The sequence below is a fragment of the Pseudomonas sp. yb_5 genome, assembly GCF_043103865.1.
In the GTDB taxonomy this organism is placed as follows: Bacteria; Pseudomonadota; Gammaproteobacteria; order Pseudomonadales; family Pseudomonadaceae; genus Aquipseudomonas; species Aquipseudomonas putida_Y.
In genome coordinates, this window is record NZ_JBICKE010000102.1 from 1 (window position 1) to 95,876 (window position 95,876).

Below are 95,876 nucleotides of genomic sequence, written 5' to 3' on the forward strand. Positions count from 1 at the left end.
GGCCCGTACAGGCTGAAGCAATCTTGGGGAAACTGAACAATGTCCACAGAAGAAACCAAATTCACCGTCGGCAAAACCACCTTCTACCAAGGTGAAAACCAGACCCATCCCCTCTTCCGCATCGAAGCCGGCATACCTTGCCAGAGTGCCCGTGAACAGGCGTCCGAGCTGATGGGCTATGCACGGGACATGACTCTGGATGGATTGATGGAAGATAAACCTCAGTTGATCTGGGCTTCGCACTACCTGTGCGCGTTGGCCAAGGCGCTGATGGATGATGCTGAACTGGGCATGATGCGCTGAATGACTCATCATTGACTGGGTGCCTTCAAGACCTATGCGACTCCCGATTTTGAAGGCGACCCAACGACCTAGCTCCTTGCCTCTTTTCTCGCTGGACGCGGTCCAAGATTCAGTTCCATCGACTGAGACATCAAAGCCGAACCCTCACGCAAAGGCTCCGGTGCTTTGGCCTCAGAAGCGCTCATCACCGATAGCCGGCAAGATCAGCTCCCGTACGAACGATGCCCCGGACAAGCGCAACAGCGCGTCGACCATGGTGACCACATCATGCACCGGTACCTGGCGCCGCTCGCCACGTGCTGCGGCTTGCGCCAATGGCGTGTTCAGGGAGTCGTCGGTATTGAGATAACCCAGTTGGAGCACGGTCACCGCCAGGTTGTCATCCCTAAAACCTTCGCGCAGCGCATCAGCCATGCCGTTGAGAGCGAACTTTGAGGCGCCGAACGCTACCTCCGGGCGCCCACTCTGGCGAAGAGCTGAGGTCGAACCGGTGAGGATCAACTGCGGCCGGGGCGCACCAAGCAACTTGGGCACCAGGCGCTTGAGCAGAAGCAGCGTGGCTGTGATATTCACCTCGACCAGCCTGGTGATCGATTCGTCGCTGTCGTCAAGGAATGCATAGTGCTCGCTGAAGGCGTGTGCTTCCCAGATGCCAACGTTGTAGATCAGAACATCCAGATCGGCAGGTGCCCGATCCGCGATCTGTGCCACAGCCGCCGTTGGCTTGGCAAGGTCGGCATCGACCCACTGCAGGTCGATGCCCGGGGCAAGGGCCAGGTCTGACGGCTGTTTGCGTGATACGCCGATCAGCGTGTCCCCTGGCTTGCCGAGCCCTTCGAGCAAAGCCCGGCCCAACCCTCTGCCAGCGCCTACGATCATCATCTTCATCTGTTGCTCCTTTTAACTGAAATGCTCCAAGCTTTCCTGGGCCGTTCAACTCCACCGGGCATTCAGTACGACGAAGTGCAGCAGGATCCAGACCATCAACAGCAGATGGGTCAGTTGCAACCCTTCCTGGCGGATCCAGTAGCCGAACCATATCCCGCCCAGCAGCATCGCGAGCAGGAACCCGAGCGCTGCGCTCAAGGCCAGGTTCAACCAGGGCCGCGCTACCTCCAGGCCGGCGCCAAGCAGCAGTTCATAGCAGCCAACCCAAGCCGCGAGAACGGCGGCTGCCTGTGTCAGCACTATGATCGACAAGGCCAAGCGATGGATGGCGTGAGAGGTCATCGCTCGCACCAGCAGAGGGAGGCTGATTGCGGGAGGTTGGGCCAGCGGCGCCATCGACATGGTCTCCCCGATCGCCCCGGCTGAGCTGGCAAAGGCCTGCAGGTTGTTGATCAGGCTGATACTCAGCCACAGGCTCAAGCCAATGCAGCAGGTGATCTGGAAAATCAGCAGTGAAGTCGGAGTGTCCATTCCTGGTCCTTTGTGAGTTCGTTTCCGAAAGCAGCGAAAGCGTCCGGACGCCACTCTAAAACCTTGACTTAACTCGAGGTCAATACCGGTTTTCCAATAAGGCTGCCTGGGGCGACAACCTCAACCGTTCGTTCAAGCCATCTGTAGGTCTGAGAAGTTTGTCGAGGTCTTGGGCGACCGACCGAGCCGCGTCGATCAACGCCACAGGTATTACCCACTGGAGGATCCGGGATAGAGCCAACCGGTTTGCTATGCTCTCTATTCCGGCTGGCTTGGCCTGAAGGCGCCGAGCGTGTGCGGCATTGGTCAAGATGCTTGAGAGTTTTCTATCCGCGTTTGTGGAAAAAATCGAACCAAGGAGTGGAGTAACAGACATGCCAGCTTGTCCCCTACCCTCTGATGAAGCACTTCGTCAGCGCACACTTGATGATATGGACTTGGTCGATACGCCGGCCGAGCATTATCTTGATACCTTGGTACGACTCACCCAAGAACTAGCCCAGGTGGAGACCGTTCTGATCAGCCTAATCGATCAGGATCGGCAGTGGTTCAAGGCTCGGATCGGCATCGAGGTAAGCGAGACAAAGCGCAATGTGTCCTTTTGCGGCTACGCGATTCTCGGCGAAGATACCTTGATGGTTTCCGACGCCAGGTACGATTCACGCTTCGAGGACAATCCCCTCGTGCTGAACCCACCCTATATCCGGTTCTATGCGGGCCACCCGTTACGTGCCTCAAATGGCAAAGCCATCGGCACCCTGTGCATGTTCGATCCTCGGCCGCGGAAGCTCAGCGAGGCGCAACAGGCTAATTTTCGGGACTTAGCCACGCTCACCGAGGGTTATTTGCAACTGCGGAGCCTAGCTCAGGTCAATCGCGCTCTGCGTGTTGAAATGGATCGCGGGCAGCGCAGGGCTTTGCTTGATCCTTTGACACAACTATGGAACCGCGGGGCGTTGGCAGCATTTCAGAACCGAGAACTTCGTTTGGCTGAGGAGCGAGGTTTACAGCTAGGTGCCGTATACGCAGACCTCGACCGTTTCAAATCCGTCAATGACGAGCATGGCCACGATGCCGGCGATAAAGTGCTCTGCGAGTGCGCCCGCCGACTGCGGGCTACGCTTCGGCCAGATGACCTGCTGGTACGCCAGGGCGGAGAGGAATTCGTGGCCCTGCTACGGGTTAAAGACAGCCAAGAATTAACGCAGATTGCGGAGCGCTTGCGTCAGTCAATCGGCAGCGCGCCATTTTTGTTGCCCGGCGGCCCTCGGAAGATGACCATTAGCATCGGATGCGCCCTGCTCACTAATGGTGAGCAGGTTGATGATGCAATAAAACGCGCTGACGGCGGTCTCTATGCGGCCAAACACGGGGGACGTGACCAGGTTGTCTATGTGCCAGCGTTATCCTGAGGACTTTAAGACTCGGTAACATGGAGCGAGATTCCCCTATACGAGAGCGTCTCATCTGAACCGGCGTTCGCTAAGGGAACTCCGAACAAGTTGCCTTGAACGCGTAATGAGCGGCGTTTTGACGCCGCCCGACCATTTTCAGCCCTCAATCAGCTCAAAGCCAGGGCTTTGCCCTGGCTCTTGCGCGCTACAGGCGTACCTCTCCTGCAGTGGTCAATAATTGCCTGCTGCGGGAGAGGTGGGCCCGTGAGGGCAGAAAACCAAGACCGTGCCTTGGTTATCCAGTAATCAGCGGCTGAAAATCAGGCTTTTCGGCATCCACAATCCGTCCATTTCCGGCTGATGGACAACTTGTTCGGAGTTTCCCTAAATGGGTGTCCGGTTTTATTAGACCACTACATAGCGATAGATTTGTACGCTGCAACCAATGCTCCCTCTATCACTTTCTCCCCGCCTCTCGAACTATATGTTTCAGATAGTTCAAGGCGCCTGAGTTGGCATCAATATCATGTAGACTAACCATCAGCAGTTCACTCGTTGGCGCATCGCTTGGCAATGAGCGAGAAACAACATCCTTGGGCATGAAGTTTTCGGCATAGGCCGGCAGCAACGTATAGCCCAGCCCGGCAGCCACCAGGTTAATGCTCATCAGTGGATTGGACGACGGGTAGACATGCCCCGATGTGACGTCATGGCGAGCTAGGTACTGCGCCAGCGCATCGTGGATCGAACGCCCGTAGCCCGGATCGATGTTGATCGCCGGCAAGTTGTCCAACTGACTGGGCGTGATGCTGGGAGCCGCCACCAGCGGGTGATCGTGTGGCAGGTAGACGCGAAACTGCTCCACCAATACCACTTCGCTGTGCAGGTTGGCGGCGCGTACCGGGCCGCGCATGAAGCCCAGCTCGATTTCACCACGCGCCAGCGCCACCTCCTGCTCTTCGGAAGTCAGGCTGCGCAGGACGATATCCACCTCGGGAAACGACACCCGGAATATCGGCAAAACGCTGGGGAAAATGCGCACTTCGGCGGCCGGCACGAAGCCGATGGTGATGCGCTCGCGCTGGGAAGCGGCCTTGGCGGCACGCGCCACGGCCATCTCGACGTGCCCGAGGATCTGCCGGGCCTCATCCAAGAATACTACCCCGGCCGGCGTCAGCTCGACCTTGCGCCGGGTACGGGTGAGCAAGGCAAAGCCGATCTCCAGCTCCAGGTTGCGAATCTGCTCGCTCAACGACGGCTGCGAGGTAAACAGGCGAGTAGCGGCGCGAGTGAAGCTGAGTTCTTCGGCGACGGCGACGAAGAAGCGCAAGTGGCGCAGTTCCATTTGGTTTTCCTTGGAATCGTTCAGACAGGGCGCAGGGCCGGTCAACCAGTTATAGGTCTAACCGATAAATAGATCCAAAGAAAGTATTTCTTCATTCGCCCTCACTCTCCTAGATTTACCGAATCTGTTGGCGCCAACAGCTCATTCGACAATAAAAACACACCCTTCTTGTAAGCGGTGAGGAGAATAAGAGTGGCTATCACCCCAGAACAATTCGAGGCTTTGGTCGACGCCCGTAACGGACGTATCACCCCTGCTATCTATACCGACCCGCAGATCTATGAGCTCGAGCTCGAACGCATCTTTGGTCGCACCTGGCTGTTCCTCTGCCATGTCAGTCAGATCCCCAAGCCCGGTGACTTTTTCAATACCTACATGGGCGAAGACCCGATCGTGGTCGTGCGTCAGAAAGACCGCTCGATCAATGCCTTCCTCAACCAGTGTCGGCATCGTTCGATGCGCGTGTCCTACGCCGACTCGGGTAACACCAAGGCGTTCACCTGCCCCTACCACGGCTGGAGCTACGGCACCGACGGCGAACTGATCGACGTGCCGCAGGAGCCGCGTGCCTACCCGCAGGGGCTGTGCAAGAAGCAATGGGGCCTGCAGGCGGTGACCCGCGTGCGCGAATACAAGGGCCTGGTATTCGGCAACTGGGACGCCGAGGCACCTGAACTCGAAGACTACATGGGCGACATCGCCTGGTACCTGGACGGCGTGCTCGACCGCCGCGAAGGCGGTACCGAAATCATCGGCGGCGTGCAGAAGTGGACCATCGACTGCAATTGGAAACTGCCCGCCGAACAGTTCGCCTCCGACCAGTACCACGCCCTCTACTCACACGCCTCGGCGGTGCAGGTGCTGGGGCAGGCGCCCGGCAACTCGGAAAAGGCCCTGGGCTCTGACCAGACGGCGCGCCCGGTCTGGGAAACCGCCAAGGACGCCGTCCAGTACGGCCAACGCGGCCATGGCAGCGGGTTCTTCTTCACCGAAAAGCCCGACGCCAACGTGTGGGTAGACGGCGAGGTATCGCGCTATTTCCGTGACACCTTCGACGAGGCCAAGGCGCGCCTGGGCGAAATCCGCGCACTGCGCCTGGCCGGCCACAACAACATGTTCCCGACCCTGAGCTGGCTCAACGGCACCGCGACGATCCGCGTGTGGCACCCGCGTGGGCCGAACCAGGTGGAGGTGTGGAACTTCTGCATCGCCGACGCTGCGGCACCGGACGACGTCAAGGCTGCCTTCGAACGCAGCGAAACCCGCGCCTTCGGGCCGGCCGGGTTCCTCGAGCAGGACGATTCGGAGAACTGGACCGAAATCCAGAAGGTCTTGCGTGGTAAACGTGCCCGCAACGCCACCCTGTGCATGGAAATGGGCCTGGGCAACGAGAAGCTGCGCGAAGACATGCCTGGCATCACCAACTACATCTTCAGCGAAACCGCGGCACGCGGCCTCTACCAGTATTGGGTGGACCTGCTGTTGTCGCCGTCCTGGGACGAAGTGAAGCGTCGCACCGAAGCCTATGAACAGGAGCTGGTGAAATGAACGACGCCGCGATCCGCGACCCGCTCGCGCCCAACACGCAACCGATCGTCGATGCCCAGACCCACCATGAAATCGCCGACTTCATCTTCCAGGAGGCCGAGTTGCTGGATGACTGGCGCTTTCGCGACTGGCTGATCGTCATTGCCCAGGACATCAGCTACACCATGCGCACCGGTGCCAACGCACAAACCCGCGACCGCCGGCGCAAGGTCGGTCCGCCCACCACATGGATCTTCAACGACAACTGGCACCAGCTCGAGCGCCGTGTCGCACGCCTGGAAACCGGCATGGCCTGGGCCGAAGAGCCCCCTAGCCGCACCCGCCACTTCGTCAGCAACCTGCGCATCCGCGCAACCGAAGACGGCAAGGGTTTCGAGGTGCGCAGCAACTACCTCCTGCACCGTTCGCAGAAGGAAAAGGACAATGTCAGCTACCACGGCATGCGCATCGACCGCCTGCGCCGCGCCGACAACAGCTTCGGCTTCGAGATCTACCACCGCGACATCGCCCTCGACCAGGTGGTGATCACCTCGCACAACCTCAGCGTGCTGTTCTGAAACGCGGGGCTCCTGCCCCGCATCCAGACTCTCCCGAATACCGGTACCCCTACCATGACCACTTTCAGCGTCTGTGAAACCCACGCGCTCGCCGATGGCGAAGCCGTGACCGTGCAAGCTGCCGACCGGCTGATCGCCGTGTTCAACATCGGCGGCGAATTCTATGCCCTGGACGATCGTTGCAGCCACGGCAACGCCTCCATGTCCGAGGGCTACATCGAAGACGATGCTACCGTCGAATGCCCGCTGCATGCTGCGCGGTTCTGCCTCAAGAGCGGTGCGGCCCTGTGCCAGCCCGCCACCGACCCACTGCGCACCTACCCGGTCAGCATCGTCGACGACATCATCCACGTGGTGCTGGAGGACGCGGCATGAGCGGCTGGTTGCAGGATGAAGTGGTGCTGATCACCGGTGGCGGCTCGGGCCTGGGCCTGGCGCTGGTGGAACGCTTCCTGGCCGAAGGGGCGAAACTCGCGGTGCTGGAGCGCTCCCCAGAAAAATGCGCGATTTTGCAGGCACACTTCGCCGGTGATGTGGTCGTCACCCAGGGCGACGTGTGCAGTAGCGCCGACAACCAGCGTGCGGTGGATGCCGCCGTGGCGCGCTTCGGCAAACTCGATTGCTTCATCGGCAACGCCGGCGTGTGGGATCACGGCGTGCGCCTGCTCGACACCAATGCGGAGAAACTCGCCCAGGGCTTCGACGAGCTGTTCGCAATCAACGTCAAGGGCTACCTGCTGGGCGCCAAGGCCGCTGCCGCCGAACTGGTCAAGTCGTGCGGCAGCATGATCTTCACCCTCAGCAACTCGGCGTTCTACCCCGAAGGCGGCGGGCCGCTGTACACCGCCAGCAAGCACGCGGCGGTCGGCCTGATCCGCGAGCTGGCCTTCGAGCTGGCGCCCAAGGTACGGGTCAACGGCGTAGGGCCGTGCGGCATGAACACCGACCTGCGTGGCCCCACCGCGCTGGGCCAGCAGGACACCCGCATCATGGATTCGCGCTCGCCGGATACGATCAAAGCGATCCTGCCGCTGCAGTTCTTCCCCGATGCCAGCGAATTCACCGGGCCGTTCGTACTACTGGCCTCGCGGCAGAACAACCAGACCTTGAGCGGCGTGATGATCAACGCCGACGCAGGCCTGGGCATTCGCGGCATCCGTAATGTCGCCGGAGGGCTGGCACTATGAACACGCGCATCGTGATCATCGGTGCCGGCCAGGCCGGCGCCAACGCAGCCATGGCCTTGCGGCGCCAGGGCCATGCCGGGCCCGTGGTGCTGGTCGGCGAGGAAGTGCACCTGCCCTACGAGCGCCCGCCGCTGTCCAAGGACGCCTTGCTGCAGCCGCAGCAAGGCAAACTGGCCCTGTACACGCACGAGCAATTCGCCGAGCAGGACATCACCTTGAAACTCGGCCTGCGCGCCACCGCCATCGACAGCCAGACCGGCACCGTCAGCCTGGCCAACGGCGAGACGCTGGCCTACGACAAGCTGCTGCTGACCATCGGCGCTCAACCCCGGCGTCTGCCGGCACTGGACGCCCTGGGCGAGTGCACCCATGTGCTGCGTACCTTGGAGGATGCCCAGCAGATACGGGCCCAGGCACAGGCCGGCAAGCGAGCCCTGCTGGTCGGCGCTGGGGTGATCGGGCTGGAGCTTGCCTCCAGCCTGAGCGAACTTGGGCTGCAGGTAGCCGTGGTCGACCCGGCGCGGCGTGCCATGCTGCGCAATTCGCCGGAACCGATAGGGGCTTTCCTGCAAGCGACCCATGAGGCTCGCGGCGTGCGCTTTCACTTCGCAACCGGTGTCCGGGCTGCCGAGCGACGCGGCGATGCCATCCATCTCATCCTGGACAATGGCACGCAACTGCAAGGCGACCTATTGGTCTACGGCATCGGCGTGAGCGTGGACACCACCCTGGCCGACAGCGCCGGCCTGCGCTGCGAACAAGGGGCAATCGTGGTCGACGAGCGCTGCCGTACCTCGCAAACCGGTATCTACGCCGCCGGCGATGCCGTGATGCAGATTGACGCCGACGGCCAGCGCTCTCGCATCGAAAGCTGGGAGAATGCCAACCTGCAAGCCGCCGCCGCAGTGTCCGACATGCTCGACCAGGACCTTGCCCCACCCACGGTGCCGTGGTTCTGGACCGACCAGTGCGGCTACAACGTGCAGTTCGCCGGCGATATGGCGGCGCCGCACTGGTTGCTGCGCGGTACCCCGGGCCAGGGGCCCTTCGTGGCGCTCGGCCTGGCCGATGGCGCCATCGTCGGCGCGGTCACGGTCAACGCCGGCAAGGACATGCGCCCGGCGAAGGAACTGATCGCCAGGCGCGCGCAGGTGGATGAGGCGCTGTTGCGCGACCCAACCGTCGCCCTTCGCCAGCTGGCAAAGGCGTCCTGACCCCGGACGTCCGACCGGCACCTACCAGAGCTTGACCGTGTAATCCACATTGACCCGCAACTCGTTGTCGTCCCGGTGCGTGGCGCCGGGCAGGAAGTCGTTGCGGTACCAGGCGTGGCGCAAACGCAGCGCCACGCCCTTGAACGTGCCCTGCTGCACGACATACGACAGCTCGACGTCTTTCTCGCTCTCGCTCAGGCCGCCGCCACCGAAGCGCGCCAGCTCAATGTTGTCGCCACGCACATAGCGCAGCATGCCCTTGAGCCCAGGCACGCCAAATGGGGCGAAGTCCTGGTCGAATTTGACCTGCCAGCTGCGCTCCTTGGGGTTGATGAACTCGGAGCTGAGCGTACCTTCGGTGATCACCAGCGGCTCGGTACCGTACAGGTAGGGCATCGCAGTGTCGCCCTCGAGCTGCATGTAGCCAACGCCCAGGCTGTGGCTGGCCCAGGCGTAGGTGAGCATCAGCGCGGTGTTGCGGTTGTCGACCGGGCCGGCCTTGGCGGTGCCGTCCTCGCCGGTGACGAACAGGCGCAAATCACTCTTCAGGCGGCCCGCGCCGAGCGGGCGATCGTCGACGAACCCGAAGTAGTCCTTGCGGTACAGCTGGTCGAGCTCGGCGTGGTAGTAGCGCAGGGTCAAGGTGTCGGACCAGGCGTAGTCGCCGCCGAGGAAGGTGAAGCGATCGGAGGTGGCTGCGCCGTTGAAACGGCCGTTGGGCGCGGCGACGCTCATCTTCTGGTAGTCGGTGGAGTCGCGCAGATTGATGCGGTCGAGCCAACCGGCATGCAGGCTCAGGCGGTCGAAGTCGCTGGAGCGCAGGTAGGCGCCGCGGAAGGTCTGCGGCAGCAGCCGGGTCGGGCTGGCGAAGGCGATCGGCAGGAAGGTGCTGATGGTGCCGCCTTGCAGCTCGGTACGCGAGATGCGCATCTTGCCAGTCAGGCCGAGTTCGGAATAGTCGTCGGCAGGCTCTCGGGTGACCGGGTCGTAGGGCAGCAGGCCGGTACCGACGCGATCGGGCGAGGAGTCGAGCTTGACCCCGAGCATGCCCTTGGCGTCCAGGCCGAAGCCCACCGGGCCCTCGGTGAAACCGGAGCTCGCGTTGAGGATCAAGCCCTGGGCCCATTCGCGAGCAGCCGCTTGCGGGGTCTGGCCCACGTAGTTGCGATCGAAGTAGTAGTTACGCAGCACCAGCTCGGCATGGCTGTCATCGACGAAGCCAGCGGCGTGGGAGGGGTTGGCGCAGAGCAGGCCGATGGCCAGGGCCAGGCAGGTTTTTGGGGCCTTGTACATGGTCACTTCACTTTCTTGTAGTTGTAGGGTGCCCTGCCGCGTGAGCAGCAGGGGAACAAGCAAGGTTGGACGGCGGGCGGGGTCAGGCCGGGCGACGGCCGATCAGGCGGAACAGCGCCAGGCCGGCGATCACCACCCCCGGTGCCGAAGCCATCAGCACCCCGGCCGAACCGGCGCCGAGGGCGAGCATCTGCCCGGCTACCAGCGGGCCGCTCATGGCCCCCAGACGCCCGACCGCCACCGCTGCACCAACGCCGGTGGCGCGCACGCGGACCGGGTAGAAGTGCGGCGCCAGGGCATACAGCACGCCCTGCCCGCCAGTGGCGAAGAAGCCGGCGAAGAAACCGGCGACCAGCATAGTCGCCAGCACGCTGGCCAACCCCAGGCCCGCCAGGGCGGCGAGCAGGCCGACGTATACCAGGGCGGCGGTTACCCCGGCCGACAGGCGCTCGAGTACCTGGCCGAGGATCAACGTGCCGATGGCCGCGCCGATCTGCAGGGCGAACATCACCCAGCTGGCGTCATGGCTGCTGAAGCCCTGCCCGACCAGCAGGCTCGGCAGCCAGTTGATCAGGATATACACCACCATCAGGGTGAAGAAGTAGCTCAGCCACAGCAGCCAGGTGGCGCGTTGACCGAACAGCTCGCGACGCAGGCTCGGCGTATCCTCGGCCTGGCCGGTGGCGCGGAACTGGCCCGATTCGGGCAGGTAGGCCACCAGCAGCGGCAGGATCAGCAGCGGCCCAGCGCCACCGACATGGAACACCGTTTGCCACTCGCCGCTGTAGCCGGCGATGCCGATGCCGGCAGCCATCGCCGCGCCCAATGGCACGCCGCAGTACATCAGGCTGACCGCGCTGCCACGCAGGCGCTGGCCGGCGGTTTCGCTGCACAGGGCGATCAGGTTGGGCAATGCGGCGCCCAGCCCGACACCGGTGAACAGCCGCGCCAGCAACAGGCTGGGCAGGCTCCAGGCATGGGCCGTGGCCAGCGAGAACAGGCCAAACAGCGCCACCGAGCCGATCAGGATGCGTTTGCGCCCGAAACGGTCGGCCAGCCAGCCGCCGACCAGGGCGCCAGGCAGCAGGCCGAGGATGCCGGCACTGAAAACCCAGCCCATTTTCAGCTTGTCCAAGCCGAAGGCACTGGCCATGCCTGGGGCGGCGATGCCGGCAGCTTGCAGGTCGAGACCTTCGAGCAGGGCGACGAGGAAACACAGGCCGATGGTAAAGGCCACGCGAGGCGGGTTATTGGCAGATGTCATGAATCACCCATGTTGTTTTTGTGTTGGGTTGAGTTGGCAACGGAGCGCTGTGCCCCCATTCGCGGGACAAGCCCGCTCCCACAGGCGCTGCATCCTCCTTGTGGAGCGGGCTTGCCTCGCGATGGGCCGTGCAGCAGCCCTGTTTCTCGGGTCAGCGCTTGAGCAAATCCAGCGCCACGTCCACGATCATGTCTTCCTGACCCCCTACCATCCTGCGCTTGCCCAGCTCGACGAGGATGTCCACCGCCTTGATGCCGTAGCGGACAGCGGCCACCTCGGCATGGCGCAGGAAGCTCGAGTAGACCCCGGCATAACCCAACGCCAGGGTTTCGCGGTCGACACGCACCGGGCGGTCCTGCAGCGGGCGCACCAGGTCGTCGGCAGCATCCATCAGCGCATACAGGTCGGTGCCGTGGTTCCAGCCCAGCTTGTCGGCGGCCGCGATGAACACCTCCAGCGGCGCGTTGCCGGCGCCGGCGCCCATGCCGGCAAGGCTGGCGTCGATGCGATCGCAGCCCTCCTCCACCGCGGCTATGGAGTTGGCAACGCCCAGGCTGAGGTTATGGTGGGCATGAATGCCGGTGTGGGTGGCCGGGTCGAGCACGGCCTTCACCGCACGGAAACGCGCACGGATGTCGTCCATGTTCATCGCCCCGCCGGAATCCACCACGTAGATGCAGGTGGCGCCGTAGCCCTCCATCAGCTTGGCCTGTTGCGCCAGCCCTTCAGGCGTTTGCATGTGGCTCATCATCAGGAAGCCGACGGTGTCCATGCCCAGCTCACGGGCATGCTCGATATGCTGGCGCGAGACGTCCGCCTCGGTGCAGTGGGTGGCCACGCGCACGATGCGGGCGCCGGCATCGTAGGCGTTCTTCAGGTCGTGGATAGTGCCGATCCCTGGCAGCAGCAGCGTGGCGATCTTGGCGTGGCTGACCGCGTCGGCGGCTGCTTCGATCCATTCGAGGTCGGTGTGGGCACCGAAGCCGTAGTTGAAACTGGAGCCCTGCAAACCATCGCCATGGGCGACCTCGATGGAGTCCACCTTGGCCCGGTCGAGTGCCGTGGCGATGGCGCGCACGTCATCCAGCGAATACTGGTGGCGGATGGCGTGCATGCCATCGCGCAGGGTCACGTCGGAGATGTAGAGTTTCTTGCCGTTCATGCCGAGGCCTCCATTGCTTGCGCCATACGCTCGGCGGTAGCCAGCGCGGCAGAGGTCATGATGTCGAGATTGCCGGCGTAGGCCGGCAGGTAATGGGCGGCGCCTTCGACTTCGAGGAACACCGAGGTTTTCAACCCGGTGAAGGTCCCCTGCCCCGGCAGCTTGAGGTCGCGCACTTCTTCGAACTGCACCTGCTGCTTGAGGCGGTAGCCCGGTACGTAGGCCTGTACCGCAGCGGCCATTTCCTCGATGCTCGCCGCCACCTGCTGCTGGTCGGCGACCTCGCTCAGTACGTACACCGTGTCGCGCATCATCAACGGCGGCTCGGCGGGGTTCATGATGATGATCGCCTTGCCCTTGGTCGCACCGCCGATCACTTCGATGGCCTTGCTGGTGGTTTCGGTGAATTCGTCGATGTTGGCACGGGTACCGGGGCCTGCAGACTTCGAAGCGATCGAGGCAACGATCTCGGCATAGTGCACCTTGGCCACGCGCGATACCGCCGCGACCATGGGGATGGTGGCCTGGCCGCCGCAGGTGACCATGTTGACGTTGGTCGCCTGCAGATGCTGCTCCAGGTTGACCACGGGCACGCAGTACGGGCCAATGGCCGCCGGAGTCAGGTCGATCATGCGCAGGTCGGCCTTGTGCTGGCGCAGCAAGGCGTCGTTCTTCACGTGGGCACCGGCGCTGGTGGCGTCGAAGACGAAATCGATGTCGTTGAACACCGGCAGGCGAGTCAAGCCTTGCACGCCTTCATGGGTGGTGGCCACGCCCATGCGGGCAGCGCGGGCAAGGCCGTCGGAGGCCGGGTCGATGCCGACCATCGCCGCCATTTCCAGGTGCTTGGCATTGCGCAGGATCTTGATCATGAGGTCGGTGCCGATGTTGCCGGAACCGATGATGGCGACTTTGCGTTTGTGGCTCATGTTGTTCTCCGTCACTCGCCGCTGAAGGTCACGCCGACACGGCCCAGGCCGTCGATTTCGGCTTCGAAGTGGTCGCCCGGCGCCACCGCCACCATCGGCCCTAGGGCGCCGGTGAGGATGATGTCGCCGGCCCGCAGTGGCTCGCCCAGGCGCGCCATGGTACGGGCGAGCCACACAGCGGCGTTGAGCGGGTGGCCCAGGCACTCGGCGCCAGTGCCACTGGACACCAGCTCACCGTTGCGGGTCATGCGCATGGCCGCGCCACGCAGGTCGAGGTCATGCAGTTGGCGCGCCGGGCCACCAAGCACGAAACAGCCACTGGAAGCGTTGTCGGCCACGGTATCGGCGAAGCGGATGTTCCAGCCCTGCACGCGGCTACCGACGATCTCCAACGCAGGCAACACATGGCCGGTTGCCGCGATCACGTCGGCGAAGGTGGTCTGGGCACTGGGCAGGTCGTGGGCGAGCACCAGGGCGATCTCGGCCTCGATCTTCGGCTGCATGACGCTGGCATACGGCACGCTTTCGTTGTCGCCGTAGCACATATCGGCGAACAGGCTGCCGAAGTCCGGCTGGTCGACACCCAGTTGCGCCTGCACCTTGGGGTTGGTCAGGCCGATCTTGCGCCCCACCAGACGGCGGCCTTCGGCCAGGGCGTGGGCAACGTTCAGGCGCTGGATGGCGTAGGCCGCCTCGGCGTTTTCCGCGCCGATGGCATCACGCAACGGGGCGATGGCCTCACCCTGCTGTTGGGCGCGGCGCAGGTCGGCGGCCAGGCGCTCAAGGGTTTGCGAATCGATGGTCATGGGATGTACCTCAAATCAGTGCTGTAGGAAGTCCAGCACCAGGCGGTTGAACGTGTCGGCGTGCTCCCACTGCGCCCAATGGCCGCAGTTGTTGAACACGTGCAGTTCGGAATTGGCAATACCGGCGATCAGGCGCAGGCCTACATCCATCGGCACGAAGCGGTCGTTGCGGCCCCAGACCACTAGGGTCTTGGCCTTGATTTCGCCCAGGCGCGCACTGAAGTCGGGGAACTGCTTGGGGTTGGCGGCCAGGCTGGCGACGAAGTTCTCCAGGTGGTCGCGGCGGCTGAGCATGTTGTCCAGCCGGGTCTGGAACAGTTCCTCGGTGAGGTCGCTTGGGTCGTAGACGAAGACGTTCATCATCTTCTTCAGGTTGTCGATGGTCGGCTCGCGGTACAGGCCGTTGATTAACTTGATGCCTTCGGTGGGCATCGGCACGAACGGGCTGGCGCCACCGGTGCCTCCGCCCATCAGCACCAGTTTGCCGACGCGCTCGGGGTAGCTCAGGGTGAAGGCCACGGCGCTGTGGCCGCCCATGGAGTTGCCGAGGATGTGCACGCGCTCCAGGCCCAGTACGTCGAGCAGGCCCTTGAGTGCGGTGGCGTTGAGGTCCGAGCGCGAGCCACTGTTGACGATCGGGTCGCTCTTGCTCCAGCCCGGGCAGTCCATCAGCACCACGCGGTAACCGGCAGCCAGCAGCGGCTGGATGTTACGGTTGAAGTTGGCCCAGCCACTGGCACCCGGACCGGAACCGTGCAGCATGACCACGGTCTCGGCGCCTTCGCCGAGGTCGTTGTAGTGCAGTTGCAGGTCGAGATCGCCTTCACGGATGCGGGCGAAACGGCTGCTGGCGTTTTCACTGAGAGAGATGTTGGTCATGATGGATCCTCCGTTCATCAGGTAAGGGAATGGGCGCTGAGCGAGCCGAAGCCGGCGATCCACTCCGGGATCGGCCGGTAGTAGCGCTCGCTGGCCTGGTAGTCGCCGAACGCAGAGAGCGCAGCGAAGGCCGCTACCCAGGTCTTGACCTCGTGGGTGGACTTGCCGGCCAGCGCCGACAGCTCGACATTGGCCATGGCGTCGAGCTCGCCGAAACGGCGTTGCTCCAGCAGGTCGAGGAAGTGGTTGTCCCAAGTCGGGTTGAGCGGATGCAACGTGTGCTGATCGCGCACGAAACCTTCGGCGGCGCTGATCACACGCTCCTGCCGGGCCTGGCGTTCGTTGGCCGGCAGGTCGCGGCCGCTGCCCATCAGGCGATCGGCCATGCGCGCATCGACATGGGCCAGCTCCGGCACCGGCGGCTGGTGCGACAGGCCACCGGAGCCGAGGAACAGCACACGTTTGCCGGTGCCCCGGGCGAAGCGGCCGATGGCCTCGCCGAGCAGACGGGCGCGAGCGAAGCCTGGCAGTGGCACTGCGACACTGTTGATGAATACCGGGATCACCGGTTTTTCAGCCAGGCCACCGAGCAGAAACTCCAACGGCTGGGCAAACCCATGGTCGACCTGCATGCAGTAGGACACGGCGGCGTCCACCCCGGCTGCCAACACCGCGTCGGCACAGGCATCGGCGAGGTCGCGCGGTACGTCGAGCGGGCCGGCGGCGCTCTGGAAGTCGCCGATGGCGGTGGCGCCTATGCCGATGCAGAAGGCCGGCATGACGTCATAGAAGAAGCCGTTGAAGTGATCCGGGGCGAACAGGAACACCAGTTCCGGGTCGAACGCGGCGATGCGCGCACGGGCGGCGCCGATCACCTCATCCACTTCGGCCAGCACGGCTTGCTCCGGATCGACGTAACCCACCAACGGGGTATGCGACAGGCAATGCAGATAAGCGCTCATCTCAAGCCACCTTGGACGCCAGTGGCGCCTGTTGGCCAGCCTGGGGCTGGGCAGCCAATGCGCGCAGCAACGTGTCGCTGGCCTGGCCGATGGTCTGTGGAATGGCCACCGCACCGACGAAACGGTCCGGGCGCAACAGCGCAATCGATAGCGGGTAGCGGCCGAACCAATCCTTGAGGCGGCCGGTGCAATCACCCACGCGAACGACCCCGTCCGGCACTTCAAGCCCTGCCTTGAGCTGGACTTCCGGTAGCACCTGGATGAAGCAGGCACCCAGTGCACGCCAGGCCTGCACCTGGGCGCTGCTCAAGCCCCATAGCGGATCGTTGCCCCAGGCGATGAAGGCGAAGTTGCTACCGATCACGTCATCCAACAGGCGGATGTCACCCGACTCGGTGAGCACCTTGGGCTGGATGAACATACGCCCCACCGGCGAGGCCTTGCTCTTGTTGTCCGGCTCGGTCACCAGTGCGCCTTTGGTGTACTGCGGCATGGGCTTGAAGCGCATTTCCAGGAAGTACCGCTTGACCGCCGGCAGGTAGTTCAGCATCCAGGAAATACCGTCGCGCAAAGCACCTTGCCAGCGCTTGGGCGGCGCCAGCACGTGGCCAGCCAGCACCGACAAATCGATCATCGCCTTGGCGTGGTCACGGCGTTCCTGCTCGTAGGTGTCAAGCAGCGCTTCGCCAGCCAGGCCCTTGACCACCAGGGCCAGCTTCCAGCCCAGGTTGCTGGCGTCACGCATGCCACTGTTGTAGCCCTGACCCTGCCACACCGGCATGATGTGCGCAGCGTCGCCGGCCAGCAGCACCCGCTTGACTCGGAACTGGCTCGCCAGGCGGGCGTTGTGGGTGTACACGCGCTTGCGGATCAGCTCGACGCGGTCCGGGTCCGGCAGCACCTTGGCCAACAGCTTGCGCATGTTCTCGGGCTTGCCCAGCTGTTCTTCGGTCTCACCCGGCATCACCATGAACTCGAAGCGGCGCACGCCGTGCGGCAGCGCCGCCGACACATACGGCCGCACCGGGTCGCAGCACAGGTAGACGTTGGGGGTGCCCAGCGGATCGTTGGCAATGTCGATGACGATCCACTGATTGGGGGCGGTCTTGCCTTCAAAGGCAATGTCCAGGGTGCGGCGGATCAGGCTGTTGCCACCGTCGCATGCCACCAGGTAGCGGGCACGCACGCTTTCCTGGCAGCCTTCCGGGCCATTCATGCGCAGGCTCACTCCCTGCTCGTCCTGCTGGAACTCCACCACATCGCGTGAAAACAGCGTGCGCACATTGGCAAAACGCGCCAGCCCCCTATGTAGCACAGCATCGACCTGTGGCTGGATGAAGGCATTGCGTCGCGACCAGCCAAATTCGTCGGTGGTTGGCTGGATATCGGCGAAGCAGCGCCCCTTCGGCGTCAGGAAGCGCATCGCGTGCCAAGGTGTGGTGTGCGGCAGTACCTGCTCGACCAGGCCAATGGCCTGCACGGTCCGCAGCGACTCGTCGTCGATGCCGATGGCGCGAGGGTAGTCGATCAGCTGGTCGAGCTTCTCGATCTGCAGCACCTGCACCCCAGCCTGGCCGAGATAGTTGGCGATGGCCAGCCCTACCGGGCCGGCACCGATGATCACTACGTCTGCGGTGTAGTCGGTCTGAAAATGATCTGGATGCGGCTTGTTCATTGGTGTAATCCTCGACACTGCCCCACGGCGTCCCCGGCATATTCCAGGCAAGCCGCGACCGTCCTCGCGCAGGCAGGCGCAAGAGGGATGAAGGGGCGTTTTGACTGGTACGGGGTCTAGCGGAATGTCACCACGCTTCGAAGGAGGAAGGCGCAGGCAATGGATAGGGACGGCAGGCAGGCATGGCGCATGTTGTATTCCCCTGTCAGGGCATTTGTAGTTGTTGCGGCGAGTATAGAAATGATGCCGATTGCCCTACAATGAAAAATCGCCTTGTTGTGCACTAAGTGCACATCATTGTTTTATAAGGATTTTTCTTGAATATTGATCGAGACTCCGAATACAAGACCGTACGTGGGCTGAGCCGTGGCCTGGCCCTGCTCAACGCCCTCAACCGTCTGGACGGAGGTGCCAGCCCAACGCGCCTGGCCGAAATCACCGGCCTGCATCGCACGACCGTTCGGCGCCTGCTCGAGACCTTGCAGGACGAAGGCTACGTGCGCCGCAGCGAATCCGACGACAGCTTCCGTCTGGCCCTCAAGGTGCGTGAGTTGAGCGAAGGGTTTCGCGACGAACAGTGGATCTCCGCCATCGCCGCACCGTTGCTCGGCGACCTGTTGCAACGTGTGGTGTGGCCGACCGATATCTGCACACTGGACGTGGACGAGATGGTGGTGCGCGAGACGACGCACCGCTTCAGCCGCCTGTCGTTCCACCGTTCGATGGTCGGACGTCGCCTACCGGTGTTGCAAACGGCAACCGGCCTGGCCTACCTGGCATTCTGCGGCGAGGCGGAACGTGAGCAGATCCTGGCGCTGCTGGCCACCCGCGACGAGCCCGAATGTCAGCTGGCCCGCGACCGTCTGGCGCTGGACAATATCCTGCGCAAGGCACGCCATCGTGGTTACGGCGAGAACTACATGGGTTGGAACCAGGAAGCCAACATAGCCTCCATTGCGGTGCCCCTGTACGACCATGACAGCCAACGACTACTGGGCTGTGTCAGCCTGATCTACATCGCCAAGGCCATGAGCATCGAACAAGCTGCGCAGCGTTATTTGCCAGCCCTACAATCTTTTTCTGAGCAAATCCGGGAGGGCCTCAATGTTGATCCGAAAGTGAACTAAGAATGTCAAAAAGGAACCAGTATGCTGCTTCAGATATCGGCAAGATTTCCGTCGATCTACAGGGAAAATACCAGAATGGCGAGCGGTTACAGTCTTTACACGCTCACCTAAACATCCTTACCGTTTCCGTTACAATCCAGAGCGCTATCACAAGCTGCACGCCATGGCTGTAGACCTCCGGGGTCGCTCTACAAATGCATCGAGATCACATTTGGCAGTACTTCTCAACAACGATATAGTGCCACGCTTCCTGCCCCTTTTATCGTGGTCGCGAGCGTGATTGTCGTGCCGACACGCAGTCAGAAGCTGAAACTCTACCTCGCCGAGGATATGGTCCAGGAGGCCTGGTTGCGCGCTTCAACGATGCCAACGTAGGCCGCGTCGCGCTGCCACAGCCAGTGGGCTACCTGTATTCGCCAGGCAGTCTGTACCATTACCGACATGAATACACAGATCGCCTGCGCCGCTGAGCAACAGAGCAGCGTTGCTGAGGAAATCAGCCGAAATGTCGAAGCAGTCAACCAGGTGGTAAGCGCATTGTCAGACCAAGCCGAGCAATCATCTGCCGTCAGCCAGCAATTAAATCATCTTGCCGTTGGTCAGCAGACACTACTCGGCCGGTTTAAGGTTTGAGCCTGGTAATTATGCCGTTCGGCTTTGCTCACCTGTCATTGAGCGCGCTCTGAGCCACAGATAGCAGAAAACCGAACCCGCCCCTGCCGCTGCAATTACCAAGCACATGGGGCGGGGCGAGCCGTCGGCCAAACTCCCTACCAATGCGCTAAATGCCGCACCGAGTGCAAATTGGCTAGCTACCGCAAGCCCAGCTGCGGCACCAGCGTTGGCTGGGAATAGCTTCAGCAAACTTGCCACACAGTTGGCGCCCATCAAGCCAGTGACACTGACAAACAGCACGACCAGCAGCACGATTCCGGCCAAACCAGGCGCCTCGGTACTTGACATCACCCCCAGCCCGATAGAAGCGACGCTGACGATCGTTGCACCAACGCCAAGCATTGCCTGCGGGCCGAAACGAGTCACCAGACGCGCGTTAATGAGCGTCACTATGATCACTCCGAAAATGTTAAGCCCGAAGAGCCAGCCGTAATCTTGAGGGGAGACTTCAAAGTACTCAATATAAACATACGGCGACGCAGTGATGAAGGCGAACATACCGCCAAACGACAAGCCCATGCACAGGATGTATGCGAGCGCCTGGGAACTCCGCGCGATCTGCCAATAACCTGCCAGGGCGATACCGAGCGTTCCAGCTCGTCGCTCGGCAGGATGAGTCTCGGTTATATAGCGAAAGCTGGCAAGCAGGCATACGGCGGCAAAAGCGAATAACGCGGCAAAGATGCTTCGCCAGCTGTGCAACTGCATCAATACCCCACCTACCAAGGGTGCGACGAGTGTCGCTAACATTGTTACTAGGTGCATGAGCGATAACGTACGTGCTGCCTGACCGATCGAAAAAACATCACGCACTATCGTTCGGGCCAGCACCGACGCAGCAGCTCCACCCAGTGCCTGCAAAAAGCGCCATCCGACCAGTGCTTCGATATTTTCGGCGAACATACAACCAACTGTTGCCCCCAGATACAGTGCCATCCCCCAAATTAGGACCGGCCGCCGTCCGAAGCGATCCGAACAGGGTCCATGAAACAGCATTCCGATGCACAAGCCGGCGAGAAACGCGCCAATGGTGAGCTGGACGCTACTGGCGCTTGCTCCCAGATCAGCCGCAATGGTCGGCAGACTCGGCAGGTACGTGTCGATTGATAGGGGGGCGAACGCCACAAGGGCTGCGAGCAGGACGATCAGGCGACCAGGGTTACTCAACATCTGTGCTCCGTCAGGTGAGATGAATTCGATAACTTCTTAACATTCTGCCTTCAAAACTGCAGAATAGTTAACAATTTAATGACCTCATGATGAGCAATGCCCGTGACCCTGCTCCTGACTGTAATAGACCAATCACCGGTTCATCAGCACCAGACCCTTGTCACTGCACCTGGGCTGTCGCTGGAACTGGCCATCGAATGCGAGCAGCTCGGGTACCACCGCTACTGGCTGGCAGAGCACCACAACAGTATCCAGTTCAGTGGCACGGCGCCGGAGATCCTCCTCACCCGTATCGCCAGCGCTACTCGCAGCATGCGCGTTGGGAGCGGCGGTGTAATGCTGAGCCATTACAGCCCCTATAAAGTGGCGGAGACCTTTGCATTGCTTGGCGGACTTTTTCCTGGTCGGGTGGATCTTGGCATCGGACGCGCACCTGGCGGCGGCACCATGAGCAGCCACGCGCTGGCCATGCCAGGGCGCGTGCCGGATGTCGATCAGTTTCCTGCTCAGGCTGCCATGCTGTGTGCATTTCTGCGAGGCGGCTTCCCCATTGGGCACGGCTATGACGTCCTCACCTTCGATTTGCCGGTCAAGTCGATGCCTTCACTTTGGATGCTGGGCTCTGGCGGGGGAAGTTCCCAACTGGCCGGTCAACTGGGGATGGGCTTGGCGTTGGCGCAGTTCATCACCCCAAATGCCTGCACTCCGCGAATTTTTGACGATCACAGACGGGCATGGCAACGTGCTGGACTTGCCAGCCCTCCTCCCCGTCTTCTAGCAGTCGCGGCTATCTGCGCGAATACGGATGAAGAAGCGCGCTACATCGCCGGCACTGCGGTGTACCGAAAGCTTAGCGCTGGCAAGGCTCCACGCGAGGTTCTCCTCAGCCCAGCCGAGGTGCAGCAACGCTACAGGCAGATGAGCCCAGTTGAACGTGCCAAGTACGATGAAACCTTGGCTGGTATGGTAGTGGGGTCAGCGCAGACCTGCCGGCGCAGGATTAGCGAATTCGCGCGAGATTTCCAATGCGATGAAATTGGCATCGTCACCGTTACCCACCGCTTCGAAGACCGACTACGCAGTTATCAATTGCTGGCGGGAGACCAGCCCTGAGCTTTTGACTGATGAGCCCAGAGCGTGAGCTCAAGGCTCAATGCGTTTTAGCTCGTTAAGCAGTTGCAGTAGTTGTTTGAGCTTATCTTCACCGAATTGCGCCTGAATTCTGCGGTAGTTGGCTTCCATTCCTTCACGCATGGCTTCGAAACTCGCGCGGCCCGAGTGAGTCAGCGTCACGAATACTCGACGTAGATCCTCGGTGCCCTTACGTCTGCACACCAGTCCGTCCCGCTCCAGGCGGCTGAGAACCCCGGTCATACTCGGCTTTAGGATACAGGCCAAGTGTGCTAGCTGGTGACTTTCCAGCTCACCCTGTTGGTGCAAGATGCGAATAACCCGCCATTGCTGTTCTGTCAGATCGTGCTCATTGAGCAACGGCCGGAAAAATGCCATTGCGGCTTCACGGGCCTGCAGCAAGCTCAGCGTTAGTGAAGGGCGAATCTCGGTCATGAGTAAAGCCTGTGCCTTTTGATTCAATCGATAAGATTAGGAGAATCTGACGAATGCGACAACTGCTGCACTCTATGAAAAGTGCAATCTGTTCCACGGAAAACCCATTTAAGGCCGCCCTGCAAGCTGCGAGCATCGCTATCAAACAACGACAATTCTTGCAGGTATCGTCACGTGGCTACCTCACTGCAACTCCGCCTGCCGCTGCCGATACTCGCCTGGTGTAAGGCCCGCATACCGATTGAAGAAACGGCTGAAATAGGCCGGGTCCTTGAAGCCGAGCTGGTAGCAAATTTCATTCACCGAACTGCCGGAGAAAAGCAGCAAGCGCCTGGCCTCCTGCATCAGCCGCTCCAGCACCAGGCGTTTGGATGGCAGATCGGCGACTCGCCTGCAAATGTCGTTGAGCCGCGCTTCAGTGACCCCGATCTGTGCTGCATAGCTCGCCAGTGGCCAGTGCTCAAGGTAGTGCGCCTCGATCAAAGCGTTGAAGCGGTGAAATATCTTCAAGTCTTCATGACGGGCCGGAGTTGCCTCGCGCGAGTTGGGACAAAGCCGCAACAAGCTGATCATGATCAGCCGCGTGAGCGATTGCAACGCCGCATCGCGTCCCGGACTAGAGCCGGCGAACTCATCGCTGAGCGCCTCCAGCCATATTTCCAGGCGCCGCGCCTCGGCATGATCCGCCGCCGGCACCTTGGTCAGCGCCACGCAAGCAGGCCGCACCTGCATTCCCGCCGGCAACAGGCTGGCATCTGCCTCGATCAATTGCCAAACCAACTGCTGGCGTACCGTGAGTACATGCCCGTCGCTGTCCGGATCGGTGACGAAAGAGTGAGTCACGGTCGGAGGCGTAAGGAAGAACATCGGCCCCGATTCGATGAACTGCTGGTCGTCCAGATACACCCGCACAGTGCCAGACTTTACGTAGTGCACTTGAAAGAAGCGATCGTGGCGGTGCACCGGCATGTTGCGCCCAAAAAATCCGGCGAGGTTACCAAGCCGGTCGTGATGCACCTCGCTCTCGCTGTAGCGCTGGTCGTAAACCTGACCGATGTTGATGTTCGGAATGGGATGCCGATTGCTCATTGCTGGTTGTCCGCCAATGACTTGACCCGAGTTGCCAAGGCTCATGGTGCACCCGCCAAGCGGGAGCTACAAGGGAAGCCTTGACCATTGTTAACATATTAACTATAACATTAACACATTAACGATATTCGGAGCAGCAGCCTGCTCCACCACTGCCAGGAGAAAAGCATGAGCCATGCGTTGCATGACGTTGCGAACGGCACCGTGTTCGGCGTTGCGCTGAACTACAACGGTCTGCTAGAGCAGCGTCTGGCCGAGTTCGAAAAGCCGCCGTACAAGCAGGCGCCAGTCAAGCCGGTGCTCTTCATCAAGACGCCGAACACCCGCAATGCCCACGGTCGCAATGTGATCCACCCAGCCGGTGAACGCTTGCAACCAGGTCCAGCCCTGGGCGTGGTGATCGGCAAAGACGCCACCCGGGTGAGTGCCGCCGATGCGATGACCCATGTGGCCGGCTTCACCATCGTCAACGAGTACAGCCTGCCGGAAGACAGCTACTACCGTCCGGCGGTCAAGGCCAAGTGCCGCGATGGCTTCTGCGCCATTGGTCCCGACCTGATCCCGGTTTCCGCAGTCACCGACCCGCACCAGCTGACCCTCAAGCTCTATGTGAACGGCGTCGTGATGCAGGAAAACACTACCGCCAACCTGGTGCGCAGCATTCCGCAGTTGATTGCAGAATTGAGCGAGTTCATGACCCTGCACGCTGGGGATGTACTGATTACCGGCACCCCGGAGGGCCGTGTCGACGTCCATCCCGGTGACCTCGTCGAAGTCGAGATCACCGGCCTTGGCCGTCTGGCCAACACCATCGTTGCAGAGCCGGGGGAGCCAGCATGAAACACGCGCGTATCCGTTATGAAGGCAGCGTCCATGCTGTTACCGTCGAAGCCGACACCACCGTTCGCCTGGCCGACGGTCGAATGCTCGATGAAAGCCAGTTCGAGTGGCTGCCACCGGCAAACGGAAGCATGTTCGCCCTCGGCTTGAACTATGCCGACCACGCCAAGGAGCTCGCCTTCGCTCCGCCCACCGAGCCGCTGGCGTTTATCAAGTCCCCCGGCACCTACACCGGACACAACCAGGTCACCTGGCGCCCGGACAACGTCGAGTACATGCACTACGAGTGTGAGCTGGTTGCTGTCATAGGCAAGCCGGCGAAGAACGTCAAGCGCGAGAACGCCTTGGAGTACGTGGCCGGGTACACCGTGTGCAACGACTACGCCATCCGCGACTACCTGGAAAATTACTATCGCCCCAACCTGCGGGTGAAGAACCGCGACGCCACCACGCCCGTTGGCCCGTGGGTCGTCGACGCAGCCGAAGTGCCAGATGTGAGCAACCTGAAACTACGCACCTGGATCAACGGTGAGCTGAAGCAGGAAGGCACCACGGCGGACATGATCTTCGACATTCCATACCTGATCGAATACTTCTCCAGCTTCATGACCCTGCAACCAGGCGACATGATCGCCACTGGCACGCCAGAGGGCTTGGCCGACGTGGTACCGGGCGACGAAGTGGTGGTGGAAGTGGAAGGCGTCGGACGCCTGGTCAACCGCATCGTCAGCGAAGCTGACTTCTTCAAGAACAACAGGGCATGAGCAGCATGATCAAACATTGGATCAACGGCCGTGAGGTCGAGAGCAAAGACACCTTCGTCAACTACAACCCTGCCACGGGCGAAGCCATCTGCGAAGTCGCCAGCGGCGGCGCCGAGGAAGTGGCTCAAGCTGTGGCCGCGGCAAAGGAAGCGTTCCCCAAGTGGGCCAACACCCCCGCCAAGGAACGTGCCCGCCTGATGCGCAAGCTCGGTGAGTTGATCGACCAGAACGTTCCGAAGCTGGCGGAATTGGAGACCCTCGACACCGGCCTGCCGATCCACCAGACCAAGAACGTACTGATCCCGCGTGCCTCGCATAACTTCGACTTCTTCGCCGAAGTCTGCACTCGCATGGACGGCCACACCTACCCGGTGGACGACCAGATGCTCAACTACACCCTGTACCAGCCGGTCGGCGTGTGCGGTCTGGTGTCGCCGTGGAACGTGCCGTTCATGACCGCCACCTGGAAGACCGCGCCGTGCCTGGCTCTGGGCAACACTGCGGTACTGAAGATGAGCGAACTGTCGCCGCTGACTGCCAACGAACTGGGCCGCCTCGCGGTCGAGGCCGGCATCCCGAATGGCGTGCTCAACGTGATCCAGGGCTACGGCGCCACGGCTGGCGACGCCCTGGTGCGTCACCCGGACGTTCGCGCGATCTCCTTCACCGGTGGCACCGCTACCGGGCGCAAGATCATGCAGACCGCGGGCCTGAAAAAATACTCGATGGAACTGGGCGGCAAGTCGCCAGTGGTGATCTTCGAAGACGCCGATCTGGACCGCGCCCTGGACGCCGCTCTGTTCACCATTTTCTCGCTCAATGGTGAGCGCTGCACTGCCGGCAGCCGCATCTTTATCCAGGAAAGCGTGTACCCGCAGTTCGTCGCTGAGTTCGCAGCCCGCGCCAAGCGCCTGATTGTTGGTGACCCAACCGATCCGAAGACCCAAGTCGGCTCGATGATCACTCAGGCGCACTACGACAAGGTGACTGGCTACATCAAGATCGGCATGGAGGAAGGCGCGCGCCTGGTCGCGGGCGGCCTAGAGCGCCCGGCAAACCTGCCGGCACACCTTTCCAAGGGGCAGTTCATTCAGCCTACTGTGTTCGCTGACGTGAACAACAAAATGCGCATTGCCCAAGAAGAAATCTTTGGCCCAGTAGTCTGCCTTATCCCATTTAAAGACGAAGCCGAAGCGTTGCAACTGGCCAACGACACCGAGTACGGCCTGGCCTCCTACATCTGGACCCAGGACATTGGCAAGGCTCATCGCCTGGCCCGCAGCATTGAAGCCGGCATGGTGTTCATCAACAGCCAGAACGTGCGCGATCTCCGTCAGCCGTTCGGTGGTGTGAAGGGCTCGGGCACCGGCCGCGAAGGTGGACAGTACAGCTTCGAAGTGTTCGCCGAAATCAAAAACGTCTGCATTTCCATGGGTAGCCACCACATCCCGCGCTGGGGCGTGTGACTTTTAACCCAACGCGCCGGGCGGGCCAATGTTCTGACGACAACCTGATCCGCTCAGCGCCGCGGGATCTCCAACAATAAGGAGTCTGATCATGGGTAAAGTGGCCCTAGCGGCAAAGATCACTCACGTGCCCAGCATGTACCTGTCGGAAATCCCTGGCCCTCGCCAGGGATTTCGCCAGGCCGCGATCGACGGGCATTACGAGATCAGCCGCCGCTGCCGTGAGCTGGGTGTGGACACCATCGTCGTGTTCGACACCCACTGGCTAGTCAATGCCAACTACCACATTCTGTGTGGCGAGCACTTCCAGGGGGTATACACCTCCAACGAACTGCCTCACTTCATCAGCAACATGGCCTATGAGTTCCCTGGCAACAAGGACCTGGGCCTGATCTTGAGCGAAGCCTGCAATCGCTTCGGCATCGAGACCATGGCCCACCACGCCACTACTTTGGGGCCTGAATATGGCACCCTTGTCCCGATGCGCTACATGAACCAGGACCAGCACTTCAAAGTGATTTCGGTCTCGGCGCTGTGCACATCGCACTACCTGGCCGACAGCGCCCGTCTCGGCTGGGCCATGCGCAAGGCAGTGGAAGACCACTACGACGGCACCGTGGCGTTCTTTGCCAGTGGCTCGCTTTCCCACCGCTTCGCCCAGAACGGCCAGGCGCCAGACTTTGCCACCAAAGTCTGGAGCCCGTTCCTCGAAACTCTGGATCACCGTGTGGTGAAAATGTGGGAGAACGCAGAATGGGAAGCGTTCTGCGGGATGCTTCCTGAGTACGCGGCCAAAGGCCACGGTGAAGGGTTCATGCACGATACGGCGATGCTGCTGGGTGTACTCGGCTGGTCGAAGTACGACGGTAGGGCTGAGGTGGTGACCCCGTACTTCGGTTCATCGGGTACCGGGCAGATCAACGCTATCTTCCCGATCACGCCTCAGGACGGCTCGGCGATACCGCCTGCGCAAGCAGCAAATCCGGCGGGTGTGGTTTCCACCAGCCGACTCTGACCCATTTGCCAGGCCACCGCTTGGCGGCCTGGTGCCCTCGCCACAAGGAAGCACCTCATGCCACACCTGGTTCTGCTCTACACCCCCGACCTGGAAGCCGATGCCGATATCCCCGGCCTGTGCCGCGCACTCGCCGACTGCATGCTCGAACAGCACGACGAAACCGGCAAGTCGGTCTTCCCAACCGGTGGAACCCGCGTACTTGCCTACCCTGCCGCCCATTGCGCAGTGGCAGACGGTAACGGCGACTACGGGTTCATGTACGCCAACCTGCGCATGGGCAGTGGCCGAAGCCCCGCCGTACATAAAACGGTCGGCGATAGCCTGCTGCAGGTTTTAAAGCAGCGTCTGGATGCACTGCTGCTGCAGCGGCCGATTGGCATCACCCTGCAGATCGACGAAAGCGCTCAGCAAGTCTATGACGCCAAACACAGCACCTTGCACCCGCTGTTCAATCGCCCGGCCTGATTTCAGGCCGCCCGTTGCTTCATCACACAACAAGTACAAAAAAATGAGCACACTCGAACATGCCTCTCCGGCCCACACTCAGGCCGAACTGGCCGACGCGACCCACCGCGCGGTCACCTGGCGGCTGATGCCGTTGCTGCTGATCTGCTACCTGTTCGCCCACCTCGACCGCATCAACATCGGCTTTGCCAAGATGCAGATGAGCCAAGACCTGCAGCTGTCCGACACGGTCTACGGGCTGGGCGCCGGACTGTTTTTCATTGCCTATGCATTATTCGGCGTGCCTAGCAATCTGATGCTCGAGCGCATCGGCCCACGCCGCTGGATCGCCACGCTGATGGTGGTATGGGGGGCGCTGTCGGCCAGTATGCTGCTGATCGAGAGCAGCAGCGCTTTCTACCTGCTGCGCTTTGCTCTGGGTGCCGCAGAGGCTGGTTTCTTTCCGGGCATCCTGGTCTACCTCAATCGTTGGTACCCCGCCGGACGCCGAGCCCAGGTCACCGCATTGTTCGCCATCGCCGTGCCGCTTGCCGGGGTGGTTGGCGGGCCGTTGTCAGGGGCGATCCTGTCATTCATGCACGACGCAGCTGGTCTGCGTGGCTGGCAGTGGATGTTCCTACTCGAAGGCGCGCCAGTGATCCTACTGGGCTTGTTGGTGCTGGCTGCACTGCCTGAACGCTTCGAGCTGGTGCACTGGCTCGACGACCGGCAGAAGGCTGCATTGCGCGCCCAGTTCGGCAGCGAAGAGCAGCGCAAAACCGTGACATCCTTGGGCGGCGTCTTTTCCAGCCCGGCGATCTGGCTGCTGGTGGCTGTGTACTGCGCTGTGATGCTGGCAGTCAACACGTTGGCCTTCTGGATGCCCAGCCTTATTCATGGTGCTGGCATCGGCAGCGACGCGAGCGTCGGTATGCTCAGCGCCCTACCTTACCTGGCTGGCTGCGTGTTCATGCTCGCGTGCGGCCGCTCCAGCGACCGCCAGCGCGAGCGCCGCTGGCATCTGTGCGTGCCGCTTCTGATGGCCGCAGCCGGTATCGGCATCACCGGCCTGGCCCCGCAGCAACCTTGGCCAGTATTGGGCGGGTTGGTGTTGGCGGGCATGGGAGCCAGCGCGGCCTTGCCGATGTTCTGGCAGTTACCACCAGCGTTCCTCAATGCTCGCACCCAGGCTGCTGGTATTGCCCTGATCAGTTCACTGGGCAGCATCGCCTCGTTCGCGGCGCCCTATTTCATCGGATGGGTGCGCGACACCACGCAAAGTGCAAGTCTCGCGCTCTACGCGCTCGCCTGCTTCATCACCCTAGGTGGCCTGCTGGTGCTGCGCACCCGGGCCGCCATCGTCAACCCTTGAACACAGAGATTGTCACCATGCTTGATAACGCTTTCATCCAGCAGGCCGCCGAACGCCTCGACCAAGCAGAGCGCTCGCGCGAGCAGATCCGCCAGTTCTCCATTGAGCAGCCAGCGATTACCATCGAAGACGCTTACGCCATCCAACGCGCCTGGGTAGCCAAGAAGATCGCCGCTGGCCGCAAGCTGGTAGGACACAAGATCGGCCTGACCTCACGCGCCATGCAGGTATCTTCGAACATCACCGAACCCGACTATGGCGCCCTGCTCGACGACATGTTGTTCGACGAAGGAAGCGACATCCCCTTTGATCGTTTCATCGTGCCACGGGTAGAGGTAGAGCTGGCGTTCATCTTGGGCAAACCACTCAAGGGCCCCAAAGTCACCGTTTTCGATGTAATGGAGGCCACTGAGTGGGTGATCCCGGCACTGGAGATCATCGACGCCCGTATCCAACAAGTCGACCCGCAGACCCAAGTCACCCGCAAGGTGTTCGACACCATCTCCGACAACGCCGCCAATGCTGGTGTGGTCATGGGGGGGCGGGCAGTGCGCCCCACAGACATAGACCTGCGCAAGGTGCCGGCAGTGCTGTACCGCAATGGCGTGATCGAGGAGTCCGGTGTGAGTGCCGCGGTGCTCAACCACCCAGCCAAAGGTGTCGCCTGGCTGGCCAACAAACTGGCGCCGTACGACGTCACCCTGCAGCCTGGCCAGATCATTCTCGGTGGTTCGTTCACTCGCCCTGTAGCCGCTCGTCCTGGAGACACCTTCCACGTCGACTACGACATGCTTGGCTCAATCGCCTGCCGCTTCATCTGAGGACTGACCATGGACATGCCTATCAACCATTTCAAAAAACGCCTGCGCAGCGGCCAGGTTCAGATCGGCCTATGGCTCGGCCTGGCCGATGCCTATTGCGCCGAACTGGCCGCCAATGCCGGCTTCGACTGGCTGCTCATCGATGGTGAACATGCACCCAACGACCTGCGCGGCATGCTCGCGCAGTTACAGGCAGTGGCGCCCTACCCTAGCCAGGCCGTGATACGTCCAGTGGTCGGCGATACCGCATTGATCAAGCAAGTGCTGGATATAGGTGCTCAAACCCTTCTGGTACCGATGGTCGAAAGCGCCGAGCAGGCGCGGCAACTGGTCAAAGCCGTGCACTACCCGCCGACCGGCGTACGTGGCGTGGGCAGTGCATTGGCGCGGGCGTCGCGCTGGAACAGCATCGCCGGCTACTTGGACCACGCGGACGCGCAGATGTGTCTGCTGGTGCAAATAGAGAACAAGGAAGGCCTAGCCAACTTGGACGAAATCGTCGCAGTGGACGGGGTCGATGGCGTGTTCATCGGCCCTGCTGACCTCAGTGCTGCCCTGGGCCACCGTGGTAATCCAGGGCACCCTGAAGTGCAGGCAGCGATCGAAGATGCCATTGTGCGCATCGGTAAGGCCGGCAAAGCGGCAGGCATTCTCAGCGCCGACGAGAAGTTGGCTCGTCGTTATATCGAACTGGGTGCAGCCTTTGTCGCAGTCGGCGTCGATACCACCGTGCTCATGCGCGGACTGCGGGACTTGGCGGGCAAGTTCAAGGATATACCTGCGGTGAACAGTACCGGCGACGGTGTCTACTAAGTCTTCGCTACCACTGAAAACGACAACGGCGCCCGATAGGCGCCGTTGTCGTTCAAGGCCATTCTCACATCTGGATTATGGCTTTGAGGACGGTCTTGAAGGTATCCAACTGCTCTGCACTGAATTGCCCGAACACCTTATCCTGCTGCTCCTGGGCAATGCCCCACAACGCTTCGGTTTCATCCACCCCTTTTTCAGACAGCCGCACACGGCCGTCGTCGTCAGCGATCAACCCCTTGCGCTTGAGGTTGGCTACGGCCTCTTCGATCTCACGCACGGGCATCGCCACTTCGCGCTGCAGGTCGCTCACGCTGAGTCCAGCATCGTTCTCCAGCACCATCAACATGCGCGCTTCGCTAGTGCGCAGGCCGGTGCACAATTGGCGTGGCTGATAGTCGGCTTGGTAGGCACGCAAGGCCTGAGTCATCAGGTAGTACAGGTTGTGCTGCAGACGACCCTGGAAGTGACTGCTCGGCGCCTGCCCTTCGGCCCGTTGGGTCATGCGGGTGTGCGGAAGCACCATCGAGTAAGCACCTTGGTGATACAACAGCGGCGAGCGACCGAAGTCATCGAAGGCCACAACCTTACCGACCAGAATCCAGTGATCGCCGCCGTCCAGTTGCTGAAACTTTTCACACTGGAAGCGCGCCGAACAGTCGGCGAACAGCGGCGCACCACCGGCCCCCTCCTCGTAGTCAATGCCGGCGAAACGATCTTCCTTGGGACGCGCGAAATTGTTGGACAGGTCGATCTGATCAGCCGCGAGGATGTTCACAGCAAAATGTGAAGCTTCCTCGAAAACCTCGTGGCTGGTGGAACGTTTGTCGATGCTCCAGAGAATTAGTGCAGGGTCCAGTGACACCGAGTTAAAGCTGTTAGCTGTGACGCCAACTTTGCGGCCACTCGGCCCGGCTGCGGTGACCACGGTCACGCCAGTAGCAAAATTACCCAAGGCACGGCGGAAGGCACGGGTATCGAAATCGGTCACAGAGGTTGAATTGGACATGCAAGACTCCCGGGCAAGCCGAACGGGCCTGCCACTGTTTGTTGTTGTGGTTGTTGTGGGGGATCAGCCGCTTGGCGATCAAACCATCGCCGGGTCAGGCTCTAGCCCCATCAGTTCGCGGCCAAGGATCTGCGCACAGACGTCATAGTCGGTGTAGGCATGTGCACCGGTCATGTGCGAATCACGGAACAGTCGCTGCAGTTCGTTGGTCTCGAACCAAGCGCCGCCACCGGCTGCTTCCATCAGGCGATCGACCGCCTGGATGCACATTTTCACCGCGTAGCCTTGGTTGGTGCGCCAAAACGCCAAGGTGGCGCGCGATGGGTATTCATGACGTTCGCTGTACTCCGCGATCTCGTCCCAGCTCTTTTCCAGCAACGCCCGTGCGGCAGCAACTTGGTGGGTGGACTCAGCCAGGCGCATCAGGGCTGGCGTGGCTGCACCGACCGCCGCACCGGTGTAGGCACGCACGCGGTTGCGCGTTTTTTCGCGGAACACTTCCAGCATGCGCTCAGCAATGCCCAGGCTGACGGTAGAGAAACCGCTTGCGAAGTAAGGGCGATATGGAGCGAAGAAAATCTTGCTGTCTGGGTACATACCGAAGCCGGCGGACTTGCCTTCCATCATGTCCTTGGCCTTCTGGATGCGGTGCTCGGGCACGAAAGCGTCGCGTACGATAAGCGTCTTGCTACCACTGCCACGCATGCCCACCGCATACCAGTCATCACGGATTTCATAATCGCTGCGAGGCAATACAGCGAAGCAGTAATCCTGAGAACCTTCGGCGTTAGGGCGACGGAAGCCCAATATCGCCCACTCGGCGTGATCGCAGCCGGAGCTCCAGCCCATTTCGCCACTGAAAGTCACACCACCTTCCACCTCTTCGGTGCGGCCGAAAGGCGCGATGCTGCTGCTGGCCGTGGCGTCCGGGTTGCTGCCCCATACATCCTGCTGCAACTTTGCCGGGAACATCGCCATCTGGTGGCTATGGGTGCACAGCAGGCTCATAGCCCAAGCGGTGCTGGCGCACGCGCCGGCCAGCAAAGCGATGCACTGGGCGAACTGCGGCAAGGAAATTTCCAAGCCACCGTACTGCTTAGGCAGAAAAGCGCGATGCATGCCGATACTCTTCAGCAAGGCGATGTTCTCTGCTGGAACACTGCGGTCATGCTCAGCCTTAAAGGCATTGGCAGCAATGGCCGGCAGGATGGCTTTGAGGTCTTCCAGCAAAGGATTTGGCTTTTTCATGAACGGTCTCTTTATTATTGGATAACCAGCGTGCAACCCTCTGTGCGGCAGCGGGCAGCCGAATAGTCTCAATGACGCGTTCAGTATGTGGCGGTGGCAGTTGTCGAGAAATGCACGTTACGAGGGGAAAATTGCACTTTCCATGGTATCGCCCCCTGCTTCGCTTCGAAGCGATTGACCCCTGCTCCAGTCGCCACCACAATCCCCTCGAAGCGCGCGTGGCCTACCCGCGCCATTGATGGAGTGACCTCGTTGAAAGCGCTTTCCCCCTCTGCGGCACGTATTTGCGACGCCGCTGTCGGCCACTTCGCGGCATTCGGTTACGACGCCTCCTCGTTGAATGAGATCGCTCAACTGGCAGGCATGCGTAAAGCCTCGCTCTACGCGCACTTCGCTAACAAGGATGCCTTGTTCCTAGAAGCATTTCAGCGGGCACTGGAAGTTGAAACCCGTTTCGTCGAGAGCGCTTTTCGAGAGGAGGCGGCGGGCGCTGTGGCGCCTGGGCACTGGCTTGTGCTTCACCTCGCCGAGCGCTACCGAGAGTCGCAGAACCTGCGTTTCATCCTGCGCACAGCGTTTCTGCCTCCGGTCGATATCAAGGTGGCTGTCACCTCAGGGTTCGAGCGATATCTGGACGGCGTACGCGAAGGTTTTTGCCAAGCGCTCCATGCGCGCTACAGCTGGGCTGACTTGGCAAGCACTCGCCTGGAGGTCTATGCCGATGCCTATCTGGGCATCATCGACAGCCTGCATGTGGAACTGATGTACGCCGACCCCGCCGTCTATGCACGACGTGCGGCATCGCTATTGAAAATCCTTGACGACTCATTGTCGCTGAACCACTGAGGCGAGGGCCAGTCACGCGGCTTAAGGCTTGATCCTCTTCATCTCTTCGAGCAGTCGGGTCAGTTGCTGAAGCTTTTCCTCGCCGAACTGACTCAGGATCTTGTCATAGTTGCGGCCCATTTCCTCGCTCATGGCCAAAAACACCTGTTGTCCCTTGACCGTGAGGTTGATGAACACCCTCCGCTGGTCTTCAGAAGACTTGCGCCGTGCGACAATACCGTCGCGCTCAAGGCGCTTGAGCACGCCGCTCATGCTCGGTTTGAGAATACAGGCAAGCTCTGCCAACTGATGGCTTTCCAACTCACCCTGCTGACGCAGGATACGAATGACTCGCCATTGTTGTTCGGTTAGCTCGTGGGCGTTCAGCGCAGGGCGGAAGAACGCCATGGTGGCTTCGCGAGCCTGCAGTAGCGTCAGCGTAAGTGAGGGTCGTGGCGTGGTCATGCGTGCTTCGAGCTCGTCGATAAAAAGCGTGCCGGCGAGTATGCCAGCACGCGCTCATTAATACATTAATCAATTACTCGATAAGCAGGTGGTAATGGCGCTTCTTACCCAAGCTGACACGCCATTGTTGCTGGCCAGGTGGTAGATCGGCGTCCACTGATTGCACCACCTCACCATCCAGGCGCAAGCCACCGCCCTGCGCCAGACGCCTTGCCGCACCACGCGACGGTTGCAGGCCGGCCTGCACAAGTACCTCAGCCAGGCTCGGGATTTGCAGCGCGCTGCGAGCCACGGTAATGGTGGTCAATCCATTGCCAATACCCTCCCCGTACACGCCGCTGGCAGCCTCTCGCGCAGCATTCGCTGCCTCAGCGCCGTGCGCCAATGCAGTCACCTCATCGGCCAGCAGGGCCTTGGCTTGGTTCAAGGCCGCACCACCCTCGCGCGTGAGTTCGGCGATCCGCTCCAGCGAAAGTTCAGTAAACAGGGCCAGAAAGCGCGGTACGTCCCGATCGTCGCAATTACGCCAGAACTGCCAGAAGTCGAAACTCGGCAAGCGACGCTCGTCAAGCCATATTGCGCCGTTGAGCGACTTGCCCATCTTTTTGCCATCGCTATTGGTCAACAATGGCATGGTCAGACCGAACAACTGACGTTGATCACGGCGCCGGGCCAGCTCGACGCCGTTGATGATGTTGGCCCACTGGTCGGCACCGCCCAGTTGCAGGGTGCAGTCGTGCAGGCGAGCCAGCTCGGTAAAGTCATGGGCCTGCAGCAGGGTATAACCGAACTCTAGAAATGACAGCGAGTGTTCCCGATCCAAGCGTTGCCGCACCGAGTCAAACGTCAACAGACGATTAATCGAGAAGTACCGCCCGACCTGGTCGAGGAATTGCAGATAGCCGATACCATCGAGCCACTGCGCGTTGTCGACCACGAAGCCCGCGCCCTCACCCAAATGCAGGTAGCGCCCGAAAGTCCGCGTGATGCCGGCGATATTGGCCTGAATCTGCGCCTCATCGAGTATCGGTCGGCTCTCGTCCCGGAAGCTTGGGTCACCGATACGCGTTGTCGCGCCACCGATCAGCAGGATCGGACGGTGCCCGGCCTTCTGCAGCCAGCGCATTAGCATCAAACCCTGCAGGTGGCCGACATGCAGGCTGTCGGCTGTGGCATCAAAGCCCAAGTAGAACGTGCGCGGTCCTTCCTGCAAATGTGTGCGCAATCCTTCGAGGTCCGTGCTTTGGTGAATGAAGCCCCTGGCTTGCAGGTGGCCTATCAGATCGTAATGTTGGTCGCTCATGACAACTCCTGGGTGAAGCCCGAGGAGCGAGACACACGTCCAGCCGCCTCGGGCGGATGACGTGCACGCAGCCACGACCGCCTCAGGTTGAGGTGGCGTAACGACGGTAACGTGGTAGATTTATTAACATGTTCATGACATCCATGATCAAGGAGTCTGCGGCAGACGTCAAGCCTCCCCTTACACTGCCAGGTGGCAGGCAGATAAAACTCCATGGCAGGCTAAGGCAAGACGCCTACCTATCGTTAGGTGCTCAATGGCACCACGTGCACCGCCTCGGCAAAGGCCCTATCACAATTCCAATTCAGCAGGCTGCGTCATGATCAACATCGAGACCCCGACCTACTACACCGCGACCAAAAAATACAACCTTAGCTTCCCCACCCTAGAAAGCGACATCGACGCCGATGTCGTGGTCATCGGTGGCGGCTTCTCGGGTATCAACACAGCACTGGAACTGGCGGAAAAAGGTGTCACCAATGTTGTGGTGCTCGAAGCCCGCTACCTGGGTTTTGGCGGTACCGGGCGCAACGGGGGGCAGATCATGGCCGGCATTGGCCATGACCTGGAAAAGATCAGAAGCAGCGTCGGTGACCAAGGGCTGAAGCAGATTTTCGAGATCAGCGAACTGGGCGCCGGCATCATCAAGGAGCGCATAGCGCGCTACAACATTGATGCCGACTTCTGCCATGGCTATGGCTACATGGGCTTCAACAAACGCCAGGAAAAAACCTTGCGAGCATGGGAGAAAGACTTCAAGTCGATCAACACCCATGACGAGATCCGCTTTTTGGGTGGCGCTGAGGTCAAGCAGATCATCGGCAGCGACGCCTACACTAGCGCCCTGCTGCACATGGGCGGCGGCCATGTTCATTCGCTCAATCTGCTGTTGGGCGAAGCCCAAGCTTTGATAGGCCATGGTGCGCGAATCTTTGAGCATAGCCCGGCGCTGGAAGTGACCTATGGCGAGCGCATCAAGGTGCGCACCGGCCGCGGCTCGGTGCGAGCCAGCAAGCTGCTGTGGGCCTGCGATAGCTTCCTCAACAAAATGGAACCGGAGCTGCACGCGCGCACCATCAACACCTACGCCTTCCAGATGATGACTGAGCCACTGTCGGAAGAACTGATACAGCGTATCAGCCCGATCCGCGGCGCCTACAGCGATATCCGCCCGGTGATCGATTACTACCGCGTCACCCGCGAAAACCGCCTGCTGTTCGGTGCCGCCACGCCGTTCATCGAGCACATCCCGCTGGATCTCAAGGCCTGGAACCGCGCTTTGATGCTGAAGATCTTCCCCTACCTCAAGGATGTGCGGATCGACCTCGCCTGGGGTGGTCCAATGGCCACAAGCGCCAACCTGTTCCCGCAGATCGGCACCCTCAGCAATCGCCCCAACGCATTTTACGTGCAGGGTTATTCCGGCTTCGGGGTCACCCCCAGCCACATCATTTGCAAGATTCTCGCCGAGGGCATGCACGAAGGCTCATCGCGCTACGACCTGATCAGTTCGGTCAAGCATGCACGGATCCTCGGCAAGGACCACTTTCGCCCACTGCTGCTAACCGCCGGCAAGACCGTGCACCAGCTTTCGGGCTATTTCAACGGCCGCCGCTGACCGTATCTTTCACCCACTGGAGAACTGCCATGACCCTCACTGCTGCCAAGCAAGGCATACAACTGTCCGAACTCGATGCCTGGGGCACCGTTGCCGATCTGGGCTCGGAAATCCTGGAAGGCGAAGTCAAAGCCTTTGGCAAAATGACCCACGGAGCGCCCACCGACCCCGTCAGCAGCGCTTACTTTGGCACCACGCGCGGCAAATTCCGCATGGTCTACCCGTTTAACGAGCAGGCGGTAATCGTCACAGGCGAAATCCAACTGACTGACGAGTCCACAGGTAAGGTCACTCGCTACAAAGCCGGTGATGCCTGGTTCGTGACCAAGGGCACGCCAGTGCTGTGGGAGATTTTGAGCGAGTCGTTCGTCAAGCACTACTTTGCCGTGGCGTAACGGAAGCAGGTAATAAAAACGGCACCAGCGCTACAAGCGCTGGCGCCGTTTAGTTTTTGCGGTGAGTTAGCGCAAGGAGGTCCCCATAGCTGTGGCACGGTAGTCCTTTGGTGATTGGTCATACTGCTTTTTGAACGAACGGCTGAAATGAGCAGAGTCAGTGAAGCCCCACTTGTAGGCGATTGACGTAATCGACTCACTCATGAAGAACGGATTGGCGAGATCTTCGGCACTGCGCTTGAGCCGGGCACGTTGAATGTACCGGCACACGCTGTCACCTTCCTCTTCGAACAAACGATAGAGGTGACGCACTGAAATGTTAAGCCCGCTAGCCAAAGCAGCAGGCGTCAATCCGGGCTGTGACAACGATTTATCAATCACCTTCTGCACATAACTACGCATATTGCCGCCGTTAAGCGCGTCTACGCTGCAAAGGTTTCCTTCTCCAAACTCAAGGCCCGGCTCTAAAAGAGCGGTGAATGCTGCTTCTAACGCAGCGCCCTGGGTACAGTCTTCGCCGGTATTCTCATCCTTGCACATCTGATCCATCAACACATGAAGCATGCGCCCACACGCGTTGCTGGATGAGATCTTTCCTACCAGATTCCCTCTGCCGAGAACCTGTTTACGCACCTGCTCGCGTGACAGCGCCAACGAAACATGCTCAATCAGGCCAACTGGTTTGATTTCGCAGCGCCCCACCGAATCCATGAGCATGAGATCACCGGGCGACAGGTGAATGGTCAAACCGCCCTGCTCGACCGTAGAGCGACCCGACCGCTGCAGGACAAGAAAACAGTGCTGATCATCATCCAGGGCCGCATTATCACCCAGCCTCCGAATGACGCCGGCATTCGTGCGCAAAGATGCGACTGGCAAGCCAGCACGCGTATGAGCTGAGACATCTCCAATGAAGAGTGAATGATTACCAGCCAATTCCGTTTCAAAACGGCCGCAAATGCCCTGCATGGCAGCGGTCCAGCGATCAAGTCCCTGATGGTCGGGTTGTTGAGTCTGCATAGTGGCCTCGACGCGAATTGTTGTTATGCGGCCATTGATAACATGTTAACAATGGCCGCACAACTGTCACAGTTAGTCGAGTACACTTCAGCAAAGGATATGCCAGTTCGCTTCAGATGCGTTGCAGAATCTCAGTGAAGCTAGACAGGCTGGCGAGCAAATGAGAACGCTGCTGCGGACTTACTTGAATGTAGCGACGAAACGCCGGCATCCGGTTGACCACCTCGCTTCCGCCCATATGCTCCAGGGCAAGTTGCCATTGGCCCTTGCTGCACTCCAGAGTCAGCCGCTTGAAGTCCAGCGGCATCAGCGCCGCCAACAAGGCCGCATCTCTGTCAAAATGATCGCGTATTCGGGCAAAGAAAGCCTGCTCGCCGCCCCGGAACACGCAAGCTATGCCGGTGCGCCGAAATGCCCCGGTATGGCGCAGCTCCAACCGTACTTCGCCCTGTTGCAGGGCAGGCACGCTCAAGCGAAACTCGCAGGTCACCACATGCATTAGCAGGTGCGCCTCTACGTTCTCACGTACCTCGACCTGCCCCTCCCCAGGGCGCAGACGCACCTGCGCGACACCCGCTTCCGTCCGCTGTATTTCCAGCGGCCCAAGATTACGCAGCAAATGCCCCAAGGTGACACCGGGCCTATAACCTGAAGGCGCCTGAGGCACCAGCAGCCTTTCACGCAAATGTCTGATCATGTTGCGGACGCTCCGGAGCGTGGCCTGGTTCGGCGGCGAATTCTTTTTCCAGTACATCCTCAACCCGGGCAGGCTTGAACGGGTTGACCTTCTGCACACACAGAGACCAGAACAGCGCGTAGGCTGCCGTGCCGCCAAGCATGATGGCAAACGGCACGTAAACGTCCGCCGGGTTCATTCCAGGCGGTGTGATAAACAGCATGCCGATGATGATGCCCGCACTTGAAATTATTTGCGGCAACGGGAACAGCGGCGAACGGTAGGCCCGCGGCAGATCTGGGCGACGGATACGCAGGATCACCACCGACAAGGTCACCAGCAAGTAGGCCGTGCTCCAAGCGCATACGGCAGCCAGCACCAAGTGCAGAATATTGTCTGGATTGCCACCCAAGTACCAGGCATGTAGGCACGGGATCAGTGCAACCACCAGAATGCACAGCAATGGCGTCTTGAAGCGCGGATGCAGGTAGGTGAAGACCTTAGGCAACGCTCCGTCTACCGCCATCCCGTAAAGAATGCGCGGCACCCCGGCCATCAGCGTGTTGATGGTAGCCGCACCGGCGAACAAAAAGCCGATACCCAGCCAAACTGGGCCGATGTCACCCATCACCTGCTCGGCAAAGCGCGGAATGGCCATGGGCGTGTCCAGCAAGTGTACGCCGGTGGCGGCATCGAGTACGACGTTTTCCACTTGGCGCTTCATTGCCGCGCCGTAGATGAACATGCAACTGGCCACACCAAACAGGCCCAACGCCATGGCGCGTGGCAATACCCAGGCCGAGCGACGCAGTTCGGGCGCAAGCGGCGTCACGAACTCGCAGCCGACAAACATGAACATGGCCATGCCGATCAGTGAAAGGATGGTCATCACATCAGAGCCTACCAGAGAGGCGCCAAACGGGCCCTCCAGCTCCACCGCAGGGGCGGCGATCAGACCCAGCACACCGAACACCATCAGGGTCGTCCACATGCCGAAGGTGAGGATCACTTCAGCGCGACTGAAAGCGCTGACGCCGAACGCGTTCAGTACCGCAAACGACAGCACAAAACAGACTCCCAACAGCCAAGAACCGCCTGCGGACTCAGCGAGCGTGTTGAGGTGTTCGAAATTCACCAACGCCATCACCCCAGACAGGATGGTCTCGGCAGTGCCAGCGAACACATGCACGATCAAGTAGGCTGAAAGCGTGCCGGTAATGGCAAAGAAGCGGCCCATGCCGCAGTTGATATAGTCGTAAACCGAGCCGGTGGTCGGCAGTATCGAGGCCGCCTCGGCGAAGGTGGTTGACTGCGCCAACATCATCAACGCGGCGATGACCATGGCAATGGCAAACGCGCCGCCACCGATGCCGAAGCCCATGGTCGCAGTGAGTATTACGGGGCTGGCCATGATCAGCCCGACGGTGCTGGCGAGTGCGGTAGGGAAACCGACTGTGCCTTGGTTGAGGTGCTCAGTGAGCTTATTGTTGAATGACATCTTGATCAAGACCTTGGCTTCAGTGTTGGCTGGTAGAGGGTAAGCGGACCATTCCACATGCAGGCCCGACCTACCTCCATGTACCTGCACTGTGCGCCCTGCGTGCCCCGCAGTCTTGCCTTTGCCTGCCTGAACTCTTGTTACAGCCTGCCAGATGGCCAGTTCACCAGAGACCCGCTTATCCCGCATCTGTAGGATGGCACCCACGGCTGCCTGGTCAAATACTGGTAACCAATCCACTCGACATGAACACATTCGAAGTGCCTGCCAGCAATAATAAAAAATCGCCCGGAGACTCCCCGTATGAGCGATCGTCTCGCCCAAACACTGAGTGCTTTCAGTAGCACCCTGCTAGACATCCAGCGCTTGGCACAGAGCCAGAGCATTGAGCACTTCCATAGCCTGATGATTGAACGTCTAAGTGAACTCATTACGTTCGACAAGGCATGGTGGGGGCTGGCCGCTTTGATCAACGGGGTGCCGGTGGAACGCAGTACGCAGCTTTTCAAGCTTCCAGTTCAGTATCTCCTGGACTGGCAATCAATCAGCCACGACGACGTCACCATCGAGAGTGTGCACAGCCATCCTGGCCACGCTGTGGTCATCGACATGGGCGCTACACCTGGCCTGACCTGGCTCGGAGCCAAGCACCACATCGGCCAACTGATGTGCATCATCGTGAGCGATCCGATAACTCGGCTTTCCGAGCATCTGACATTGTATCGCAGCCCGGACTCTGCATCGTTCAGTCCGCAGGACGGTCTGCTCCTGGAAACCCTCATGCCTCACTTGTCCGCAGCTGTCGCGGCCAACCGCATCCGAACGTTGATTGCTGCCCGCGAAACCCTGAGCAACCCTCAGAACCTTGCACTAGCCGTGTGTGACCGCCACGGTACGCTGCATTGCGCCGAACCTGGCTTCATCGCGCTACTGCTGCAAGGTTGGCCAAAGTGGAGCGGACCTAGTCTGCCTATTGCCATTGAGACTGGTGAAACCGCCATCGACCGAATACACCTAAGCATCTCAAATGCCGGTGACCTTTTCCTGATCGCAGGGCGGCAGCAGAACCCGCTGGAAACGCTCAGCCCACGCGAGCATGAGGTCGCCTCAAGCTTCGGTGAAGGCAGGACATACAAGGAGGTCGCCCGTGACCTAGGACTAGCCCCAAACACCGTGCGCCACCATATTCGCTCCATCTACAGCAAGCTCGGCGTCAAGGACAAGGCCCGTATCGGGCAACTGTTGCGCAATAACTCTGGCTGACAATCGCTAATCCTCCGCCCCCTTTTTTGCTGCTCGTCTTGAGCGGCCCAGGCACGTTCGTGCCTGAAATCTGCCGGGAAGTTCGATCCAATAATCACAAGAGAATGCGTAATGAACAAGCATACGAATTGGCTGGCCGGCGCTCTCCAGCTCACACTGATAACTGGTCTGACAAGCGGGGCGTGCAAGGCTGCTGACCTTAACGCCAGGGATTTCTTCAGCGCCCCGGTTGGCACCACGCTAGGCGTGTTCTACATGCCAATGACTCGCAACAGCGAGTACCACGGGGCGGCAGATAGCAATGGCAAAGCAAACCTCCAGGTAAACGCCTTCGCTTGGCGCCAACTGGTCTTCACCGATGTGTGCGGAACTTTGTGCACGCCACAGTTCATCGTGCCACTGGTAGACATTGACGCTCGCTTGCCAGGCGCCTCGCAGAGTAGTGAGGAAAGCGGGATCGGCGATCCGCAGGTCGGTGGCACGCTGTTTCTAGTGAATGAGCCGGCCACCCGAACTTACACCGGCCTCCTCAGCCTCATCACCTTGCCTGTGGGCGAATACCACAGCCACAACCCTGACGTATCGCCCGGAGCAAATCGCTGGGCGGGACATTTCATCCTCAACCATACCCAAGGCGTGGGTGACAGATGGGTGCTAGAGGCGAACCTGGAAGCCCAAGTGTATGGCAAGAACGATGACTACTTCGGCAGCGATCTCGAACAAGACCCTCTCTATCGCCTACAGGCGTTCGCCTCATATGACTTCAGCCAGAAGACCTACGGCGCGCTGCGGCTGATCCACGCCGACGGTGGTGAATTACGTATCAACGGCCAACGCATCGACAACACCCATAAGCGCGTGACCCAGGTGGGGCTTGAGGTTGGGCATTGGCTTGATCGGCAGAATCAGGCGCTGGTCGCTTTCACCCAGGATGTGGACAGCGATAACAGCTACCACGGCAGCCAGACGCTGTTACGCCTTGTCCATGTCTTCTGACCCTTTCGGAGCTCCGTCAATGACCCAGCCGATGGAAACACCAGCTACCTCTCCTTTGCGCATAGTCCCGCGATGGAGGCTTTTGAGTGCTATTGTCCTGTTTGCCGCCGTTGTGCCATCCGTCCTGATGACTGCGCCGATCTTGGCAGCTCAGCTAGCCAGTCAATGGGGATTGACGCCCTCGCAGATCGGCAACTTGTTCATGGTCGAGCTTGGTGCCATGAGCCTTGCGACGATCCCTGCAGCCTTTTGGCTCAAACGTGTCAATCTGCGCCACGCTGCCTTGGTTTCGGCCTTGCTATTTATCATCGGCAACCTGCTATCCGCTCAAGCCGAGCGCTACGCGCCATTGATCATCCTGCGGGGCATGACAGCTCTAGGGGGCGGCTCACTAATGATCCTCTGCATGAGCTGCGCAGCATCACTGCCCAACTCCAGCCGGATCTATGCGCTGTGGGTGCTGGGGCAACTGGTGCTGGGCGCCATTGGCCTGCAGGTCCTGCCAGGCTTGTTCACCGTGTACGGACTGGGGGCGTGCTATCTGATTCTGGCAGCGCTGATGCTCTTGCTTCTGCCAATGACATGCGCATTCCCCGGACACCTGTTGCAAAGTGCCCTTGGCAATATTCGACAGCTTCGTACTGGCAAGGCACTGCTTGGGATGGCAGCCATCTTCACCTTCTATCTGAGCCTGAGCGGTGTCTGGACGTTCATAGGCTCACTGGCCGAGTCTGCCTCGATCAGTGCCTACGATAGCGGCCGGATTCTGGCCATAGCCACTGTAATGGGAATTCTAGGGGCAGGCTTGGCGTCGTGGGTTGGTGACCGACTGCCGCGGACGCTCTCCTTACTGGGGGGATATGGCCTGATGATCCTTGCCGTGTTGCTCCTGCAAGGTCAGCCTGAGCCGCAACGGTTCGCGCTCGCCGCGCTGACCTTCAAATTCACCTGGACCTTCGTCCTTCCGATGGTCCTCGCCAGCATAGCTGAACTCGATCCTTCGGGCCGCCTGATGAATCTCTCCAACCTGGTGATCGGCGCCGGCCTGGCGACCGGGCCGGCGGTCGCTGGGCACCTTATACAAAACAGTGGGGGATATCAGTCCACCCTGCTTGGGGCCGCCTTCCTGACGTTGATATCCCTGCTGCTCGCCATGGCCTGCCGCACCCCTACCCCACTTTAATGCTCAATGGAGATCTTATGACTCAAAAGACTGCATTCTTTTTCGACGAATTGAGCCTCTGGCATAGTGCTGGACTACACGCACTTACCATCCCGGTCGGGGGCTGGGTGCAGCCACCTGCTGCTGCAGGGCATGCCGAGTCTCCCGAGACCAAGCGCCGTCTGAAGAATCTCATGGATGTCAGCGGGCTGACTCGTCAACTGGACGTTAGAAGCGCAGCGCCCGCTAGCGAGGAAGACCTGCTGCGAGTACATACGGAACGGTATCTCGAGCAGTTCAAGGCACTGAGCGATGCGGGCGGAGGCACCCTGGGACCTCATGCGCCCATCGGTCCAGGCAGCTACGAGATCGCCAAGCTCTCAGCTGGTCTGGCCATCGCTGCCGTCGAGTGCGTGCTTCTGGGTGAAGCCAGCAATGCCTATTCTCTATCACGACCTCCAGGACATCATTGCCTGGCCGACCAAGCCATGGGCTTCTGCTTCCTTGCCAATATTCCTGTAGCGATCGAAGCTGCAAAAGCCCGATACGGGCTGGGTCGAGTGGTAGTGCTGGATTGGGATGTGCACCATGGCAACGGTACCCAATCGATCTACGAGCAACGTGGCGATGTACTGACCATATCTCTGCACCAGCAGGGCTGCTTTCCGGCGGGGTACAGTGGCGAAACCGACCGGGGTCAAGGCGATGGATGGGGCACCAATCTCAATGTCCCACTGCTGCCGGGAAGCGGTGATGATGCCTACCTGCATGCGATGGATAAGCTGATCATCCCTGCCATCGAACGCTTCGAGCCAGAGCTGATCGTCGTTGCATGTGGGTACGATGCCAATGCCGTTGACCCGCTGGCGCGGATGTTGCTGCACAGCGAGTCCTTCCGGGCCATGACTCAGCGCATGCGCGACCTTGCCGACCGTTTGTGTGGCGGACGTTTGGTGCTGGTGCATGAAGGCGGGTATTCCGAAGCTTATGTGCCCTTCTGCGGACTGGCGACACTCGAAGCGCTCAGCGGAGTTCGCACAGGAGTAATCGACCCCATGCTGGAATTTATCCAGGCTCAACAGCCGAATCCGCAGGCGTGCGCGTTTCAACGCGAGTTGCTGGACACACTGGCCTTGCAACTGGCCTGAGTCAAAGATACGTCGCAAGCTCTGGGTTTGCGACGTATCTCGCAGGCAGTCGCCGTCGCTCGGCGTACCAAAACGGACGCCCCCCAAGACGCTGGCACTCAGCGTCATGCGGGTGACAGGCTCAGACAAGATGTCGAGCGGGACAACACGCTAGGCTCCAGCATTCCCTTCTACACTGCCCGGAGTTTGCGCACCATGAGCGATATCAACCTGCTGCCTGCAGTCACCGCCTTCCTGGCGCGTGATCATGGCCTGTACATTCATGGCCAGACTGTCGTCGGCGAGTCCTCAAACCGCTTAGCGGTAGTCAACCCAGCCAATGGCCAAACCATCGCTCAAATCGCCGACGCCGACGAAGCCGATGTCGACCGTGCAGTGGACTCGGCGCGCCAGGGTTTCACCAATTGGTCGCATACCAGCCCAGCAGCACGTGCTGGTGTACTCTTCAAGCTCGCCGACCTGCTTGAAGCCAATCGTGAAGAGTTGGCCCAGTTGGAAACCCTGCAATCGGGCAAGCTGATCGGCATTTCGCGCGCATTCGAAGTCGAGCAGGCCGCACACTTCCTACGTTACTACGCTGGCTGGGCGACCAAGATCACTGGCCAGACCATCACCCCATCTCTGCCTTCGTTCGCTGGTGAGCGCTACAGCGCCTACACCCTGCGCGAGCCAATCGGCGTGGTCGTCGGTATCGTGCCATGGAACTTCGCGACCATGATCGCCATCTGGAAGTTGGCCTCGGCGCTGACCACCGGCTGCAGCATCATCATCAAGCCCAGCGAGTTCACGCCCCTGACGCTTTTGCGTATCGCCGAGCTTGCCACTGAAGCAGGCTTACCGGCGGGTGCGTTGAACGTGCTGACTGGCGCTGGCCATGTGGGCAAGGCACTGATCGAGCACCCGGGCACCGACAAGGTATCGTTCACCGGCTCCGTACCTACGGGCATTGCTGTCGGCCAAGCTGCCATGGGCGCGAAGCTCACCCGTGCCACTCTAGAACTGGGCGGCAAGAACGCCGTGGCGTTCCTGCCAGACGTTGGCCCGGACAAAGCCGTCGACGGCATTATCGAGGCCGGCTTCCTGCACTCGGGGCAGATTTGTGCCGCCGGTGAGCGTTTCTATGTGCACCGCTCCCGCATCGACCCACTGCTCGAAGCCCTCTCCCAACGCCTGAGCCAGTTGAAGGTAGGGTCCCCGCTAGACGAAACCACGCAGTTCGGCCCGGTAGCCAACAAGCCGCACCAGCTGAAGCTTGCAGAACTGTTCTCCACGGCTCGCGCAGAGGGTAGCCAGATCATCCACGGTGGGCGCATCGGAGATGGCCCAGGATGCTTCGTCGAGCCGACAGTGATTCTTGCCAAGTCCGCCAGCGATACCTTGCTCAATCAGGAAACTTTTGGCCCGGTGGCGACCTTCCTGCCTTATGACACGGAAGAAGAACTGCTTCAATTGATGAACGCGTCGCCGTACGGACTCAGTGCCAGCCTGTGGACCAACGACCTGGGCAAGGCCATGCGCCTTATTCCGGAAATCCAAGCTGGCACACTGTGGGTCAACATGCACACCCTCCTCGACCCAGCTGTACCGTTTGGTGGCATAAAGGCTTCCGGCATCGGCCGTGAGTTTGGTTCGGCGTTCATCGACGATTTTACCGAGCTCAAATCGGTCATGATCCGCTATTAAGGGGGCATGACATGTCGCATTGGCTACGCGAAAAACTCACCCTCACCCTCCCCCTGGCCATGCAGGCGCTACAGGCGGCGCTCGACACAGCCACTCAGCAGCAGGTCAGGGTCAGCCTGGCAATCGTTGATGGTGGTGGCCTGCCGATCCACACTGCGCATATGGACGGTGCACCACTTCCTGCACATGCCATAGCGCTGCGCAAAGCGCTTACCGCTGCAAGTTTCGGCATTGCCACAGCTGACTGGGGGCAACGCTTGGAGCACTGCTCCGAGGCGGTGCGCAATGGTTTACCGCTGCAACCAGGGATGGCCCTGTTCGGTGGCGGTGAACCTTTGCTCCATGCCGGACAGGTCATCGGGGCGATAGGCGTGTCTGGTGCCAGCGAGGCCATCGACACACTCTGCGCCAAGGCCGCCGCCCATCATGTTGCAGCCCTTCTGCAAGCCTGATCGAACGCTGTAAATCTGTGCGTGGCCAAGGCGTGCAAGCGTCTTGGCAGCCAGAAACAAGACCTCGACCTGCACCTCACGCACTAATAAGCCGTCGCAGCCAACCGCGACGGCGCCCGCCAATTCGGGTGCCCACGTACAAGAAAGCGTCTTGTCAAAGGCGACTGACAACGAGGGAAGTGCAATGGTCAAACCGCAAACGCTGTCGAGCCTGGCCCTAGCGGCCTTGCTCACCAGCCAGGTCGCGCCGGCTTACGAACTGTACGCCGACGAGGACAGCCATTTGAATGCTGACATGCTCGCGGTCTGGGGTATGTTCAACAGCCGCAAGAACTATGATGGCACGTCAGGAGGCTCAACCTGGCGGGAGGGCTTCATCAAGTATGGGCTCAGTGGCGACCAGGGCCTCGCTGGCAATGGCACCTTGTATGGAGCATTGAACTGGGTAAGTTCCGCGACGTGGGGTGACGGTGATGCCGCCGGCTACACTGACGGCTCAGAACGCACCACCAAGATCGAGGACGCCTATTTGGGCTGGCGCTCGGGCGACCTGGTGCCACTACTGGGTAAGGATGGTGTAGATGTTTCCGCCGGCCGCCAGGTGATCCGCCTGGGCAGTGGCTTCCTGATCAACGACGACGGGCCGAACCTGGGCAACGGTGTAGCCGACGGTGCTCTGGATCGGGGGGGCGCCTACTACCTGGCAGCGCGCCATGCTTTCGACCGCACTGCAATACTGCGCCTGGGCGGCCAAGACGGTTTGCACGGCAGCCTGTTGTGGCTCAAATCCGACAACCGTGCCCAGGCCGAAACCGAACTTGCTGCCGGTACGCTGGACTACACCCACGCTCTGGGCACCCTGGGCCTGAACTGGATTCACGGCATCGATGTCACCGACCAGTGGGCCAGCGATTTCCAGAAGGCTCGCGAAGGCATGGATGTATACAGCGTGCGTGGCGAAGGTAGCGCTGGCGTCGAAAACGCTAGCTTCGCCTTTGAATATGCTTGGCAGGATAAACACGGCGGACCAGAAAATGCTTGGTACCTGCAGGCGGGTTACACCTTTACAGACTTGCCTTGGGCTCCGCAGTTGACCTACCGCTACACCCGCTACTCTGCCGAATGGGATCCTCTATTCAGCGGCTTGTCCAGTGGTTACGGCACCTGGTTCCAAGGGGAAGTTGCTGCCAACTATGCCGGTCCGTTCAACAGCAACACTGGCATTCATCATATTGGCCTGAAAGCCAACCCCTTGGAAAACCTCACAGTCGGAGCCCTCTACTTTGATTTTGATACGCTGCGTACCCGCGACAGCTTGAACCTCGATGCCCGCGAACTCGACCTGTACTTGGAGTGGGCCGTCAACGAGCACCTGATCATCAGCCCTCTGGTAGGTCTGTACAAACCGCGCAAGGATCAGGATAACGGTGGTAACCAGGTTGGCGGCAATGGTACCAATGTGTACAGCCAACTGACCGTGGCGGTGCCGTTCTGATCGAGTAGGAGGCGGGCTCACACCCGCCGTCCTCTCATACCACCGTGCGTACGGTTCCGTACACGGCGGTTCAGATCATGCGGCTAAGCCGGTTGATCATATCCAGTATCGAGACAAGCCCGAGTCAATCCCAGAGCTTCTTCGGCAGCGCCTGATTCATATGTGGCGCTCCAGAGTTCCACCATGGGCCGCGGCCATTGAAGGCCGACTTACAGGCACGCTCTTGACCCAGCCCAAGACGCATCAGGTGCGCGCCCTCATGGAGGGCCGCTTCCATTGGCGCCAGATAACGCAGCGAAGTTTGCGCCTGACCCAGCCGTCCAAATCCACAAGAGGCCCTTTGCTCTGAATGAGCTTGAAGTAGCCAGCCCAGCCTCGCAGGACGGGGTTGATTCGCTCGATGACAGTCGCCACTTTGCGAGCCCGTACACTACGCAGCAGCATTCTGAGCCGGTCGCGTAAGCGGCCTAGGCTCATCGTTGCCACCCGCAGCCTTGGCTGCTGATGCCAGCTCATTCCGTAACCCAGATAGTCGCACTTCCAAGCCCTTGCCACTCGACTCTTCTTCCGATTCACCGTCAGTTTTAAACGTTGACTCAGGAAGCGCTCGACACTGACCAGCACCCGTTCGCCAGCCCGAGGACTGCGTACATAGATGTTCGCATCATCGGCATAACGTACGAAGCGATGGCCCCGTCGCTCCAGCTCGCGGTCGAGTTCCTCGAGCAGGATGTTCGACAGCAACGGCGAAAGCGGGCCGCCTTGCGGCGTCCCCTCCTGCCGTGGGCTGACGACAGCGCCCGACATGATCCCGGCTTCAAGGTAGCGACGGATAAGCCTGAGTGCGCACTTGTCTTTGACCCGACGTTCGATGCAGGCCATGAGGATGTCGTGATTGACCCGATCGAAAAACTTCTCCAGATCGAGTTCCACGCCTGATGACCATTGAATGTGTAGCTCCGATCCTCGCGCCGGCTTTGGGCGGCATGATCGACGCGTATTTCGGCTGGCGGGCTGTGATGCTCATACTGGCCGGCATGGGACTAATGGTATGGATCAACAGTCTGTTAAACCTGCCGGAGCCCCTGCCACACCACCAGCGTGAAACATTAAGCCTTAGCAGCGCTTGCCGAACCTACCTGACCATCCTCGCTGACCGACTTCTCCTACGCCCAGCCTTGGCGATGGCTGCCGTGTTTTTCTTCCTGCTCGCCTACATAAGCGACGTAACGCTGGTGTACAGAGCACTTTGGCATGACCGCACAAGTCCTCGGCCTGCTTTTCGGTGCCACCGGCGTGTCAGTGATGCTGGACGCTATGTTTGACAGCCGACTGATCGGCCGCCTTGGCTTGAACAAGCTCAGTACGCTAGGGCGTGCGTTGCATGGTTGCTGGCGCCCTGCTGACCTTGGTTGGTGCAATGGTAGGCCTGGGATTGCCCGGTGTAGCCGATGGCATGGCGTTAGCTCTGTTCGGATTAGGCATAGCAGAACCGACGCTGATGTCGCTGGCAATGTCATCGCAGGAAAAATCCCTGGGCTCGACCGCCGCCTTGCTCGGCGCCATCCAGCTATCGGTGTCGTCCAGCGCCTCTCCATTGGCTGCGGTAGTGCTGCATCACGGCCCGGTTGCATGGACCACACTTCTAGCAGTGAGCACACTGCTGGTCTGTGTGTTGACCACCTTGAGCCTACGAGACGTGCCAGCAAGCTATTCATTGGCTGGGCATTGAGGAAGTGCAATGAACAATCACGTCTTGGGCTACTTGATTTGCAGCGGAATTATCTTGCTTGGCGTGGTGTACCACCTAAGCGAATGGATACGTACCGAACGGCCGCGCGCCCCCACCTGACGACCTGAATTGAAGACGAACCGACTGAGCTGGCACAGGGGGTCAATTGCTCTGGCAGACACAAACAAGACGACCTACCAGTCGTTAGCGAAACTGCCCATAACCTTGAGATCACCTGTCCGCCCGGTCCAGCCGGGTAACACAACAATAAAACCCAAATACGGCGGCCCCCCAGGTACCGTCCGTGCAGTGAGACCCGCTATGACCTTCGACACCCGCATCGATTTCATCTACCTCTCCGAACAGGACATGATCCGCGCAGGCGTGACGGACATGCCCGCCTGCGTCGACACCATGGAAGAAATGTTCGGTTTGCTCTACCACGGCGACTACCGCATGGCCGGTCCGAACAGTGACTCGCACGGCGCGATGATCACCTTCCCCGAGCACTCGCCGTTCCCGAGCATGCCCAAGCCCACCGCCGACCGGCGCATGATGGCCATGCCGGCGTACCTGGGTGGCAGCTTCCAGACGGCAGGCGCCAAGTGGTACGGCTCGAATATCGCCAACCGAGAAAAAGGCCTGCCGCGCTCGATCCTGATGCTCACCCTCAACGACGCCGACACCGGCGCGCCGCTGGCGCACATGTCGGCCAACCTGCTGTCGGCCTACCGCACTGGTGCGATCCCCGGAGTCGGCGCCCGCCACCTGGCGCGCAAGGATGCCAAGATCATCGGCCTGGCCGGCCCGGGCGTGATGGGCAAGACCACCGTCGCGGCTTTCATGGCCGTGTGCCCGCAGGTCGACACCATCAAGATCAAGGGCCGCGGCCAGAAGAACCTAGACGCCTTCGTCAACTGGTTGAACGCCACCTTCCCGCAAATCACCAATGTGCAGGTGGTGCAGACCCTGGAAGAGGTGGTCCGTGGGTCCGACCTGGTCAGCTACTGCAGCTCCGGCGAAGTCGGCGACCCGTCGCTGTATCCGCTGGTGAAGCGCGAATGGGTCAAGCCCGGCGCCTTCCTCGCCATGCCCGCCCCGTGCAGCATCGACGCGGGCATGGAACAGGCCGACGTGCGCAAGGTGGTTGACAACACCGGCCTCTACGAAGCCTGGTTCGAAGAGCTGCCCAAGCCGGCCCACAACCACGTGCCGCTGGTGGGCGTGCGCTTCATGGACATGATCGCCGAAGGCACCCTGCAGGCCGAGCAGGTCGAGGACATCGGCAAGATCATCGCCGGTGAAGCACCGGGACGCCTGAACGACGAAGAAATCATCCTAATGTCCGTCGGCGGCATGCCGGTGGAGGACGTCGCCTGGGGCACCGTGGTGTACCGCAACGCTATCGCGCAAGGCATCGGCGTCAAGCTCAACCTCTGGGAACAGCCCGTTCTCAACTGATCTCCACTTACCTACCGCCAAGGCTATTTCCATGACCCAAATCACCAAACTCAAGACCGGCTCCAAGTTCGAAGACATGGCCAGCTACTCCCGCCTGGTGGCGGTAGACAACTGGATCCACGTCTCCAACACCGCCGGGCGCAACCCGCAGACGCAGTTGATCGCCGACGACGTCATCGAACAGACCCACCAGGTGTTCGCCAACATCGAAACCGCCCTCGCCGCTGTCGATGCAAGCCTGGCTGACGTCATCAGCTCCCGGGTGTTCATCCAGCAACCAGAAGACGTGCCGGCCGTGATGGAAGTAATTGGCGCCAAGTTCCGCGGCATCGACCCCGCCACCACCGTCACCTGTCCACCGCTGGGTTCGACTGTTTACAAGGTCGAGTTGGAGGTCACCGCCTACCGCGGCGCCTCACGCGCCGACGTCAGGCTGATCCGCCTCGGCCAATAACCGCCACCCACCCTTCTCTCCGCCGAGTAACGCCATGTCCCCCGCCATCGATCCCGTCTTCACCTGCCCCCGCCACCCGGACGCGACTACCGTCGTGATCATCGGCGGCGGCATCATCGGCCTTACCGCCGCGCTGACCCTCGCCGAGCGCAACATTCCGGTGGTGGTGCTGGAAAAGGGCCGCATCGCCGGCGAACAGTCGTCGCGCAACCTCGGCTGGGTACGCAAGACCAACCGCCACGCCGACGACATCCCCCTGGCGCTTGCGGCCGATCGGCTGTGGGCCGAGATGCCGCAGCGGGTCGGCAGCGACGTGGGTTACCGGCAAGCCGGGATCATGTTCATCGGGCGCAATGACGCGCAGATGGACATGCACGAGCGCTGGCTGAAGAGCGTAGCGCACCTGGGGCTGGATTCGCGCTTGCTCAGCAACGGCGAAATCGCCCGTCTTGTGCCGGGCGGCAGCAGCACCTGGGCCGGCGGACTGTACACCGCCTCCGATGCCCGCGCCGAGCCGACCCTGGCCGCCAGCGCCATTGCCCGCGCGGCAATGGCCAAGGGCGCGCAGATTATCGAGCACTGCGCGGTGCGCACGTTGCAGACTCATGCGGGACGGGTCAGTGGCGTTGTGACCGAACAGGGAGAGATTCGCTGTGACCAGGTGCTGCTGGCGGGCGGGCTGTGGTCGCGCAAGTTTCTTGGCAACTTGAAGATTGACCTGCCGACCTTGCCGCTGACCTGTTCGGTGTTGCGGACCGAGGCCATGGAGGGGCCGACGGATATTGCCGTCGGCGCGCCGGACTTTTCGTTCCGCAAACACAAGGATGGGGGTTTCATCATTACCCAGCGGGGCAAGCTCGATGCCTTCCTGACCTTTGACCATCTGCTGCTGGGTAAACGCTACTTGCCACAGTTGCGGGCACAGCGTGACTTTTTGAAGATCAGCCTGGGCAAGTACTTCTTCAAGGACCTGGCGTTGGCCCGGCGTTGGAAGGCGACAGACGCCAGCCCGTTCGAGCGGGTGCGGGTGCAGGATCCAGCGGCTAACACCGCGCTGAACAATGAGGCGCTGCGCAATCTGAGAAATGCCTGGCCGGTGTTCGAGCAAGCGCGGATTGCTTCGGCCTGGGCGGGGACCATTGATGTGACGCCGGATTCGAACCCAGTGATTGGCGCGGTGCCGAGCTTGCCGGGGTTGACCTTGGCGACCGGGTTTTCCGGACATGGATTTGGCACCTCGCCAGCTGCCGGGCAACTGGCGGCGGACCTGGTGGCGCAGCGGACGCCGTTGATTGACCCACGCCCCTATCGATTCGAACGGTTTAACTAATTTGATGTAAAAGCCGCTCTTGCAGAGTGTGAGGAACCTAGTGTTCTGAGCGCTTAATTCATTAGCTTATTTTTCATCAACCTCAGCTTTGCCATGTGTGCCGAGCTGATCATGGCCTCTGCCGGCTTGTTCCATTTGTACGGCTTGGCCGGATGCTCGTTGTGAGTCGTGACCGCCTTGTGCATGAAGCAGCTTCAACCGCACCTGGGCCACCTGCCGCTGACGCACATCGATGACCAGGCGCTGGAGCCTTTTATCAGGGATCGGCAGACAGAAAAGGTTCTGCCAGATGAGACCATTGCAAATGCCGTAAGCAATCGGACGATCAATATCGCAATTGAGCGCGCTGTTCGGGTGCTGACCCTATGCGCACGGAAGTGGAGAGACGATGACCGCCGGCCATGGCTCGACAGTGTGCTCATGCTGAGGAAGCTCGAAGAGAAGAAGTCGAGCCGCAAGCCCTACCCAATGTCATGGGAAAAGCAGTCGATCCTTTTCAACGAGCTGCCTGGCCACCTGCATACGATGGCACTCTTCAAGGTGAACACGGGCTGCCGGGAGCAAGAGGTGTGTGCATCCCTTGGAAGTAATCGATCTGTTCCTGCGTCTGCGGAAACGGACCTTGTTACCCTGCTTATCCGTGATGAAGTACAGGTTGTTCAGCCGCCAAAACCGATCCCGGAGCAGTTTCAGGTGCTCGGGCTTCATGGTCAGGCATCCTTCGATAGTTCATCCATCAACTGCGATAGCTCGTCGGCGTCTTTCGACTGCTCCTTGTCGTCCAGGCCGAATGCGGTACGCTCAAGCACCTGCAGGTTCTTCATGGCCGAGGACAGCTGGTAAAGGGTTGGTGAGCAAGCCATCCATCAGCAGGTTTCAAGGTTCGCGGCTGTGCGAATGTCGCGGCGGTGACTGCGAACAACCCTCGCGCCCTCTTCTGCCGCCTCCTCGATGATCTCGGCGTCCCGCTCAAGGTTCGCACATTGATCTTCGCGAACCTCGCCGCGAACCAGCTTGTTGCGAACCTCTTTGCGGACCTGCTTGGAAAGGTCCCGCTCCCAGCCTAACGCCTTGGCCTTCTTCCGGATCGCGGTGTCGCTCACCCCGTTGCGGTCAACGATGGTACGGATGGAAAGCGCCCCGGCCCGGTAGGCTCGTTCGATTACCTCCCAGTCGGGTTGCTTCGTTGTCATAAATTGTCTCAAGTAGACCTAAAGGCAGGATTGAAATAGTGGTGTGCTGCCAGTATTGGTTGGAGCCCACACCATCCAAGGAAGCCAAGATGACCAAATTGAGCTATGTGGTAACTCACTCACATATCAGCGAATTTCCAGAGCCCATGACCCTAAAAACCGGAGATCGGATTTTGGTTGGAGAACGATATGAAGGACCCGAAGGCTGGCCCGACTGGTATTTCTGTACTGTTCCTGGCCAACAATCCGGCTTTGTGCCGGGGCAGCTCCTTGACCGCCAGGTGGATGGTTCTGCAAAGATGCTGGAGGACTTCACCAACAGAGAGCTGGATGTTGTCGAGGGGCAAATACTGAAAGGCGAGCGTCAGTTGAACGGCTGGCTTTGGGCGGCAAGGACTTCAGACGGCGCAACTGGATGGGTGCCTTTAGCAAATATACAACCTCAAAATTAGATCGCCTGTCTAGGCAAGTGCTCGCCTTGGACCCAATCCCACACACCAGTGGCCGGGTGCAGCGTGAGCCAGAGTGAATCGAGCAGGTCGTCCGGTGGCATCAGTCTGCTCATACTCACTCCCGCGCCACGAAACGGCGCACGTCTATTCTGTGGCGCGGATCAGCTGAAGGCGTGACCGCGACGGGCCCAGGCATATGCGACCAACCCAGCGCTGAGCATCACGCCGAATGGGTTTACCCAATGGCCTTGCAGGGTGGTGACGAACGCGCCGAACCCGCTGATGGCCACCAGGTAGAAGGCGACACTCAGGTGGTGCTGAACAACGTGGCCAAGTCGATCATTGAAAGGCAGCGCGGGATCAGCAAGGAATGGGTATTCCCATACAACGGCACCGCGATGCACCGGATGAACGACTCGGCATGGAAGAAGGCACGGGTGAGAGCGGCGAAACTCTGGCAGGAGGAAAACCTTCGCCCCGCTCACCCTGGATATGCCTCGATCAGGATTCACGACTTAAAGCACACCTTCGGTCGACGACTGCGGGCAGCAGGCGTTACTGAAGAGGATCGGAAGTCACTGCTCGGGCACAAGAACGGCAGCATCACCAGCCACTACTCCGGCGCTGAGCTGGACAAGCTGATTGAGGCTGCGAACATGGTATCAACAACTGACTCCCGCGGGCCGGTGTTGACGATCTTGAAGAGGAAAATCGGATGAAGTCCCGAAAAACTCCCCACATGCAAAAACGACAAAGCCACCCGAAGGTGGCTAAGTCGTTGAAATATATGGTCGGGACGGAGTGATTCGAACACTCGACCCCTTGCACCCCATGCCGGAGGTCGAGCTTATAAAGCATTGATTTTATTAGAATATTTTATGAGCGCTCGCTGCAGCCACTGCTCTATCCTATCCAACGGTTTTCAACGATTCCCCGCAAAAGTCCCTAGCTTAATCAGCGTAATAGACAATGAGAGTTACCGTGAAAAGTTGGCCCAATCCAATCAAAAGACAAATTCAACCGCCACACTTGAACGCTCTTACGTAGAACGTGAAAACCATTGGGTTCTACCCCGATAGCCCTAGCCTGATTTGTAGGCCCGCGAAGGCTCGGGCCGCCTCGTGATCGACTTCACACTTGGATGCCAACCATCTTGAGGGCATCATATGGCATAGGGCCTCTACGGCGGCCCAAGGTATGGAGCTGAGCAGCACGGATCAGGCAATGGAAGAAATCATTCGAGTAATGTCCGACGGTCGAGAGATTGACCGGATCGTGCGCTCAGCCCAGCTCAACGAAGGCATGCCTACGGTCAAGTATCGCGAGCAGTATTGGCCTGTTGTCGATGGCTGCATCCAGCTAGATGGGCCTGCCAACCAGGAATGTAGCTCCGCAGAGTGGGCCGCTCTCATCCAGAATCTTTTACCGCCGGTGCTTCCTGATCAAACAGATTCCTGCGAGAAGCTGCTGCGGGACTGCTTCAGGGGAAGCCTACCGCTTGGTGTAACCAAGGCTGTAGCCTCTCTGGTGGCGCTGAGATTCGAACAGCAAGCCCGCGAGCTGCTGGTGGACTTTCTCAGAGAGCATCGCAACGCTCACCGGCTGTTTCGACTTTTGCAAATGCAGGCGCTGTTCCGGGAGCGAGCGGGAAGGACTCAAGATAGCGCTGTTATCACCCCTTCCTCTGTAGCCGAGCTGCCCCTGGAATCAGCACACCTATCCGGAGTAGATATGGATTGGGAGTGGTCCGCGTGTTTAGATGATTCAGAAAAGCCGGATGTGGACGACAGCTCACTCAGGGCTACCGCTAGCAACCTGCAGGAAAGCATCGGTTCATACCGCGCAAGAGAGTCAGGCGCGCCCATCCCGGGGTTTGAAGATCTGACTGAACAAGAGACCTTCATAAACACCCCACTCCTTAACGAGAGCGCACTGCTCGAGAGAACCTTGCAGCTAGGCAACACTGCCCTCGATCTTCTGAGATATTTTTCTGACAATCCGGGTGACAGGGCCGTACATGCGGAAACGGTGCTTGGATACCCAATGCCGGAAATTCGTCGCCTTCTGCTGGGCTCCCTCGGCCACTACCTTAAGAAGACGGACTCTGGTGGATGGGAATGCCACTCATGGGTCGAGCAAGTACTGTCTGCTCTCAATGAGAATCACAAGGAGGGGTGGCCTAGGTGACTTCAGGAACGCGAGGCAATCTTTTGCAGCTCCCCAAGCAGCTCATGCAGAACAGTCGATGATCCGCGAAGCTGGCATTCCCATACGACAATCGTCCTCCAACCAGATTCATTCAGAGACTTAATCGCTTGTTCGTCCCTTGCCACATTCCCCAAGAGTTTGGCTTCCCAGAACTCTGTACGAGTCTTGGGAAGCACAGCGAATCGGCAGCCAGAATGGCGATGCCAGAAGCATCCATGTACGAAGATACAGACTCTCAACCGAGACAGTACAATGTCTGGTTTTCCCGGCAGATCCTTGCGATGCAGCCGGTAACGATAGCCGTGGGCATACAAAAACCTGCGCACAAGCATTTCGGGTTTCGTGTCCTTGCCCCGGATTCCAGACATCATTCTGGATCTCAGGGCTGGCTCAACGATGTCCATTACGAACCAATTCTAGACAGCGTGGTTTCATGAGTCGTACCCACCCCATTCAGGTCGTTGATCTCTTTGCAGGCCCTGGTGGCCTGGGAGAAGGGTTTTCATCCTATGCAGACAACCAAGGCGAGGCGTTTGAAATCAAAGTCTCAGCCGAAATGGAAAAGTCTGCGCACTCCACTCTTCAACTGAGGGCCTTTTACAGGCTTCTCAAGCGCAACCAGCCTGAAGATCTAGAGGAATATTACAGTTTCTGCGAAACCGCTGATGCAGCCCCGCCATATACCAGGAGAACTCGGGATGCTTGGAGGCACGCCGAACTAGAGGCGCAGCAGCTCGAACTGGGTACCGCAGAGGGCAACGAACGCCTCGACCGCATTCTCAAGTCACGCTTGGACGAGACCAAACCATGGGTTCTGATAGGTGGTCCACCCTGCCAGGCATACTCAATCGTTGGCCGAGCCAGAAATCGCGGCAAGCATAACTACAGGGCAGAGGACGATCATCGCCATTTCCTGTACCGAGAGTACCTGCGCATCATCCAGAAGAAGCGCCCCGCCGTTTTCGTGATGGAAAACGTCAAAGGCATCCTCTCCTCGCGTGTCGCTGGCGAACAGATGTTCCCGAAGATTTTGCAGGATCTTGCAGATCCGGATGCGGCATTCGGGGAAAGCGGCAACGGCCCCAAGTACAGAATCTGCTCGCTCGTGGCAGACGACATTTTCGAGGATGGTGCGTCTCCGGATAGCATCGATCCGTCAAACTACATCATTCGGGCAGAGAACTACGGGATCCCGCAGGCAAGACACCGGGTTATTCTCCTCGGGGTTTCGGAGGAATATTTCGGCGCTTTGGGCGACCACAAACTTGTCCCCTCGGCAGGGCCCTCAATCGACCAAGTAATTGGCCGCCTCCCGCCTCTGCGAAGCACGGTCACACGAATGAAGGACTCTCCAGAGGCATGGGCAGAGGTAATTCGCCGGAACCTGGAAATGCTGAGCCACGAGTGCAGTAAGCTGACTGATGTCCCCCGCAGACTCACACTCGCAAAGCGCCTAGAAATACTTGCGAGCACCTTCTCGGGCGAGGGAATGAGCAATGGTGCACTCCGCGTTCACCGCAGGAGCGAATGGGATGGGCAGACAGGCACACATCTGGATGGCTGGCTCCTTGATGATCGCCTCAGATACTGGCTAAACCACGAGGCTCGCGGACACATGGAGTCCGACCTGCGCAGATACGTCTACGCGGCTGAGTATGCCGAGCTTTATGAAGACTCTCCCAAAGGCCACCACGACTTCAATCTCCCGGGGCTGGAGCCGGATCACAAGAACTGGAAAACCGGCAAGTTCAGCGATCGTTTCCGTGTTCAGCGCAGGGGGATTCCGTCCACGACGATCACCAGCCACATTGCAAAGGACGGTCACTATTTCATTCACTACGACCCAAGGCAGTGCCGCAGCCTGACCGTTCGTGAAGCAGCCCGGCTACAGACTTTCCCGGACAACTATTTCTTTCTGGGGAACCGAACCCAACAGTTCCACCAGGTTGGCAACGCGGTTCCCCCACTTCTGGCGAATCAAATCGCCAGCGTGGTCGCCCGTATCATCAACATCGGAAAGGCAGCTCGATAGCAGAGTTGTGCAGACAGGGAGTCCACCATGCAATCCTCCTTCAAAAGCCGCAGTGCTCCTCCCAAGGCCAGCGCCATGGTCGAAGCACTGCGTGGGCTGGGATACAACACCCAGACAGCTCTGGCAGACATCATCGACAACAGCATTGCTGCCGGCGCGAACGAAGTGCGCATCGAATTCATATGGGCTGAGCAGGAAAGCCGTGTGCTTTGCCTGGACAACGGTTCGGGGATGACTGCAGACGGACTGGACCGGGCCATGCGCCTGGGTGACAGGAACCCTCTTGAGGAAAGGTCGGCAAATGATCTGGGCCGCTTCGGCCTAGGACTCAAGACAGCTTCCTTCTCCCAGTGCCGAAGAATGACCGTTGCCACACGTGGTGCTGATGGTCTGCAGACTCTCCGCTGGGATCTCGACTTCCTGGCAGGTAGCACCGACGATGGCTGGCACCTACTGGAGGGGCCCCATCCCGGCTCTGAACAGTTTCTGGAGCGACTCGTCGGCGCAACGGGCACCCTGGTTCTCTGGGAAGAGCTGGATCGTATCGTCCCACCAGGAACTACCGTGCAGGACTTTCTCAATCTGGTCGACAAGGTCGAACAGCACTTGGGAATGGTGTTTCACAGATACCTGGAAGGCACCAGGCCTCGACTGCGAATTCTGTTGAATGGCCAGCCAATCAAACCCTGGGATCCTTTCATGACGGATCACCCCGGAAAGCCATATAACCCTCCAGTATTCAAACACCCAGGTCGCAAGGATATCGAGGCCGAATGCCACGTTCTGCCGCACAAGGACATGCTCTCCCCCACAGACCTCGAGCGCCTGGCCGGCCCGGAAGGCTGGACCGCACAGCAGGGCTTCTACGTCTATCGAAATGAAAGACTGCTGGTGGCAGGCAGCTGGCTAGGACTTGGCACAGGCCGTTCATGGACTAAGGATGAAGCTCATCGCCTTGCCCGGATTCGACTCGACATCCCCAATTCTGCAGACGCCGACTGGAAGATCGACATCAGGAAGTCAACTGCACGGCCGCCTGTGTATCTGCGGGACTGGCTAACGAGGCTTGCCGAAGTGACGCGCGCTCGAGCAAGAAGAGCCTTTGCCCACCGGGGTAAGCCGACCATGCTGGGTAATCGGCAGATTGCCGAAGCTTGGAAGGTCGAAAGACTTTCGGGCGGCATGCGATACCGGATCGACACAGAGCATCCGGCAATTAGAACGGTGCTGGATGATGCAGGCTGCCTTCTTCCCCAGCTCAAGGCAATGCTTCGCGTGATCGAGGAGACGGTTCCGGTTCAGCGAATCTGGATAGATACGGCCGAGAACAAGGACACCCCCTGCACCGGATTCGACAGGACACCGCCGCAAGAGGTCAGCGAGATCATGATGGTGATGTATCGCAGCATGATCGAAAGAAAAGGCTATTCCGCCGCCGCCGCAAAGGAGCAGCTGAAGAACATGGAGCCGTTCCACGCGTACCCAGCCCTCATTAGCGCTTTGCCAGACAGTCTTTAAGGAGTGACGCCTCATGTCTGATGAAAACAAATGGAGTGTGGTCAAGTTCGTTCAGGAAATGCTGACTGATGAAAAAGACAAGTCGGCTATCACCCCTCAGCTCATTTCGCACAAGATCGACATGGTGCTGAAGATAATGCCGGGTAAGGGCGAGGGCCTGGACAGGGAGTCCGTTACTGAGGAGCTGATCAGACGCTTCAGCGTCTGGGTAGGTGATGACTCTTCATTGGTAGACCTGAACGGCCATGAGCCATGGCTCACAAGCGAGCGAAAGAAGGACTGGCGATACTGGCAACGCTACCGCGAGTGGCAGGAGCTGAAACTGCCCCTCAGTGCCATGGAATCTCTGGACAAGACCACAGACAACGTTCTATCGATGCTTGAAGACCCGAAGCGAGATGGAGCCTGGGATCGACGAGGGATGGTGGTTGGCCACGTACAATCAGGCAAGACCGGCAACTACACGGGCCTGATCTGCAAGGCAGCGGATGCCGGCTACAAGATCATCATCGTGCTCGCGGGGCTGCACAACAACCTGCGAGCACAGACCCAGATGCGTCTGGATGAAGGGTTTCTGGGCTACGAAACAAGCGCCATCGAAAGCAATGGAAACAAGCTCATTGGAGTCGGCAAAATCGATCCCTCGCCAGCACTCCGCCCCCAGTATGTGACCAACAGAACGGAAACCGGCGACTTCAACACCAAGTTTGCCAAGAATCTGGGCGTCTCTCCGGAGCAGCGCCCGTGGCTGTTTGTCGTCAAGAAGAACAAGACGGTTCTGACACGGCTGCTCAACTGGATCCAGTCCCATGTAGCCGAAACCAAGGATCCGGAAAGCGGTCGCCCGCTCGTTACACATCTGCCGTTGCTGATAATCGATGACGAGGCCGACCACGCCTCTGTCGACACTGGCGAGAAGGTTGTCGACGAAGACGGCAACCCCGATCTGGATCACGAACCGACGGCCATCAACAGCCTGATCCGCCAGATTCTCCACGCGTTCTCAAGAAAGGCGTATGTCGGTTATACCGCTACCCCTTTCGCCAATATCTATATTCACGAACATGGTGAAACAGCCAATGAGGGGCCGGATCTATTCCCCTCCGCCTTCATCACCAATCTCTCGGCGCCGTCCAGCTATGTGGGGCCCTCGAGGGTATTCGGGCTCGCCGGGGAGAGCGGGCGCACAGGTGCACTGAATCTGGTCCGAATAGTTAAGGATCAATGCTCCCAAGACGGCAAGAGTGGCTGGATGCCGGTTAGCCACAAAAGCAGTCATGTCCCACTTCTCGAAGGCCAGGACACAATGCCTGCCTCGCTGACCGAGGCCATACACGCATTCATTCTTTCATGTGCGATCAGAGGCCTCCGTGGACAGGGCTCCCAGCACAGCTCAATGCTGATCCACGTAACCAGATTCAACCAGGTTCAGCAGCATGTTCACCGCCAGGTTCTGGGCTATGTTCACGGCCTGAAGCAGCGATTCCGGAGACGCACGGACCATCTGAGCGCATTGGCCGAATTGAGGAGCCTCTGGGAAAGAGACTTTGTCAGCACCAGCCTCGAGATCGAAGCCCAGATTGAAGAAGAGTCCCGCCACCCTGTTACCTCTTGGCAGGACATCGAGGCTGTACTGCTGGATGTGCTTGATGAAATCGATGTGCGCATGATCAACGGCAAGGCTACGGATGCTCTTGACTATGCCGACAGTGCAACCGGGCTGAAAGTCATCGCCATCGGCGGCGACAAGCTTGCCCGGGGGCTAACCCTCGAAGGACTTTGCACCAGCTACTTCCTGCGCGCATCCAAGATGTACGACACCCTGATGCAGATGGGGCGCTGGTTTGGCTACCGGCCCGGCTACCTCGATTTGTGCCGCCTGTACACGACCAATGACTTGGTCGAGTGGTTCGAACATATTGCCGACGCCGCTGAGGAGTTGCGGGCCGAGTTCGACTTCATGATGGAAAGCAGGCTGACGCCCAGAGAATATGGCCTCAAGGTGCGCTCTCACCCGGTTCTTATGGTCACATCGCCGCTGAAGATGCGCACGGCCAAAACCCTGTATCTCTCTTTTAGTGGCGATGTAGTCGAGACTGTAAGCTTTTACACCGACAAGGATATTCTGGAAAAGAACCTGTCAGCCCTCATGGCCCTTGCCGATGAGCTTGGAAGTCCCTCCTCAATCCCCCCGCAGCAGCGCAATGGCAAGAAGGATAGCTGGAGCGGGATTCAGTGGCCCGACGCAACAGCACAATCGGTTACGCGCTTCCTGCGTGGTTATCAGACCCATCCCGACTCCAGAAAGGTAAAGAGTGATCTTCTGGCAGACTTCATTGAAGAAATGAGTTTTTCCGGGGAACTTACATCTTGGACGGTGGCTGTTATTGGCGGTGGGACAGAGAAGACACTAGATATCGTCGGCATCCCAGTCAGAATGATGCAGCGACAGAACAAGGCAACCGAAGGAGAAGGCAAATACTCCATCGGCAGACTGCTATCCCCCCAAGACGAGGCCATGGATCTTGATGAGGCCGGATGGAACTCAGCACTTGAGTTAACCAAACGGGCCTGGGTGAAGGATCCGGGACGATCCAGACGCAAAGAGCCCCCCGAGACCCCCAATGGCCCTGCAATCAGGCATATAAAAGGCCTAGGCGCAGATGGGATAGAACCTCGACCGGATAAAGGGCTCCTGATCATTTCACTACTGGATCCGGAGGCCTCAAAAGTCACCGGTGTAACTTCACCTGTCGTGGCATTTGCCATCAGCTTCCCTTTCAGCAATGCCGGCAAATCCGTGCCATATCTAGTCACCAATGTGCATTGGGAGCAGCAGTATGGCTCAAGTGAGTGACCTCGAAATTCTGGGAGTCTGGAAAGCACTGCCCGGCAACGCCGCCACTCCCGGCTGGCGCTCAATAGATCTGGTGCAGCAGACGGGCTCCTGCCGAATCAAGGCCGCCCGACACTCACCAGGTAACGAGGAAGCGGTTCTGGTCGGATTCGCGACTACAAAGATCGCACCGGCGACTCAGCTTCCCCAAGGGCAGGGCTTCCGTATGGAGCGAGCCACGCTTGGCGAAACCGGTGGCAACCACAATTGGCTCGCCATTGTTCGCCAGCCCGCTGGCAGTCTTGAACTGTTTGCCAAGGTAGCCTCCGATATCGTGCACCTGCTCCAGTCATTCAGCGATTCTCACGAAGAAACGCTTTATCAGCGCTTCCTCGGGCGGGTACGGGGCTGGCAGGAGTTCATGCGTCAGGGACGAGAAGGCCTGGGCCCAGAGAGGGAGCTGGGGCTGGTCGGGGAGCTGCGATTTCTGAATCTTCTGCTGGATGCGGGGATCCTTCAGTTCACGGCAGTGGACGCATGGAAAGGTCCGCATGACGGATTGCACGACTTCCAGATCGGCCTTGGCAGCGTGGAAATCAAGTCGACAATGATCCCGGACGGCTTCCCTGTTCGAATTGGCTCACTTGAGCAGCTGGATGACACAAACTGCCCACCTCTCTTTCTGGCTGGGCTTCGATTCGGCGCTCAGGAGGCGGGTAAAACGCTCACTGAGCTCGTTGATGCAACTCGGCAGCGCCTTGATGCTGACCCCGCCGCGATGCGTCTTTTCGAGCTGGCTCTCCATAAGGCCGGATATCTGGACATGCACGCGGCGGTCTATACACGTCGATTCCTGCTGACGGACACAAGGTTGCATCTGGTGGACGGGGAGTTTCCCAGGCTAACCCCCTTCAACGTTTCGTCGGCAATTCGCCATGCCGCATATGAGCTGGATCTTTCTCTCGTTACGGCAAACAACCACACACTGGATGATGTACTCGAACAATTAGGAGTCGCTTGATGGAGCTCGTCGACTTTCTGCGTGAGACGCAGGCCGCGATCCGCGATGAAGTTGAAAAAGATATAGGCCCAGGGGAAGCCCCCATTCCTCCTGAGGCTGTATTCACCGAGCATGTGATGACGCACATGGCTGACGAGGGAATCACCTTTGAACCAACTGTCTGCCATTACGAAGCGAAGGTAGGTACGTACAAGGTAAAAATCAGCGGCTACTCCGTATCCGACACTACTGATGATTCTGGCAACCCAGACCGTCTCGATCTTTTTGTCAGTCTGTACAAGGGAGTAGATGAGCTAGAGCCGCTTCCAGATTCCGAAGCAGGAAAGGCTGCCAAAGAAGGGCTGCAGTTTCTGAAGTTCTGCGCAACAGGCCAGCTATCCGGCAAGCTCGATGAAACCAACGATGCCTATGCCCTTGTTACCGAAGTCGAGCGCATCTTCAAGACGCTGGATAGCATCCGTATTTTCGTCATCACGGATGCCGTAGCCAAAACGAGAAACTATGCACCGCAGGAGGTCGAGGGCAAGCAGGTCCGCCTAGAGATCATGGACATTCAACGCCTCTTCAACCACTGGCAGCAGGGGCGTCCGCGGGATGAACTGGTAGTAAACTTCAGGGACATCTGCGGGACTGCCCTTCCTAGTGTGTGGGTTCCTGGATCCGGTGACGATGAGTATGACTACGCCCTGACAGCCGTGCCCGGCGAGGCCCTGCGGTTCCTTTACGAAAAGTATGGCCCGCGGATCCTCGAAGCAAACGTGCGCTCCTTTCTGGGAGTTAGCAGCAAGGGAGTCAATAAGGGAATCCGTGACAGCCTGCGCGACCACCCTGACCGTTTCATGGCCTATAACAACGGCATCGTCGTTGTTGCCGACCAAGCCAAGCTAGACACCGCGGCAGATGGCTCGACAGGCATTCTCTGGCTCCAGGGCATGCAGATAGTCAATGGCGGCCAGACTACTGCATCCATTTACTTCGCCAAGAAAAAGCATCCGGACATCGATCTTAAGAGTGTGCGGGTTCCAGCCAAGATCATCGTGCTACGCTCCGGACAGGCTGACGATGAGGAACTGATTGCCAATATTTCGCGGTATGCGAACAGTCAGAACGTTGTCAAACAGTCCGACCTTTCCGCCAACAAGCCCTTCCATCGCGAGCTGGAAAAACTGTCCATGCGTACTTACTGCCCCGATGGCGTTGGACGCTGGTTCTACGAGCGCTCAGCTGGCAGCTACAAGGTGATGCTGGAGAAGGAAGCAACTACCCCTGCACAGAAGAAAAAACTCCAGGCGACAATTCCCCCTTACCGCAAACTTACCAAGCCCGACCTAGCCAAATTCCTGTTTGCCTGGGATCAGAAGCCCCATATCGTCAGCCTCGGCAGTCAGAAAAACTTCCAGGCATTCATGGATGAGCTGATGGAGAGGGAAAGTGCTGGTGAGAACGTGATACCGGATCAGGAGCAGTATAAACAGATGATCGCGAAGGCGATCCTGTTCAAGTCTGCTCACAAGATCATCCGCCCCATGTTCCCGGCATTCCAAGCCAACATCACGTCCTACACAGTTTCGATTCTAGCGCTCAAGCTGGGAGCGACCCTCAATCTGAACCGCATCTGGCAGGAACAATCAATATCACCGCAACTTCATCGCCAGATCGCGATATGGGCGGAAGAGGTCAATGACGCACTTCATCGAGGAGCCGGCGGGAAAATGATCTCCGAGTGGGCCAAGAAAATCGAATGCTGGTGGAGAGTAAGGGACACCTCCTACTCTTCTGAGCTAGGTGATATCACCGAATTATCCTAACCATTGTTTAGGGTAAGGCTGAAAGTGGCGACCTCAGCCCTACCCGCAACGAGATTGACTGCCCCATCTCTCAATCAACTACGCCACAGTAGGTTGCCATCCTGAAACCCTCGGGCTAGAGTGCGCCCGTCGTGGTAAGTCCCACGACCGAGCGTGACAACTCGTGGATCAAGGGCGCGGCAGCACCAAAGGTGATTAGCAGGCACGCAAGTGCTGGGCTATGCCTTTTCTATGGTGGGCCGTGCGGGGCAGGCTTTTGCCTGGCCGGTTCCCTTGGTTCCCGGTTGTCACCCCCGTGCGGTCCACCACCAATCCGCGTGACAACGGTTGGTAGTGGCTCCTTAATCGAACCAAGGAGCATAAGGAAAATGCGCTACCCCTTTTTTACCCGAGAGCTCCGCCTTGGGCCTCAGGTCTTGCTGTCCACCTCTGATCCGGAGGTGCGCCATGGCTGAGTTCGAATCCTGCGTTGTACCTTTCCCGCTGCAGCGAAGCCCGTTGCATGAATCCGAACGCTCTCCCCTACCCTCTGAAGCTGCAGCTGAACTGCGCGGTGTGATGCTCGGCAATCTGCTCGATCAACTGGCTGAACCTGAAGGTTTGCAGCCTGCGGATCTGCGTGTGCGCATCGCTGCATATTCAGCGCTGGCTCTGCTCGATGAGATGGTCGTGCTCTATCGCCGCGCCCTCTCTGACGTTCGAGGAGGTGCCAGATGAGCAAGGGTGTGATGACCTACCTTCCACCTCACGACGGCCATCCAGGCATGGAGATCACTTGGGCTGCCGATTGCAGAGAGGCGTTCGACCAGGGCGTGAAGCTGGCACAGACCTGGCTCGATAACGCCCGCAGTGGATGGCTCTGGGCAGTGATGATCGCGGAGCGCGATCTGCTGCCCTGCGCTATTGAAAGGCGAGCTTTTGAGGTGGGTTTCCTGAGTCGTATCCACCAGCGTATGTGCTCGCATATTCGCTGCGGTGAGCAGGCCGAGATCTATACCACGGGTGATTGTTTTGGCCACAGAAAGGCCCTGACGCTCGCAGGAGCGAGTTGTCAGGGCTGACCTGAGCCATGGCAAATGCCAATGAAGTGGCCTGTTAAAACAGACCAGGAAGGAAGGTTCTGAGCTAACGGAGTGCAGGGTCAGCGTACTGACTGTTTGCACTTCGTTAGCCCAGAGACCGGAGAATATTTCGGTAGCGGCCATCTGCCAAACGTTTTGATGGGGCACTGGCTTTGAGTGGCTACCAGCCTGGTTCCTCTTCCGTTGCTGGCGCAGGCCATGGCTGCATTTCTGCTGCTCGCCAACAACGCCACCGGGCGTTTTAGACCGTATCGACAGAGCCTGCGCGCTGCGCTTGCTGGTGGCGCCTGGGAGATCGGTGGAATGGCGGTCTTGCTGTTTCCTCTCACCCTATCACGGCGTTCTCGCCGTCAAGGGCTGCACGCGCTTCGCGCATTTGCGGCGGGGCCGGCTATCGCCCCCTGACTGCTGCGCTGCGCCGTGCTGGACCGGTTCCGGGCAATTCCGCCCGAGCAACTGGAGCATGATCATGTCGCAGCTTTCTCTCGCCTTTGACGCTTCCCTGATGATTCGCGACGAGCAAGGTCGTTATCTGCCTGCCACTGCAGAACAGATCCTGGACGCTGCTCGCAAGGTGATCGATCAGAAGGTTCAGCGAGGTGCAGCCTTTACGTCTTCGGAGCTGGTCAAGGAGTACTTGATCGCGAAACTGGGTGGCTTTGAGCACGAGGTTTTTTCAGCGCTGTTTCTGGATGCCAAGCATCGCCTGATCCAGTACGTCGAGATGTTCCGCGGCACCATCGACAGTGCATCTGTTTACCCGCGCGAGGTGGTTAAGGAAGCGCTGCGCCTGAATGCTGCGGCAGTGATCTTCGCGCACAACCATCCAAGCGGAAATCCAGAGCCAAGCCAGGCTGACAAGGTGCTCACACAACGCTTGAAGGAGGCCTTGGCGCTGGTCGATGTCCGCTCGCTGGATCACATCATCGTGGCCGGCCAACGCACCGTATCTTTCGCCGAGCTTGGGTTGCTATGAACCAAGGGGGCTGAGCCCCCTTTTTGCTGCGCCCTTTCAGGCGTGCGCAGCATGTTCAGCCGGTTCCTCTTCCTTGGCTGCCAGCCCCACAGTCCAGTGACCGCCGTTCTCTTGGATCAGGTGCAGCAGGTCGTAGGTTCTGATCATGTCGAGCAAACCAGAGTGGCCATACGCGTTTGGCGAAAATGCCGGATCGGTACGTTTGAGATACTGCCCTAGAGCGCTCAGGGTGACCTTGCCTTCGCTGGTTCCGCCTGCAAGCAGAGACACGGCATCCACCACGAACCTTGGTCGTCGTTTGACGACAGGCTTACTGGGTTCAGGCTTAGTGGTTTCCTGCTTGCAGCTCGACTCAGCCTTGGCCGCAGGCTTCTCGGCATGCTCTGCAACAGACTCTTGGAGGTGTTCCTCTCGGCGCCATTCAAAGAACTGGTCGCTGGCGTTGCGCAGTGCGTCGGGGGTCTTGGGTTCACCGACGATGCAGACCGTAGCGCCACGCTCTCTGAGCTTGCGACACAGGTAGGCGAAATCGGAATCGCTGGTTACCAGGCAGAATGTATCCGCACGGTGATCGAAGAGCGCTTCCATTGCATCTAGAGCCAAGGCGATGTCGGACGTATTCTTACCGGCCGCATACTGGTACTGCAGGCATGGTGTGAAGGCCAGTCGAACGAGCGCCTCCTGCCATTTGTTGGCCAAGGTGCCGTGATTGCCATATCCCCTTCTCAGGACGACACGGCCGAACTGAGCGACCACACGCAAGGCGTGCTCCAGAATATCGGGCGATACGTTGTCGCAATCCACCAAAACAGCTACACGCGTTTCTCCAGCCGGAGTAAAAACTCCCATCCCTGCTCCTTTTGATTGATCCCAGTTGAGCCAATAGCCTCACGACTGCTGCCAGCACGACAATTACAGACCGGTTTATCTGCCTCGGGTCTAGTTCACTTGGCGGACGTGCGCGTCTTCAGTTCCAAAATAGAAATACCGCGATGAACAAGCGATCAGATTGTGAACCAGCAGACCGCTGGCCTCCAGCATCAACCAGTAGCTTTGCGTAAGTCGCGGCGGAAATTTTCCAAACTCCGGAAGTCGCTAGGGGACTTGGCTACGGTCACTGTCGGTCGGCCACCTGGATGAGTAAGCCGTCCATGCTTACCTCCACGATGAAAGCGCCATCCTTGACGAACCAGTTGACGGATGAGCGCATCGATTTCTTTGTTCGAACAGTACTTCATGCGCCCTCTCCTGCCGGCAGAGTGTAGCGTGCGAGGAAGCGCTCAATGTCGAAGGCCATTTGAGAAAAGGCTGCATCCGCACCTACCTCCAGGATCGGCCTACTGTAGTCGTAACCGTTCTCCGCAATCAGCGGGCTGTTCTGGAAGAAGCGCCCATGTGGATCAACCATCAGATAGGATTCGGCCATATCTTGGTTGTCTTCCGGACATAAGATATTCGCGAAGGCGCGATGACGTAGGACAAAGGCGGCGAACTGCTCTTCGCTGATGGACAAATGCTGATTGACCACGGGCAGCATGCGCAGGACTTTCCACTTATGCGGAGCAAAACGGCCTAAAAGACCGCTCATGTCTTCCGCATGGTTGGCCTGGTTGACCACAGTATTGAGTTTGAGCCTAAAACCAGGATTTAACTGACGAGCACTGTCGAGGGCACTGGCCAGATCGCTCAGGTTGAGAAGCTTGCCACGACGGTCGACTCGGCCGATTGTACGGTTGGTCTCAGAGCTACTCGAATCGATGCTGATCCCGAGCCAGATTAACTGAGGTGCCAAACGATCCAGTAGCTCCCGGGTCAGACTTGCTCCATTGCTGATCATGGAGACTTCAAAGCCAAGCGCCCGGGCCTGACTAACAATGGCCGGGAGCTTCCTGGCATGTAGCAAAGGCTCTCCGCCAGCCAGATTGAGACGAACGGAGCTCCAGGACATTCGCCTAGCCAGCGGGTTGGCGTGGTTAGTCGGGTGGAAGAATCGATACAGTTCTCTTAACAGCGCTGTGGTTTGCTCTACATCGTGGATCAACTCTCGTGGGCACGCAGATTCTTTCCAGGCTGCATAGCAGTACTGGCAACGGTAATTGCAAGCCTCGGTGAGATGCCAGTTCAGGACAAGCTGGGTGGGGGATTGCATGAAGCGGACTCCGTCTGTTGGGGTCCGCGCAGGATCTCAGTGCACCTGATTACCCGGTATGCAGAACGGCGTACCCCCTCCTCATGATTCCTGAGCAGGGGGGAGTACGCGATTCTTCAGTGTTAAGGTTGCAGCGCTTTGCAAGGATTAACGCACCTTCAACAACACCAAGGACAGGCGCCATGAGCACCCTACCGCTAGCCGAAGCTATCCTACTGGAAATTCATCAGAGCCTCGGCTGCCCAAGCTATCAGACCACCAAAAAACGCAAGTTTGCGACCGGGCAAGACAGCCTTGCTACCCACAAGGCCATGGGCGAAGAAGTCCTATACGCTATCTTCGATGCTCTCGATATGGATCCTCGGGCTCGCCTCGATGCCCTCGACAACCTTACCGAGTTTGGGAACGCCTACAAACACCTGGAACTCAATACCTGGACCTTTGCCGCCGATGAGCGCCAGATTCTGTGGATGCTGCTCGGTTATTTCTATATTCCTGGACTGGCTCGCCGCGCTGCTTTTTGGAATCTGGGCAAACCATTAGATACGGGCATGCCTGGCGGGCGCTTCTGGTATCTGCCCGAGCCCCGCAATGTGGGAGGAAAACAGAGCCTCTATCTACCCGTAGCTCAGGTAGTAGATTGGCTACTGGACTTACTGGGAATGCCTTTAGAGGAGCTTGCCGATCAGCGCAGTGAGATCACAAGAGGCGGACATGATGGCCTACGGCGATCCCTGTACAACTGGCGAAAGGATACCAACATCCGCCCCGACACCTTCCGCAAGTACTTCTCGGACAAAGCGGTCTTGGACTTCAAGGGAGCGTTCACCCTCGACAACAATCGCTCGCCTGCTGAGCAGTTCGCCGACGCGCTGGCATTTGTAACGCGTAAACAACTGACAGCAGAACAACTCCGCCTGGAAATTCCGATGACCCAGCCGGGCCGCCTTGAGGCCATTCTGGACGGTGTTGCTGATGAGGATGAACAGGCTGCTCTCATCGAATGCCTGGCTGATCGTTATGCTATCCCGTCACTACATACAGTCCGTCAACGCCTGCTCTTTGCCCGCATGGTGCAGGATGGTTATGAGCGTTTGCTCAAATTCCTGTGCCCTGGCGTTGACTCCCAATGCACTGACCCTAAGCAGAACAAACTGCTGCAGCTACTCGCTAGCTACAAGTTTGTCTACAACATGACCATCGGCGCTTGGCGCAACTGCGGCGATAAGGGTGAGGCGGCAGAGAATGCTTGGTTCGAGGACCACCTGCCCGCCACAGATAGACATGGGCTATTCCTTTCCATCCTGCCGTCACGTCGAGAAACTGCCAATATGGAACTGGCGCACCTGCTTACGCGCTACTTCTCCGAAGTGCAGGCAGGCGCAGAGCTTGAGGATCACTTGGGGCTCGATGCGGAATCCGCACGGCCAATCATCATGCGCAACGCCGAACGTACCGCTGCCATTGCAGACGAACTGCATGCAGAGTTGCATTTGGTAGCACGCATGAAGAACTCTTCCTCTTGGCGAGCCTTGCAAAGTGAGCATCGCTACTGGGTAGTCAGCCAAGTGGCCAATCACTCCGAACTCAGTACCCGCGCTAAAACGGCCACCATTCAGCGCCTGCGCGAACTGGCCATCACTCCGGAACAGACTGTCCAGGCAATTCTGTTCGAGCTCAATGCTTACCTGAACGGCGACCATCAACAACGCCCGAAAGACAGCAGCAAGCGGGTCCAAGCACTACTCGAAGAGGCCGAGGCGAGCGATGGTTACGTTCTGTGGAAGGCCGCAATCTTGCAATATAAGGCCAAGCATCTGTTGGCCTGCAATGACTTTGATGGTGCTGGCAAGCTTTTTCGGGAGGCTTTAGACGCTGGACTGGAGCGCAACTGTGGGCCACTGCGTGGTGAAGTGGCACGGGATTGTCTTGCCGTAGCAGTAGCTAATCAAAGGCTCGTACCGGAGAACCACGAAAAATATTATCGAGAGATGTTGGCCGGTGGGATGGTCGAGAGTAGTGAGATTCCCAGCATCGAAGATACGGCACGCTGGGCCGGCGATTACTTCTGGAATACGCTGTACAAACCCTACCCGGGTATTGAGCAGTTGGAGCCGCTGGCTCGTGAAAAAGTGCAAGAGTCTATCCAGCTTCTAATGACCGGTGACCAGACAGCACTGCTTGCCTGGATACAGCGCAATCGCAGCAAACTCAACGCGCCACTTCCGTCGGTGACCGGTGATTCACTGTTGATGCATTGGATAAAGGGGCACAGCAATTTTCTGCGCAGACTTCCCCAACTTCGACATATGACACCAAACGAATTGCAAGGCGAATGGAGCCGTTTTGAGATCATGCTTAAACACTGGCATCAAGCCATTGGTATGTTGGCTCTGAAGGCACCGAAACAGCTGAATATTGCAGATTTCAAGAAGCAAACCCCGCTCATGCTGATGGCGGAAGTTGGGGATACTGAAATGGTCACGTTAATGCTGGAGGCTGGTGCCGACCCTGATATGCAGGACGTGCAGGGCATGACCGCCCTGCACTCTGCGATCAAATCCGGCGTGAACAGTTGCGTCGACGCCCTACTCGATCATCCATGCGCGCTGGATAAGACCACTTTTGACGGCCAGTCTCCGCTTCATACTTCAGCCTGGACCGCAAATCTGTATGCGACCGAACGCCTTTTACAACTAGCCCCTGAGCTTGCGTGGAAGCGAAACCTGCGCGGCATGACTCCGTTGGAGCTGGTTGAGGTCTTGATCGAACATCCAGAGGCGTTGTCCTCTTTGGCTCATAAACTCGCTCAAGCCGGTAACCGTTGTGCCAGCAGACATGATTTGCTGCGCACCGCCCAAGTGTTGGAGCAAGCGATACCGATGACCTCAAGCTAACGGGTATCAGAGATTGGGCGTATTCTGCGCCCAATCAATTTCCCCTTAAAAGGAACGTGAACGGGGAGCCCTCAGAGGGCTGATTCCGCCCCAATCAGAAGATAACCACGTCCCGCAGCCTCCTAGGGCGGTTGGAAGTCGGGGCGGAGGATACTGGCAGCGCGGCCCACTGCCACGACCCTCACTCCGATTGGCGGCGAACCTCAATGTCGACGATGTGACGAGGCGTTCGCCCAAGCCGAGGATCGCCGTTGGCAACGGCGACGATTCCCTCCTGTTCGTCACCAGCCCACAGGCCAACTAGGTAGTGCAGGAAGAAATCGGCATAGGAGCAACTGGCGTCCCTCACCGTAGCCGCCAAGACCGATGTTTTGCTCGTATGCAACTGGGTCAAGTTCCTGACGAGCCGGGCCGGGGCAACCCAGAGCGTCGGTCGCGCCGAGACCGGCGTCATGAACAGATAGTAGGCGTGCTCTGACTGGTTGAGCATATCCTCGCACTGCTGCAGGTTAATGCCGATAGTCGAACTGAAGCCCCTCCCCGAACCAGTGCCACTGCGCTTTTTCACCTGCACAAGGGTGGCTCGCTGGATAACTGTCCTGCCTGCGTCCACGACACGGGTCAAGAACAGCACGTCTGCCCCCAGCGGGGACCCAACTGATGTGTTAGTCCCTTCCTCCCGCTTGCTGGGCTGGCGTACATTCACCGACAGGCCCGGATAGGTCGATCGCGTCATGGCTGAGAGCTGGCGCAGTTGGTGGCTTGCGTTGCCAACTGCCTCCTGCGTCAGGGCCAGGAGGCGAGCTGTGTGGACCTCCTCGTCCTCTCCCCAAGTATCCGAATACTCGCGGCAAAACTTTTCCTCGATCTGGCTGAGCGCGCTATGGATGACGCGCTCTACGGACGGGTCGCCCAACCAGGTCTGGGTGCCGATGTTTGGCAACGCAGTGGTATCCTCGCCCAGGCCTACCGGCCCCTCTAGGTCCAGCGCCCCCCGCCTAGAGCGCACTAGCCCTTTTGCCCTCAGTTGCAGTTGCCTTGGACCAGCGTTGGCGAGCTGGTTCGCAAAAGCCAGGTGATCCTCGTCATCCATCAATCGCAGAAGCACCGGCTCGACTTCGGCAAACGCCGTCTGCTCGAGCCAACGGCAGGCGAAATCGAGGAGGCCTTGGGCCAGCTCTGGCTCCTCGCCCACCTGATCGAAAAGATCCTGCCGCCAGGCTTCGCGAGCGGAAGGACCTAGTTGGTTCCACAGCGCCTCTCGGCACCACGCATCCGATGGCAATTCTCTGAGGCTTGCAGCAACGTTTTGCTGGCTGGATCGCGCTGGGTTTTCGAACCCGTGCCAGGCAGAGGCAAGCGCGAGGTCCGACGGCATAGTGTCAACCAGCAATGCAGCAAGCGCAGAGCAGGCTTTGGCAACGCATTCCCTGAGTTGGTCTTTCTTCTCTGCCTGCGGATGGTTTTGCCAACGCAGAAACAGGCTGCGTACATCGTCCGCCACAATCTTGCGGCAATGTTGGATCAGCCGAGGGAAGACCTTCGGATTAGCTCGATCAAGAACCTGCTCGCAGGCCCAACGGGACGCCTTCACCGTAGGCGAATTGGCAAACAACGAGTAAACGAGATCAGTTACGTTGTAGCTTGAATAGCCCGGGGTGCCGCCGATGTGGGTCTCCAAATAGTCGTACACAGTCTGCCAGTGCTGCGCAACCAACTGTTCGAAGGCCCAGTTACTCTGGTTGTGACGTGGGGTCACCAGTTGAAGGCAATGGATGCAATCGCCCTTCGACGTACTGGCCACAAGCGCCGCCATAATTTCCCGATCGTCCAAAAAAAGATGTCGATCATGTGAATGTGAGTCGAGCAACCAACATACCCACATCGCACGGGGAGCGATCTCCGCCAAGACGGCCTCACGCAATGCCGGCGAGTCACCTTGGAGAATGTCAGTCCTGAAGACCTGCTCAGCAGACAGGTAAGCATCCTGGTCGAGGATAGACGATGAGTCCTTGACCCAGGTGCATCCGTGCCCAAGGACTTTCAGGGTTAGTGCAATCGCCCCCTCTCGTGCTACCTCCTCTAGTTCGGACACAAAGCGCTCACGATAGGCTGGCAAGATCCACAGTCCATCAGTCAAATCGCAGGTGCGCTCGGCGGACAGGTGGGCGTAGTTCAGCCGAAGGATCCCATCACGAACGTCAAAGTAGCGTCCCAAATGTTCGACCAGCGGCGGAGGCCAATCGACCAGCAGGATGCTTGCAACTGCCAGTTCATTGTCGAAGCTAATCTCCACGCTCAAGGCGTTCTCCCTATCACCACGGCTGACGCCGCCTGTTCGATACCGTTATCCGACCGCCCACAAGTTGCAGTGAACTTACCTGATGTAAATCTCAATGAGTTTAACGTCGCAACTGAGGTTGTTTGAACAATTCAGCAACTCTTAGTAGGCAGGGGCGCAGCGCAAGCGCAGATCCCTTAAGACGAAGGAGCGAAAGTCATGAGCGATCACGTCAGAATCTACGTTGCCGGCTTATCCGCCTACAACGCCGGTCACCTGCATGGCGTCTGGATCGATGCCACTCTAAAGCTGGACGACACCCAGGCACAGGTCCACTCCATGCGGGCGGCATCGCCGGTTGAGAGCTCGGAGGAGTACCCCGAATTTGGCGGCGCACTGCTCGCCCATTTCAACGATTAGGAACAGGCGCGCAAGGCAGCCAGGGAATATTATTGCGGCTGCTACAGCTCGCTGGCGGACTAAGCCCGGGAGCTGACAGAGCGAACCACCAGTATTCCCCGGCACCCAGCTGTACATCAAATATCGCGCTATGGCCCGCGATATGGACAGCGATGACCTGTTGGCTTCGAGCAGGTGCACGTATTTTGGAACCGCTAGGCCGAGCGAAAGGCACCGGGGCGACCCGGTGCCTTGTTTTTTAGCGCTCCTGTCCCACCGGCCACCCGCGCACCCCACCCGCAAGGCTGATGCTCAAGCGCGCACTCGGCGATGGGCCTTAAGCAAACGCGCTTTACCGTGCGCTGACTGAGACCTTTATGGTCTTACGGTTTTGTCGAAGCCGCAGAGGCGTATATCTATAGAGCTGCCCCAATGGAGCTGTGCGGGACTGGATGTCGAGATTTGTAACTCGCGTAGATGCGCGCACCCGGTCAGCCTTCAGAACCCGGGCGAGTCAAGGTCGCTGAAGTTGCTATGAGAGCCAGAAAACAAGCTGTCACGCCAAATAAGACGGCAAAGTGGAGTCTACGCTGCTCGTCCAACGGCATCGGGTTTTGAGACTGACCCCGTAGACCTGATTTGACATCATGCATTTCCTGTTCTGATATTCCATATCATGGAGGCTAGGAAAACAGCCTATTTTGCCTTTGGTGCTCTTGTGTGTACTTGTACACGATTCAGTACACCACCCGAAAACCAAAGCATTGACACAGTAGTACAAGGCCTCGCGACTCAAGACGTGGTGTACCAGCAACTGATATGTGTGCTGCAATTAGAGGGAAAAACGTGAAACTGTGTCTGACTATCGGGATTTCGAGATCGCCACCGCTTTCCTACCTACCAGGGGCAATTACGGCTGCTAACGAAATGGGCGACTGGGCTCGGCAGGCCGGATTTACCACGGAAGTGATCACTGATGAAGACAGAGTGCCCGTCACTATTGCGCGCATCCGCGAAACTCTGCTCGGAATGCTTCCAGCCAATGACGAGGTAGATCTATTTATTTTGCACTTCGCCGGACATGGATTCCGAGCCGGAGCAGAGCAAAACATCTGGCTCCCTAGTGACTGGTACAAGGAAATGCGTGCCATATCTGTGGAAGCGCTGAAAAGGCAGCTCTACAGACATGGAATAAAAAGCCTCTCAATTTTTGGCGATGCCTGCAGGTCACTACCTTCGAACATCGAAACCGCAGATATCTTCGGAGACCCTGTGCTCCCAAGAGGGCCATATGAGGCTACCGCCCCTATTATTGATCGTTTCAATGCAGTGGTGGATGGTCAACAGGCGTACATGCTGAAAGGGGATGGTATTGCCCCGCCTCGGTGCGTTTTCTCTACGGTATTAATTGAAGGCCTGTGCGGCCTAAAACATGAGGCTTTTGATAAGTATCTTCCGGACTGCGTGATCCCCGAATCACTTGCGTTATTCTCAAAGAAACGATTAAAGGAGATTGGGGAGACATACGACCTGAAGCTCTCTCCCGATTACGCCACTGGCATCCCCAGAGAGCATGTAATCTATTTCCAGCGTGATGGGAATCCACACAGCCAGCCCTTGCCCAAATGGCCAGCACCGTCCTCTCAAGATCAAGACCAGAATAAGGACAATAAAGACCGTCCACTCACTCCCCTCAACTTCAAACACCGTATACATGCAGTGAAATCCCTGCTATTTAAGGAGAAAGTCCACGACAGCCTAATATTGCCACACAATATTTTTCTATCCGGTATAAATCTGGTTATCCATGGCGCGGCGCCTAAGAGGATATGGAGCACATCACCAGTTGAAAAGTGCCCGATCAACGATAACGCTAGTTACTATCGGGTACACGACGCAATGGGTCGCGCCATTCAAATTCTCGTCGAATTTTATGATGGAGTATTTGCATCAGCCATAGTATACCCACACCTCATCACGCTGATAAGTCGAGACAAAACAGGCAATATTAATTGGATCTGCCTTTCCAAAGGAGCGTCATTAGAGATAAGTCTGAGCACATCCATCGAGGCAATCGCGAACCTACAGGCCGGAAATCTATCTGCTGATCAGGTAGACAGTTTTGCCGCAAAACTACGAGAAGAGAAACACATCAACCCCACCCTAGGCGCTATCGCAAGCTATTTGTACGACTACACGGGTGACATTGATAGCATACGCCGCATGGCATTCTTTTACTGCTACCACGACCAACCCATGCCGTTCGACGTGGCGTTTATGGGACTGCTGTCATTCAAAGATTCGGAGCTAGGCAGCTTTGTGACGGAAGTACCGCCAATTCAAGCGAGGCCTCCGTCACCAGAGAACAATGTCTTACCGCGCTGGGTTACTAGAGCTACCACGGAAGAATCGGGACAGGTTGCGGGGTTCTGGCCTTGGCTTCGCCAAGGGTGGGAATTTATGGAAGATCCCGAACCCCAAGAAAAAGCATCAGCGGAAAGTCTACGTGAAGTAGCCAATTTTCTACTGCCCTCGCAGTTTTCTTCGTTCAAAGAAGAAGGGGCGAGAATCCTGATACGGAAGTTTAACATGGAGGAAGATAAATGAACGTTCTGATGATTCATGGTATTGGGCAAGAGGCTTCGACTAAAGATGAGCTCCTCAAAAAATGGATGGACTCCCTGCATGAGACTCAGTCTGGTTTACTGAGTAGAGCATCAGTCGATATGGCATATTACGGTACGACCCTTGCCGACTGGACGAATGGTAAGACAAAGGCCGCAGTAGGTATGGGTGCTGAATCTATAGCTGTCGATTTAGGCGATGCTGATGAATTGAAATTTCTCAGTGCCGTGATGGAGGAGTTCATCAGTGACAATGGAATTGACGAAGCCGATATTGAAGCCGCGATGGGGACAGCAGGAGGAAACCCTATACCGATGGATAATTTCATCGCAAGGCGCCTCGTCGGCCTAATGCGCATGATCGAGAAAATTTCTCCAGCCAAAGGCTCGCTTCTGCTCCGAATTGTAAGACAGGGTCACACATACCTGTCTTCACCTGGAGCAGCAAAGGCTGTCGATGATATTGTGCGGCCCCTCCTGCAACGTAGCCCTCAAATTCTGATTACACACTCGCTCGGAACTGTTATTGCCTTCAAGTTGTTGCGAGAAATGGAAGCAGCGGGCACCTCTGGTGTCCATATTCCGCTGCTGATAACCATGGGTTCGCCACTTGGCTTGGACGCATTCAAGGCAAAGCTGGGCGCTCCGCGCCGTAAGCCCGCTTTTGTTGAGAGATGGGAAAACTTTTATGACCCTTCTGACTTTGTTACGCTTGGAAAACCATTGAACGAGAAGAATTTTGCCAGTGCCATCCATAACGACGGAGCCGTCAACAACAAGACCGTTAATGCCCATGGCGTTATCGGCTACCTCCCGCACAAAGGCATTATTGACGCATTGACACGAGCGCTAGAATAACGAATATAAAAAAGCACCACCTTCTGAGACCATTCCAGCCAACACTGTTAAAAATCAACCACAACAGAGCATCCTCAACAGCCCAAACCAACCCTCACCAAACCCTCTTATACTTAAGAGAGGTACCACATGACAAAAGACGATCTTCTTAAGCGTTGGCAGCGAACAATTCGCCGCATGCAAATCGAGCACGAACTGTCATCCCGCTATTACGAGAAGCTCAACTGGAAACTTGGAATTCCTGTAGTCGTGCTGTCTTCGATTGTCGGTGCATCAATATTTGCTACTCTTCAACAAACAGAATTATTGTGGTTAAAGATTGCTACCGGATTCCTGAGCGTGATAGCGGTCGTCCTCAGCTCGCTTCAAACCTTCCTTGGTTTCAGCGAGCGAGCAACGGGTCATAAATCTGCCGCTGATCGTCTCGGCGAACTCGCCAAACACATTCAACAGGTGCTAGCAGTGGGGTTACCTGAGGCGGAGATGCCAGAGTTCTTGGAGATCGTGCGATCAAAATGGGATGTAATAGCGCGTGAAGCACCAACACTGCGTAAGTCTACGATCATTGCGTTAGCTGAAGCTCAGGAAGGCATCGATCAAGATGCGCTGCAGCAACTGCAAGCATCATCCTAATAAGTCATTATGGACTTCTGTCGCGGAGGTTCAGCCAGGTTGCCACTGTAGGTGACAGTCTCCCCTATCCTAAAGAGCGGGGGTTCTTGCCCCCTCAAAATCAAGAAAAATAGACGGTTTCCACCCGGTCGCTACGCTGGGTGGAGCCTCCGCGATTTTTCCTGATTTTTTCACGACCGCCTTAGTCGCCCTAGTCGGCAGGGGTTCATGCGCAGCGCAAGCGCAGAACCCTGAAGACGAAGGAGCGAAAGTAATGAGCGAACACATCAGGATCTACGTTGCCGACCTGGCCGCCTACAATGCCGGTCACCTGCATGGCGTCTGGATCGACGCAACCTTGGAGCTGGACGAAATCCAGGCACAGGTCAGTGCCATGCTGGCGGCCTCGCCGGTCGAGGGTGCGGAGGAGTATGCCATCCACGATTTCGAGGGCTTCGACGGCTATCGCCTCGGCGAATACGAGGGCCTCGATAACGCTCATGAGATTGCGTGCTTCATCGAGGAGTACCCAGAGTTCGGCGGTGCTCTACTCGATCACTTCAACGACCTGAAGCAGGCGCGCAAGGCGGCCGAGGAGGATTACTGCGGCTGCCATGCATCGCTGGCTGACTACGCCCAGGAGCTGACCGAAGAAACCAGCAGCATTCCGCCGCACCTAGCTATGTACATCGACTACCGCGCCATGGCCCGTGACATGGAGTACAGCGGCGACCTGTTCACCCTGGAGACCGGCGTCGAGCAGATGCATGTGTTCTGGAATCGCTAAATCAGCGGAAGGCTGATGCACGGGTGCGAACACACGCTGATCAGCCTGGAACAACCACGCTGTGCCGCCAGTTGATTGAGACCGTTACGGTCTTACGGTTTTGCCCAAATCCGTAAGACCGTAACCGCGGATTTACGGATCTGTGGGGAAGCGGATTTACGTTTTTACGGATTTACGGATATCCGCAGATGCGGTTTTCCGGTTTTGTGGACAGCCGTAGCCCCGTAAATCCGTAGGCTGCACGCGCGGAGCTTGGCGCGCTTGGGCACCGTGGCCGGTGATGTGCGTAGATGGGCGTACCCAGTCAGCGTCCAGACCTTCCCGGTATCAATCCTCTCCCCCTCCTGCCTGCGTATTCGCCCAGACCCAACCCGGCATGATCGAATGCGAAGCCTGCCGCACGGTGCACCTCCCACGTCAACGGAGGACACACCATGTCGCATTCAATCGATCTTTCCCGCCAGCCGCGTCGCATCGATCTCGATGCCCCGCTGCACCGCAAGGCTGGGCCGACGGCGCATGCCATGCGGCCCGTTGAGGCCGCTGACGAGGCCCAAGCACCACAGGCCTGCCCTGCCCCTCGCTACCTCACCAACAACGAAGCAGCGGCCTTCCTACGGCTGTCGCCGCGCACGCTGGAGAAGCAGCGGGTGATCGGCGGCGGGCCGCGCTTCCACAAGTTCGGTCGGCGGGTGATGTACGCGCTCGCCGATCTCGAAGCCTGGGCCGGTGAGCGCAGCTTCGAGAACACCTTCGATCCCGAGTACATCGACCGCCACCCGGGAGCACAGCGTGATGGTCAGTGAAACCTTCGTCTATGAATTGCCGGCATCTCGATTTGACTTCGCAGAGCGAGCAACTGGATCTGTTCCGCGCCCTGCCGGGGGATATGGCTCCACGCGACGCCCAGGATCTGATGGCGCATCCGTTCTTCTCGCTGGCCAAGTCGCGGCGCACCGTGCCGATCGACTTTCGCTCGGGCGAGGTGACGGTGCGTGTGGCGGGCACGCTGGAGCATGGCATCGCCACGATCTGGGATGCCGACATCCTGATCTGGGCGGCCAGCCAACTTGTCGAGGCTCGCGATGCGGGCATCCCCACTTCACAGCTGATGCGTGCAACGCCGTACCAGATCCTGCGCTTCATCGGCCGTGGCACCTCGCTGCGCGACTACCAGCGCCTGAAGGCGGGGCTGGACCGGCTACAGTCGACCAGCGTGGCCACCTCGATCCGCGAGACCACCGGCCGGCGTCTGCATCGTTTTTCCTGGATCAACGAGTGGAAGGAGTTGGCCGCGGCGGATGGCCGGCCACTGGGTATCGAGCTGATCCTGCCGGACTGGTTCTACAGCGGGGTGCTGGATCAGGCCCTGGTGCTGACCATCGACCCGGCTTACTTCCGCCTCACTGGCGGCATCGAGCGCTGGCTGTACCGCCTGGTGCGAAAGCACGGCGGCAAGCAGGAGGACGGCTGGCAGTTCGACTTTCGCCACCTGTACCGCAAATCCGGCAGCTCGGCGCGCTATTCGGACTTTGCCCTCGACCTGCGTACGTTGGTCGCCCGACAGTCACTCCCGGGGTATCGCCTGGAGGTCGTTCACCTACCCCCATCGACAGAGTTGCTCGCCTTCCGGCGCGTGCCGTAAACGGCACGGGGATAACTTGCGGACAAGCTGTGAATGCAGTCGTGCTATCAGGCGCAACCGGGCTCGTGCTATCAGGCGCATCCCCATCGTGCTATCAGGCGCACGGACTCCTCTGGAGGTCACGGCCGGCGGGGCTTCCAGCCGCCCTTAACTTAACTAACTTAAAAGCTCTAACTTGTTATTGGGGCAGCGCCGCTGTGTGGACAGGTGCTGATTGGGGCGGTTTGGTCGGGGAGATCCGGCCATGATCGTCGCCCTACTGAACCAGAAAGGCGGGGTGGGCAAGACCACCCTGGCCACCCATATCGCCGGCGAACTAGCCCTGCGCGGACAGAACGTCATCCTGCTCGATGCCGACCCGCAGGGCTCGGCGCTGGACTGGACGCAGCGACGCAGCCAGCAGGGCTTGCCCAGGCTGTTCAGCGCCGTCGGCCTGGCACGCGAGACGCTGCATCAGGAAGCCCCGGAGCTGGCTCGTCGCGCCGATCACGTGATCATCGACGGGCCACCGCGCATCGCCGCCCTCGCCCGCTCGGCGTTGCTGGCGGCAGATCGCGTGTTGATCCCGGTGCAGCCTAGCCCCTACGACCTGTGGGCCAGCGCGGAGATGGTCAACCTGATCCGCGAGGCGCAGGTGTTCAGGCCCACGCTGAGCGCGGCGTTCGCCATCAACCGCCGCGTCAGCACCACGGTGATCGGCCGCGAAGCGCGCGGCGCCCTGGCCGACCAACCGCTACCGGCACTGCAGGCCGAAGTACGCCAGCGCATCGTCTTCGCCGAGAGCGTGGCAGCCGGTCGCCTCGCGCGTGAACTGGCGCCGGACAGCGCCGCCGCGCGCGAGGTCAGCAGCCTGGTCGATGAGCTGCTGAGGTGGTCGCCATGAGCGGCAAGCGCATCGGTATCGGTGCACGTCCACTGGCAGATCCGCAGGCAGAAGCCTGGATACGCAAAGGCGCTGGAATCGACAACGGCAAGGTCGAGCGCTACAGCGCACGACTGACGCTGGACGTTACGCCAGCGCTGCGCATGCGGATCAAGCTGGCGGCCTTCGACCGTGGCGTAACCATGGCAGAGATGCTGCGCGAAGTGCTGGAGAAGCAGTTTCCGGAGGCTACGACATGACTCCGGGTGCTCTCGGCGTACGGTGGCCACTGGCGCTGCTCGCCTGCAGCCTGGCAGCAATAGGTTGGGCAACGATTGCGACGTCGCCACCACGGCTGATTTACAACGCCTCCGACAGCGTGCCCGTCGGCTGGTACCGCATTTCGTCAGCCAACTCGTTGGCGCCGGGCGATCTGGTACTGGTTCGTCTGCCGCCGGAGGTGAGGTCGCTGGCGGCTCAGCGCGGCTACCTGCCGGCGAACGTGCTGCTGCTCAAGACCGTGGAGGCATTAGCGCCGCAACGGGTGTGCGTGCAAGGCAGCCAGGTGCGTATCGATGGAGTCGTTGTTGCCAGGCGCATGAGGTGGGATCGACAGAGTCGAGCGCTGCCAGCTTGGCAGGCCTGTCGACGCCTGGTTGGCGATGAGCTGTTCCTGCTCAGCAGCAGCAACCCGGCGTCGTTCGACAGCCGCTACTTCGGCCCGGTGTCTGCCGACGCAGTGATCGGTCGGGCGCAGCCCTTGTGGCTGGAGTCACGTCGATGAGCTGGCCGTTTACCTGTCGACCCGCCTGCCGAGTGCGTGCGCCCGGTGTGTGCAGTCGAGGGCCGCCTGGCTGCAAATACCTCTGCCCTCGCCTGCCGGCCAACACTTTGGAAGTCGTCGCCCTGCCTCTCCTGATTACCCAGCTCAGCAGCACAAAGGCACGGAAAAAGCGGAGGGCAAGATAAAAAGGGGCGGCACTCCGTTGGCCCGGAGAGCAGTCTGCACGGGGGTTGGCGGCGACACAGCGCCGGTGTCGCCAGGTGCCGAAATCGTGTTCGCCCCACAGCGACACTGGCTTAGAAGCGTGCCTGACACGCTGTACCGCGATCAACTTGGAGGAGTCTAAACATGAGCAAGGGAAGCCGTCAGGACGACGAATTGCGCTTTCGCCCGCAGCCGGGCAAGCCGCAGCAACGCGGCCAACTCTTCGTCAACCAGGTGCTACGCCAGGCCAACAAGGCCGGCACCGGCAAACCGCGCAAGGCGGGCCAGCAGCCCGGCGCCCGACTCGGCCGCGGGCATGTCGCCGCTCGTTTCAGCGGGCAGCAACTGCCCTACAACGCCCGTCGTGTCACCATCAAGACCCGCCTGGTGAACCTGCGCCAGGCCGGCAAGCGCTCGACCGCGAGCCACCTGCGCTATATCGAGCGCGACGGCGTCAGTCGCGAGGGCGATCCGGGCCAGGCTTATGGACCACTGACCGACCAGGCCGACCTTAATGCGTTCGAGGAACGTGGCCGGGACGACCGCCACCAGTTTCGCTTTATCGTCTCGCCCGAGGATGCCGAGCAGCTCGACGAGCTGCGCACCTATACCCGCCACCTGATGAGCCGGATGGAGGCCGACCTCGGCACCCGCCTCGACTGGGTGGCGGTCGACCACTGGAACACCGACAACCCGCACACCCATATCGTCCTGCGCGGCAAGGACGACACCGGCAAGGATCTGGTGATCGCCCGCGACTACATCGCCGAGGGCATGCGCAACCGCGCCTCGGAGCTGTCCACCGAATGGCTCGGCCCGCGTACCGAGCTGGAGATCCAGCAGAGTCTGCAGCGCGAGGTGCAGCAGGAGCGCTTTACCAGCCTGGATCGCACCCTGCTGCGCGAACGCCTGGCCGGCGGTCTGAGCCTGAAAACACTTGCCAACCATCCACGTCGGCAACTGCTGATCGGCCGCTTGCAGCATCTGCAGAAGCTTGAACTGGCCCATGAAGTTCGACCTGGGTATTGGCTCTTGCATGACGACGTCGAGACGACCCTGCGCGCCATGGGCGAGCGCGGCGATATCGTGCGTACGATGCAGCGGGCCATGGGTAGCCTGCAGCGCGAGCTGGCGGTCTTCGAGCCGGGCAAGGGCACTCCCGGGGTGGTCGGCCGGATCGTGGCCAAGGGGCTGGCCGATGAGCTAAACGACCGTGGCTATTTGGTGGTCGATGGACTCGACGGCAAGGCCCACTACCTAGCCCTGCCTGCCCGTGCGGAGCTGGCCGGTTACCCCATCGGCGGCCTGGTGGAAACACGCAGTCTGAGCGAGCCGCGCGCGGTGGATCGCTCGATTGCTTCGCTGGCTGCGGACGGCCTTTATCGCACCGATCACCACCTGGCGCTGGCACGCTCGCAGTCGAGCGGCGGGCATGATCCCGAGGCACTAGTCGAGCACCATGTGCGGCGCCTGGAAGCCCTGCGCCGAGTCGGTATCGTCGAGCGTCTGGCCGAGGGCGTCTGGCGGGTGCCGGCCGACCTGCCTGAGCAAGGCCGGCAGCATGATGCTCGCCGCCTGGGCGACGTCGCTGTCGAGCTGCGCACGCAACTGCCCCTCGAGCAGCAGGTGCGCGCCGTCGGTGCCACCTGGCTGGATCAACAGCTGATCGGCGGCAACTGCGAGCTGGTCGACAAGGGCTTCGGCAAGGAGGTGCGCGAAGCGTTGCGGCAGCGCGCCGACTTCCTGGTGGAACAGGGGCTGGCCGAACGCCTGGGCCAACGCGTGGTGCTTGCACGCAACCTGCTGGCCACGCTACGCGGGCGGGAGCTGACGGCGGCAGCGCGCGATATCTCGGAGCAGACAGGTATGCAGTACCGCCCGACGGCGAAGGGCCAGCGCGTCAGTGGGATCTACCGGCGCAGCGTGCAGCTGGCCAGCGGCCGTTATGCCCTGCTCGACGATGGCATCGGCTTTAGCCTGGTGCCTTGGAAGCCGGTGATCGAGCAGAAGCTCGGGCAGAGCGTATCCGCAGTGATTCAGGGCAACAGCGCGTCCTGGCAACTGGGTCGCCAGCGCGGGCCATCGATTGGTTGAGCAATCGGCTCTGGGGCTTATACCAGCGCCGGCTCCTGCTGTAGCCACTGCTCGAAGTCTCGGCTCTGCGGCATGCCTTCCTTGGCCGCGTAGTAAACCAGGCGCAGATGGCGATCCTCGTCGATGGTCAGCGTGGTGTGTTCGAACACCACCTGACCGACCGAATCGATCTTAAGATGCCGGATCCCCTGGCACGGGCCGTGGATGTCCTGCTGCCGCCACCATTCCCTGAAGTCCGGCGAGGCCTTCTCCAGATCCTTCACCAGCGCAGCGATATCCGGATCCTGGGTCGCCCGCACGAAGTCGCGGCGGAAGCTGGAGAGGATCTGCAGCGCCTGCTCATCCCAAGGGCTGAACAACTCACGCATGGCCGGGCTGGTGAACAGCATCCACAACAGGTTGCGGCGATCCGCCGGCAGCGCGGAGAAGCCAAACACCCGATCCGCAGCAGCATTCCAGGCCAGCACATCCCAGCGCAGGTTGAGCACGTAAGCCGGACGTGACGGCAGATCCCCCATCAGGCGATGAATCAGCGCAGGCACCGTGCACCAGGTCTTGCCCGGCTCTGGCGGCAGACGCTGGTGAGCCAGCAGGAACAGGTGGCGACGCTCGGTGGCATCCAGCTTGAGCGTGCGCGAAAGGTTGTCGAGGAAGGTCGCAGACACGCTGATGTCCCGCCCCTGCTCCAGCCATGTGTACCAGGACAAACCCACCCCGGCCAGGGCTGCGACTTCCTCGCGGCGCAGCCCAGGCGTGCGTCTCCGGCCACCTGAAGGCAGCCCCACCTCCGCCGGCGAAATTCGTTCGCGGCGACTACGCAGGAATTCGGCCAGCTCTACCCGAGTGCGTTCAGCTGTGCGAGGCGCGCTCATCCGATTACCTCCAGTACTAGGATAAACAGTCAAATTGTAACCCCTATAAATCCCGAGAAGAATAGCCCGACCTGGCCGCAATTACCCGTGCCAGGGCTCTCGCTTGATGAGGAACCACACAGAGACGTGTCATCAACTCGCTAAGGAGATAAACGGATGTACCAAGCACTTCTTCGGGAACAACTGGAGACACTGAAGTCCTCCAACCAGTACCGCACCTTCACTACCCTGAGCCGTATCTGCGGCCAGTACCCGCTGGCCAAGCTGGATGGCCGCGAGCAAGAACCGGTGGTGGTCTGGTGCAGCAATGACTACCTCGGGATGTCGCAACATCCTGCAGTGCGCGAACAGATGCACGATGCGTTGGAGACCTACGGAGCGGGCTCCGGCGGCTCGCGCAATATCGGCGGTTCGCACGAGGTGTATGCCAGTCTGGAAGAAAGCCTGGCCGACTGGCACGACAAGGAGGCGGCGCTGGTTTTCCCCACAGGCTTTGGCTCCAACGACGCCACCCTCCAGTGTCTGCTGCGGCGTATTCCCGATTGCGTAGTAATCAGTGACGAACTGAACCACGCCTCCATCGTCAACGGCATTCGTTCGACGCCCAACGAGCGCAAGATCTTTCGCCATAACGACGTCGCGCACCTCGAGCAGATCCTCGCCAGCTACCCGTTGGGCCAGCCGAAGATCGTGGTATTCGAGTCGATCTACTCGATGGACGGGGACATTGCCCCTATCGCCGAAATCGTTGCGATCGCCAAGCGCTACAACGCCCTCACCTACCTCGACGAGGTGCATGCGGTGGGCATGTACGGCCCACGTGGCGCCGGTATCGCCACCGAGCTGGGTGTAGCTGATCAGGTCGACATCATCCAGGGCACCATGGCCAAGGCCATCGGTGTAATCGGCGGCTATATCGCCTCGACCCGGGTGATCGTCGATGCGGTGCGCTCCTTCGCCACAGGTTTTATCTTCACCACCTCACTGCCGCCGGCAATCACCGCAGGCTGCCTGGCCAGCGTCGAGCACCTCAAGGCCAGCAGTACCGAGCGCGATCGCCTGCATGCCCAGACCTCCAAGCTGCGCGCGCGGCTCAAGCACCATGACGTGCCGGTGATGCCCTGCTCGCAGACCCACGTGCTACCGGTGCGGGTAGGTGAAGCCAAGCGCTGCAAGGCAGCGGCCGAACGCCTGCTGCATAAGCATGGTGTGTACCTGCAGCCGATCAACTATCCATCCGTGCCGGTAGGAACCGAGCGCTTCCGGGTCAACGCTACGCCGAACCACAGCGATACGCAGATCGAGCACCTGGCGCTGTCGCTGCGCGAGACCTTCGACCACTTCAGCATCCCGCTTGCGTCCGAGGTGTTTGCTGCGGAGGTGGCCTGAGATGGAACAGTCCTTCCTGATCGTGCGCCCGGCAACCCAAGCCGACCTGGCCAGTTTGGTGGAGCTGCGCGCGTATCTGCTGGACGGCACCAATGCCAGCTACTCGAGCAAGACGCCGGAGGACGCGGCGCGCTGGCGGGCGGCCTACCGCACCTGGCTGAATAGCCGCCTGAACGACAGCGACTGCGTGCAGATCCTCGCCGCCGAGCACAGGGAATCCGGCCAGGTGCTGGGCTGCGCAACCGCCATCATCGACCAACGCGCGCCGGCACCGGGCTGCCTTAACGGCCTGTCCGGCTGGGTGCAGTCGGTGGTGGTGGAACCGCAGTGGCGGGGCCGTGGCATCGCCAAGCAACTGATGCAGCACCTGCTGCGCTGGTTCGCCAACCGCGGCGTCGACTGCGTGGTGCTGCAGAGCACCGCGGATGCCGGCACGCTGTACCAGACCCTCGGCTTCGCCGTCAGCGACGAGCGCCTGCTGATCCGTCAGGAGGCCTCGGCATGAAGATCCTGATCATCGGCCTGGGCTACGCCGGCAACCGCTACCGCCGCGCCTTCGAGCATATCGCCACGAGCACTGGCCTGCCGCTGTCGCTGGCCTATGTCGGGCGCCAGCAGAAGACGACCGAACTGCCCTACTTCGACAGCGTCGAGCGGGCGCTACTGGTATTTGAGCCGGACATCGTGGTGGTCAGCGTCAACGACCACAGCCATGCGCCTGTGCTCAAGCAGCTCGCCGGCTACCGGGGCTTCGTGCTCTGCGAGAAACCCCTGGTCACGCCTGCTGACGACATGGATGAGCTGCTCGGCGCACTGGAGCAGGTCGGCGGCTTTGCCCTGGATCTGGTGGAGCGTTACTCGGACGCAACCCAGCAGTTGCGCGACTGGGTCGAGCGTCACGACTGGCAACTGGTACGTGCCAACTTCCACTGGGGCAAGGACCGTATCAACGATTACCGCCCGACATGCGGTGTGACCAGCGAGGTGATCCATGCCCTGGATCTGGTCGGCTGGATCTGCCCGCGCGCCGGCCAGCTCAAGCTCGATGGTGTGCTCGGTGTGCGCTCGGACTTCTCGATCTCCGGCGCAGAGGTACTCGACACCGTGCAACTCACCGCCAGCCTGGGCGAAGCACGGGTCACCGGTTACGCCAGCTTCGTCAACATCGTGCGCCAACGCACCGTGGATTACAGCTTCGTCGACCGCGATGCCCGGCTGATTCATGCGCGCCTGGTATTCGATACGCCGCGCTGGGATCACGACCAGTTGCGTATCTGGACGCGCGCCGCCAACGGCGCCGAGGAGCTGCTCCACGAGTTCGCCACCGCTCCCGACGAGCCAGGGCTGGACACCCTGCACAAGCTATCGCGGCTGTGCCGGCAGGTTGTGCGCGCCGTAGCACTCAAGGAGCCGCCCCGCCAGTCCTTCGCCGGACTCGATACCGCCGTGGCGCTGCAACGCCTGCTCAACGACATGGAAACCCATGCCCAAACCCCAGCACCGGCGCGCTACGTCCATGGCGAGACGCGCGTGCTGCTGGCCGAGGACAGCGACCTGGAAAGCCTCGGGTAACCCAATCACAAGGAGAACAACTATGTGTGGAATCGCTGGATGGCTGTCCTACGGCCAGAATCTGGAAACGCAACGCGACACCCTGCAGTGCATGACCGACACCATGGCCCTGCGCGGGCCGGATGCCGGCGGGCTGTGGATTGATGGCCCGGTCGGCCTGGGCCACCGGCGCCTGTCGATCATCGACCTGGAGGGCGGCCGCCAACCGATGACGGCGATGCACGGTGGCCCGCGCGAGGTCGCCGCCATCACCTACAGCGGCGAGGTCTACAACTTCCGCGAGCTGCGCACCGAGCTGCAGCGGCTCGGCCACCGCTTCGAGACCCGCAGCGACACCGAAGTGGTGCTGCGCGCCTATGTCGAATGGGGCGAGGGTTTCGTCGAGCGGCTCAATGGCATATATGCCTTCGCCATCTGGAACCTGCGTTCGCAAGAGCTCCTGCTGATCCGCGACCGCATGGGCGTCAAGCCGCTGTATTACTTCCCAACCTCCGACGGCGTGGTGTTCGGCTCCGAGCCCAAGGCACTACTGGCTAACCCGCTGGTGCCGCGCAAGGTGCGTGCAGACGGCCTGCGCGAAATCCTGGAGATGGTGAAGACGCCGGGCCATGCCGTGTTCGATGGCATGCGCGAAGTGATGCCGGGCGAGATCGTGCGCATCAACCGCCAGGGCCTCGGTCGCCGCCACTACTGGAAGCTCGAAGCGCGCGAGCACAGCCACTCGCAGGACGAGACCATCCGCCATACCCGCGACCTGCTGGAGGACATCGTCGACCGCCAGATCGTCGCCGACGTGCCGCTGTGCAGCCTGCTCTCCGGCGGCCTCGACTCCTCGATCATCACCGCGCTGGCCTCGAAGAAGCTGCTGGCCGCCGGCAAGGAGAACATCCGCTCCTTCTCCGTCGACTTCGTCGACCACGGCAGCGGCTTCACCGGCGACGCCGTGCGGGGGACGCCGGATGCGCCCTTCGTGCGCGACCTGGTGGAGATGATCCGCTCCAGCCACCAAGAGATCGTCCTCGACAGCCGCGAGCTGGCCGATCCGGCGTTGCGCGCGCAGATCGTTCGCGCCCTCGACCTGCCACCGGCCTTCTGGGGCGACATGTGGCCATCGCTCTACCGACTGTTCCAAGAGGTGCGCAAGCACTCGACCGTGGCGCTGTCCGGCGAGAGCGCGGACGAGGTGTTCGGCGGCTACCGCTGGTTCCACGACCCGGAGGCGATCCAGGCCGACACCTTCCCCTGGCTGACTTCGGTGACCGGCAAGTACTTCGACGGTAAGACCCTGTTCGAACCAGGACTGCTGGCCCAGCTCGACATGCACAGCTTCCTGCGCGACAGCTACACCCAGGCCATTGCCGAGGCGCCGGTACTGCCGGGCGAAAGCGCGGTCGACCAGCGCATGCGGCAAATGAGCTACGTCAACCTGACCCGTTTCGTGCAGACCCTGCTCGACCGCAAGGACCGCATGAGCATGGCCGTCGGCCTCGAGGTGCGAGTGCCCTTCTGCGATCACCGCCTGGTCGAGTACGCCTTCAACATCCCTTGGGCGATGAAGGCCTTCGACGGGCGGGAGAAAAGCATCCTGCGCGCGGCGACTCGCGACCTGCTCCCGGGGTCAATCAGCGAGCGGGTCAAGAGCCCCTACCCCTCGACCCAGGATCCGGCCTATGAGCAGGCGCTGCGTGATGCCCTGGCAGCCATCCAGGCGAACCGCAACGCGCCGGTGACGCCCCTGCTTGACAGCGGCCGTATCCAGCAAACCCTGGCCAAGCCGCTCGGCAGTGTCTCGCCCATGTACGAGCGCATGGGCATGGAGCTGGCGGTCGGCCTCAACACCTGGCTGAGCGAGTACGACGTCAGCCTCGAGCTTTAGTCCCCCCAACCGGATGCGGCCCCGGTGCGGGGCCGCATCCCTCCGCTGTACCACCCACGCGCTCCAACGGAGCACAAGCGAGTCCGAGCATGCACACACCCAACCAATCCCCCATCTATCTCATAGCGCTGGGGGCCTTCGCCCTCGGCATGGCCTCCTATGTCACCGCCGGGTTGATCCCGATGATCGAAGCCTCGTTCGCGGTCTCCGTCGCGGTGGCCGCCCAGCTGGTCACCGCCTTCACCCTGGCCTACGGCCTGGGTTCGCCGATCTTCGTCGCCCTGACCCCGGCGCATCGTCAGCGCGCCGGCTTGTTGCTGGCCCTGGGCCTGTTCGTTATCGCCAACGCCGCCAGCGCGCTGGCCGAGAGCTTTACCGCGCTGATGGTCTGGCGCGCCATCGCCGGTATTGGCGCCGGCGTCTACTTGGCCATGGGCATCGGCGCCTCGGCCGCCGTGTCGACGCCGGAACGCCGCGGCAAGGCCATCGCCATCATCATGGGCGGCATGGCCAGCGGCGTAGTGCTCGGCGTTCCGCTCAGCCTGCTGATCGCCGAACAGCTGGGCTGGCAGGCCGCCCTGTGGCTGGTCACCCTGCTTGGCCTCGTGGCCTTCTTCGGCCTGCTGCTGAAGCTCCCTTCATTGCCGGCGGCCACTGCCACAACGCTGGGCCAGAAGCTGGCGATCCTCGGCGACGGTCATGTGCTGATCATCCTGCTGGTGTCGCTGCTGGCCGCCATTGCCAGCCTGGGTATGTACACCTTTATCGCCCCGCTGCTGGCCGACCCGACCTATGGTGCGGTGCGTTCGGTCACGCCCTACCTGTGGGTCTGGGGTATCGGCGGCGTGCTGGGCAGCTTCCTGATCGGCCCGCTGGTGGATCGCATCAAGGGCCCGGTGCTGACCTTTGCCATCATGCTGATTCTCGCCGTGTCGCTGTTCGTGCTGCCTCTGGCAGCGGCCCTCAGCACCTGGCTGGTGATGCTGCCCATCGCCCTGTGGGGCGCGGTCGGCTGGGCACTGCAGGTACCGCAGAATAACGAGCTGATCCTGGCCCGCCAGGCTCAAGGTGACGGCAACCTGGCCATCGCCCTGAACGAGTCGGCGCTCTACCTGGGCAGCGCCATCGGCGCCGCGGCTGGCGGCTTCGTGCTGCTTTTGCAGATGCCCACCTGGACCCTAGCCGCCAGTGCCGGTGGTGTCGCCGCGCTTGGTGCCTTGCTGCAGATCGTAAACCTGCGTCGCCAGCCGACCTGGAACGGCGACGTGCAAGCCGAACCCTACAACTGACGGAGGAAAGGCCGTGGAACTGCGCCACCTTCGCTGTTTCATCGCCGTCGCAGAAGAACTGCACTTTGCCCGCGCTGCCGCGCGCCTGCATATCGAACAGTCGCCCCTGTCGCGGATCATCAAGGAACTGGAGTACCGCCTGGGCGTGCAGCTGTTCGAGCGCACCACACGGCGCACTCGGCTGACCTGGGCCGGCAAGGTGCTCTTGGAAGAAGCGCGCCGGGTACTCGCTGTGGTCGACCAGGCCAAGGCCTGCGTCAAGAGCGCAGCGGCCGGCTATCGCGGGCGCATCCGAGTCGCGCTGTCCGATGGCATCCCCCAGGCGCGCCTGGCCGCCCTGCTCGCCCAGTGCCGCGAGGAAGAACCGGAGATCGAGATCTGCCTGTCGGAGGTCACCTTCAGCGAACAGGTCAGAGGCCTCAACGATGACCTGTTCGACATCGGGCTCGCCCAGTCCGACGAGGTCGGCGATGGGCTGGTGGCCGAGCCGGTCTGGTTCGATCCACTGGTTGTGGCGGTACCTGCCCGCCACCCACTGCTCAGCTACCGGCGTGTGCCGCTCGATGAGGTGGTGCGCTACCCGTTGGTCCTTTGCGATCCGCAAGTCTGTGAAGGCTTTTGGCAACAGTTGCAGCGGGTGCTGGGCACCGTGGATACACCACTGACCATTGCCGACCGCGTTCCCACCCTTGATCTGATGATGGCGCTGGTAGCCGCGGGTTACGGGCTGGGTTTCTCCAGCCTGGCGCGCATCAACGAACTGAATAATCCGGACGTCGTGGCCAGGCCGCTAGACGGCTGCGCCACCATGCTGACCACCTACTTGGTACGACGCGAAGGCGAGCCGGCCGGGCAATTGGCCCGGTTTATCGGACGGGTGAGTCCGGCGGAAAGCCAAGCGTTGCTGCCGGATCACACATCACAGAAGGAAATCGCCTGATCGCCCCAGGCACTAGATCTCCCCGTCGCGGCGAGCCCTCTCAGAAGAGCGTCTTAGCGGCAGCCCAGCCAGGCTGCCGCATTTGTTGTATCTGGCCAAAAAGCCCCTTTCTTGACAAGAAGAGACTCATCGTTAAATATACGCAAATAGCGCACACAAATGAAAGCATTGTTCGTTGAACTGTCACCCTTTGAGCGCAACCGAAAAGCCCACCTGGATGACGGCGAATACTCGCTATTCCAGCAAATGCTCTTGGCCAATCCAGAGGCAGGCGCAGTCATCGC

General features: G+C 59.8%; 86 protein-coding genes and 7 pseudogenes. 63 read left to right on the forward strand and 30 right to left on the reverse strand.

Annotated elements, in window-relative coordinates:
* The first annotated feature begins 39 nt into the window (after positions 1-39).
* Positions 40-303, forward strand: coding sequence for a DUF3077 domain-containing protein (locus tag ACF8GF_RS17980; protein ID WP_003250694.1), 264 nt, complete (start codon positions 40-42; stop codon positions 301-303).
* 171 nt (positions 304-474) lie between these two features.
* On the opposite strand, the gene ACF8GF_RS17985 is transcribed toward ACF8GF_RS17980, so the two are convergent.
* Both ACF8GF_RS17985 and ACF8GF_RS17990 read right to left on the reverse strand, forming a co-directional pair.
* Positions 475-1,191 (reverse strand): SDR family NAD(P)-dependent oxidoreductase, encoded by a 717-nt coding sequence (locus ACF8GF_RS17985; RefSeq protein WP_392488275.1) that lies wholly within the window; start codon positions 1,189-1,191, stop codon positions 475-477.
* A gap of 45 nt (positions 1,192-1,236) precedes the next feature.
* Complete coding sequence (locus ACF8GF_RS17990) at positions 1,237-1,722, reverse strand: DUF2165 domain-containing protein (protein ID WP_392488276.1); 486 nt, start codon at positions 1,720-1,722, stop codon at positions 1,237-1,239.
* Positions 1,723-2,096: 374 nt separating this feature from the next.
* Here ACF8GF_RS17990 and ACF8GF_RS17995 point away from each other — a divergent pair, with 374 nt between their 5' ends.
* The gene (locus tag ACF8GF_RS17995; RefSeq protein ID WP_392488334.1) at positions 2,097-3,134 is read left to right on the forward strand and encodes a diguanylate cyclase; all 1,038 of its coding nucleotides are present in this window, start codon (positions 2,097-2,099) and stop codon (positions 3,132-3,134) included.
* 439 nt (positions 3,135-3,573) lie between these two features.
* Here the strand turns inward: ACF8GF_RS17995 and ACF8GF_RS18000 are convergent, their stop codons facing one another.
* Entirely contained in the window at positions 3,574-4,461 is an 888-nt protein-coding gene (locus tag ACF8GF_RS18000) for a LysR substrate-binding domain-containing protein (protein WP_209965229.1), read from the reverse strand.
* Between the two features lie 192 nt (positions 4,462-4,653).
* Here ACF8GF_RS18000 and hcaE point away from each other — a divergent pair, with 192 nt between their 5' ends.
* From hcaE to hcaD, 5 genes are read left to right on the forward strand one after another with little or no spacing between them, the layout of a single operon-like run.
* Positions 4,654-6,009 (forward strand): 3-phenylpropionate/cinnamic acid dioxygenase subunit alpha, encoded by a 1,356-nt coding sequence (hcaE, locus tag ACF8GF_RS18005; RefSeq protein ID WP_392488277.1) that lies wholly within the window; start codon positions 4,654-4,656, stop codon positions 6,007-6,009.
* Positions 6,006-6,566, forward strand: a complete 561-nt coding sequence (gene hcaF, locus ACF8GF_RS18010; RefSeq protein ID WP_176684704.1) for a 3-phenylpropionate/cinnamic acid dioxygenase subunit beta — start codon at positions 6,006-6,008, stop codon at positions 6,564-6,566. Before hcaE ends, hcaF begins: the two co-directional genes overlap by 4 nt.
* 54 nt (positions 6,567-6,620) lie before the next feature.
* Positions 6,621-6,941 carry a 3-phenylpropionate/cinnamic acid dioxygenase ferredoxin subunit gene (gene hcaC, locus ACF8GF_RS18015; protein WP_176684705.1) on the forward strand — a complete coding sequence of 107 codons (321 nt, stop codon included), beginning with the start codon at positions 6,621-6,623 and terminating at the stop codon, positions 6,939-6,941.
* Entirely contained in the window at positions 6,938-7,753 is an 816-nt protein-coding gene (hcaB, locus tag ACF8GF_RS18020) for a 3-phenylpropionate-dihydrodiol/cinnamic acid-dihydrodiol dehydrogenase (RefSeq protein ID WP_392488278.1), read from the forward strand. Before hcaC ends, hcaB begins: the two co-directional genes overlap by 4 nt.
* Positions 7,750-8,967 carry a 3-phenylpropionate/cinnamic acid dioxygenase ferredoxin--NAD(+) reductase subunit gene (gene hcaD / locus ACF8GF_RS18025; protein ID WP_176684707.1) on the forward strand — a complete coding sequence of 406 codons (1,218 nt, stop codon included), beginning with the start codon at positions 7,750-7,752 and terminating at the stop codon, positions 8,965-8,967. The genes hcaB and hcaD overlap by 4 nt, the downstream gene beginning before the upstream one ends.
* A gap of 21 nt (positions 8,968-8,988) precedes the next feature.
* Here hcaD and ACF8GF_RS18030 read toward each other — a convergent pair whose 3' ends face one another.
* The 8 genes from ACF8GF_RS18030 to ACF8GF_RS18065 all read right to left on the reverse strand — a co-directional run bounded on the left by ACF8GF_RS18030 (position 8,989) and on the right by ACF8GF_RS18065 (position 17,937).
* Entirely contained in the window at positions 8,989-10,260 is a 1,272-nt protein-coding gene (locus ACF8GF_RS18030; protein ID WP_176684708.1) for an OprD family porin, read from the reverse strand.
* An 82-nt stretch (positions 10,261-10,342) separates the two neighbouring features.
* On the reverse strand, positions 10,343-11,524 hold the full coding sequence (gene mhpT, locus ACF8GF_RS18035; RefSeq protein ID WP_176684709.1) for a 3-(3-hydroxy-phenyl)propionate transporter MhpT: 1,182 nt from the start codon (positions 11,522-11,524) through the stop codon (positions 10,343-10,345).
* A gap of 151 nt (positions 11,525-11,675) precedes the next feature.
* Positions 11,676-12,686 carry a 4-hydroxy-2-oxovalerate aldolase gene (mhpE, locus tag ACF8GF_RS18040; protein ID WP_392488279.1) on the reverse strand — a complete coding sequence of 337 codons (1,011 nt, stop codon included), beginning with the start codon at positions 12,684-12,686 and terminating at the stop codon, positions 11,676-11,678.
* Positions 12,683-13,615 (reverse strand): acetaldehyde dehydrogenase (acetylating), encoded by a 933-nt coding sequence (locus ACF8GF_RS18045; protein ID WP_209965216.1) that lies wholly within the window; start codon positions 13,613-13,615, stop codon positions 12,683-12,685. Before ACF8GF_RS18045 ends, mhpE begins: the two co-directional genes overlap by 4 nt.
* Before the next feature lie 11 nt (positions 13,616-13,626).
* Positions 13,627-14,421: a 2-keto-4-pentenoate hydratase gene (gene mhpD / locus ACF8GF_RS18050; protein WP_209965214.1), complete on the reverse strand. Its 795-nt coding sequence runs from the start codon at positions 14,419-14,421 to the stop codon at positions 13,627-13,629.
* Between the two features lie 15 nt (positions 14,422-14,436).
* Positions 14,437-15,300 (reverse strand): alpha/beta fold hydrolase, encoded by an 864-nt coding sequence (locus tag ACF8GF_RS18055; RefSeq protein WP_392488280.1) that lies wholly within the window; start codon positions 15,298-15,300, stop codon positions 14,437-14,439.
* A 17-nt stretch (positions 15,301-15,317) separates the two neighbouring features.
* Complete coding sequence (gene mhpB, locus ACF8GF_RS18060) at positions 15,318-16,262, reverse strand: 3-carboxyethylcatechol 2,3-dioxygenase (protein ID WP_392488281.1); 945 nt, start codon at positions 16,260-16,262, stop codon at positions 15,318-15,320.
* Position 16,263: 1 nt separating this feature from the next.
* On the reverse strand, positions 16,264-17,937 hold the full coding sequence (locus ACF8GF_RS18065; protein ID WP_176684715.1) for a bifunctional 3-(3-hydroxy-phenyl)propionate/3-hydroxycinnamic acid hydroxylase: 1,674 nt from the start codon (positions 17,935-17,937) through the stop codon (positions 16,264-16,266).
* Positions 17,938-18,254: 317 nt separating this feature from the next.
* On the opposite strand from ACF8GF_RS18065, the gene ACF8GF_RS18070 reads away from it, so the two are divergent.
* Together ACF8GF_RS18070 and ACF8GF_RS18075 are read left to right on the forward strand one after the other, a co-directional pair.
* Positions 18,255-19,064 (forward strand): DNA-binding transcriptional regulator, encoded by an 810-nt coding sequence (locus tag ACF8GF_RS18070; RefSeq protein WP_209965210.1) that lies wholly within the window; start codon positions 18,255-18,257, stop codon positions 19,062-19,064.
* A gap of 411 nt (positions 19,065-19,475) precedes the next feature.
* A pseudogene (locus ACF8GF_RS18075) lies at positions 19,476-19,697 on the forward strand (chemotaxis protein); the annotation flags it as partial.
* Between the two features lie 9 nt (positions 19,698-19,706).
* On the opposite strand, the gene ACF8GF_RS18080 reads toward ACF8GF_RS18075, so the two are convergent.
* Positions 19,707-20,909, reverse strand: coding sequence for a Bcr/CflA family multidrug efflux MFS transporter (locus tag ACF8GF_RS18080; protein WP_392488282.1), 1,203 nt, complete (start codon positions 20,907-20,909; stop codon positions 19,707-19,709).
* 102 nt (positions 20,910-21,011) lie between these two features.
* Between ACF8GF_RS18080 and ACF8GF_RS18085 the strand changes: the two genes are divergently transcribed.
* The gene (locus ACF8GF_RS18085) at positions 21,012-22,022 is read left to right on the forward strand and encodes an MsnO8 family LLM class oxidoreductase (protein ID WP_392488283.1); all 1,011 of its coding nucleotides are present in this window, start codon (positions 21,012-21,014) and stop codon (positions 22,020-22,022) included.
* A 30-nt stretch (positions 22,023-22,052) separates the two neighbouring features.
* Here the strand turns inward: ACF8GF_RS18085 and hpaR (ACF8GF_RS18090) are convergent, their stop codons facing one another.
* Positions 22,053-22,475 (reverse strand): homoprotocatechuate degradation operon regulator HpaR, encoded by a 423-nt coding sequence (gene hpaR, locus ACF8GF_RS18090; protein WP_176684719.1) that lies wholly within the window; start codon positions 22,473-22,475, stop codon positions 22,053-22,055.
* Between the two features lie 183 nt (positions 22,476-22,658).
* Entirely contained in the window at positions 22,659-23,564 is a 906-nt protein-coding gene (gene hpaA, locus ACF8GF_RS18095) for a 4-hydroxyphenylacetate catabolism regulatory protein HpaA (protein ID WP_209969769.1), read from the reverse strand.
* Positions 23,565-23,732: 168 nt separating this feature from the next.
* On the opposite strand from hpaA, the gene ACF8GF_RS18100 reads away from it, so the two are divergent.
* The 8 genes from ACF8GF_RS18100 (at position 23,733) to hpaI (ending at position 31,102) form a co-directional block, all read left to right on the forward strand.
* Complete coding sequence (locus tag ACF8GF_RS18100) at positions 23,733-24,404, forward strand: fumarylacetoacetate hydrolase family protein (protein WP_176684720.1); 672 nt, start codon at positions 23,733-23,735, stop codon at positions 24,402-24,404.
* Positions 24,401-25,168, forward strand: a complete 768-nt coding sequence (locus ACF8GF_RS18105) for a fumarylacetoacetate hydrolase family protein (protein WP_176684721.1) — start codon at positions 24,401-24,403, stop codon at positions 25,166-25,168. The genes ACF8GF_RS18100 and ACF8GF_RS18105 overlap by 4 nt, the downstream gene beginning before the upstream one ends.
* A 5-nt stretch (positions 25,169-25,173) precedes the next feature.
* Positions 25,174-26,634 (forward strand): 5-carboxymethyl-2-hydroxymuconate semialdehyde dehydrogenase, encoded by a 1,461-nt coding sequence (gene hpaE / locus ACF8GF_RS18110; RefSeq protein ID WP_176684752.1) that lies wholly within the window; start codon positions 25,174-25,176, stop codon positions 26,632-26,634.
* 91 nt (positions 26,635-26,725) lie between these two features.
* Positions 26,726-27,649 (forward strand): 3,4-dihydroxyphenylacetate 2,3-dioxygenase, encoded by a 924-nt coding sequence (hpaD, locus tag ACF8GF_RS18115; protein ID WP_176684722.1) that lies wholly within the window; start codon positions 26,726-26,728, stop codon positions 27,647-27,649.
* A 57-nt stretch (positions 27,650-27,706) separates the two neighbouring features.
* Positions 27,707-28,117, forward strand: coding sequence for a 5-carboxymethyl-2-hydroxymuconate isomerase (locus tag ACF8GF_RS18120; RefSeq protein ID WP_176684723.1), 411 nt, complete (start codon positions 27,707-27,709; stop codon positions 28,115-28,117).
* Positions 28,118-28,160: 43 nt separating this feature from the next.
* Positions 28,161-29,468, forward strand: coding sequence for an MFS transporter (locus ACF8GF_RS18125; protein ID WP_176684724.1), 1,308 nt, complete (start codon positions 28,161-28,163; stop codon positions 29,466-29,468).
* A 17-nt stretch (positions 29,469-29,485) separates the two neighbouring features.
* Positions 29,486-30,289, forward strand: coding sequence for a 2-oxo-hept-4-ene-1,7-dioate hydratase (hpaH, locus tag ACF8GF_RS18130; protein ID WP_392488284.1), 804 nt, complete (start codon positions 29,486-29,488; stop codon positions 30,287-30,289).
* 9 nt (positions 30,290-30,298) lie between these two features.
* A complete protein-coding gene (gene hpaI / locus ACF8GF_RS18135; RefSeq protein WP_176684726.1) occupies positions 30,299-31,102 on the forward strand; it encodes a 4-hydroxy-2-oxoheptanedioate aldolase in 804 nt (267 codons plus the stop codon).
* 64 nt (positions 31,103-31,166) lie between these two features.
* Here the strand turns inward: hpaI and ACF8GF_RS18140 are convergent, their stop codons facing one another.
* Positions 31,167-32,108 (reverse strand): p-hydroxyphenylacetate 3-hydroxylase reductase component, encoded by a 942-nt coding sequence (locus ACF8GF_RS18140; protein ID WP_176684727.1) that lies wholly within the window; start codon positions 32,106-32,108, stop codon positions 31,167-31,169.
* 78 nt (positions 32,109-32,186) lie between these two features.
* Entirely contained in the window at positions 32,187-33,356 is a 1,170-nt protein-coding gene (locus ACF8GF_RS18145; protein WP_176684728.1) for a p-hydroxyphenylacetate 3-hydroxylase oxygenase component, read from the reverse strand.
* Between the two features lie 252 nt (positions 33,357-33,608).
* Between ACF8GF_RS18145 and ACF8GF_RS18150 the strand changes: the two genes are divergently transcribed.
* Entirely contained in the window at positions 33,609-34,202 is a 594-nt protein-coding gene (locus ACF8GF_RS18150; protein WP_176684729.1) for a TetR/AcrR family transcriptional regulator, read from the forward strand.
* Positions 34,203-34,223: 21 nt separating this feature from the next.
* On the opposite strand, the gene hpaR (ACF8GF_RS18155) is transcribed toward ACF8GF_RS18150, so the two are convergent.
* Complete coding sequence (hpaR, locus tag ACF8GF_RS18155; RefSeq protein WP_176684730.1) at positions 34,224-34,646, reverse strand: homoprotocatechuate degradation operon regulator HpaR; 423 nt, start codon at positions 34,644-34,646, stop codon at positions 34,224-34,226.
* Positions 34,647-34,719: 73 nt separating this feature from the next.
* Positions 34,720-35,949 carry a tyrosine--tRNA ligase gene (tyrS, locus tag ACF8GF_RS18160; RefSeq protein WP_392488285.1) on the reverse strand — a complete coding sequence of 410 codons (1,230 nt, stop codon included), beginning with the start codon at positions 35,947-35,949 and terminating at the stop codon, positions 34,720-34,722.
* 319 nt (positions 35,950-36,268) lie between these two features.
* Between tyrS and ACF8GF_RS18165 the strand changes: the two genes are divergently transcribed.
* A complete protein-coding gene (locus tag ACF8GF_RS18165) occupies positions 36,269-37,567 on the forward strand; it encodes an FAD-binding oxidoreductase (protein ID WP_176684732.1) in 1,299 nt (432 codons plus the stop codon).
* A 29-nt stretch (positions 37,568-37,596) separates the two neighbouring features.
* Positions 37,597-37,962, forward strand: coding sequence for a cupin domain-containing protein (locus tag ACF8GF_RS18170; protein ID WP_392488286.1), 366 nt, complete (start codon positions 37,597-37,599; stop codon positions 37,960-37,962).
* Positions 37,963-38,028: 66 nt separating this feature from the next.
* Here the strand turns inward: ACF8GF_RS18170 and feaR are convergent, their stop codons facing one another.
* From feaR to ACF8GF_RS18185, 3 genes are all read right to left on the reverse strand, one after another.
* Positions 38,029-38,982, reverse strand: coding sequence for a transcriptional regulator FeaR (gene feaR, locus ACF8GF_RS18175; protein ID WP_176684734.1), 954 nt, complete (start codon positions 38,980-38,982; stop codon positions 38,029-38,031).
* A gap of 112 nt (positions 38,983-39,094) precedes the next feature.
* A complete protein-coding gene (locus ACF8GF_RS18180) occupies positions 39,095-39,610 on the reverse strand; it encodes a DUF3156 family protein (RefSeq protein WP_392519752.1) in 516 nt (171 codons plus the stop codon).
* 49 nt (positions 39,611-39,659) lie between these two features.
* Positions 39,660-41,156 carry an APC family permease gene (locus ACF8GF_RS18185; protein ID WP_176684736.1) on the reverse strand — a complete coding sequence of 499 codons (1,497 nt, stop codon included), beginning with the start codon at positions 41,154-41,156 and terminating at the stop codon, positions 39,660-39,662.
* Positions 41,157-41,459: 303 nt separating this feature from the next.
* On the opposite strand from ACF8GF_RS18185, the gene ACF8GF_RS18190 reads away from it, so the two are divergent.
* From ACF8GF_RS18190 to ACF8GF_RS18220, 7 genes are all read left to right on the forward strand, one after another.
* Positions 41,460-42,419, forward strand: a complete 960-nt coding sequence (locus tag ACF8GF_RS18190) for a LuxR C-terminal-related transcriptional regulator (RefSeq protein WP_392488288.1) — start codon at positions 41,460-41,462, stop codon at positions 42,417-42,419.
* Between the two features lie 111 nt (positions 42,420-42,530).
* Positions 42,531-43,415: a transporter gene (locus tag ACF8GF_RS18195; protein ID WP_176684738.1), complete on the forward strand. Its 885-nt coding sequence runs from the start codon at positions 42,531-42,533 to the stop codon at positions 43,413-43,415.
* Between the two features lie 19 nt (positions 43,416-43,434).
* On the forward strand, positions 43,435-44,598 hold the full coding sequence (locus ACF8GF_RS18200) for a nitrate/nitrite transporter (RefSeq protein ID WP_392488289.1): 1,164 nt from the start codon (positions 43,435-43,437) through the stop codon (positions 44,596-44,598).
* 17 nt (positions 44,599-44,615) lie between these two features.
* Complete coding sequence (locus tag ACF8GF_RS18205) at positions 44,616-45,725, forward strand: class II histone deacetylase (protein ID WP_176684740.1); 1,110 nt, start codon at positions 44,616-44,618, stop codon at positions 45,723-45,725.
* Positions 45,726-45,920: 195 nt separating this feature from the next.
* A complete protein-coding gene (locus ACF8GF_RS18210; protein ID WP_392488290.1) occupies positions 45,921-47,408 on the forward strand; it encodes an aldehyde dehydrogenase family protein in 1,488 nt (495 codons plus the stop codon).
* 11 nt (positions 47,409-47,419) lie between these two features.
* Positions 47,420-47,860, forward strand: a complete 441-nt coding sequence (locus tag ACF8GF_RS18215; RefSeq protein ID WP_392488291.1) for a heme-binding protein — start codon at positions 47,420-47,422, stop codon at positions 47,858-47,860.
* A 184-nt stretch (positions 47,861-48,044) separates the two neighbouring features.
* Positions 48,045-49,355, forward strand: coding sequence for a hypothetical protein (locus ACF8GF_RS18220; protein WP_392488292.1), 1,311 nt, complete (start codon positions 48,045-48,047; stop codon positions 49,353-49,355).
* 124 nt (positions 49,356-49,479) lie between these two features.
* Here the strand turns inward: ACF8GF_RS18220 and ACF8GF_RS18225 are convergent.
* Positions 49,480-50,288, reverse strand: a pseudogene (locus ACF8GF_RS18225) (reverse transcriptase domain-containing protein); the annotation flags it as partial.
* 53 nt (positions 50,289-50,341) lie between these two features.
* Between ACF8GF_RS18225 and ACF8GF_RS18230 the strand changes: the two are divergent.
* From ACF8GF_RS18230 to ACF8GF_RS18250, 5 genes are all read left to right on the forward strand, one after another.
* Positions 50,342-50,680 (forward strand): hypothetical protein, encoded by a 339-nt coding sequence (locus tag ACF8GF_RS18230; protein ID WP_392488335.1) that lies wholly within the window; start codon positions 50,342-50,344, stop codon positions 50,678-50,680.
* Between the two features lie 59 nt (positions 50,681-50,739).
* Positions 50,740-51,087 (forward strand): hypothetical protein, encoded by a 348-nt coding sequence (locus tag ACF8GF_RS18235; protein WP_392488293.1) that lies wholly within the window; start codon positions 50,740-50,742, stop codon positions 51,085-51,087.
* Positions 51,088-51,408: 321 nt separating this feature from the next.
* Entirely contained in the window at positions 51,409-52,548 is a 1,140-nt protein-coding gene (locus ACF8GF_RS18240) for a tyramine oxidase subunit B (protein WP_176684744.1), read from the forward strand.
* Positions 52,549-52,579: 31 nt separating this feature from the next.
* On the forward strand, positions 52,580-53,002 hold the full coding sequence (locus ACF8GF_RS18245) for a RidA family protein (protein ID WP_176684745.1): 423 nt from the start codon (positions 52,580-52,582) through the stop codon (positions 53,000-53,002).
* Positions 53,003-53,036: 34 nt separating this feature from the next.
* Positions 53,037-54,332 carry an FAD-binding oxidoreductase gene (locus tag ACF8GF_RS18250; RefSeq protein WP_176684746.1) on the forward strand — a complete coding sequence of 432 codons (1,296 nt, stop codon included), beginning with the start codon at positions 53,037-53,039 and terminating at the stop codon, positions 54,330-54,332.
* Between the two features lie 53 nt (positions 54,333-54,385).
* On the opposite strand, the pseudogene ACF8GF_RS18255 reads toward ACF8GF_RS18250, so the two are convergent.
* Positions 54,386-54,505 (reverse strand): annotated as a pseudogene (locus tag ACF8GF_RS18255) (IS630 family transposase); the annotation flags it as partial.
* Here ACF8GF_RS18255 and ACF8GF_RS18260 point away from each other — a divergent pair.
* A pseudogene (locus tag ACF8GF_RS18260) lies at positions 54,501-54,905 on the forward strand (site-specific integrase); the annotation flags it as partial. The pseudogenes ACF8GF_RS18255 and ACF8GF_RS18260 sit on opposite strands and share 5 nt — an antisense overlap.
* Positions 54,906-55,042: 137 nt before the next feature.
* On the opposite strand, the pseudogene ACF8GF_RS18265 reads toward ACF8GF_RS18260, so the two are convergent.
* Positions 55,043-55,525, reverse strand: a pseudogene (locus ACF8GF_RS18265) (hypothetical protein).
* An 89-nt stretch (positions 55,526-55,614) separates the two neighbouring features.
* On the opposite strand from ACF8GF_RS18265, the gene ACF8GF_RS18270 reads away from it, so the two are divergent.
* The 3 genes and pseudogenes from ACF8GF_RS18270 (at position 55,615) to ACF8GF_RS18280 (ending at position 58,164) form a co-directional block, all read left to right on the forward strand.
* Complete coding sequence (locus tag ACF8GF_RS18270) at positions 55,615-55,977, forward strand: SH3 domain-containing protein (RefSeq protein ID WP_209965182.1); 363 nt, start codon at positions 55,615-55,617, stop codon at positions 55,975-55,977.
* Positions 55,978-56,288: 311 nt separating this feature from the next.
* A pseudogene (locus ACF8GF_RS18275) lies at positions 56,289-56,696 on the forward strand (tyrosine-type recombinase/integrase); the annotation flags it as partial.
* Between the two features lie 505 nt (positions 56,697-57,201).
* Positions 57,202-58,164, forward strand: coding sequence for a hypothetical protein (locus tag ACF8GF_RS18280; RefSeq protein ID WP_124148963.1), 963 nt, complete (start codon positions 57,202-57,204; stop codon positions 58,162-58,164).
* A gap of 2 nt (positions 58,165-58,166) precedes the next feature.
* On the opposite strand, the gene ACF8GF_RS18285 is transcribed toward ACF8GF_RS18280, so the two are convergent.
* A complete protein-coding gene (locus ACF8GF_RS18285) occupies positions 58,167-58,589 on the reverse strand; it encodes a very short patch repair endonuclease (protein WP_124148962.1) in 423 nt (140 codons plus the stop codon).
* 29 nt (positions 58,590-58,618) lie between these two features.
* Between ACF8GF_RS18285 and ACF8GF_RS18290 the strand changes: the two genes are divergently transcribed.
* From ACF8GF_RS18290 to radC, 8 genes are all read left to right on the forward strand, one after another.
* Positions 58,619-60,217 carry a DNA cytosine methyltransferase gene (locus ACF8GF_RS18290; protein ID WP_124148961.1) on the forward strand — a complete coding sequence of 533 codons (1,599 nt, stop codon included), beginning with the start codon at positions 58,619-58,621 and terminating at the stop codon, positions 60,215-60,217.
* Between the two features lie 75 nt (positions 60,218-60,292).
* On the forward strand, positions 60,293-61,735 hold the full coding sequence (locus ACF8GF_RS18295) for an ATP-binding protein (RefSeq protein ID WP_392519777.1): 1,443 nt from the start codon (positions 60,293-60,295) through the stop codon (positions 61,733-61,735).
* Positions 61,736-61,748: 13 nt separating this feature from the next.
* Entirely contained in the window at positions 61,749-64,592 is a 2,844-nt protein-coding gene (locus ACF8GF_RS18300; protein WP_392519753.1) for a Z1 domain-containing protein, read from the forward strand.
* Positions 64,576-65,592: a PD-(D/E)XK motif protein gene (locus ACF8GF_RS18305; RefSeq protein WP_392519754.1), complete on the forward strand. Its 1,017-nt coding sequence runs from the start codon at positions 64,576-64,578 to the stop codon at positions 65,590-65,592. The genes ACF8GF_RS18300 and ACF8GF_RS18305 overlap by 17 nt, the downstream gene beginning before the upstream one ends.
* A complete protein-coding gene (locus ACF8GF_RS18310; protein WP_124148958.1) occupies positions 65,592-67,400 on the forward strand; it encodes an AIPR family protein in 1,809 nt (602 codons plus the stop codon). The genes ACF8GF_RS18305 and ACF8GF_RS18310 overlap by 1 nt, the downstream gene beginning before the upstream one ends.
* Before the next feature lie 447 nt (positions 67,401-67,847).
* The gene (locus ACF8GF_RS18315) at positions 67,848-68,117 is read left to right on the forward strand and encodes a hypothetical protein (protein ID WP_023106401.1); all 270 of its coding nucleotides are present in this window, start codon (positions 67,848-67,850) and stop codon (positions 68,115-68,117) included.
* Complete coding sequence (locus ACF8GF_RS18320) at positions 68,114-68,461, forward strand: LasR-specific antiactivator QslA (protein ID WP_392519755.1); 348 nt, start codon at positions 68,114-68,116, stop codon at positions 68,459-68,461. The genes ACF8GF_RS18315 and ACF8GF_RS18320 overlap by 4 nt, the downstream gene beginning before the upstream one ends.
* 490 nt (positions 68,462-68,951) lie before the next feature.
* Positions 68,952-69,458 carry a DNA repair protein RadC gene (radC, locus tag ACF8GF_RS18325; RefSeq protein ID WP_392519756.1) on the forward strand — a complete coding sequence of 169 codons (507 nt, stop codon included), beginning with the start codon at positions 68,952-68,954 and terminating at the stop codon, positions 69,456-69,458.
* 36 nt (positions 69,459-69,494) lie between these two features.
* Here radC and ACF8GF_RS18330 read toward each other — a convergent pair whose 3' ends face one another.
* The 3 genes from ACF8GF_RS18330 to ACF8GF_RS18340 all read right to left on the reverse strand — a co-directional run bounded on the left by ACF8GF_RS18330 (position 69,495) and on the right by ACF8GF_RS18340 (position 71,607).
* Positions 69,495-70,307, reverse strand: a complete 813-nt coding sequence (locus ACF8GF_RS18330; RefSeq protein WP_392519757.1) for an NYN domain-containing protein — start codon at positions 70,305-70,307, stop codon at positions 69,495-69,497.
* A 191-nt stretch (positions 70,308-70,498) separates the two neighbouring features.
* A complete protein-coding gene (locus ACF8GF_RS18335) occupies positions 70,499-70,696 on the reverse strand; it encodes a type II toxin-antitoxin system HicA family toxin (RefSeq protein ID WP_125851392.1) in 198 nt (65 codons plus the stop codon).
* Positions 70,693-71,607 carry a viperin family antiviral radical SAM protein gene (locus ACF8GF_RS18340; RefSeq protein ID WP_392519758.1) on the reverse strand — a complete coding sequence of 305 codons (915 nt, stop codon included), beginning with the start codon at positions 71,605-71,607 and terminating at the stop codon, positions 70,693-70,695. Before ACF8GF_RS18340 ends, ACF8GF_RS18335 begins: the two co-directional genes overlap by 4 nt.
* A gap of 182 nt (positions 71,608-71,789) precedes the next feature.
* On the opposite strand from ACF8GF_RS18340, the gene ACF8GF_RS18345 reads away from it, so the two are divergent.
* Complete coding sequence (locus ACF8GF_RS18345; RefSeq protein WP_392519759.1) at positions 71,790-74,504, forward strand: ankyrin repeat domain-containing protein; 2,715 nt, start codon at positions 71,790-71,792, stop codon at positions 74,502-74,504.
* Positions 74,505-74,685: 181 nt separating this feature from the next.
* Here ACF8GF_RS18345 and ACF8GF_RS18350 read toward each other — a convergent pair whose 3' ends face one another.
* Positions 74,686-76,806, reverse strand: coding sequence for a hypothetical protein (locus ACF8GF_RS18350; protein WP_392519760.1), 2,121 nt, complete (start codon positions 76,804-76,806; stop codon positions 74,686-74,688).
* Between the two features lie 198 nt (positions 76,807-77,004).
* On the opposite strand from ACF8GF_RS18350, the pseudogene ACF8GF_RS18355 reads away from it, so the two are divergent.
* From ACF8GF_RS18355 to ACF8GF_RS18405, 11 genes and pseudogenes are all read left to right on the forward strand, one after another.
* Positions 77,005-77,403, forward strand: a pseudogene (locus tag ACF8GF_RS18355) (antirestriction protein ArdA).
* A gap of 627 nt (positions 77,404-78,030) precedes the next feature.
* Positions 78,031-79,791, forward strand: a complete 1,761-nt coding sequence (locus ACF8GF_RS18360) for a caspase family protein (RefSeq protein ID WP_392519761.1) — start codon at positions 78,031-78,033, stop codon at positions 79,789-79,791.
* Complete coding sequence (locus ACF8GF_RS18365; RefSeq protein ID WP_392519762.1) at positions 79,788-80,666, forward strand: hypothetical protein; 879 nt, start codon at positions 79,788-79,790, stop codon at positions 80,664-80,666. The genes ACF8GF_RS18360 and ACF8GF_RS18365 overlap by 4 nt, the downstream gene beginning before the upstream one ends.
* 129 nt (positions 80,667-80,795) lie before the next feature.
* Complete coding sequence (locus ACF8GF_RS18370; RefSeq protein ID WP_392519763.1) at positions 80,796-81,299, forward strand: SLATT domain-containing protein; 504 nt, start codon at positions 80,796-80,798, stop codon at positions 81,297-81,299.
* A 253-nt stretch (positions 81,300-81,552) separates the two neighbouring features.
* Entirely contained in the window at positions 81,553-82,065 is a 513-nt protein-coding gene (locus tag ACF8GF_RS18375) for an antirestriction protein ArdA (protein WP_392519764.1), read from the forward strand.
* 524 nt (positions 82,066-82,589) lie between these two features.
* The gene (locus ACF8GF_RS18380; protein WP_392519778.1) at positions 82,590-82,871 is read left to right on the forward strand and encodes a helix-turn-helix transcriptional regulator; all 282 of its coding nucleotides are present in this window, start codon (positions 82,590-82,592) and stop codon (positions 82,869-82,871) included.
* Positions 82,872-82,882: 11 nt separating this feature from the next.
* A complete protein-coding gene (locus tag ACF8GF_RS18385) occupies positions 82,883-83,710 on the forward strand; it encodes a replication initiator protein A (RefSeq protein WP_392519765.1) in 828 nt (275 codons plus the stop codon).
* A 244-nt stretch (positions 83,711-83,954) separates the two neighbouring features.
* The gene (gene parA / locus ACF8GF_RS18390) at positions 83,955-84,593 is read left to right on the forward strand and encodes a ParA family partition ATPase (RefSeq protein ID WP_392519766.1); all 639 of its coding nucleotides are present in this window, start codon (positions 83,955-83,957) and stop codon (positions 84,591-84,593) included.
* Positions 84,590-84,832 carry a hypothetical protein gene (locus ACF8GF_RS18395; RefSeq protein ID WP_392519767.1) on the forward strand — a complete coding sequence of 81 codons (243 nt, stop codon included), beginning with the start codon at positions 84,590-84,592 and terminating at the stop codon, positions 84,830-84,832. Before parA ends, ACF8GF_RS18395 begins: the two co-directional genes overlap by 4 nt.
* Positions 84,829-85,356, forward strand: coding sequence for a S26 family signal peptidase (locus tag ACF8GF_RS18400; RefSeq protein ID WP_392519768.1), 528 nt, complete (start codon positions 84,829-84,831; stop codon positions 85,354-85,356). Before ACF8GF_RS18395 ends, ACF8GF_RS18400 begins: the two co-directional genes overlap by 4 nt.
* Positions 85,357-85,704: 348 nt before the next feature.
* Entirely contained in the window at positions 85,705-87,654 is a 1,950-nt protein-coding gene (locus tag ACF8GF_RS18405; protein WP_392519769.1) for a DUF3363 domain-containing protein, read from the forward strand.
* Between the two features lie 17 nt (positions 87,655-87,671).
* On the opposite strand, the gene ACF8GF_RS18410 is transcribed toward ACF8GF_RS18405, so the two are convergent.
* The gene (locus tag ACF8GF_RS18410) at positions 87,672-88,526 is read right to left on the reverse strand and encodes a helix-turn-helix transcriptional regulator (protein ID WP_392519770.1); all 855 of its coding nucleotides are present in this window, start codon (positions 88,524-88,526) and stop codon (positions 87,672-87,674) included.
* 156 nt (positions 88,527-88,682) lie between these two features.
* Between ACF8GF_RS18410 and hemA the strand changes: the two genes are divergently transcribed.
* The 6 genes from hemA (at position 88,683) to ACF8GF_RS18440 (ending at position 95,592) form a co-directional block, all read left to right on the forward strand.
* Positions 88,683-89,915, forward strand: coding sequence for a 5-aminolevulinate synthase (hemA, locus tag ACF8GF_RS18415; protein WP_392519771.1), 1,233 nt, complete (start codon positions 88,683-88,685; stop codon positions 89,913-89,915).
* Between the two features lies 1 nt (position 89,916).
* The gene (locus ACF8GF_RS18420) at positions 89,917-90,420 is read left to right on the forward strand and encodes a GNAT family N-acetyltransferase (RefSeq protein WP_392519772.1); all 504 of its coding nucleotides are present in this window, start codon (positions 89,917-89,919) and stop codon (positions 90,418-90,420) included.
* Positions 90,417-91,487 (forward strand): Gfo/Idh/MocA family oxidoreductase, encoded by a 1,071-nt coding sequence (locus tag ACF8GF_RS18425; protein ID WP_392519773.1) that lies wholly within the window; start codon positions 90,417-90,419, stop codon positions 91,485-91,487. The genes ACF8GF_RS18420 and ACF8GF_RS18425 overlap by 4 nt, the downstream gene beginning before the upstream one ends.
* Positions 91,488-91,509: 22 nt before the next feature.
* On the forward strand, positions 91,510-93,363 hold the full coding sequence (gene asnB, locus ACF8GF_RS18430) for an asparagine synthase (glutamine-hydrolyzing) (RefSeq protein WP_392519774.1): 1,854 nt from the start codon (positions 91,510-91,512) through the stop codon (positions 93,361-93,363).
* 89 nt (positions 93,364-93,452) lie between these two features.
* A complete protein-coding gene (locus ACF8GF_RS18435; RefSeq protein ID WP_392519775.1) occupies positions 93,453-94,652 on the forward strand; it encodes an MFS transporter in 1,200 nt (399 codons plus the stop codon).
* 13 nt (positions 94,653-94,665) lie between these two features.
* Positions 94,666-95,592, forward strand: a complete 927-nt coding sequence (locus tag ACF8GF_RS18440; protein WP_392519776.1) for a LysR family transcriptional regulator — start codon at positions 94,666-94,668, stop codon at positions 95,590-95,592.
* The last annotated feature ends 284 nt before the right edge of the window (positions 95,593-95,876 follow it).

Excerpts from the sequence above, each read along its gene's own strand:
- ACF8GF_RS17980 (WP_003250694.1), top strand. The coding sequence starts at position 40 with ATGTCCACAGAAGAAACCAAATTCACCGTCGGCAAAACCACCTTCTAC.
- ACF8GF_RS17985 (WP_392488275.1), bottom strand. The coding sequence starts at position 1,191 with ATGAAGATGATGATCGTAGGCGCTGGCAGAGGGTTGGGCCGGGCTTTG.
- ACF8GF_RS17990 (WP_392488276.1), bottom strand. The coding sequence starts at position 1,722 with ATGGACACTCCGACTTCACTGCTGATTTTCCAGATCACCTGCTGCATT.
- ACF8GF_RS17995 (WP_392488334.1), top strand. The coding sequence starts at position 2,097 with ATGCCAGCTTGTCCCCTACCCTCTGATGAAGCACTTCGTCAGCGCACA.
- ACF8GF_RS18000 (WP_209965229.1), bottom strand. The coding sequence starts at position 4,461 with ATGGAACTGCGCCACTTGCGCTTCTTCGTCGCCGTCGCCGAAGAACTC.
- hcaF (WP_176684704.1), top strand. The coding sequence starts at position 6,006 with ATGAACGACGCCGCGATCCGCGACCCGCTCGCGCCCAACACGCAACCG.
- hcaC (WP_176684705.1), top strand. The coding sequence starts at position 6,621 with ATGACCACTTTCAGCGTCTGTGAAACCCACGCGCTCGCCGATGGCGAA.
- hcaB (WP_392488278.1), top strand. The coding sequence starts at position 6,938 with ATGAGCGGCTGGTTGCAGGATGAAGTGGTGCTGATCACCGGTGGCGGC.
- hcaD (WP_176684707.1), top strand. The coding sequence starts at position 7,750 with ATGAACACGCGCATCGTGATCATCGGTGCCGGCCAGGCCGGCGCCAAC.
- ACF8GF_RS18030 (WP_176684708.1), bottom strand. The coding sequence starts at position 10,260 with ATGTACAAGGCCCCAAAAACCTGCCTGGCCCTGGCCATCGGCCTGCTC.
- mhpT (WP_176684709.1), bottom strand. The coding sequence starts at position 11,524 with ATGACATCTGCCAATAACCCGCCTCGCGTGGCCTTTACCATCGGCCTG.
- mhpE (WP_392488279.1), bottom strand. The coding sequence starts at position 12,686 with ATGAACGGCAAGAAACTCTACATCTCCGACGTGACCCTGCGCGATGGC.
- ACF8GF_RS18045 (WP_209965216.1), bottom strand. The coding sequence starts at position 13,615 with ATGAGCCACAAACGCAAAGTCGCCATCATCGGTTCCGGCAACATCGGC.
- mhpD (WP_209965214.1), bottom strand. The coding sequence starts at position 14,421 with ATGACCATCGATTCGCAAACCCTTGAGCGCCTGGCCGCCGACCTGCGC.
- ACF8GF_RS18055 (WP_392488280.1), bottom strand. The coding sequence starts at position 15,300 with ATGACCAACATCTCTCTCAGTGAAAACGCCAGCAGCCGTTTCGCCCGC.
- mhpB (WP_392488281.1), bottom strand. The coding sequence starts at position 16,262 with ATGAGCGCTTATCTGCATTGCCTGTCGCATACCCCGTTGGTGGGTTAC.
- ACF8GF_RS18065 (WP_176684715.1), bottom strand. The coding sequence starts at position 17,937 with ATGAACAAGCCGCATCCAGATCATTTTCAGACCGACTACACCGCAGAC.
- ACF8GF_RS18080 (WP_392488282.1), bottom strand. The coding sequence starts at position 20,909 with ATGTTGAGTAACCCTGGTCGCCTGATCGTCCTGCTCGCAGCCCTTGTG.
- hpaR (WP_176684719.1), bottom strand. The coding sequence starts at position 22,475 with ATGACCGAGATTCGCCCTTCACTAACGCTGAGCTTGCTGCAGGCCCGT.
- hpaA (WP_209969769.1), bottom strand. The coding sequence starts at position 23,564 with ATGAGCAATCGGCATCCCATTCCGAACATCAACATCGGTCAGGTTTAC.
- ACF8GF_RS18100 (WP_176684720.1), top strand. The coding sequence starts at position 23,733 with ATGAGCCATGCGTTGCATGACGTTGCGAACGGCACCGTGTTCGGCGTT.
- ACF8GF_RS18105 (WP_176684721.1), top strand. The coding sequence starts at position 24,401 with ATGAAACACGCGCGTATCCGTTATGAAGGCAGCGTCCATGCTGTTACC.
- hpaE (WP_176684752.1), top strand. The coding sequence starts at position 25,174 with ATGATCAAACATTGGATCAACGGCCGTGAGGTCGAGAGCAAAGACACC.
- hpaD (WP_176684722.1), top strand. The coding sequence starts at position 26,726 with ATGGGTAAAGTGGCCCTAGCGGCAAAGATCACTCACGTGCCCAGCATG.
- ACF8GF_RS18120 (WP_176684723.1), top strand. The coding sequence starts at position 27,707 with ATGCCACACCTGGTTCTGCTCTACACCCCCGACCTGGAAGCCGATGCC.
- ACF8GF_RS18125 (WP_176684724.1), top strand. The coding sequence starts at position 28,161 with ATGAGCACACTCGAACATGCCTCTCCGGCCCACACTCAGGCCGAACTG.
- hpaH (WP_392488284.1), top strand. The coding sequence starts at position 29,486 with ATGCTTGATAACGCTTTCATCCAGCAGGCCGCCGAACGCCTCGACCAA.
- hpaI (WP_176684726.1), top strand. The coding sequence starts at position 30,299 with ATGGACATGCCTATCAACCATTTCAAAAAACGCCTGCGCAGCGGCCAG.
- ACF8GF_RS18140 (WP_176684727.1), bottom strand. The coding sequence starts at position 32,108 with ATGTCCAATTCAACCTCTGTGACCGATTTCGATACCCGTGCCTTCCGC.
- ACF8GF_RS18145 (WP_176684728.1), bottom strand. The coding sequence starts at position 33,356 with ATGAAAAAGCCAAATCCTTTGCTGGAAGACCTCAAAGCCATCCTGCCG.
- hpaR (WP_176684730.1), bottom strand. The coding sequence starts at position 34,646 with ATGACCACGCCACGACCCTCACTTACGCTGACGCTACTGCAGGCTCGC.
- tyrS (WP_392488285.1), bottom strand. The coding sequence starts at position 35,949 with ATGAGCGACCAACATTACGATCTGATAGGCCACCTGCAAGCCAGGGGC.
- ACF8GF_RS18165 (WP_176684732.1), top strand. The coding sequence starts at position 36,269 with ATGATCAACATCGAGACCCCGACCTACTACACCGCGACCAAAAAATAC.
- ACF8GF_RS18170 (WP_392488286.1), top strand. The coding sequence starts at position 37,597 with ATGACCCTCACTGCTGCCAAGCAAGGCATACAACTGTCCGAACTCGAT.
- feaR (WP_176684734.1), bottom strand. The coding sequence starts at position 38,982 with ATGCAGACTCAACAACCCGACCATCAGGGACTTGATCGCTGGACCGCT.
- ACF8GF_RS18185 (WP_176684736.1), bottom strand. The coding sequence starts at position 41,156 with ATGTCATTCAACAATAAGCTCACTGAGCACCTCAACCAAGGCACAGTC.
- ACF8GF_RS18190 (WP_392488288.1), top strand. The coding sequence starts at position 41,460 with ATGAGCGATCGTCTCGCCCAAACACTGAGTGCTTTCAGTAGCACCCTG.
- ACF8GF_RS18195 (WP_176684738.1), top strand. The coding sequence starts at position 42,531 with ATGAACAAGCATACGAATTGGCTGGCCGGCGCTCTCCAGCTCACACTG.
- ACF8GF_RS18200 (WP_392488289.1), top strand. The coding sequence starts at position 43,435 with ATGACCCAGCCGATGGAAACACCAGCTACCTCTCCTTTGCGCATAGTC.
- ACF8GF_RS18205 (WP_176684740.1), top strand. The coding sequence starts at position 44,616 with ATGACTCAAAAGACTGCATTCTTTTTCGACGAATTGAGCCTCTGGCAT.
- ACF8GF_RS18210 (WP_392488290.1), top strand. The coding sequence starts at position 45,921 with ATGAGCGATATCAACCTGCTGCCTGCAGTCACCGCCTTCCTGGCGCGT.
- ACF8GF_RS18215 (WP_392488291.1), top strand. The coding sequence starts at position 47,420 with ATGTCGCATTGGCTACGCGAAAAACTCACCCTCACCCTCCCCCTGGCC.
- ACF8GF_RS18220 (WP_392488292.1), top strand. The coding sequence starts at position 48,045 with ATGGTCAAACCGCAAACGCTGTCGAGCCTGGCCCTAGCGGCCTTGCTC.
- ACF8GF_RS18230 (WP_392488335.1), top strand. The coding sequence starts at position 50,342 with ATGATCGACGCGTATTTCGGCTGGCGGGCTGTGATGCTCATACTGGCC.
- ACF8GF_RS18235 (WP_392488293.1), top strand. The coding sequence starts at position 50,740 with ATGGTTGCTGGCGCCCTGCTGACCTTGGTTGGTGCAATGGTAGGCCTG.
- ACF8GF_RS18240 (WP_176684744.1), top strand. The coding sequence starts at position 51,409 with ATGACCTTCGACACCCGCATCGATTTCATCTACCTCTCCGAACAGGAC.
- ACF8GF_RS18245 (WP_176684745.1), top strand. The coding sequence starts at position 52,580 with ATGACCCAAATCACCAAACTCAAGACCGGCTCCAAGTTCGAAGACATG.
- ACF8GF_RS18250 (WP_176684746.1), top strand. The coding sequence starts at position 53,037 with ATGTCCCCCGCCATCGATCCCGTCTTCACCTGCCCCCGCCACCCGGAC.
- ACF8GF_RS18270 (WP_209965182.1), top strand. The coding sequence starts at position 55,615 with ATGACCAAATTGAGCTATGTGGTAACTCACTCACATATCAGCGAATTT.
- ACF8GF_RS18280 (WP_124148963.1), top strand. The coding sequence starts at position 57,202 with ATGGAAGAAATCATTCGAGTAATGTCCGACGGTCGAGAGATTGACCGG.
- ACF8GF_RS18285 (WP_124148962.1), bottom strand. The coding sequence starts at position 58,589 with ATGGACATCGTTGAGCCAGCCCTGAGATCCAGAATGATGTCTGGAATC.
- ACF8GF_RS18290 (WP_124148961.1), top strand. The coding sequence starts at position 58,619 with ATGAGTCGTACCCACCCCATTCAGGTCGTTGATCTCTTTGCAGGCCCT.
- ACF8GF_RS18295 (WP_392519777.1), top strand. The coding sequence starts at position 60,293 with ATGGTCGAAGCACTGCGTGGGCTGGGATACAACACCCAGACAGCTCTG.
- ACF8GF_RS18300 (WP_392519753.1), top strand. The coding sequence starts at position 61,749 with ATGTCTGATGAAAACAAATGGAGTGTGGTCAAGTTCGTTCAGGAAATG.
- ACF8GF_RS18305 (WP_392519754.1), top strand. The coding sequence starts at position 64,576 with ATGGCTCAAGTGAGTGACCTCGAAATTCTGGGAGTCTGGAAAGCACTG.
- ACF8GF_RS18310 (WP_124148958.1), top strand. The coding sequence starts at position 65,592 with ATGGAGCTCGTCGACTTTCTGCGTGAGACGCAGGCCGCGATCCGCGAT.
- ACF8GF_RS18315 (WP_023106401.1), top strand. The coding sequence starts at position 67,848 with ATGGCTGAGTTCGAATCCTGCGTTGTACCTTTCCCGCTGCAGCGAAGC.
- ACF8GF_RS18320 (WP_392519755.1), top strand. The coding sequence starts at position 68,114 with ATGAGCAAGGGTGTGATGACCTACCTTCCACCTCACGACGGCCATCCA.
- radC (WP_392519756.1), top strand. The coding sequence starts at position 68,952 with ATGTCGCAGCTTTCTCTCGCCTTTGACGCTTCCCTGATGATTCGCGAC.
- ACF8GF_RS18330 (WP_392519757.1), bottom strand. The coding sequence starts at position 70,307 with ATGGGAGTTTTTACTCCGGCTGGAGAAACGCGTGTAGCTGTTTTGGTG.
- ACF8GF_RS18335 (WP_125851392.1), bottom strand. The coding sequence starts at position 70,696 with ATGAAGTACTGTTCGAACAAAGAAATCGATGCGCTCATCCGTCAACTG.
- ACF8GF_RS18340 (WP_392519758.1), bottom strand. The coding sequence starts at position 71,607 with ATGCAATCCCCCACCCAGCTTGTCCTGAACTGGCATCTCACCGAGGCT.
- ACF8GF_RS18345 (WP_392519759.1), top strand. The coding sequence starts at position 71,790 with ATGAGCACCCTACCGCTAGCCGAAGCTATCCTACTGGAAATTCATCAG.
- ACF8GF_RS18365 (WP_392519762.1), top strand. The coding sequence starts at position 79,788 with ATGAACGTTCTGATGATTCATGGTATTGGGCAAGAGGCTTCGACTAAA.
- ACF8GF_RS18370 (WP_392519763.1), top strand. The coding sequence starts at position 80,796 with ATGACAAAAGACGATCTTCTTAAGCGTTGGCAGCGAACAATTCGCCGC.
- ACF8GF_RS18375 (WP_392519764.1), top strand. The coding sequence starts at position 81,553 with ATGAGCGAACACATCAGGATCTACGTTGCCGACCTGGCCGCCTACAAT.
- ACF8GF_RS18380 (WP_392519778.1), top strand. The coding sequence starts at position 82,590 with ATGCGGCCCGTTGAGGCCGCTGACGAGGCCCAAGCACCACAGGCCTGC.
- ACF8GF_RS18385 (WP_392519765.1), top strand. The coding sequence starts at position 82,883 with ATGAATTGCCGGCATCTCGATTTGACTTCGCAGAGCGAGCAACTGGAT.
- parA (WP_392519766.1), top strand. The coding sequence starts at position 83,955 with ATGATCGTCGCCCTACTGAACCAGAAAGGCGGGGTGGGCAAGACCACC.
- ACF8GF_RS18395 (WP_392519767.1), top strand. The coding sequence starts at position 84,590 with ATGAGCGGCAAGCGCATCGGTATCGGTGCACGTCCACTGGCAGATCCG.
- ACF8GF_RS18400 (WP_392519768.1), top strand. The coding sequence starts at position 84,829 with ATGACTCCGGGTGCTCTCGGCGTACGGTGGCCACTGGCGCTGCTCGCC.
- ACF8GF_RS18405 (WP_392519769.1), top strand. The coding sequence starts at position 85,705 with ATGAGCAAGGGAAGCCGTCAGGACGACGAATTGCGCTTTCGCCCGCAG.
- ACF8GF_RS18410 (WP_392519770.1), bottom strand. The coding sequence starts at position 88,526 with ATGAGCGCGCCTCGCACAGCTGAACGCACTCGGGTAGAGCTGGCCGAA.
- hemA (WP_392519771.1), top strand. The coding sequence starts at position 88,683 with ATGTACCAAGCACTTCTTCGGGAACAACTGGAGACACTGAAGTCCTCC.
- ACF8GF_RS18420 (WP_392519772.1), top strand. The coding sequence starts at position 89,917 with ATGGAACAGTCCTTCCTGATCGTGCGCCCGGCAACCCAAGCCGACCTG.
- ACF8GF_RS18425 (WP_392519773.1), top strand. The coding sequence starts at position 90,417 with ATGAAGATCCTGATCATCGGCCTGGGCTACGCCGGCAACCGCTACCGC.
- asnB (WP_392519774.1), top strand. The coding sequence starts at position 91,510 with ATGTGTGGAATCGCTGGATGGCTGTCCTACGGCCAGAATCTGGAAACG.
- ACF8GF_RS18435 (WP_392519775.1), top strand. The coding sequence starts at position 93,453 with ATGCACACACCCAACCAATCCCCCATCTATCTCATAGCGCTGGGGGCC.